The following is a 113,175-nucleotide window of genomic DNA, read 5'->3' as shown; positions in this document are numbered from 1 at the left end:
GCGTGGCGTCTGCGTTGTTGTTGGTGACGGCGGGGTTCTTTCTCTGGAGCGGGCTGGCGCGGCGCGAGGGGGGCGTGTCGATGCCGCCCGCCGCGGTGGCGGCGCTGGTGCCGTCGGCGGCTGCGGAGCCGGGGGCTACCGTTGCAGAGCCGCCCGAAGCCAGCGAGAAGACTCGCGAGCAGAAGCGCTTCGATCGCTATGACCGCAATCGCGACGGCAAGGTCGACCGCGACGAATATCTGCTGAGCCGTCACAAGGCCTTCGCCAAGCTCGACATCAACGGCGACGGCAAGCTGTCGTTCGAGGAATATTCGGCGAAGGCGATCGGCAAGTTCGACAAGGCCGATGCGGATCACTCCGGCACCCTCGATGCGGCCGAGTTCGCTACCACGCGCGTGCAGCGTAAGCCCCGGCCGAAATGCCCTCCCGTGCAGCAGGCGGTCCGTCCGGCTCCCGATGGGGATGGCGGCGAGGAAGGATGACGCTCTGTCCGGCGGAGCGCGCAGCCCCGCCGGTTGGCGCGAGAGGTCAGGCCGTTTGCGGCGCGATCCCGGCCTGCCATTCGGCCATCGCCTCGCGGGCGCGGCTGGTCATGGCGAGCTTGCGATCGGCCTTGCGCGGCAGGTTCTCGAGCGGCGGGAAGAGGCCGAAATTGACGTTCATCGGCTGATAGGTGTCGGCCTCGCCGCCGCCGGTGATGTGGCCGATCAGTGCGCCGAGCGCCGTCGTCGCGGGCGGGGTGGGGAGCGTGCGTCCCGCCAGTTCGGCGGCGGCGAAGCGGCCCGCGAGCAGGCCGATCGCGGCCGATTCCACATAGCCTTCGCAGCCCGTGATCTGGCCTGCGAAGCGGACGTTGGGGCGGGACTTCAGCCGCAGCGTCCCGTCGAGCAGGATAGGCGAGCGGATGAAGGTGTTGCGGTGCAGGCCGCCCAGCCGCGCGAACTCGGCATTCTGGAGGCCGGGGATCATGCGGAAGATGCGCACCTGCTCGGCATATTTGAGCTTGGTCTGGAAGCCGACGATGTTCCAGAGCGTGCCCAGAGCATTGTCCTGCCGAAGCTGGACGACCGCATAGGGCCAGCGCCCGGTGCGCGGATCGTCGAGGCCGACAGGCTTCATCGGCCCGTGGCGCAGCGTATCGACGCCGCGCGACGCCATCACCTCGATCGGCATGCAGCCATCGAAATAGGGCGTGTTCTTCTCCCACTCCTTGAACTCGGTCTTCTCGCCGTCGTTCAGCGCCTCGATGAAGGCGAGGTATTCGTCCTTGTTCATCGGGCAGTTGATGTAATCCTTGCCGTCGCCCTTGTTCCAGCGGGACTGGAACCAGCAGACGTCCATGTCGATGCTCTCGCGATGGACGATGGGGGCGATGGCATCGAAGAAAGCGAGCTGGTCCTGCCCCGTCTCCGCCTGGATCGCGCCTGCGAGACTGGCGGCGGTGAGCGGGCCGGTGGCGATGATGGCGGGGCCTTCGGGCAGCGTGTCGACGCGCTCGCGGACCAGCTCGATGTTCGGATGGTTCTCGATCGCGGCGGTGACGCCGGCGGAGAAGCCGTCGCGGTCCATGGCCAGCGCCGAGCCTGCGGGGACGCGGTGGGCATCGCCTTCGCGCAGGATCAGCGAGCCGAGTGCGCGCATCTCGGCGTGGAGCAGGCCGACGGCATTCTTCTCCGCATCGTCCGAACGGAAGCTGTTGGAGCAGACCAGCTCGGCGAGACTGTCGGTGTGATGCGCGGGCGTGCCTTCGACGCCGCGCATTTCGGAAAGGCGGACCTTGAAGCCGGCTTCGGCCAGCTGCCATGCGGCTTCGGAACCGGCGAGACCGCCGCCGATGATGTGAATGTCGTGCATGGCCGGCCCCATAGCGCAGCCGGGCCCCGGAAGGAACCGGTGCGGCGGGGCGTCGTTCGATCGATGGGGCGGCGGGTCGGAAGGAGATCGGCATGGCGACGGCGGCATATCGGGACGGGCAGCCCAACCCGGACGGCTGGCGCTGGATCATGGCATGCGGCGCGCTGCTCGTCGTGGCGGGCTTGCTGGTGCTGGCGGCGCCGGGCTTCACCACGGTGGGGATCGCGGTGCTGCTCGGCTGGGTGCTGCTCATCGCCGGGATCGCCGGCATCGTGATGGGTATCCGGAACCATAGCCTGCATCGGCGCTGGGCCGATCTGCTCCATGGCGGCGCCTCCGCATTGATCGGCCTGTTGCTGCTGCTGTTCCCGGTGGCGGGTGCGGCGACGCTGGCTCTGGCGGTGGCGCTGTGGCTGGCCTTCCGGGGAGCGGTGGAGATCGGCGGCGCGCGTGTCGCGGGGCCGGGGCCGGTGCGGGGCATGCTATTGCTCGTCGGCCTGGTGGACTGGTTGCTGGCCTTCCTGCTGATCGCCAACTTCCCGTTTCCGGCGGTGCAGATGCTGGGTATCTTCGTGGGTCTCAGCCTGTTGCTGGGCGGCGGCGCGACGCTGCTGGCGGCGTGGCAACTCCGTCGACAGGGGGTGGCATGAGGCTCTTCACCATCGGCTATGAAGGCGTGACCCAGGACGAGTTCGTGGACACCCTCAAGAAAGCGGGCGTCGAGCGCGTGATCGATGTGCGTGCGCTGCCGCTGTCACGCCGGCCGGGCTTCTCCAAGACGCCGCTCCGCTCTGCGTTGAGGGAGGAAGGCATCGACTATGTGCATCTGAAGGCGCTGGGAACGCCGCCGGAAGGGCGGGCGGCGGTGCGCTCCGGCCATTATGCGGAGATGGAGACCATCTATCGCCGCCAGCTCGACCTGCCCGAGGCGGTGGTGGCGGCCGAAGAGATGCGCGCACTGGCGGAGGAGAAGCCCTCCGCGCTGCTCTGTTTCGAGCGTGAGCCCGCGCATTGCCACCGGCAATTGCTCATCACGTTGAAGATGCCCGATGCGAAGGTGACGCACCTGTTTGCCGGTTGACAAAAAGGGGAGCCACCGATCGGCGGCCCCCGATGCCGGATTAATGCTGTACCGCCGCGACGGCAGGCGAGACCTGCGTCTTCGCAGCCGTGCTGCGGTGATGGCGCTTGTGCTTGGTGCGCTTGTGCTGGAGCTGCGTCACCCGGTGCTGGAGATACTGCACCTTGCCTTCGAGCGCCTCGACGCGCGCGTTGGTGGCCTGCGTGGCAGTGGTGCTTGCCTGGATCGCCGTGGTGGCGCTGTCGGCGGTCGTCTGCGCGCGCTGGGCCGCGGCACCCGCGGCGTCGGCGCTGCTTTGCGCACTCTTGGCGGCGGTATCGACGGCGTCGGCGTGCTGGTTGGCCTGATCGGCACTGGCCTGCGCGCGCTTGACGGAGCCCGTCGTGGCACAGCCACTCAGGGCCAAGGCACCGACCATGAGGCCAGCCAAGGTCACCTGGCGTGCTGATTTGAGCATCGAGTTTCTCCTAATTCTTTGATTATACGCCAAATATATCTCTCCGCGAACGCGTTTCCTCCCATCATCGGACCTTGCCACCGGGAGAAACGGCGGATTGTTACGGCGCGAGAGAATATGGTTAACACGTTCCGGGATGCGCGGTTCCGCGATCAGGCACGGAAATTATGGCGATGGGCTTCCGGGTGCGCGAAGCGGGCGCGAAACGAAGGGGATATGCGTTGGAGTGAGCCCGCGTGCCGCCTGAAACGGGCGGCACGCGGGGCTGGAGATCAGGCTTCGGAGCCGTCCGCCAGATCCTCGGCGGTGTCGCCGCCGGTCTGCGGATTGATCTCGGGAGCGTCGCCGAGATCGGCTTCCGCCTCGTCCTCGCTCTCCTCGATGCGGGCAGCCGAGACGACATGCTCGTCGTCCGCCACGCGGAAGATGGTGACGCCCTGCGTGTTGCGGCCCGCCACGCGGATGTCGCCGACGGTGGTGCGGATCAGCTTCGCCTGATCGGTGACGAGCATGAGCTGCTCGCCATTATGCGCCGGGAAGCTCGACACCACCGGGCCGTTGCGATCGGAGGTCACGATGTTCGTGATGCCCTGACCACCCCGGCCGGTCTGGCGATATTCATAGGCCGAGGTGCGCTTGCCATAGCCGTTGGCGGTGACGGTGAGGATGAACTCCTCCGCCGCCTCGAACTCGGCCATGCGCTCGGGGCTGAGGGTCACCTCGCGGTCGCCTTCCTTCCAGGGGGCGGCCTTGAGATAATCCTCGCGCTCCTGTGGGCTGGCCTCGAACCCGCCGAGGATTGAGAGCGAGATCACCTTGTCGTCGCCCAGCAGGTTGATGCCGCGCACGCCGGTCGACTGGCGGCTCTGGAACTCGCGCACGTCGGTGGCGGCGAAGCGGATCGCCTTGCCGTTGCGGGTGGCGAGCAGCACGTCGTCCGTCTCGGTCAAGAGCGCCACGCCGATCAGATGATCGGTCGCGTCCTCGTCGAAGCGCATCGCGAACTTGCCGTTGGTCGGCACGTTCGTGAACGCCTCCATCGAGTTGCGGCGGACCGAGCCATGCGCCGTCGCGAACAGGATGTGGAGCTTGCCCCACTCCGCCTCGTCCTCGGGCAGCGGGAGGACGGTGGAGATGGTCTCGCCCCCGGCCAGCGGGAGCAGGTTCACCATCGGACGACCGCGCGCCTGCGGAGCGCCTTCCGGCAGCTTCCACACCTTCATGCGATAGACCTTGCCGGCGGTCGAGAAGAACAGCACCGGCGTGTGCGTGGAGGTCACGAACAGCTTGGTGACGGCGTCCTCGTCCTTGGTCGCCATGCCCGAGCGGCCCTTGCCGCCGCGCTTCTGCGCGCGGAAGGCTTCGAGCGGGGTGCGCTTGATGTAGCCGCCGTGCGTGACGGTGACGACCATGTCCTCGCGCTCGATGAGGTCTTCATCATCGATGTCGTCGCCGGCGGGGACGAGCTGGCTGCGGCGCGGCGTCGCGAAGTCGGACGAGACCTTGTCCAGCTCCTCGACCAGCACCTCGTAGAGACGCGCGCGGTTGCCGAGGATTTCCAGCAGCTCGGCGATCGAGCCGGCCAGTTCCTTGAGCTCGTCGCCGATCTCGTCGCGGCCGAGCGCCGTCAGGCGGTGCAGACGCAGATCGAGGATCGCGCGGACTTGGATTTCCGAGAGCGTATAGGTGTCGCCGGTCGCTTCCTTCTCCACCGCCTCGACGAGGCGGAGATAGGGGGCGATTTCCGCCACCGGCCATTCGCGGGCGAGCAGGGCCGCGCGGGCGTCGGCCGGGGAGGCGGACCCACGGATGATCTTCACCACCTCGTCGAGGTTCGTCACCGCGACCACGAGGCCGAGCAAGATATGCGCGCGCTCGCGGGCCTTGAGCAGCTCGTACTTGGAGCGGCGGGTGATGACCTCTTCGCGGAACTGCACGAAGGACGAGATGATGTCCTTGAGGCCGAGGATTTCCGGCCGGCCGCCACGGATGGCGAGCATGTTGGCCGGGAAGCTCGACTGCGCGGGCGTGTGCCGCCAGAGCTGGTTGAGCACCACCTCGGGCGTCGCGTCGCGCTTGAGGTCGAGCACGATGCGCACGCCCTCGCGCGAGCTTTCGTCGCGGATGTCGGAGATGCCCTCGATCCGCTTTTCCTTGGCGGCCTCGGCAATCTTCTCGACCAGACCGGACTTGCCGACCTGATAGGGGATTTCGGTGAGCACGATCGAACGGCGGTCGCCACGGCCTTCCTCGACGTCATGGCGCGAGCGCATGATGATCGAGCCGCGCCCGGTGTTGTACGCGTTGCGCGCGCCGCCTTGCCCCAGGATCAGGCCGCCGGTCGGGAAGTCCGGGCCGGGGACGATCTCCATCAGCTCTTCGGTGGTGACGTGCAGGCCGCCGAGCGCTTCCTTCTCGATGAAGAGCTTACACGCCGCGATGATCTCGCCGAGATTGTGCGGCGGGATGTTGGTCGCCATGCCGACCGCGATGCCGCCGGCGCCGTTGACTAGCAGGTTCGGGAAGCGCGCGGGCAGCACCTGCGGCTCCTGCTCGGAACCGTCATAGTTGGGCTGGAAGTCGACCGTGTCCTTGTCGATGTCCTCCAGCAGCGCGTTGGCCGAGCGGGCGAGGCGCGCTTCGGTGTAACGCATCGCGGCGGGCGGATCGGGGTCCATCGAGCCGAAGTTGCCCTGGCCGTCGACCAGCGGCAGCCGCATCGACCAGTCCTGCGTCATGCGGGCCAGCGCGTCGTAGATCGAGGCGTCGCCGTGCGGGTGATATTTACCCATCACGTCGCCGACGAGGCGGGCCGACTTGCGGTAGGGGCGACCCGCGACGAAGCCGGCTTCCTGCGCGCCGTAGAGGATGCGGCGGTGCACGGGCTTCAGGCCGTCGCGCACGTCGGGCAGCGCGCGGCTGACGATCACCGACATCGCATAGTCGAGATAGCTCGACTTCATCTCGTCGACGATGGAGACGGGGGAAATATCGCTGGGTTCGATGGTCGGCGGGGCGCTGGCCAAGTTGGTCCGTCCGGTCTGTTATGGTTAAGTCACGGCGCCGGATAGGCGTCGATGGACCTTCCTAGACCAGTGACAGCCTCCACGCCACCCCACGCGCGCACGCGTGCGCGCAGGCGGACGGCCGGGCGCACGGAAAAGGCGGCCGGAACGTCTCCCCGGCCGCCTCGCGCTCCCCATGAGGAAGAGGGTCAGCGTCGGGTGAAGCGCCAGCGCTGCTCGTCGGACGCCGCCGGATCATAGGCATAGCCGTCGCTGTCGAAGCCCTTGAGTGCCTCCACGTCGGTCAGCCGATGCTCGCTGATGTAGCGCGCCATCATGCCGCGTGCGCGCTTGGCGGCGAAGCTGTTGAAGCGCAGGCCGGCCGGGCCTTCCTCCATGAACTCGATCGTATAGATATCCACGCCGGTGGGGCGATGCCGCTCCACCGCGCCCCAATATTCCTTGCTGGCGAGGTTCACGATCACGTTGGAACCCTCCGCCCTCAGGTCTTCGGCGAGCAGGTCCGAGATGCGCGGCCCCCAGAAGGAATAGAGATCGCCCGAATGCGGCGCCCAGCGCGTGCCCATCTCCAGCCGGTAGGGACGGATCGCGTCCAGCGGGCGCAGCAGGCCATAGAGCCCGGAGAGGATGCGGACATGGTCCTGCGCGAAATCGATCGCCGCCTCGTCGAGCGTGCGCGCCTCGAAACCGGTATAGACGTCGCCCGCGAAGGCGAAGAGGGCGGGGCGCTCGGGCAGTCCCGCGAAGCCGCGATAGCGCTCGACGTTCAGCTCCGCGAGCGAGGCCGAGATCGACATCAGCTTCGACAGGTCGCGCTCGGTGAGCGTCGCCGCGTCGGCGGCGATCGCCATGGCCTCGGTGGCGAAGCGCGGTTCGGTGGGGACGAGGTCGGGGAGCGGGCGCTTGTAATCAAGCGTCTTTGCAGGGGACAGGAGAGCAAGCATTGCGGCGTGCGCCTAGCAGCCCCGGCCGCCGCGTCAACATTGCTTCGCCGGATGCAACCGGTCGCATTCAATGGGTGTTCAGCCGCAGGTCCGCAGCATTGCTTCTGGTTCCCATGCTTGAATGGCGGCAGGGCTGGGGGTAGCACCACCGCTGGCGGCGCACCTTCACGGTGCCGACAAAGGAGAGATTCCACCATGAAATTCGCATCGACGACAGCCCTGGCGCTGGCTCTCGCGCTTGGCGCGGTGGCCGTGACCCCGGCGGCTGCGAAGAAGGAAGAGAAGGCCGAAGCGGGCAAGGCCAACTACAGCACGGCCTTCCGCCAGGCCGCCCCGGCGGTCCAGAAGGCGCTTGCCGCCGGCGACATCGCGACCGCCAAGGCGGGCCTCCCGGCCGCGCAGGCCGCCGCTTCCACCGACGACGACAAATATGCGGTCGCCGGCATGGCCTATCAGATCGCGATCAAGTCGAACGATCAGGCCGGCGCGGCCTCGGCCGTCGACGCCATGCTCGCGAGCGGCAAGGCCCCGCCGGAGCTTCAGACCCAGCTGCTGACCGCCAAGGCGCAGAACGCGTTCAACAACGGCAAGTTCGCCGATGCCGACGCGGCCTTCACCCAGCTCAACCAGCAGAAGCCGAACGATCCGGAGATCCTGATCTCGCTCGCGGCCGTGAAGTCGCGCGAGGGCCAGAACAGCGCGGCGCTGCCGTATGTCGATCAGGCGATCCAGGCGAAGAAGGCCGCTGGCGGCCCGGTCGACGAGGATTGGTATCGTCGCGCGCTCGCCATCTCCTATGACGCGAAGATGCCGGCGCAGACCGCCAAGTATGGCCTGCAGCTCGCCGACGCCTATCCGCGTGCGGACATCTGGCGCGTCGCGCTCCAGACCTTCCGCGACACCAACCGCCTCGATCCGCAGGCCGATCTCGACACGCTGCGCCTGATGCGCGCCACCAACGCGCTGGCCGGCGAGCGGGACTATTACGAATATGCCAACATGGCGCTCAACAAGGGCTATCCGGGCGAGGCCAAGGCCGTGATCGACGAGGGCACCTCGTCCAACATGGTCGAGAACAAGAGCGTCGCGACCAGCAAGGCGCTGGCCGAGATCAAGGCCGTCGCCGCGCCGAAGATCGCGGCCGACAAGGCCGAGCTTCCGGCTCTCGACAAGAAGGCGCGCGCGGCCGCCGACGGCAAGCAGGCGCTGCTCATCGGCGACGCCTATCTCGGCTACGGCCAGTATCCGCAGGCGGCGGACCTCTACAAGGTCGCGATCCAGAAGGGCGGCGTGGACGCCAATGTCGCGAACCTGCACCTCGGCGAGGCTCTGGCCCATTCCGGCCAGAAGCAGGAAGCGGCCGATGCGCTCGGCAAGGTGACGGGCACCAACCAGACGCTCGCCCAGTATTGGGCGATCTATGCCGCCAAGGGCTCGGCTCCGGCCGCGCCGGCGACGGCGGCTCGCTGACGTGAACGAGCCGGCGCCCGATCCCTCAGCGGACGGGCGCCGGCAACGTCGGAGGCTTATTCCTCGATCTGATCGACCGGCACGCCCGGCTGGTCCTTCGCGGTGCGGATCGTCAGCGAGGTCTTCACGCTGGCGACATGCGGCGCAGTGGTGAGCTTCGAGGTAAGGAAGCTCTGGAAGGACTGAAGATCATGGGCGACGATCTTCAGGATGAAGTCGATCTCGCCGTTCAGCATGTGGCACTCGCGGACCTCGGGCAGCGTCGCGATGTGCGATTCGAAGCCGAGCAGGTCTTCCTCCGCCTGGCTGCGCAGGCTGACGAGCGCGAAGACGGTGATGCCATAGCCGAGCGCCGCGGGGTTCAGCCGGGCGTGATAGCCGTTGATGACGCCGCCTTCCTCCAGCGCGCGCACGCGGCGCAGGCAGGGGGGAGCCGTCAGGCCGGCGCGCCGGGCCAGTTCGACATTGGTGATGCGACCGTCTTCCTGCAACTCCGCGAGAATGGTGCGATCTATCGAATCGAGCAACAACGGCGAGGCAACCACAAATCATCCTTTCTCGGTTATGGCGTCTCTCTATAAGAAAATTGCGGCGTTAGGCAATTGTCCCACTATGCAACGAACGCAGAAAAGTCGCTTTGCGCAGGCCCATGGGAACAGATAGTCAACCTTTCATCCGGCAGGGATACCCGCTCGCCGGCGGCGTGGAGGAGTGGGTGCGGTTCGACGACATGCTAGCGACGGTGCTTGCCCGGCCGGCCGAGAGACCGGCGGAACGGGTCGCGCTGTGGCGCCAGCTGATCGATCTTCTGGCACAGCGCCGGCCGGGCGCGGACCCGACGCTTAGCCGCGAGGCTTTTCTGCGTCTTCAGGCGCTTCGCCCTGACGTGCCGATCGCGATTCGGTGTGAGACGGCGCGCGCCTTCGCCGGGCGCTCGATCCGGCCCGTGCTCGCGGCCTTCCTTGCGGCGGACGTGCCGGCGGTGGCGGGCGCGATCCTGCCGCATGTGCGGCTGGACGAGGCGGGCTGGTTGGAGATCCTGCCGCGCCTCACGCCGACCGGACGGGGCTTCCTGCGGCATCGGCGCGATCTCGGCCCGCAGGTGGAGGCGGCGCTGTGGAGCTTCGGCGCGACCGACCTCGCGCTGGGCGGCGGTGCCGTCCCCGCTCCGATGCAGGAGGCCGGCGCGCCCGAACCGGTGAAGAGCGCAGCGAGCGATCCGCTGCCGCCCCCGGCCGCTGTCGAGCATGGCGTGGGCGAGGGGCAAATCCGCGCGATCATCACGCGCATCGCCCGCTTCCGAAAAGGGCGCGAGGGGCAACCTCCCGAGCCGGAACCCGAGCAGATCGCCTCCTTCCGCTTCGAGACCGGAACGGATGGCGTGATCTGCTGGGTCGACGGCGCACCGCGCGGCCCGCTGGTCGGCGAGACGATCGCCACGCCGGCCGCCGGCATTTATGGTGTCGATGCGCAGGCGCCGGGGGCTTTCCGCCGCCGCGCGCCGTTCCGGGACGCCCGCCTGATGATCGCGGGCCGCTCCGGGGTGGCCGGGGAGTGGAGGATCGCGGGAGTGCCGGTGTTCGGCCCTTCGGATGGCCGCTTTCTCGGCTATCGCGGCACGGCACGCCGGCCGCGCGAGGATGAGCGCGCCGAGCCGGAACCCGATGCGCCCGGCCTTTACGGCGGCGGGCTGGAGCCGGATTCGCTGCGCCAGCTTGTCCATGAACTGCGCACGCCGCTCAACGCCATCGGCGGCTTCGCGGAGATGATCCGCCGCCAGATGCGCGGGCCGGTCTCGACCTCCTATCGCGACCGCGCGCAGAACATCGCCGAGCAGGCGGGGCAGCTTCTCGCGGCGGTCGACGATCTGGACGTTGCGGCGCGGCTGGAGACGCGGCGGCTCGATCTCCAGCGCGTCGAGATCGATCTGGGCACGATGCTGGCGCTCATCTGCGACAACCATGCGAAGAGCGCGGCGCGGCGCGGCGGCGCGCTGGAATGCGCGGTGACGCCGGACCTGCCGCCGGTGGTCGGCGATCCCGCCGCGCTGCGTCGGATGATCGGCCGCCTGATCGGCGCGTCCGCCGCGCTGGCGGAAGAGGGCGAGACGATCCGCGTCACCTTGTCGGGCGGTGCGTCGCCCATGATGCTGGATGTGGCCGTACGCCGCCCGGCGCGGCTTGACGGGCAGGACGATGCCGCGCTCTTCGACACGGCCTATGGCCCGGAGGGGGACTGGCCGGATGCGCCGCTCCTCGGGCTGGGCTTCTCGCTGCACCTCGTGCGGCGGCTTGCGAGCGCGGCAGGCGGCGGCCTGCGGATCGAGCCGGATCGCTTCGTCCTGAGCCTGCCTGCCTCCGAAGGGCGGGCCGCCGGCGCCGAGCCGGGGGCCGAGCGGTGATGCCGGGGGCCGGGCAGGGACGGATCGATCGCCCCCCGGCTCGGGAGGATCAGGTCCGGCTGCCCGGCACGCTCGGCCGCCGCTTCCTCGTCTTCGTCGATACCGAGGAGGAGTTCGACTGGACCGCTCCCCGCAGCCGTGACGCAACGGCCACGCGCGCGGTGGCGGCGCTGCCCGAGGCGCATCGGCGTCTGGCGGGCTTCGGCATCCGGCCGACCTATCTGGTCGATTATCCCGTTGCGACCTCGCACAAGGCGGTGAACGTGCTGCGCCCCCTGCTGGAGGCCGGCGAGTGCGCGATCGGTTCGCAGCTCCATCCCTGGGTCAATCCGCCCTTCGACGAGGCGCTGACCACGACCAACAGCTTCGTCGGCAATCTGCCCGAGGCGCTGGAGCGCGCGAAGCTGGCGGCCCTGACGGAACGCATCACCGAGGCCTTCGGGCGGCGGCCGACCATCTATCGGGCGGGCCGCTATGGCGTTGGCGCCAATAGTGCGCGGCTGCTGGAGGAGGCGGGATATCGCCTCGACGTCTCGGTGCGCGCGCTGTTCGATTATTCGGACGAGGGCGGCCCCGATTTCTCGCACCGCACCGCCGAGGCGAGCTGGGCCGGCCCTGCGCGCCTGCTCATGGAATTGCCGCTGACCACGGTCTTCACCGGCTATGCCCGGCGGATGGGGCCGCAGCTCTATGCGGCGGCGGGCCGGGTCGAGCGGATGCGCGGCGTGCTGGCGCGCACCGGTGCGCTGGAGCGGATCGCGCTGACCCCGGAGGGGACGCCGCTTCCCGATGCGCTGCGGGCGATCCGCCAGTTGCTGGCGGACGATATCCGGCTGCTTTCCATCTCCTTCCACTCGCCGTCGGTCGAGCCGGGGCATACGCCTTATGTGCGCGATGCCGAGGATCTGCGCCGTTTTTACGCCTGGTGGGATGGCGTGCTCGACCTGCTGGCGCGCGAGGGCGTGCGGCCGATCGGCGCCGACGAGCTGATCGAGGAAGCCTGGCGCGCACGCGATGTCGGACTGCGACTTGCCACGCACTGAGCGGTCGCGCTATCGCGGCGGCGCTGGCGGGGCCTGTAGCTCAATGGTTAGAGCTGGCCGCTCATAACGGCTAGGTTGCGGGTTCGAGTCCTGCCGGGCCCACCAGCACTTTTCGCGAGGCCTCGGAAGGCTCGCAGTACCGGCCGGCACCGGACGCCTTTCAATAATGCTGATGGTGACGATCCCAGTTGCGCGATCAAGTTCGCAACACAACGGGACGGCGATCTGCATCCAGCAAAATTTCTGCTCTATCGGAAGAAAATATTGCGTTTGAAACGCCGGAGGCTTCTTGCCAAGAGAGCCGCGTCAGAGGGAGGGCGCTGACGGCTCAGATTCAGGCGGAGTCGAGAAGCGGGTGTTCGGTTTTGACATGCCGCCTCAGGTCTGGGTGATTGAACGTGGTTTCTGCTCGGATTGCGCCTCTTGCCGCTTCCCCTTTTCTTGCCGTCAGTCCCAGGAAAATCCTGTTTTCCCTGAGCAGCTTCATTGCGGCGTCGCTGACATTATTGATCGCCTTCACGGCTAGCCTTCCGCGCCCCTGGTGGGCCTTGCTGACCGTCTATGTCACCGCCCAGCCGATGTCGGGCGCCTTTCGCCCCAAGGCCCTCTATCGGATCGCCGGCATCGTGACGGGCGCCGCGGTGACCATCGCGATCGTCCCCAATATGCAGAACTCGCCGATCCTGCTGGTGTTCTGCATGGCGATCTGGACGGGGTTCTGCATCTACCTCGCCGTGCTGGACCGGACGCCGCGCGCCTTCCTCTTCCAGATGGCGGCGTTCAGTTCGGCGGTCATCAGCTTCCCTTATCTGGACGATCCGGCCAACATCTTCACGACCACGGTCTCGCGGGTCGAGGAGATGACCGTCGCCATCCTGTGCGTGACGATCGTCCATATGCTGCTGCAACCGTGGAGCGTGCGGCCGATCATCCGCGAGCGTGCCCGCTCCTTCCTGAGCGACGCCTCGCGCTGGACGGCCGAGGCGCTGGGAACGCACCATACCGCGCTCGAATATCAGCATCGCCGCAGGCTTGCGTCCGACGTCGTCGAGCTGGGGATGATCGCGATCAACCTGCCGTTCGATCAGCGCTATGCGCTGGCGACGCGTCGCACCGTCCTGCAATTGCAGGCGGCGCTCGCCGATGTGCTGCCGGTGGCGTCGGGTTCCGCCAACCGGCTGGACAATCTCCGCTCGCTCGATGCCGTCGACGCCGAGCTGGCCGCTCTCGTCGATGCCCTGATCGATTGGCTGAACGGCCCGATCGATACGTCCGACGAGATCGACGCCGCTCTGATCGCGCGTTGTCGCACGCTGGAGGAGGAGCGTGCGCGCCGGGGCGACTGGGTCTCCCTGCTGGCCGCCAACCTCTGCGATCGCATCGCGACCTGCATGGAAACCTTCCACACCGCCCGCGTGCTCGTCCGGCGCCTCGACCGGACCGATGCCGACGTCGAGGCCGACCAGGCGATCGGGATGGAGGAGCGCGATCCCTCCCGCTTTCCGCTGGCTCGCGATCATGGCCTCGCCGCCCTTGCCGGCGCGGCCACCGCGACCGCGCTCATGCTCTATTGCGCCTTCTGGATCTTGCTGGCCTGGCCCAACGGATCGGCGACGGCGGCCTTCGCGGCGCTCATCACATGCTCCTTCGCCGCGCAGGACGATCCGGCGCCCGTGATCGGCCGCTATCTGTGGGCGACGCTCAAGACATTTCCGCTGGCGGCGCTCTATCTCTTCGTCATCCTGCCTCGGGTCGACGGGGCGATCATGCTGATCGTGACGCTCGCGCCGGCCCTGCTCTGGATGGGCTATATCCAGGCCGATCCCGCCCGCTCGGCCCGCGCTTTGCCGATGTTCTCCTGCTTCATCGTGGCCATGGGCTTTCTCGATCGCTTTCAGGCCGATTTCGCTGCCTTCCTCAACACCGGGCTCGCGCAGGTGGGCGGGATCGTGACCACGCTGGCCGTCACCCGGCTGTTCCGATCGGCGAATGTCCGCTGGACCGCGCACCGCATCATCCGGAACAACTGGATCGACCTGCAGGGCCTCGCCGATGCCCGTGCTCCGCTCGCGCCGGAAATCTGGACGGCGCGCGCGCTGGATCGGCTGGGCCAGATCGCGGCCCGCATGGCCGACGCCGATCCGGGCGATGCCCTCCATGCGGCCGACGGGCTCAGCGATCTCAGGATCGGCCGGAACCTCATCCAGATCCGGAAGGGCAGCGAGAATGCGCGCGCTTCGGCGCAAAGCGCCGTGCAATCGGTGTTTGACGAGGTGGCGCATCTGTTCCGCAAGCGGCTGCGGGCGGGCGAGCCGGTTCCCGCCGAGACGACCCTGCTCACCGCCATCGATCAGGCCATCATGCAGGGCACGAAAAAGCGCTCGGGCCTTCAATCCCCCGCCTTGCTGGCGCTGGTCGGCATGCGCTGCAACCTGTTCCCGCAGGCGGCCCCTTATGCGGCGCCGGTCGCATGATCGAGGAAGTGCGCATCTTCGGCATCTACATGCCGTCGCCGCTCCTCTGGGCGGTGCTCGCGGCTATTCTCACCTTCATGATCCGGCCGTTGCTCGCGCGGATACCGCTGCATCGTGTCCTGTGGCACCCGGCTCTGCTCGACCTCGCGCTTTTCCTGCTGTTCTGGTGGGGGCTAGGCCTCCTCGCGGACGGCTATCTCCCGCATGGGCTGATCTCCTGAATGTTCCGACTGCATAACCTCATCCGGACCATCTTCACGCTCGCGTTGATCGCGGTGATCCTGGCCGTGATCTACGCCCTGTGGATACGCTATCAGGTCGAGCCGATCACCCGCGACGGCAAGGTGCGCGCCGATGTGGTGCCCGTGGCCGCGGACGTGAACGGGCTGGTCACCGACGTGCTCGTCCATGACAATCAGGTCGTCCGGAAGGGCCAGGTGATGCTCATCATCGACCAGCCCCGCTACAGGCTCGCTCTGGAGCAGGCGCGCGCGAACATCATGAACCTCAAGGCTGCGCTGGCCGAGGCGGTGCGGGAAGACCGCCGCAATCGCTCGATGCCCGATGTCGTCGCCCAGGAGGTGACCGAGCAGGGTTCCGCGAAGGTCGATCAGCTCAGGGCGTCGATCGCGCAGGCGATCGCGGCCCGCGATCTGACGCAGCTCAATCTGGATCGCACCGTCATCCGCGCACCGGTGGACGGCACCGTGACCAATATGGATCTGCAACCGGGCCTGTATCTCACCGCCGGCAAGGCGGCGTTCGCGCTCGTCTATGATCGCTCGCTCCGGGTGGAAGGCTATTTCGAGGAGACGAAGCTCCCCGCCGTGCATGTCGGCGATCCGGCCAGCATCTATCTGATGGGCGTCGCCAATGAGATACGCGGCCATGTCGAGAGCATCGCCGGCGGCGTCGAGGACCGGGAGCGGACGGGCGGGGTGGCCCAGCTCGCCAACGTCAATCCGTCCTTCACCTGGGTCCGGCTCGCGCAGCGCGTGCCGGTGCGCATCCTGATCGATCATGTGCCGCCCGGCGTCCAGCTCGTTCCGGGGCAGACGGCCACCGTCGAGATCCACAGCAAGCCGGGCGACGTGACGATCCAGCGGAGCCTGCCATGGTGATGCGCCGGCTCGCTCTCCTGCTCGTGACCACCGGCCTGGCCGGCTGCGCGGCTGTCGGCCCGAACTACAAGCTGCCGGAGAAGGCCGTGGTCAACGCGCCGTCCGCGCAGGGGGCCTTCCTGTCCGGCGGCCCGGAGACGAGCACCGAGCCCCTCCCGGATCAGTGGTGGAAGCTGTTCGACGATCCCCGCCTGGACCAGCTCGTGAGCGAGGCGCTCGCCAACAATACGGACCTGCGCGTTGCCGAGGCCAATCTCGAACGCAGCGGCGCTCTCCTTGCCGAGACCCGGACGGGTCGCGAGGTGGGCGGCACTGCGGATGTCGAGACCAGCTATGTCCAGCAGTCGGCTGAATCGGTGATGCAACATGTGCAGCCGCCGGAGAGGCCGATCTACAATCTGGGCCTTTCGGTCAGCTACGACCTCGATCTGTTCGGCGGCATCCGCCGCGGCATCGAAGCGGCCTCCGCCGATCATGAGGCGGTCGCCGCCGCGCGCGATCTGGCGCGCGTCAATGTCGCCGCGGAGACGGCACGCGCTTATGCCGACATCTGCAACAGCGGCCATCAGCTCGATGTCCTGCGCCAGTTGATCGGGGTGCAGGAGCAGAGCCTCGCTCTCACCCGAACCCTGATCGCGCATGGCCGTTCGCCGCAGTTCGAGCAGGATCGGCAGCAGACCACCATCGAGGCGAACCGGGCGCAGATCGCGCCTCTGACGGCACGCCAGCAGAACGCGGCTTTCCGCCTCACCACCCTTCTGGGCAAGCCGCCGGCAGACTATGATCGCGGCCTGCTGGCCTGTCATGACCCGCTGAAGCTCCGCGCTCCACTTCCGACGGGGGACGGTCAGGCCCTTCTGAAACGTCGGCCCGACGTTCGCGCTGCGGAGCGCCGCCTCGCGGCCTCCACGGCGCGGATCGGCGTCGCGACGGCGGCGCTCTACCCAGATATCAAGCTGGGCGCGACGCTCGGCTCGACGGGCGCGGGGGCAGACTTCCTGTCGCCGCTCACCAACCGGTTCGGCATCGGCCCGATGATCAGTTGGGACCTGCATCGCAGCGCCGTCCGCGACCGGATCGCGGCGGCGGAAGCGCAGAGCCGCGCCAATCTCGCATCCTTCGATGGCACCGTCCTCACGGCGCTGCGCGAGACCGAGAGCGCGCTCAACACCTACACGGCTTCGCTGGATCGTTTGCAACGGCTCGAAATCGCTCAGGAAGAAGCGGCTCGGGTGGCCGACAAGACCCGCACGCTCTGGCGCGGCGGAAAGGTCGGGGGCCTCGTCGCCTTCGATGCCCAGCGTTCGGAAGTGGCGGCCGCGCAGGCGGTGGCAACGGCGCAGGCGGAGATCAACAGCAACCAGATCACGCTGTTCCTGGCGCTCGGCGGTGGTTGGCAGACGCCGGAGGCCGTGGGTAGCCGCTAGGCAGACGGACCGATCCGTTGGTCCAGAGCGCCCTTGCTCCTGACGTGGCGATCGCGCAGCCCGGCGAGCTGATCCCGGAAGCGCTCGTCCCGGATGCGCGGAATAAGCGCATGAAGCAGGGCGAGGATCGTGCCCAGCCTATGGTGAAGCTCGCGCCACGGCTCGGCCGGCTCGTTCGATGCGATGTCCGGCAGGGGGACGTGCCCTGCTCCTCCCAGTCGCTGGAGCGCATCCGCCAGCATGGCGCATCCATGCTCTGCGTCCGTCCGGATCGTGTCGAGCATCGGCTGGGCGCTTCCGCTCGCAAGGACAGCCAGTGCATGTTCGGTGTCGATCAGGGACGGGATGATGCAGACCAATTCGTCACGCCCCGCATAGCCCATGTAGACGCCGTCGGCCTGTGCCGCGAAGCAGACCGGCGAGGAAAATTCCGGCTCCATGCGTTCCTCCATCTCTTCTCGTGCAGGCACCATCCCTCCGGTCCCTATCCTAGCGCGAAGCCGGTTGGGGCGACACCGCGTCCCGCGCCTGAGACCGGGTGGAAGGACCGGCGACGGCAGCCTAAGGAGAGGCCATGAACGATCTGAGCGACGAGCATTACGAGGCCCTGGCGAGCATCCGCCATCAGCTTCGCCGCTTCCTGCATTTCAGCGAGCAGGCGGCGGCGGGTTCCGGCATCACGCCGCAGCAGCATCAGGCCCTGCTGGCGATCCGGGCGTCGGGCGGGGCCATGCTGGTGGGCCAGCTCGCCGATCATCTGCTGCTCAAGCCCAACAGCACGAGCGAGCATGTCGATCGTCTGGTCCGGCTCGGGCTGGTGCGGCGGCGGGACGGGATCGAGGATCGTCGCCGGGTCAGCATCGAGCTGACGCCGGAAGGAAAGGCTTTGCTGGCCTCGCTTAGCCGAGTCCATTGGGAGGAGTTGCGCCGGATACGCCCATTGCTCACCCAACTGATCGAGCAGCTCTGACCACAGCCCGGCGCTGTGCCTTCGATCATGCCGAGAGGCGCCTTCCGGACTTATCCGGTTCCGCCTGCTTTCTCACGGGGCGATGAACCCGGTTCCGCTCGCGCCACTCGTGGCCTTCGCCGATGAGCACGACGGCAGCGAACGCCATGAACAGCAGAACCGTCTGGACGAAATGATCCCGCCTCGTTTCCGGTATGGCGAGGAGAAGCCCGATCAGCAGCCAGGGACCCAGCTCCGGCCATCGCACCAGCTTGAAGAGATTCCAGACGCCGAGCGTCACCAGTGCCGCGACGATCAGGCCGCCGATCACCTCGATCACGCCGTTGAGGAGAAGTGTGAGCATCCTCCATCCCGGTGCCGGCATGGAGCCGGCATCATCTTCCCCTCAAATATATCGCAAGGCGACTGAAATTCCCATCATTATCTTTCGGGCGAAGGGGTGAAGCGGGTGCGATCGGTCTCCGCGCGGCGATGCGCACTGCGGGCCTTGAGGAGATCCTGACGCGACAGGATGCCGACCACGCGACGCGTCTCCGGATCGATGATCGGCACGCGGCCGATGCCGGTTTCGATGATCATGTCGGCGATCTGGCTACAGGGCGTTTCCGGTGTCGCCGCCGGCTGCGACTTGTCGGAGACGGTATCGGCGAGCGTGGCCGCCCCTTCCGCGCCATCCACCTGCCAGCGCAGCGCGTCGGTCCGCGAGACGAGGCCCAGCAGGCGCCCCCCGGAATCCACCACCGGATAGCTGCGGTGCCGGGCCTGGTTGGCGAAGAAGGACACGGTGTTCGCGATGGACAGATCGCCCTGGAGCGTTTCCGGCTCCGGCGTCATCAGATGCCCGGCCTGGAGGAATTCGAGCGGGTCGACGGTATATTCCTGGAGGATGTGGCGGCCGCGGCGCGCGATCTTCTCGGTCAGGATCGATCGCCGCATCAGCAGCACGCTGACCGCATAGGCCGCGCCCGCCGCTGCGATCGTTGCCGGCAGGCTGGCGAAGTGGCCGGTCAGCTCGGCCGCGAACAGCGCGCCCGTCATCGGCGCCCGCATCGCGCCGCTCATGATGCCGGCCATGCCGATCATCGCCCAGAAGCCGATATCGCCCGGAACGAACTGGCCGAGCAGGCATCCGGTCGCGCCGCCGAGGATCAGCAGGGGGGCAAGGATGCCCCCCGAGGTGCCCGAACCCAGCGACACCAGCCAGACGATCGCCTTCACGAACAGCAGGGCGAGGATCACGCGGATCGGCAAGCTGCCGTCGAGCAGCGCCTGGATGCTGGCATAGCCCGAGCCCAGCACATGCCGGTCGACGAAGCCGCCGATGCCGACCACCACCGCGCCGATGGCGGGCCACCACATCCAGTGGATGGGCAGGCGATGGAAACCATCCTCGATCCGGTAGAGCGCGGTCGATAGCAGGGCAGCTTCGAGCCCGACAACGAGACCGATCACGGCAGCGGCGGCGAGCACCCAGAGTCCGGCCGGCTGGGCGGCAGCGGTCGCGAACATCGGGCCGGAGCCGATCATCAGCGGCCGGCAGGCGAAGGAGACCAGCACCGCCACCAGCACCGGCACGAAGCTGCGCGGCTTCCATTCGAACAGCAGCACTTCGATGGCGAGCAGGATCGCGGCGAGCGGCGTGCCGAAGATCGCGGTCATGCCGGCGGCGGCGCCCGCGACGAGCAACGTCTTGCGTTCGGCGGCGCTCAGCCGAAAGCATTGGGCGAAGAGCGAACCGATTGCGCCGCCGGTCATGATGATCGGGCCTTCGGCGCCGAAGGGGCCGCCGCTGCCGATCGACACGGCCGCCGAGAGCGGCTTGAGCAAGGCCACCTTCAGGGACAGGCGGCTTTCCCCGAACAGGATCGTCTCGATCGCCTCGGGAATGCCATGCCCGCGGATCTTCTCCGATCCATAGCGCGCCATCAGGCCGATGATGATGCTGCCGATGAGCGGCAGGATCAGCACGGCGGCACCGACCGGGCTGTCGGTGATCAGCGCCGGGGCGTCGGACAGCCGCCCGAACCAGAAGATGTTGGTGGCGACCGCGATGAGCTTGAGCAGCACCCACGCACCGATCGCGCCGCCGATGCCGACGACCACCGCCATCGCCGCCAGCAGCAGCATGCGGGCGTCGACGCTATGGTCGGCCAGCGGGCGTCGGTCGATGTCGGAATGGCGATGCGCGATCATGATAGCCTCAAGGGAAAGTTGTCGCGACCTATATCGCAATGCGACATGCTTCAAGGGCGGGGGCGTATTCCTGCCCCGATGACCGACATTGGGATGCCCGGCACGGACACATCCTCTACGCGGCCGCGTCCAGAGCCGGACGTCCAAGCGCCTCGCGGATGTCCGCGGCGAGCGCCTCCACCCGCGCCAACTCGGTATCCCACGCGAACATGAAACGGGCGCCGCCGCCAATGAAGGTATAGAAGCGCCAGCCTCGTGTCCGCAGCGCCTCCATCGCTTCCGCCGGAAGCTGGAGGAAGACGGCGTTGGCCTCGACCGGGAACATCAGCGTCGCATCGGGCAGGCCCGCGATGCGCCCGGCCAGCAGGCGTGCGCAGGCGTTGGCGTGCTCAGCGTTGCGCAGCCATGCGCCCGTCTCCAGCAGGCCGACCCACGGCGCGGAGAGGAAGCGCATCTTGGACGCGAGCTGCCCGGCCTGCTTGCATCGATAATCGAAGTCCAGCGCCAGCGCGGTGTCGAAGAAGATCACCGCCTCGCCGACCGCCATGCCGTTCTTGGTGCCGCCGAAGCACAGCACGTCGACGCCCGCGCGCCAGGTGATGTCCGCCGGCGAGCAGCCGAGCGTCGCGCAGGCATGGGCGAAGCGCGCTCCATCCATGTGCAGTTTCAGCCCCAGCTCGCGACAAATGGCGGAGAGCGCCTGCAACTCCTCGACCGTGTAGACCTGCCCCGTTTCGGTCGGCTGGGTGACCGTCACCACGCGCGGCTTGGGGAAGTGGATGTCGGAGCGGCTGGTCGCGAGCGCACGCACCGCGTCGGGCGTGAGCTTGCCGTCCGGCGTCTGCGCGACGAGCAGCTTGGAGCCGTTGGAGAAGAACTCCGGTGCGCCGCACTCGTCCGTCTCGACATGCGCGGAGGAGGAGCAGATGACGCTGTGATAGGACTGGCAGAGCGACGCCAGCGCCAGCGAATTGGCCGCCGTGCCATTGAAGGCGAAGAACACCTCGCACGGCGTCTCGAACAGGCTGCGAAAGGCATCGGCGGCGCGCTGGGTCCACGGGTCGTCGCCATAAGCGGGCGCGGAGCCGTGATTGGCGAGCGCCATCGCGTCCCACACTTCCGGGCAGATCCCGGCATAATTGTCGCTGGCGAATTGCTGAACCTGGCTCGTCATCTGCGCCTCACTTGCTCACGGGACATCCCGGATCGTGCACGACGCAAATGTGTGGCGTTCACCCGTTTGTTGCCGGTTCGGCCACATCCCTCCAGCGAACTGGAAGCGCCACCTTGCTCGGGAGCAGGTTGGCGTCAGGCGTCGGCCCGACTCTTGATGCTGTGGGTGCGCAGCTAGACCCGCCGGCAGGCGATTTCAAGGGTAGGGTTGTCCGCAGAGGGCGCAGGCTTGCATCGATATATAATACCGTATACTAAATTGCGAACAGGAGGACTAGCCCATGACCTTTCCCAAGGCGCTCTGGAAGGGTGTCTATCCCGCGGCGACAACCCAGTTCGCGGAAGACCTCTCGATCGATCACGCCGCCACGCAGAAGGTGCAGTCCGCCCTTGTCGACGATGGCGTCGATGGCCTGATCCTGCTCGGCACCTGCGGCGAGAACAATTCGCTGGAGCCCGATGAGAAGTGTGCGGTGCTCAAGGGCGCGGTCGAGGCGATCGGGGGCCGGGTGCCGCTGGTGGCCGGCGTTTCGGAGTTCACCACCGATCGCGCCATCCAATATGCCCGCGATGCCGAGAAGATCGGCGTCGACGCGCTGATGCTGCTGCCGGCGATGGTCTATGTGCCGACGGTGGAGGAATTGCAGGCGCATTTCCGCGCGGTGGCCGAGGCGACCTCGCTGCCGATCATGCTCTACAACAACCCACCGGCCTACCGCGTGCAGATCGACTTCGCGACGCTGGAAGGCCTGTCGGACGTCAGGAACATCGTCGCGGTGAAGGAAAGCGCGCCCGATCCACGCCGCTTCACCGATCTCATCAACCGCTTTGGCGATCGCTTCGAGGTGATGGCCGGGCTCGACGACGTCGCGCTCGAAGGGCTGATGCTGGGGGCGTCCGGTTGGGTCTCAGGCCTGACGAGCGCCTTTCCGGTGGAATCCGTCCGCCTCGTCGCCGCCTTCGAGGAAGGCAATTGGGAGGAGGCGCGCGCCATCTATCGCTGGTTCATGCCGCTGCTCCACCTCGATGCCGAGCATGACCTCGTCCAGTCGATCAAGCTCGCCGAGCAGATCATGGGACGGGGCAGCGAGCGCGTCCGAATGCCGCGCCTTCCGCTTTCGGGCCAGCGCCGCGCCGACGTGATCCGCTGGGTCGAGCAGGCGGCGGCGACGCGGCCGGTCAAGCAGACCGCGAAGGCGGCTTGAGCCCGTCCATGCGGCACAGCTTCTTCTGCATCGACGGCCACACGGCGGGCAATCCCGTCCGCCTCGTGGCCGGGGGCGCCCCGCTGCTCCGGGGCGCCAGCATGATCGAGCGGCGCGAGGATTTCATCGCCCGCTTCGACTGGGTCCGCACGGGCCTCTGCTTCGAGCCGCGCGGGCATGACATGATGTCGGGCGGCTTCCTCTATCCGCCGACGCGGGAGGATGCGGATTGCGGCATCCTGTTCATCGAGACGTCCGGCTGTCTGCCCATGTGCGGGCATGGCACGATCGGCATGGTGACGTTCGGGCTGGAGCATGGCCTCATCACGCCGCGCACGCCGGGCCGGTTGCGCGTCGAGGTGCCGGCGGGGCTGATCGACATCGAATATGGCGCCGAGGGCGATCGCGTGCGCTGGGTCCGCATCCGCAATGTGCCGGCCTTTATGGCGGCAACGGGCGTGGCGATCGACGTGCCGGGCTTCGGCCCGCTGAGCGTCGACGTTTCCTATGGCGGCAATTTCTACGCGATCATCGAGCCTCAGGGGGCCTATACGGGCCTCGACGATCTCGGCGCCTCGCGCATCGTCGAACTGAGCCGCGCGGTGCGCGCGCTGATGCAGGAGGCGTATGAGCCGGTCCATCCGCTCGACGATCGCATCCGGGGCATCCGCCATGTGCTGTGGGCGGACAAGCCGAAGGGCGAGGGCGCCGACGGCCGCAACGCCGTCTTCTACGGAGAGCGCGCGATCGATCGCAGTCCGTGCGGCACCGGCACGTCCGCGCGGCTGGCGCATCTCGTCCACAAGGGCGCACTGAAGCCCGGCGACCGCTTCGTGCATGAATCCTACATCGGCAGCCGCTTCATCGGCCGAGTGGAGGAGATAGTGGACATCGGCGGCGTGCCGGGCATCATCCCCTCGATCGAGGGATCGGCGATCGCGACCGGTTTCAATACGATCTGGATCGATCGGGAAGACCCGTTCTGGGCGGGGTTCTCGGTCGTCTGACATAAGAGAAGAGAGGGGTGGGGATGCATCTTCTGGGGCCGATCAAGCCGATTGCACGCAGCATGGCCCCCGATGCCGCCCACCGCCTCAAGCCCACGCTCTCCTGGCCGCACCTGATCGCGCTGGGCGTCGGCGCGATCGTGGGGACGGGCATCTACACGCTCACAGGCGTCGGCGCCGAGCGGGCCGGGCCGGCGGTGATCCTCGCTTTCGCCATCGCGGGGGCGGTCTGCGCCTGCGCGGCGCTCGCTTATGCCGAGCTGGCGACGATGATCCCGGCGGCGGGCAGCGCCTATACCTATACCTATTCGGTGATGGGGGAGACGCTCGCCTGGATCGTGGGGTGGAGCCTGATCCTCGAATATTCGCTGGCCTGCTCGACGGTGGCGGTCGGCTGGTCGGGCTATCTGGTCGGCTGGCTGGAATCCGCCGGGCTGCATCTGCCCGCGCTGATCCTGAACGGCCCCCACGCTGGCGGCATCGTCAATCTGCCGGCGGTGATCGTCTCGCTTGCGATCGCCGGAATGCTGATGGCCGGCACGCGCGAGAGCGCGACACTCAACATCGTTCTGGTACTCATCAAGCTGGCGGCGCTGGCCGCCTTCGTGGCGCTGTCGCTGCCGGCTTTCGACCCGCAGCATCTCCATCCCTTCATGCCCTATGGCTTCGCGAGCCATGCCGAGGGCAGCAGCACGCGTGGGGTGATGGCGGCGGCGGCGATCGTGTTCTTCGCCTTCTACGGCTTCGACGCGGTGGCGACCTCGGCGGAGGAGGCGCGCAATCCGGGGCGCGATCTCACCATCGGGATCATCGGATCGATGGCGCTCTGCACATTGATCTACATCCTCGTCGCGGTGGCGGCGATCGGGGCGATGCCTTTCGCCACGCTCGGCCACTCGCCCGAGCCGCTGGCGCTGGTGCTGCGGACGCTGGGCCATCCCTTCGCCTCCTGGGCGATCGCGGGGGCGGCGCTGGTGGCGCTGCCGTCGGTGATCCTCGTCATGATGTATGGGCAGAGCCGCATCTTCTTCGTGATGGCGCGCGACGGGCTGTTGCCGCGCGGGCTCTCCGCCGTGTCGAAGCGCAGCGGGGCGCCCGTGCTGGTGACGGGGCTGACCGGCCTGTTCGTGGCGGGCGTGGCCGGCTTCTTCCGCCTCGACGAGATCGCGGAACTGGCCAATGCCGGCACGCTGATCGCCTTCATCGCGGTGGGCGCCTGCATGATGATCCTGCGCCGCCGTGCGCCGGACGCGCCCCGCATCTTCCGCTGCCCGCAGCCTTATGTGGTGGGGACGCTGGCAGTGCTCGGTTGCCTCTATTTGCTCTTCTCGCTGCCGGAGAAGACGCTGGTGCGCTTCCTGATCTGGAACCTGATCGGGCTGACGGCCTATTTCGCCTACAGCCGCTCGCGCAGCGTGCTGAGGCGTGAGGCTCCGGTAACGGTAGCGGCCGCATGAAGGCGCTGGCCGCATTGCTGCTGGTCGCAGCCGCGCCCGCTCCCCCGGCCGAGGTGGAGCGCGCGGCCATCCTCCATGTCGTGGCGGACATGGAGCGGGCGTGGAACCGGGGCGACTTCGCCGGCTATATGGCGGGCTTCGCCAATCCGGGCGTCGTCTTCGTGTCGGGCGGCAAGATGCAGGCGGACTGGCAGGGCACGCTCGACCATTATGTCCGCGATTACGGCGGCGCGCCCGAGCGCCGGGGGATGCTCCATTTCTACGACATGAAGGTGGATATCCTCGCGCCGGACGCGGCCATGCTGGTCGGCCATTATCATCTCGAACGCCCCGAACATCCGCAGGAGGGCATCAACACCCACCTGTTCCGCAAGATCAAAGGGCGCTGGGTGATCGCGATGAACCATGTCTCCAGCTATGAGGCGCACGCTTCGGCGCGTTGAGGGTTATTCCGTGCGCTTGAGCAGGTCCGCCAGATCGGCCTTCCAGTTGACTGCCCATGTGTGCGTGCCGTGGCCGTGCGTGTCGGTGGTTTCGGGGATCAGGCGGAAGCGCGTGTTGGGCATCCGCTTCAGCGCCTCCTGAGGATAAGGGAAGTTGCGCGGATTGATGAAGTCGTCGGCCGAGTTGATCCACGTCATCGGCGTCCTGATCGTCTCCAGCTTCGGCCAGGGATCATAGGTGCGCGAGGAATCGACCTGATAGATCAGATCGTTGGCGTCGAGCCCGGCCACCCCCTTGGCAATGCGCTCGCGGACATAGGCGACGGCGGCGTCACGCTTCGGATAGAGCTTCTGGAAGTTGAGCGGTGCCCCGCCGGCGATGACGAGGATCGATTCCGCCAGCCTCAGCCCTTCCTGTGGCTGCTGCGTATAGTTGCCGCCAGCCCAGGCTGGATCGGCCTCGATCCCGTCGACGATCATCTGCCGCCACATGCGGTTGAGCCCCGCCAGCTCGATCGGCTCGCAGGCGAGCGGCATCAGCGCGCGGGCATAATCCGGATAGGTCTCGCCCCAGACGAAGCCGTGCATGCAGCCCATCGATGTGCCCATGATCAGCCGGGCATGTGCGATGCCGAGGCCGTCGACGAGCAGGTGGTGCTGCAACTCCACCATGTCGCCATAGTCGTAATGCGGGAATTTCATCCGCAGCCCGTCGGACGGCTTCGACGATTTCCCGTGGCCGATATTGTCCGGCAGGATGATCCAGTATTTGCGGATGTCGAGCGGCTGGCCGGGGCCGTACAGCTCGTCGGCGAACTGGGGCACGAGAAACTGGTGGCCGCTGCCGCCAGTGCCGTGGAGCACCATCACCGCATTGTCGATCTCACCCTTCGCATTGCGATGCGGCTCCCCGAGCGTCGTGTAGTGGAGACGGACCTCCGCCATCGTCTCGCCCGAGCGGAAGTGGAAATCGCGCACGACATAGTTCGCTTCCTTCGCCGGCCATTTGGTCTCGGCTACGGGAGCGATCGGAGCAGGAGAGGCGGCCGGTGCCGGCGTGGCGGCTTGAAGCGCGAGGGCGAGCGCGAGGATCATGCGGGGACTCCGAATAAGGAAAGGATCAGCGGCCGAGCTGGCGGCGAAGGTCTGCGAGGGTCGCACCGATATGTTCGGCGGCGAGCGACCTGGCGCGTTCCGCATCGCGCGAGGCCCAGGCTTCCAGTAGCACCCCATGCTCCAGATGCGCCCGGTCCTCGCGGCCGGCGGGTTCGAGATGCTTGTGGACATAGCGTTCCGACAGCACCTGAAGACGCTCGACGAGCTGGGTGGTGAGCAACCGGCCGCTCGGGCGGACCAGCGCCATATGGAAATCGCGATTGCGGGTGGCGACGTCGTCGAGCTGCCCCGAGGACGCCGCCTCGTCGAGTGCGGCGAAAGCGTCCCGCGCGGCCTTCTGGTCCGCCTCGGTGGCGGCGAGTGACGCGGCGGCGACGGCGTCAGGTTCGATCGAGAGACGCAGGGCGAAGATTTCCTCCGCCTCGTCCGCCGACATGGCGCGCACGAAGAAACCGCGATTGGCCTGGCTGACCAGCAGGCCTTCCTGCTCCAGCCGGCCGAACGCCTCGCGCAGCGGTATCTTGCTGACACCCAGTTCGCTGGCGAGCGCGTCCTGACGGATCGGCAGGTCGACCGGGAGCTTGCCGGAAACGATCCGTTCGCGGACGATATTGAAGATCTGTTCGGACAGCGTGCGAACGACGATGCTCATCGGAAATCGGCCTCCAGCCGGATCGCCGGACCGTTCACCGGTGCACAGGGTTGGTTGAACATATATACCGTATACGATAGGGGCGAGTGTCCATCAAGGCGGGCCATGCAGAAAACGGCGATCATCATCGGGGGCGGAGTCGTCGGGCTGGCGAGCGGACTGGCGCTGGCGCGTCGAGGACTGGCGGCGAGGCTGGTCGAGGCCGATCCGGATCGCCGTGCGGCTTCATGGGGCAATGCCGGGCATGTCGCGATCGAACAGGTCGAGCCGCTGGCCTCGCGCGCGGCGATCCGCTCGGCGCCGGGGTGGCTCTTCTCGCGGGGTGGCGCGCTGGCCCTGCCGCCGGGGCAGTGGCGGGCGTGGGCGCCCTTCGCCTGGCGCATGATGGGCGCCGCAAGGCCGCATCGGTTCGAGACGGGGAAGGCCGCGCTGTCGGCGCTGCTCGCGGAGGCGATGCCGGCATGGCGTCGTTTCGCGGAGAGCCTGCCGGAGCGAGGCTTGTTGCGCGAGGATGGGCATTATGTGCTCTGGGGCAGCCCTGCTGCCGCCATGAAGGGGCGGGCCGCATGGGCAAATGCCGATACCGGCACCGCACGCTTCCACGATATCGATGAAGGAGAGCGGCGGACACTGGCCTCGCTGCTGGGGGCAGACCCCGCCGGCGCGATCCGGTTCGAGAATACAGGGCAGATCGACGATCTCAGCCGCCTCGCCGAGGCGCTGGAGACGGCCTTCCGCGCTGTCGGCGGCGAGATCGTGCGGGGGCGGGCACGCCTGGAGCTTGTCGGCGGACGGGCTGGCGTCTCGATCGAGGGTAGCGCCGCCGAGGTGCCGGATCATGTCGTGCTCGCGGCGGGCGTGCGATCCGGCGGGCTGATCGCGCCGCTGGGGCATAGGGCGCCGATCATCGCGGAACGCGGCTATCATATCCGTGCGCGAAGCCATGACTGGCCGGCGCACCTGCCGCCCCTGGTGTTCGAGGATCGCTCGATGATCGTCACGCGCTATGCCGATTGCGTGCAGGCGGCGAGCTTCGTCGAACTGGGCGAGCCGGACGCGGCCCCCGATCCCGCCAAATGGGCGCGGCTGGAACGGCATGTCCTCGAACTGGGCCTGCCGATGCGGGGGCCGTTCGAGCGCTGGATGGGCGCGCGGCCCACGCTGCCCGACTATCTCCCCGCGATCGGCCGCAGTGCGCGGGCGGGCAATCTGCTCTACGCCTTCGGGCATCAGCATCTGGGGCTTACGCTTGCGCCTATCACCGGCGAGATTGTCGGCGCGCTCGCGATGGGCGAAAGGCCGCCTGTGAAGATCGACGCGTTCGACCTCGAACGCTTCGCCGGACGAGGAAGACGGACATGACCATCGGAGGCTCCACCGCCGCAGCCGAACTCGCCGCCATCGGCCCGTGGGCGACCCCGGCCGCCGGGATCACCCGCGCGGAGCGGCTCCATCGCATCGAGCGCGCGCGTGGTCTCACCGAGACGATGGGTGCCGATGCCTTGCTCATCAACGCGGGTGCGTCGCTGCGCTATTTCGCAGGCGTGCCATGGGGCGCGACCGAGCGGCTGGTGGCGATGTTGTTGCCGGTGCGTGGCGAGCCGGTGATGGTCTGCCCGCACTTCGAGTTGGGGTCGTTACAGGCGGATCTGTTGATCGATGTCGACATCCGCCTCTGGCAGGAGGACGAGAATCCGCACGCGCTCGTCGCCGATGCGCTGGCGGGGATGGGCGTGCGGCGGCTGGCGATCGATCCGGCGCTGCCCTTCCAGATGGCCGAGCGACTGCGCCGGGCCGCTCCGGGCGTCGAACTGGTCGATGGCGCGCCCGCGATCGACGGCTGCCGCATGCGCAAGTCCCCCGCCGAGATCGCGCTGATGCAGCAGGCCAAGGACATGACGCTGGAGGTGCATCGCCGCGCCGCGCGCATCATGGCGCCTGGCATCACCACCACCGAGGTGAAGCGCTTCATCGACGAGGCCCATCGCGCGATGGGCGCGTCGGGCTCCAGCTTCTGCATCGTGCAATATGGCCGCGCCACGGCGTTCCCGCACGGCCTTCCCGGCGAGCAGTGGCTGGAGGAGGGCGATCTTGTGCTCATCGATACGGGTTGCACGGTCGAGGGCTATCATTCCGACATCACGCGCACCTATGCCTTCGGCAAACCGTCGGATGAGGCGCGCGCCATCTGGGAGGTCGAGAAGGAAGCGCAGGCCGCCGCCTTCGCCGCGGCCGTCCCCGGCGCGCCGTGCGAAAGCGTCGACGATGCGGCCCGCGTGGTGCTGGCAAAGGCGGGGCTGGGGCCGGATTATCGCCTGCCGGGGCTCCCGCATCGGACGGGCCACGGCATCGGCCTGTCGATCCATGAGCCTGCCTATCTGGTGCGGGGCGACCGGACGCCGCTGGACACGGGGATGTGCTTCTCCAACGAACCGATGATCGTGGTGCCCGACCGCTTCGGCGTGCGGCTGGAGGATCATTTCTACATGACCGAGGCCGGCCCCCGCTGGTTCACTCAGCCGCAGCCGGCCATCGATCGGCCGTTCGCCTGAGGGTCGTTCCCATCCCATCCTGCATCAGGTGAGCGTGATCCCGCCGTCCACGCGGAGCGTCATGCCGTTGACGGAGCTGCCGTCCGGTCCGGCGAGGAGAGCGCCGCCTGCGCCAATTCCTGCGCCCTGCCGAGGCGGCCGGCCGGGATCGTCTCCGATAGCGCGACTTCGAGGTTCGGCAGATGATCGGTCGGGATGCCGGGTTTGCTCGGGATCGAGCCGCCGTCGCGCAGGAGCGGAAGGATTTTCTGCACACCGAAGAAGACGGAACGCTTGTTCGTCCGGAAATGCGCGTCGTAATTTCGATCTCCTGCTAGGGCGGGTGTTTCCTGGCTAAACCCCGCGAATTTCTTCCGCTGCTCTCCCTCAAGGTTAGGGGCTCCTCTCTTTTGGTATAGTCTTTCCTGTGCGTCTTGGGCCTTTGCCTCCGATGTGCGGTGAGCGATCTGCTTTCGCTATGGAACGCGCCGAGCAGATCGCGGCCCCGGCCGACGCGGGAAAGTCCCGCCATCGAGAACGATCCGGCCGTGACATGCCCCTCGGAGCGGGCCGCGAGCCCATCGCCCCGCATCTTCCCGTCGCCGGGCAAGCCTCGCGGCTCCGGGAGAGGATCTCCCTTTCGCGGTGTGAGGGGGAGGGCGGAGCGCCCGAACCGGGACATCCGAAATCGTCGACCTGACAGTGACCGAGCGTCCGTTGAGCAGGGTGCAACGCCAACCTCTGAAGAAGGAATACGTCATGCAACAGATCATCATCATCGGCGCGGGCTTTGCCGGCATGTATGCGGCGATCGCCGCGGCGAAGGTGCGTCACGATCAAGGCGTCTCGCCCGAAGCGCTGCGCATCGCCGTGGTGTCGCCGGAGCCGCATCTCGTGATCCGCCCGCGCCTCTATGAGCAGAAGCCGGAAACGATGGCCGCGCCGCTGAGCGATCTCTTCAACGCGCTCGACATCCACTACATCCGGGGCCGCGCCGAGACGATCGACACGGCCGCGAACACGATCACCGTCGTCGATGCCGACGGCAAGGCTAGCACGCACGCTTATGACCGCCTCGTGCTGGCCGCCGGCAGCCATCTCTTCCGTCCGGGCATTCCGGGCATCGAGCACGCCTTCAGCACCGCGCAACTCGACGAGGCGGTGGCTCTCGATCGCCACCTGCATGCGCTGGCCGCCAAGCCGTCGACGCCGGCCCGCAACACCGTGGTCGTCGGCGGCGCCGGCTTCACCGGCCTCGAAGTTGCGACGGAGATGCCCGCCCGTCTGCGCGCCATTCTCGGCGATGATGCGGATATCCGCGTCGTGATCGTCGATCGCTCGGCCTCGGTCGCCCCGGAAATGGGCGCGGAGCCGCGTCCCTATATCGAGGAGACGCTGAACAGGCTGGGCGTGGAATCGAAGCTTGGCGCCGGCATCGGTTCGCTCGACGGCAAGGGCGTGACCCTCGGCGACGGCGAGTATATCGAGAGCGACACCATCGTCTGGGCCGCCGGCATGCGCGCCAGCCCGCTCACCGCGCAGATCCCGGCCGAGCGCGATCCGCTGGGCCGCATCATCGGTGAAGCCGATCTCCGGGTGCCCGGCATCGCCAACGTCTTCGCCACCGGCGACAATGTGAAGGCGGCCACCGATGCCGACGGCCACTTCTGCTTGATGTCGTGTCAGCATGCGAACCGCCTCGGCTCGTTCGCGGGCCACAATGCGGCGACGGACCTGCTGGGCCTCGAAACCAAGCCTTATGACCAGCCGTCCTATGTGACCTGCCTCGATCTCGGCGGGGACGTCGCTCTCTTCACCCGCGGCTGGACGGCGAAGGTCGAAGTGACGGGCGCCGACGCGAAGAAGATCAAGCAGGAGATCAACACCGTGTGGATCTACCCGCCGAAGGCCGACAAGGAGACCGCGTTCGCGGCCGCCGAAAGCGTCCGGACGATCAACTACTGATCGTGTTTGCGATGGAATGAGAGTGTGGCGGCATGGATGTCAGGCCATGTCGCCCACTTCTTCCCGTGTTTCGGAGCGGCCGTCCCGGAGAGGATGGCGGTTCGCGCGAGCGCCCGCGCAAGTTCGGAGGCGCCGCCACAATCGAAGATGGAGATATCCGTCGATCGAGAGCGGGTCATGCCGCCCGTCGAGCGGATCGCAATTCGCATCCTAGAGGAGCGACTGGAGCCGGGCTGCCTTCATGGCAGGAGGCACGGCGACCTGGGTCGGTGCCGTGCCTCCTGCCAAAATCCTTTGCTGACGAAGGATATGCCGGTGAGACATATCCTTCGCTGCATTGCTATCAGGCCGCCTGCGCTGCCGGCTTGTCGGTCGCATCCACCCCGTGGATCGCGCGCAGGCCGATCTGGAGGCGGTTCCAGAGATTGATCGCGCCGATCTGGAAGGTCAGATAGGCGATCTCCGTCTCGTTGAAGTGACGCTGGAGTTCTTCGTAGAGCGCATCCGGCGCACCCGTTTCCGAAACCGTGGTCAGCGTCTCGGTCCAGGCCAGCGCGGCGCGCTCGCGATCGTTGAACAGCGGGGACTCCCTCCAGGCGTTCAGCAGGTGGATGCGCATGTCGCTTTCGCCCTGCTTCACGGCTTCCTTGGCGTGCATATGGATGCAGAAGGAGCAGCCGTTGATCTGCGATGCGCGCAGCTTCACCAGATGGAGCAGGCTGTGATCGACGCCGCTGCTCGCGATCGCGCCTTCGACGGCCATCATCGCTTTGACGCCCGCCGACGCGGTCTGGAAGATGTTTTGACGAGGGGTCAGGGTCATTTCACGTCTCCGTTGGAAAGAGGATGGACAGGGATAACCGGCTCAGGCGCGGGCCAAGGACGGCTGGTCGCGCATGGATTGCGCGGTAATCAGCAAGCCGAGGATCGCCGGCAGGGTGACTGCGGGGAAATCGCGGGCGAGCGCGGACGCGCCGCAGATGCCGACCGCGACCTCCCAGAAGTGGAACAGCGCATGGCCGCTCAGCCAAAGTGCCGGGGCAGCCCATAGGACCGTGCGGAATTGCGGCCGGAAAGCGCCTGTCAGGAACGACGTTCCGATGAACAGGAAGATGAATCCGATATCGCGGATGAAATGCTGGTTGAAAGGCCCGGTCGTGGTGACGCCGGGCACCGCGAAATACCAGTTTGCGGGCGACGCCAGCATGAAGATGCCGTTCGCCTCGGCGAGGACACCCAAAATGATCGCAACGGCAATGCTGAGTTTCTTGAGCATCATGTCAGTCCTAGTCCGATGTCCGGTCCCGCAGAGCGATGAGGGCATCAATGTCCGGGCGGCTGCGATGCGTTGGCCAACCACCAGTTGATCCAGGTCGATCCGCGCTGCGCCTTCGCGTCGGGAAGGAGCGTGCCTTCGCCGAGCTTCACGCCGAAATAATCGGCTTCGGGGTCGACGCGGACCGTTCGGGGGCCCCGTCGAAGGCCAGCACCATGGCGATCAGTTCGCTCATCGAGAAGACTTCCGGCCCGGCAATCTCGATCAGGTTGTTGCCGGGCTCGTTGAGCGCGGCGGCCGCCACGAAGGTGGCCACGTCCTCCGCTGCGATCGGCTGGATGTTCGCCTGGTTCACGCGAACGACATTGCCGAGCGTGCCCGCCTCGGCGATGCCGCGCACGAATTCGAAGAACTGCGTTGCACGGATCAGCGTATAGGGAATTGGGGATTCCCTGACGAAGCGCTCCTGGGCCAGCTTGGCGCGAAAATACCCGCTGCCCTGCAACCGGTCGGTGCCGACGACGGAGAGCGCCACATGGTGCCTCACGCCGGCCCTGACCTCCGCAGCCAGGATGTTCCTGCCGGCCGTCTGGAAGAAGTCGAGCGCAGACTGGTCGTCAAACGCCGGTGCGTTGGCGACGTCTACGACGACGCTCGCTCCATCGAAGGCATCATCAAGCCCTTCGCCGGTGATGACGTTGATGCCTGTGCGCGGGGAGGCCGCAACAACCTCGTGACCGGCAGCATCGAGCTTCTCCGAAACTTTCGATCCGATGAGGCCGGTTCCGCCGATTACTGCGATCTTCATGGCGCGGACTCTTTCAAACTCGATACGATATGTTCAGACCTACGTTATCGACTTGCCCGGAGGGTCGCGAGAACCGAGAATCGAGAAAAGAACTGTACCAAGCGGGATCGGGTCAGTCGGCGTTCCGATAATGGGAGGGAGGCCGAAATTTCCCGGGGTTTGGCCATTATGGTGCAGTTCTCGATCCGGAGCCGTAACGGGATACCCGTCGGTCAGGCGATACCGAATGGTATAGTCGTAGTTTCAGCTCTTGGGTCTTCTCAGGTGATGTCGGCGCCGGTCTAATGCTCCGTGTGGCGGCGATGGTCGCTCTCCACGCTGCTTCGCCGGCGATTTTGGAAGCCCGAGATGGTTCAAGACGATGCTTCATCCATGAGCAGGCTCTGGGTGCCGCAGGCTGAGGCCGCGATCCTCGCGTTCGCGGGGAGTTCGCGGCGGGGTTCTCTCAATCAGAAGCTGCTCGAAGTGGCCATCGGCAATGCGATCGCATTGGGGGCCGAGGTGTCGGTCATCGATCTGCGGGATCTGGAACTGCCGATCTACGACCAGGATCTCGAAGCGGAGGCGATGCCGCAGAACGTCTTGGTCTTCCGGCAGATTCTGGCTGCGCATGACGGATTTCTGATCGCCAGCCCGGAATATAACGGATCGCTGGCGCCGCTGCTGAAGAATGCGCTCGACTGGAGTTCCCGCCCGACCTCCGGGATCGACGGGATCGATCCTTATCGGGGGAAGATCGCCTCGATCATGTCGGCGTCGATGGGGCCGTTCGGCGGGCTGCGCTCGCTCGGCCATCTCCGCGGCGTGCTGAGCAAGATGGGGGTGCTGGTCCTGCCGGAGGAACTGGCGCTGCCCATGGCCCATACCGCCTTCGAGCGGGAGAAGCTCCGCGAGGAGAGCGTGCATCGCGCTCTCGAGCGGCAGATTGCCCAGTTCGTGGGGGCCTTGCGTCTGACCGGGGATCATCTCTGCGGCGCGGGAAGCGCGGTCGCCATCTCCTGATTTCCGCGAGAGCCAATCGATGAGATGTCGCTGCGGCTCGGTGTAAGATATTGATCGGAATAGATTTTCAAACAACGAGATATATGTGCCGTGTTCCATGAACGACAGGTTTCATTGGTACATTCGGTTTTGATCGTCTCGGTTCTATGGCCGCCCCTGCGAGGAAGCTACTCGTCCGGCGAGCCGCAAGACGGGCCTTCGTCATGAAAGTTTGCCTGATATTGGTTTCCACATTGCTTCTGGTTTCGTCGAACATGCCGCTTCTGGCGGAGCAGCCGACCTCTCGGGCGGGCGCGCTCACGATGGGCGGCCGTACCATTCGCTATGCCGAATATGGTCGCGGCATTGCGACAGTTCTCGTCCATGGCGGTTTCGCGCGAACCCCGGCGTTCGACAAGCAGATACCGGCGCTCACCGCGAACTTCCGGGTCGTTATCGTCGAGCCGGTCGGGCTGCCGGAGGGCGAGCAGGTAAGCCGTCGCGCGTTGCGGCCGGACGATGTGGACGCGTTGCTCCGGCATCTCGGCATTCCGCGAGGCGATGTCGTGTCGTTCAGCGATGCGGGTTTGGTCGGGCTCCGACTGGCGGCCGAACCGTTGGGCGATGTCGGCGATCCTTCGAGGCTCGATACCCGCGAACGCGACATGATCGGCGCCTCGTCCGCTTCGAAGGCTGCGTCTCAACAATGAATGCCCCGATCGGACGAGCCATGTCCGTCGGAAGGTTCCGTCCCCTCTCGTTCCGGAGAGTTTCATGAAGATCGACCAGATTCGCGGCCAGAGCTTCGCCATGCCGGCGCATCGGCCCGCTTATCCCAAGCCGCCTTTCCGGTTCCTCCGGCGCGAATATCTCATCATTTCCTACGAGACGGACCCGGAGGCGCTGGCAGCGATCGTGCCCGAGCCGCTCAGGGCGAACAGTCCGGTCGTCCACTATGAGTTCATCCGGATGCCCGACTCCACGGGCTTCGGCGACTATACCGAGAGCGGGCAGGTCGTCTCGGTGATCGACCCGGAAGGCCGCAAGGCCAATTACACCCACGCCATGTATCTCGACGATGAAGGCCCGATCGCGGCCGGCCGGGAGATCTGGGGATTCCCGAAGAAGCTCGCCAGGCCGGTGCTGCGCATCGACGGCAACGACACGCTGCTCGGCACGCTCGATTATGGCACGCAGCGCGTCGCCACCGGCACGATGGGTTATAAATACGAGACGCTCGATCTGGAGAAGGAGCGCGCCGCGCTCGCCGGGACACCGAACTATCTCCTCAAGATCATCCCGCATGTCGATGGCACGGCGCGTATCTGCGAGCTGGTGCGCTTCTTCCTGCGCGACGTGACCGTCCATGGCGCCTGGACCGGCCCCGGTGCGCTCGATCTGCTGCCCCATGCGCTGGCGCCTGTGGCGGACCTGCCCGTGCGGCGGGTGATCGGCGCCAAGCATGTGCTGGCGGACCTGACGCTCGATATCGGCGAGGTCGCCTTCGATTATCTCGCCTGACCCTTTTCCTCCCTTTGCCAATGATCTGAAGGAATGAAAGCATGAGCCTCAAGGACAAGGTCGCGCTCATCACCGGCGCCGCGAGCGGCATCGGCGCGGATTGCGCGCGCCTGATGGCTTCGCAGGGCGCGAAGGTGGTGATCGCGGACCTCAACCTCGGCGCGGCGCAGGCGATGGCCGACGAGATCGAGGCTGCCGGCGGTGTCGCTATCGCGGTTGGCATGGACGTGACCCAGGAGGATGCGGTCGACGCCGGCATCGACGAAACGGTCGCGAAGCTCGGATCGATCGACGTGCTGGTGTCGAACGCCGGCATCCAGATCGTGAAGCCGATCGAGGAATATCCCTTCGCCGACTGGAAGAAGATGCTCGCCATCCATCTGGACGGCGCCTTTCTCACCACGCGCGCGGCGATCCGCCACATGTATGCTTCGGGCCGCGGCGGCTCGATCATCTATATGGGCTCGGTCCACTCGCATGAGGCGTCCAAGCTGAAAGCGCCCTATGTCACCGCCAAGCACGGCCTGCTCGGCCTTGCCCGCGTGGTGGCGAAGGAAGGCGGTCCGCGCGGCGTGCGCGCCAATGTCGTGTGCCCCGGCTTCGTCCGCACCCCGCTCGTCGACAAGCAGATCCCGGAGCAGGCCGCCGCGCTCGGCATCACCGAGGAGCAGGTGGTCAAGGACGTGATGCTCAAGGACACGGTGGATGGAGAGTTCACGACGGTCGCCGACGTGGCGCAGACGGTCGCGTTCCTCGCGGGCTTCGAGTCCAACGCGCTAACCGGTCAGTCGATCATCGTCAGCCATGGCTGGGCGATGAAGTAAGGAGCGGCACATGGCTTATGACGCGAAAGCCGGCCGGGTTGACAAGCCCATTGCCGACGTTTCGGCTTATGGCGAGATCGCTCTCGTCCTGCAGGGCGGTGGCGCGTTGGGCTCTTATCAAGCAGGCGTCTTCCAGGGGCTGGCCGAGGCGGGCATCGAGCCGAGCTGGATCGCCGGCATCTCCATCGGCGCGCTGAACACCGCGATCATCGCGGGCAATGCGCCTGAAAACCGGCTGGCGGCGCTCAGGGGCTTCTGGGAGGCGATCTCGCGGCCCGAGGATCATCTTGGGCTGGCGGGCTCGATGATGCTGAAGTCGATGGGGCTCGACGCCGCGGCGCGGCGGCTTTCGAGTGGATGGTCCGCGCTGCGGACGATCTGGGAAGGGCAGGGGGAGTTCTTCCTGCCCGTTCGCCATCTTCCGTTCGCGGCGCTCGACCGGAAGCCGCCGAGCGAGGTCAGCTATTACGACACCACGCCGCTGCTCGCGACGCTGGAGCGCTTCGCGGATTTCGGCCGCATCAACAATGGCGACATCCGCGTGTCGGTCGGCGCGGTGAATGTGCGGGACGGCAATTTCTCCTATTTCGACAATCGGGAGATCAAGCTGGAGCCCAGGCATTTCCTGGCCTCGGGCGCGTTGCCGCCGGCTTTCCCGGCCGTCGAGATCGATGGCGAATATTATTGGGACGGCGGCATCGTCTCCAACACGCCACTGATCGAGGTGCTCCGCGAGGCGCGCGAGAAGGACGTGCTGGTGTTCCAGGTCGATCTCTGGAGCGCGCGCGGCCGCCTGCCGGGCGATCATGCCGACGTCGAGGAGCGGCTGAAGGACATCCGTTACTCGAGCAAGACCCGCGCCATCACCGACATGATGGGCGAGCGGCGCCGTCGCGCCCATGTCGTGCAGGAACTGCTCTCGCTGATCCCGCCCGACATGCAGGCGAACAATGATGTTCTGGAGAAGGCTCGCGCGATCGCGACCCTGGGCACGGTTAATATCTTCCACCTGATCTACCAGAATAAATCCTTCGAGGGCTATTATAAGGACGCCGAATTCAGCCGTGCGACCATGCTGGAGCATTGGGCGAGTGGCCTGAAGGACATGCAGGATTCGCTACAATACCGCGATTGGCTGGATATTCCTGGCAGGGATGTCGGGTTCGTCACGCACGACGTGCATCGGCATCGTTGACGTCGAAGGGGAAGGCCGAGAGGTTTTCCCCTTCCATCTGATGGAAGAGTGCTGAACAGCCGCGCCACTCGAATGGCGCTGTTGTATAGTCAGCGGGATATTGCCGAAAAATACTCTCATGCGTGATGATCGTTTCGTTCAATATCCAGCGAATTTTTCCTCTTCATGGTACAGTCCGGTTTTAATGTCTTGGAACTGACGTGTCTTGAGGTGGTGCCGTATAAGGCGTCATGAAATACGCATCCCTGACCTCTGCGGAATTCGCTCTGAGCGAGCGGGATTTGCTGGAGAGGCTCGCGGCTTCCCCCGTTTATGGCTTCCGCCTCGGCCGCCCGCTTTCGAAGCTGGAGCGGGACGTCCTCAGGCTTGCGGATAAGGATGGGCTTTCCACCATTCAAAAACCGGGACGTGTACGTGGCTGGTTCCGGTGGATGCTGGGCTTGTCCCCGGCCAATCCGCTGGCCGATCCGCGGCTCGAAGCACTGCGGCGTTACCATGTCGCCATGCGGTTCGGGCGTGTTGATCTGATGGACCAAGCAGCAAACCTTCGTTGCGGCGCGAGCTGGCGTGGCCCGGCCCGCCCTGGCGTGGCGAAGATGCAGGACGGCTCTTCTTCCTGACCATCCCTCCTCAGGAGGTCTCGATGCTTCATCATGTTGCACCGGCGGACAAACAGCCGCTTCGGCCCTCCCATTGGACGCGGAAGCGGGCGGGGCGTTCGCATTGGCGGACGCTTTGGCGTTTGGTGGTCGCGATTGTCTCGGCGATGCTGCTTTACGGCCTGTATGTTGGCATGCTTCGATTACTGGAAGATGCGCTCCCCGCGATCGTCATAACGCTTCTCGCCCCGGTGAGCCTTGTGTCGATCATGGCCGGCAGTGCTCGCAGCGGACGACATCCGTGAAGTGGATGTCCATCCTGCTGGCGGCGGGGCTAGGCCCTGAACAGGCGATGCAGGTCACGGCCGGCATCGAACTCTGCCTGCAACAATTGCGGGCCTACTCGATTGCCATACCGTTGTCGGTGTTCGTTCTGCGCAGATCGTAGCGGTTGCGGGCCGAATGAGCCCAGTCTCCGTAGTCATAGGCCGATCCCGTCGGCAGACGCCCGCCATCCCCCGAAGGGGATGGCGTTTTCGTTGGGGAAAATTGCCCGGCCGCAGGGGAGGGGGGCTGTGCGGCCGGGCCAGCGTTGATCGGTGCCACACAGGGTGGGGGAAGGCCGGAAGGCGGCAGGAGCCGTCATTGGGCCGGGCATGGCTTTCCGATCTACGCTGAACTCTTTGCGGGCTATCGTCGCCTCGTCATGCGCTTCATCTAGGCCTGAACGCGCGCGGGGCCTAGGACCAAGCTGTTAGAAACGGACTGGACCATGATGGTTGCCGGTCACGTTTCTCAAGCCGCCTGCCTGTCCATCAGGATGCGGGCTTCGAATGCGAGGCGAAGAATTGCCGGACGCGGCTGAGCAGCGCGTGCGAACCGTTATTGACATGGCTGATCCGCGCCGCGTCGTCGCGGTGGACGAGCGCCAGGCCGCGATGGACGGCCCGCTCCAGCGGCGGGGCCAGTTCGGGCGTGGTGGCGAGCAATCCTTCGAGCGACGCGCGTGTCATCTCATAGGCATCGACCGCAGTGAGTGCCGTGACGCTCGCAGGGCGCGGATCGCCGGTGAAGAGGCTGATCTCCCCGATATATTCGCCTGGTCCGATCCGTCCGATCACGGAGCGCGCCTGCCCGTCGGGCGCACGGCTGATCTCCAGCACGCCGGCCGCGATGATGTAGAGCGACGTGTCCGTCCCGCCCTCCTGAAAGAGCGCCTCGCCGGGGCCGAGGATATGATGCTTGAGTTCGAGCGACAGGGTCTCGATCTGCTCGTCCGACAGGGCTTCGAACAGCATGAGGTTGCGCAGCAGGTGGCGCGACGTGAGCTTCTGCTCCTGTTCGACACCGGCATGATAGAACAATCGGCGGGCCTGCCGGAGCAACTGCCCGCGCGATGAGGACATGCGCGACGTGCCTTCGACGAAATAGTTCACCGTATAGGCGTTGGTCTTGATCCCCAGCCGGGACAAGGTGATCGAGGGCGCCGGCTTGTCGAGGATGCCCGTGCACATCATCACCGCATGGCGCAGCAGGTCGATCACCTGATCGGCCGATGCGGTGGACGAGGTGACGATCTGCACCGAGACGAGGCGGCGCTCGGATCGCGACGTGCGGTTGATGATGTGGGACTTCGCGACGATGCTGTTGGGGATGGTGACGATATCCTCGCCATCCGTCTCGATGCGGATCGAGCGCCAGTTGAGCTGGACGACCACGCCTTCGATCTCGCCGGAAATCGCCACCCGATCGCCGGGGCTGAAGGGCTGGTCCAGCCCGACCGCGATGCCGGAGAAGACGTCCGCAAGCGTGTTCTGGAGCGCGAGGCCGATGACGACCGCCACGATTCCGGAGGTCGCGAGCAGGCCCGTGATCGGCAGGCGGAGCACCGAGTTCAGGATGATCAGCGCCGCCGTCAGCCAGATCGCGCCGGAGATCAGATCGGTGAAGAGCCGCGCCTGCTTGGATCGCGTGTCGAGGCCCAGCACAAGGCCGATGATCGCCACCGTCGCGCGCGCCGCGATCACCCACCACATCACCGCGAGCGCGCGGGTCCACCAGCTATGCGCGCCCGGCGGCAGGCCGCTCGGGAGCGGCGAGGCGCCACGATAATAGAGGATCACGCCCGTCCCGATGATGACGGTGAGGCCGAACCCGAGTTTGACCGAATGGGGAAATGGCTGGAGGATGAGGAAGCCGATGGCGACGAACGCCATCAGGAGCGGCGGCATCAGTGTGTCGAACATCGCTCTACGTCGCCTCGGGCCTGCACCTGCGAGGGCGGTACGCCGGCAAATGTCGATCCGCCCACAAGGGGAGGATTATGGCAGGATTTGGAGAGGCGTCGATCAGACGGTTGGTCTGTACCACCTATTCTCTGGTGTAGGGATTTCACCCTGTGACGGGGCATCGGAACCGGATGCTCGCCGGTCCCCTGTCAGCGGATGGCAGGCGCGGGTGCTTCCGAGAACAGGCCGCTCAGCGCCAGCCGGACGAGATCGCCCGCCGTGGGGCGGGAGGTGAAGGACATCGCCGGCGCATAGGCCAGCTCGCACATCAGCGCACCCAGGGTTTCCGGATCGGTCGCCCGGCGATGCTCGGGCAGCCGCGCGGCCAGTGCCTTGCCCAGCTCGGTCCAGGTCAGCTTGAAGACTTCCGCCTGTTGATCGCCGAAGGTCTTGCTCTGGCGTGCTGAGCGTACGTGATCGAGGATCAGCAGGGCCCAGCCATTGTCCCGCGCCTGTTCGTCCGCCCACTGGCTGAGCGTGTCGATGATCTCTGCCGGGCCAGGCGCGGTGTCCATGGCGGTCAGCAAGGCCGGAAGATCGACCAGCGTCGGCGATGCCATGACAGCGAGGAAGAGATCCTCCTTGCTCCGGAAATTGGAATAGACGGCACCCTTGCTGAAGCCCGCCTCGTCAGCGATGCGATCGACCGACGCCGCGTCGTAGCCATGACGCGCAAAGTTCGCGCGCGCAGCGGCGAGCAGCTTCTCCCGCGTCGCCGCCCGGCTCTGTTCGCGGGTCAGCCTGGGCATGGTCTCTCCTCGTTGCGAGCTGCGTTCTTGTCAGGATGCCACTTTCGTGTCGACCGTCGGCGTCACCGACATGCCGACGCGCAAGCGATCCGCATCCGGCTGGCCCGGATCGATGCGGATTCGCACCGAGAGGCGCTGGACGATCTTGGTGAAATTGCCGGTTGCGTTCTCGGGTGCGATCTCCGCGAAGGTGACGCCGCTCGCCGGGGCGAGGCTCTCGACATGCGCCTTGAGGGCGACGCCGGGCAGCATGTCCACCTTGACCGTGACGGGCTGGCCGGGGCGGATCTTGCGCATCTGGGTTTCGCGGAAGTGCGCCTCGACATAGGCCTTGTCGAGCGGGACGACCGCCAGCAGCGGCTTGCCGACATCGACGAAATTGCCGACGCGGACCGAGCGACGACCTACCACGCCGTCCACCGGCGCGACGATCCGCGTATAGCTCAGGCGGAGGCGCGCGGCGTCGAGCGCGGCCTCGGCGCGTGCGATGGCGGCATTGGCGCCCGCGAGTTGGGCATTCAGCACCTCCGTCTCCTGCCCACTTGCGGCATGGGCGGCGACGTCGCGCCTGCGCGCGGCCATGTCGGCATCAAGACGCGAGGCGCTTTCCTGCTCTTCCTGCACGCTGGCCGAACCGTCCGAGGCGAGTGCCCGATAGCGTCTGGCATTGGCGCTGGAGAGCGCGATGGCGGCGCTATCGGCGTCCACCAGCGCAGCGGCCTGCGCGATCAGGCTGAACTGGCGATCCAGCGCCGCGCGGATGCTGCGCCGGTTGCTGCGCGCGCTGTCCAGCTCGGCCTGCGCGGCGGCGACGGCGACACGGAAATCGCGGTCATCGATCACGGCGAGCAATTGCCCGCGCCGGACATGCTGGTTGTCCTCGACCGGCACGCGCTCGATCAGCCCCGCCACCTTGGGAGCCACCGTGCTGTAATCGCTCTGGATATAGGCGTCGTCGGTGGACTGGGCGGATGCCCCACCTTCGTCATGAGCATAGGCCCACGAACCGCCTAACGCGACGGCAACGAACACGGCGCCGATGGCCCATTTAGCCGATTTGGGGAGCGTCATCGTGGCAAGTCCTCAGGCGGGGTCCCGGCCCGTATCGGGCGCCGGGATATGGGTCATGAAAAAGGTGGCGGGGATCAGGAGCAGGGCCAGCAGGCCCAGCATCCGGTAAGCGTCGGCAATGGCGAGGGTGAAAGCCTGATGGCCGATCCGCTCGCCGAGCGCGCCGAGATCGACGCCGTCGAGCCCGATGCGGCCGACCCGGTCGACCAGACCGCGCTGATGTGCCGCCGTCCGGTCGACCAGGAAGCTGCCGATCAGGGTGGTGCCCAGCAGCGTGCCGAAGGCGCGCAGCACATTGACCAGACCGGAGACGGACGGCCCTTCCATGGGCTGCACGACACTGGTCGCCAGGAACAGGATCGACACGACCGCCATGGGCTGGCCGACCGCCTGCAATGCCTGAGCAAGGGCGAACTCCCGCGCCATCCATCCGGTGGTGACGCCGGAGGCGATCCAGCAGCTCAGGGCGATCAGGAGGAAGCCGAAGGCGAAGAGCCGGCGGGCGTCCATCCATTTGCGATAGAGGAGGAAGGATGCGAACGGCGCGAGCACGAGCTGCGGTATGCTGATCGCGAGGCCGATCGGCGCGATCTGGAGAGGGCGGAAGCCCTGCACATGGGCGAGCTGGTCCGCCGGCAGCAGCGAGCCGGACAGCAATGTAATGAGCAGTCCCACGAAGATGCTGAAGCCCAGCCCCAGATTGCGCCGCGCCAGAAGCTGGAGCTGCACGAACGGCATCGGATGATGCCACTCGCTGATCAGGAAGATCAGGAAAAGGCCCGCGCCGCCGCTCAGCAGGAAGGCGATCAGCGGCGAATGAAACCAGTCCCGCCGCTCGCCCTCGATGAAGCCGATCGCGATCATCGCGAGTGCCGCGGTGCCGGTGACGAGGCCGAGCAGGTTGATGTGGCGCAGCCGCTCCAGCCGGACGGGGTCTTGCGGGAGGCCCCACCACACGGCCCAAGCGGCGAATGCCGCGAACGGCAATGCCTGGAGATAGACGAGACGCAGGCTGGAGAAATGATCGGTCCACAGCGGCGCAAGCCAGAGCGCCAGATTGGGCGCGAAAGTGGCTGTCATCGTGTAAAGCGCGAGCCCGTAGAGGCGGAGCGGCAAGGGAAAGAAGCGTAGCGCTGCTGACATCAGCAGCGGGACGAGCGCGCCGCCGAGCAGCCCCTGTACTGTGCGCAGCGCGAGCAGCCAGCCATAGCCCGGTGCGAAGGGGATCAGGATCGCCACCAGCGCGGAGCCGAGCACCACCGCGATATGGAAGCGCCGGAAGGAGAAGGTGACCGCGAACCACGAGGCGAGCAGCGTCGCCACCAGTTCGGCCGCCGTGTAGACGGTGGTGATCCACTGGCCGGCGTCCGTGCCGAGGCCGAGGCCGCCGCGCAGGTCGATCAGCGCCAGCGCGCTGACGCGGCTGGTGAGGCCCGACATGATCGCCGCCACGAGGACGCCCATGACGCCGGTGAACTGGCGCAGGCCGAAGGGTGGCGCGGATGGAGCGATTGCCGTCGTGCCGGGCGACGCTCCGCCGATCGGGGCAGTGACGTTCATGCCCCGCCCCCGACCGTCATGGGCGTCCAGCCACCGCCCAGCGCCTTGTAGAGCGCGACCATCGCAGTTGCGCTGGCGGCGCGGGTGGAGACCAGTTCCGCCTCGTTCGACAGCAGGCTGCGCTCGGCGATCAGCACATCGAGATAGCCGCTCGCACCTTCGCGATAGCGACGCTCGGCGACATGCACCGCCGTCCGGCTCGCCTCCACGGCGCGGAGGCTGGCTTGCATCCGCTGCTGCTCGCTTCTGAGCGCGGTCAGCGCGTCGTCCACCTCATGCCAGGCGCGGAGCACGGTCTGCTGATAGCGGATCGCGGCTTCCTGCTGGTCGGCGCGCGTCAGGTCGAGCCGCCCCTTCAGGCGACCGCCCTCGAAGATGGGCAGGTGAAGCACCGGGCCGAGGATGAACTGGCGAGAACCCCATTCGGGCAGGTCCGCGAGCCGGAGCGACTGGGTGCCGAAGCTGCCGACCAGATCGAGGCTCGGGTAGAAATCGGCCTTGGCCGCGCCGATGCGGGCCGTGGCCGCATGGAGCGAGGCTTCGGCGGCGGCGATGTCGGGCCGCCGTCGCGCGAGATCGCTGGAGAGGCCGACGGGCAGTTCCTGCGGCAGGGCCGGGATGGAAGCGCCGGGCTGGTTCAGCAATGCGTCGAGCGCATGAGGTGCCTCGCCCACGAGGAAGGCGAGCGCGTTGCGGCTGGCATCGGCCTCGCGTTCGATCGCCGGAATCTGGCTGTCGATCGTGGCAAGCTGTGCGGTGGCGGTCGCCGCATCGTAGCGCGAGGCCGCGCCCTGATCTTCGCGGGCGCGGGCGATGGCGAGCCCGCGCGCGACCGTCTCGCGATTGCTGCGCAGCACGGCAAGGCGAGCCTCGGCGCCGCGCAGGCCGACATAGATGCGCGCCACCTCGGCGGTCAGCGAGACGCGGGCGGCCTCGCGCTCGTAGACCGCCCCCGCGGCATCGGCACGTGCAGCCTCCCGCTCGCGGCGCGCCTTGCCCCACAGGTCGATTTCCCAGGAGGTGTCGAAACCCATCTGGAAGAGATCATAATCAGCGGCTCCGCTCGTCTTGCCGAGCGAGGCCGTGCCGAAGGGATCGGCGCCGTTCGCCGCTGTCGGGCCGGGCGGCGTCGCGCCTGCCAGCCCCATGATCCCTTTCTCGCTGGCCCGCTCGCGCATGTAGGAGGTGGCCGCGTTCGCCGTCGGCAGCAGCGATGCGCCCGCGATGCGCAGCGCCGCCCGCCCACGCGCGACGCGGACGGATGCGATCCGCAGGTTCAGATCTCCCGCGACGGCGCGTTCTTCCAGCGTGGAGAGCACCGGATCGCCGAACGCCTTCCACCAGGCGACAGGAACGGCCGCGTCGGTCGTCCGGCTGGCGCTCGGCAACGACACCTGGATCGCGGCGAGCTGAGGCTTGGGTTCCTCATGGTGAAAATTCGGCCCCAGCGCACAGCCGGAGAGAGCCAGCAGGGGCAAGCAGGTCCGAGTAAGGAACACGGGGCAAACCCTATTCAAGATTGCGTTTGGCATTTTGATACTGACGGGTATCTATCGACGATCGGGCGGTCGCAGCCGTCGGTATGGCAGGTGCATCCATGCCGGACCGGGGCGGCGGGGCATATAGATGGCACTCCACTTCGGTGGAGCTAACCGCACCTTCGGCCGGGTCGAACTACACCGTTGGATAGGGCCTCCCTGCCTCGACAGCGAGGTAGGCCCGCGCGCATAATCCGGGGATATCCCTCGTCAGATGTGCCGTGCAGCAAGGGGAGGGTGATGACCTTTTCGCGTGTCTCTATTGTCATAGACCGATCCCGGCCGGTGCCGATCGCGGAGCAGATCAGCTCGACCCTGCGGAGCGCGATCATCGAGGGGCGCCTGGAGCCGGGGGCCCGTCTGCCGTCCTGGCTCGACATGGCCACGCAACTCGGTGTCGCGCGCGGGACGGTGAAAGTCGCCTATGAGACGTTGGCCGACGAGGCGCTGGTCTTCTCGGCGGGGGCGGCCGGCACCCGCGTCGCCGAAAAGCCGGCATGCGCGCCGATCCGCTCGGAGATTTCGATCCCGCGCCCGCTTCAGGATATCGAGCGTGGCTTCAATCTTCCGCCACTGCCGTTCCAGATGGGCGTCCCGGCGCAGGATGCGTTTCCGGCCAAGATCTGGGCCCGCATGAGGACGCGCGCCGTGCGCGACTATGCGACCGCGCCCGTGGGGCCGCTCGATCCGCGCGGCCATCCCGAGCTGCGGGCGCAGATCGCCAGCTATCTTGCGATCTCGCGCGGCATCCGCTGCGTGCCGGATCAGATATTCCTGACCAACAGCTATCGGAACGGGCTGGCCCTCGCGCTCCTGACCTTGCAGGCGCACGGCCGCACAGCCTGGATGGAGGACCCCGGCTATCCCATGGCGCGCAAGGGGCTTGAACTGAGTGGCTTGCAGCCGGTGCCCGTGCCGGTGGACGGGGAGGGGTTGCAGGTCGCCCGCGGCGTTGCGCTGGCGCCCGATGCGGCCGTCGCGGTCGTCACGCCTGGCCAGCAGGCGCCGACCGGCGTGGCGATGTCGCCCGCGCGGCGGCGCGAACTGCTGGCTTGGGCGGCCCGCGAGGACGGCTGGATCATCGAGGATGACTATCTGAGCGAGCTGAAGCTGTCCGGCCGCGCCCTGCCGGCGCTGGCGGGGGAAGACCCTTTCGGCCGGGTGATCCATATCGGAACCTTCGGGAAGACGCTGAGCCCGACGCTGGGCGTGGGCTTCGTCGTCTCGCCGGTGTCGCTGGCGCCGCGTTTCGGTGAAACTGCGGCTTTCCTGACCCCCTCGTTCAACGTGACCACGCAGCTCGCGCTGGCGAGCTTCCTCGCCGATGGCCATTATCTGCGCCATCTCCGGCATATGAAGAGCCTGTATCGCGAGCGGCGCGACGCGCTTCGGGCGCATCTCGGATGCGATTTCGGCGTGGAGGCGATGTCGGGTCTGGCGATCCTCATGCGCTTGCCCGACGGCACCGACGATGTGGCGCTGGCCCGGCGGGTGCTCGAACTCGGCATCGCGCCGTTCCCGCTCACGCCCTGGTATATCGACGAACGCAGGGCGGCTCCCGGATTCCTTCTAGGGGTGACCAATATCCGCAAAGGCAATCTGGAAAAGGCCTGCGAAGCCCTGAGGAGTCTGGTTGGCCGCCAGATGGGTGAAGCTGGCCACCTTCGCATATCGCAAAAGATAGTCGTGTCCGCCTGAGCGGATCGGGATGCAATATTCGAGGATTGCCGGGTGAAGCTGCTGCATGTCGATGCCAGTCCGAGGACGGGGATGTCCAATTCCCGTGCCTTGTCAGCCTATTTCGTGGAGCAGGTTCGCGAACGCGTGCCGGATTTGTCGGTCGATTATCTCGATCTGGCGGTGGATATTCCACCGCACGTCACGGAGAGCTTCGCCATCGCGACCTATACGCCAGCCGACCGCCGTTCGCCCGAGATGATGGCCGCGCTCGCATATTCCGATGCCATGTGCACACGGTTGCTCGATGCGGATGCGCTTCTGTTCGCGATGCCGATGCACAACTGGTCGATGCCGTCGACGTTCAAGGCGTTCGTCGATGGCATCGTGCGCACGGATATCACCTACAAGATTACGGCGGACGGCCAGTATGTCGGCGTGCTGGGCGGCAAGAAGGTGCTTTTCCTGACGACGCGTGGGGCGGACCTCCGCCCCGGCTCGCCCTTTGCCGACATGGATGCGCTGACGCCCGCGCTGCGTGCGGCGTTCGGTTTCATCGGCGTGAGGGAGCCGCTGTTCGTCGATGCCCAGCCGGTCCAGTTCGCCGATCCCGATGCTCGCGCCGAGGCGCTCGATCGGGCCCGTGCCGAACTGGTGTCGGTCGCCAGACTATGGGCAGGCTCCGTCGGCTGAGGTGGCCGGCGCTTCAGGGTTGCCAGTCGGATGCCGGCCGGATGGCGGAGTGCAGGGGCTCGTCGACCCGGAGGATTTCCCCGGTCTTGCGAACCATCAGAAGATGGCGATCGATGACGTCCAGGGCTTCGCCGGTCGCCAGCATCCACCGGCGTGCGCCGATGAGCCTGCGCGTGCCTTTGGGCGTTTCGAGATGTTCGGTGTGGCGAACCTCGATCGCTTCGAGCGAGCTTCCGTCGTCGCCCGTGACGCGGCGGCGATCCAGTATCTCTTCGGGCATCGCCATGTCCCTCTCATGCGCGAAAGGGGCGTGGCGACGGCTATGCGCCGCCACGCCCCTTTTCGTCACGCCGCCATCAGTTCGTCGGCCGGGCCGAAGAACTCATAGTGGATGCGGTCGTTCGGCACACCCGCCAGCGAGAGGCCGCCGACGAACGCCCGGAGGAAGGGCTTGGGGCCGCAGAGATAGAAGTCCGCATCATGGATCGGCGTGTTCTGCGAGAGCCAGTCGATCGTGACGAAGCCGTCCTCGTCGTGCGTCTCGCCGGCGACGTCGTTGTCGTGCGGGGCGCTGTAGAAGGTCGCGACGCGGATGTCGCCGTGGCCCTTCGCCAGATCCTTCACATGATCGTCCATGGCATGGGTCGCGCTGTTCATCGTGCCGTGGACATAATAGGTCTTGAGCGTCGGATGGTCCGTCGCGATCGTCTCCATCATGGAAATCATCGGGGTCAGGCCCACGCCGCCCGACAGCAGCACGACCGGGCGCTGTGGACGCTCCGAGAGGAAGAACTCGCCGGCCGGCGGCGTCACCTCGAGGATATCACCGATCTGGACGCCGTCATGCAGGTGACGCGAGCCGCCCTGCCCATTCTCCTCGCGCTTCACCGAGATGCGGTAATATTCGCCGTTCGGCGCGCACGAGATCGAATAGTTGCGCTTCATGTCGGGTTGATCGGCCGAGCTGAAGCGGAAGGTGAGATACTGGCCGGGCTTGTGACGGAGCACCGGGCCGCCATCCTTCGGGCGCAGGATGAAGGAGGTGATGACGTCGCTCTCGCGGATCTTGTCGGCCACGGTGAACTCGCGCCAGCCGGTCCAGCCGCCTTCAAGGTGCATGATCTCGTCGCGCAGGACGACTTCGCGGGCCTTCAGGATCTCGGCCAGGAACCAGTAGGCCTCACCCCAGGCGGCGAGGATCTCGTCCGAGGCGACGTCGCCCAGCACCTCCTTGATCGCCGCGAGCAGCGCATTGGCGACGAACGGATAATGCTCCGGCAGGATGTGGTAACCGATATGCTTGTGGGCGATGCGCTCCACCACCGGGGTCAGCGCGCCCAGATTGTCGATGTTCTGCGCATAAGCGAGGATGGCCCCTGCCAGCGCGTGGACCTGCGCGCCGCTCTCGCCCTGATTGGCATGGTTGAAGAGGGCGCGGATATGATCGTCCTGGAACAGACGCGCGTACATCGCCGTGGTGATGGCGCTGCCATGCTGGGCGAGCGCGGGCACGGTGGCCTTGACGAGCGCGATCGTGTTCGCACTGAGCGGCTGGGGCATGAGGGTCTCCTTGGCAGTGAGGGGGGAGGGGAAAGTCAGGCGGCGACGGGGCGCCGGTAACGCATGGCGAGTTGCAGGCTTTCGGCGATCCGGGCGGCCTTGGCCTGCATGTCGAGGGCGATGGCCGGGGGCAGCATCTCTTCGGTCGTCTCGCGCCAAAGCGTCAGCCAGCGCGTGAACAGGGCCGGGGTCAGATGTTCGGCGTGGAGCATATGGAGGGCGACGGGGCTGCCCTTGTAGCGGCCGCTTCCCAGCATCACCGAGGACCAGAAGTCCGACAGTCGCGCGTGATGATCGTCCCAATCCGCCACTGCACCGCCGAAAACCGGCCCCAGGCCGGGATCGGTCCGCACACGTCCATAGAACCGTTCGACCAGCGGCCGGATAGCGTCTTCGTGAAGGCGTTTGTCGTGGTGCATAGCGCAATCCGAATCATGCATTTGACAGGCATGTATATCGACTAGCGTAATATGCATTACAAGTGCATCTTTTGTCTTGCGACGGAGCCGGAACAGGCGCAGGGGCGGTTGTTCGCACCTGCACAGATGGGAACGCGATGCGCTCGATCTGGCGAAAATATAGCCTGATATCAGATGGATGATTTTACGCGCGCGTCAGGTGTCCGGTCGCCCGAGCGTCGAATCGGCGGCATCGCCGGACTGTGGCATGATGCCGCCGGCCCGAGCCTGAAGCCGGGTTGGCGTTGGGAACGGAACGACTAGAGCGAGCTGTCCGCGCCGATCGCCTGATAGAGGGTGATGCGGTTGTTGATGTCGGTCAGCGCGGCGCCGATTTCCGTCTGTCGAGATGCGTAGAGCGTCCGCTGGGCGATGAGCGCATTGAGGAAGTTGTCCGTGCCGGCGCGATATTGCGCGTCGGCGAGCGAATAGGCCTTGGCGGCGGCCGTCACCAACCTCGCCTGAGCCTCGCGCTGGCGGGTGATGGTGCCGCGACGCGCCAGCCCGTCGGCGACGTCCTTGAAGGCCTGCTGCACGGCCTTCTCATAGCGCGCGAGATAATAGTCGCGCTGCGCCTCGGCATATTGGAGGTTGCCCTTGGTCGCCCCGCCCAGCACGGGCACGCTCGCGGATGGCGCGACCGACCAGTTGAGAGCACCGCCCGTGAACAGCGAACTCAGCGCGCTGCTCGCGACGCCAACCGCCGAGGTGAGCGTGATCGTCGGGAAGAAGGCCGCACGGGCCGCGCCGATGCCGGCATTGGCGCTCTTGAGGCTATGCTCGGCCTCGAGCACGTCGGGTCGCTGGAGCAGCACGGTCGACGAGAGACCGGCGGGAACGGCGGCGATGCTGTGATCCAGCTCGCCGAGCGAGGCGGGGAGGAGGGCATCCTCCACCGGGGCTCCGACCAGCAGCTCCAGCGCATTGCGATCCTGCGCGACGGCGGTGGTGAAATTCTCGACGTCGGACTTCGCCTGCTCGACGACGGTGATGGCGTTCTGCACGTCGCTGGCGTTGGTGAGGCCGGATCGGAACAGCGATTGCGTCAGCTCCAGCGAGCGCTGGCCGCTGGCCTCGGTATCCTGCGCGACCTTGAGCAGATCGCGGTCCGAGGCGAGCGTCGCATAAGCGGTGGCCGTCTCGGCGACGATGGTGAGGCGGGTCGAGCGCATGCCCGATTCCGTCGAGAGATAGGTCTCGAACGCAGCGCGCGTCTCGTTCTTGAGGCGGCCGAACAGATCGATCTCGAAGCTGCTCATGCCGGCGCTGGCCGAATAGCTGTTGGCGTCGAGCGCATCCGTCTTGATGCCGCGCTGGATGCTGGCGCTCGCGCCGGCGGCGATGGTCGGAAGCTGCTCGGAGCGCTGGATATGATATTGCGCCCGCGCCGAAGCGACGTTGGCGATGGCCGCGCGCAGGTCGCGGTTATTGGCCAGCGCCCGTTCGATCACCGTCTGGAGCCGCGTGTCCCCGATCAGGCTGCGCCACGGCAGCCCCGCCGCGTCCGCCGGCTGGGCAGCGTCGTAGGACGCGCCTTGAGGCCATTGCGACGGCGCCGCCGAGGCCGGGCGCACATAATGCGGCGCCATGTCGCAGGCGGAGAGGGCGATGCCGGTCGCCAGCAGCGGCAAGAGGGCCAGCCCGCGCATCATGGGGCCTCCGGAGTGGGGGTGGAGTTGTCGCGATGGAAGAGGCGGCCCACGAGCAGGAAGAACATCGGCACGTAGAAGATGGCGAGGGCGGTGGCGGAGAGCATGCCGCCCATCACCGCCGTGCCGATGGCGACACGGCTCTGCGCGCCGGCCCCGGTCGCGATCGCCAGCGGTAAGACGCCGGCGATGAAGGCCACCGAGGTCATCAGAATGGGCCGCAGCCGGACGCGCGCGGCCTCCAGCGCGGCATCGAGCATGTCCTTCCCCTCGCGCCGCGCCAGCTCCGCGAACTCCACGATCAGGATGGCGTTCTTGGCGGCGAGGCCGATGGTGGTGAGCAGGCCGACCTGGAAGAAGATATTGTTCTCCAGCCCCCTCAGCGTCACCGCCAGCACGGCGCCGATCACGCCCAGCGGAATGACCAGCAGCACGGCGAAGGGCACCGACCAGCTCTCGTACAGCGCGGCGAGGCACAGGAAGACCACCAGCACCGACAGCGCATAGAGGAGCGGTGCCTGCCCGCTCGACTGGTTCTCCTGATAGGAGAGGCTGCTCCACGCATGGCCCGTGCCGGGCGCGAGCTTCTCCTGAAGCGCGACCATCTCGGCCATCGCCTGGCCCGAGCTGGTGCCGGGGGAGGCCTGTCCGTCGATCTCGTAGGAGGAGCGGCCGTTGAAGCGCGAGACGCTGTTCGGCCCCTTCTCCCAGCTCGTCGTCGCGAAGGCGGAGAAGGGCACCATATTGCCGTTCACCGAGGAGCGCACGAACCAGTTGTCGAGATCGCTCGGCAGCATCCGGAAAGCGGAATCCGCCTGCATATAGACGCGCTTCACGCGGCCGCGATCGACGAAATCGTTGATGTAGGTGCTGCCCCATGCGGCGCTCAGCGTGGCGGTCACGTCGCTTTCGGTCAGGCCCAGCACGGCGAGCTTGGCGTCGTCGATATTGACCCGGAGCTGCGGCGTGTCGGGCAGCGTGGAGGCACGGACCTGTGCCAGCTTGGGGTCTTTGGAAGCGGCCGCGATCAGCTTGTCGCGCAACGCCACGAACTGGTCGCGTGGCATCCCGCTGCTGTTCAGCAACTGGAAGCTGAAGCCGTTGGACTGGCCGAGCCCCGAGATGGCGGGCGGCGTCAGCGCGAAGATCTGCGCGTCGCGGATCGCCGAGAGCGCTACCGTAGCCCGATGGGTGAGCGCGGCCGCGCTGTGCTCGGCGCCCTTGCGCTTGTCGAAGGGGGCCAGGATGATGAAGCCGAGGCCGGCATTCTGCCCGCTGCCCGAGAAGCTGAAGCCCGAAATGCCGAAGATGTCGCTCACCTCGGCCTTCTGATCGAGGAAATAGCGCTCGACCTGCGCGCGCACGGCGTCGGTCCGCTCCTCCGTCGCGCCCGCGGGGAGGGTGAACTGCACGATTGCCGCGCCCTGGTCCTCGGTCGGCAGGAAGCCCGTGGGCAGCCGCACGAACAGCCAGACCAGCAGCGCCAGCACCGCCGCATAGACGAGGAGGTGCAGCCCCCGCCGGCCGATAACGCTGCGCGTCGCGCCGATATAGCGGTTGGTCATGCGGTCGAACCAGCGGTTGAACCGCCCGAACAGCCCCTGACGGTGGAGCGGATTATGATCTCCCGCCTTCAGCAGCGTGGCGCACAGCGCGGGCGACAGGATCAGCGCGACGAACACCGACAGCAGCATCGCCGACACGATCGTCACCGAGAACTGCCGGTAGATCACGCCCGTCGATCCGCCGAAGAAGGCCATGGGCAGCATCACCGCGGAGAGCACCAGCGCGATGCCGATCAGCGCGGAGCCGATCTCCTCCATCGACTTGATGGTGGCCTCGCGGGGGGAGGTGCCTTCCTCCGCCATGATCCGCTCGACATTCTCCACCACCACGATGGCGTCGTCGACGAGCAGGCCGATCGCCAGCACCATGCCGAAGAGCGTGAGTGTGTTGATCGTATATCCGAACGCCGCGAGAATGCCGAACGTGCCGAGCAGCACCACCGGCACGGCGATCGCCGGCACGAGCGTCGCCCGCCAGCTTTGCAGGAACAGGAACATCACGATTACGACGAGGATGACGGCGATCACCAGCGTCTCGACCACTTCCTTGACCGAGAGTTTGATGAAATCCGTCGTGTCGCGCGGATAGGCCAGCGTGTAGCCTTCGGGCAGATGGGTTGACAGCTCGGCGACGCGGGCCTTCACCGCCTTGGCCGTCTTGAGCGCGTCGGCGCCCGGCGCAAGCTGGATCGCCATGCCGGAGGCGGGATGCCCGTCGAGCTGGGCGGTGGCGGTATAGTCCTCCTGGCCCATCTCCACCCGCGCGACGTCGGAGAGGCGGATCACCGATCCGTCGCTCCGCGTCTTCACCACGATGTCGCGGAACTGTTCGGGCGTGTGCAGGCGCGCCTTGGTCTTCACCACGGCGTTGAGCATCTGCCCCTTCACCGACGGACGCTGCCCGATCTGGCCGGCGGAGATGTCGACATTCTGCGCCAGCACGGCGTTCTGCACGTCGGACGGCATCAGATTCACCGCCGCGAGCTTCACCGGATCGAGCCAGATGCGCATCGCATAGCCCGAGCCGAACACCTGACTCTGGCCCACGCCGTTCACACGGGCGAGATCGTCCTGGAAGTTGCTGACCAGATAGTCCGCGATGTCGGCGTCGGTGGAGCGATTGGTCTTGTCGTAGATGGCGACGATCATCAGGAAGTCGCTGTTCGACTTGGTGACCGTCAATCCCTGCTGCTGCACCTGGCTCGGCAGGCGGGAGAGCGCCTGCTGCACCTTGTTCTGCACCTGCACCTGCGCGACGTCCGGGTTCGTGCCCTTGGCGAAGGTCGCGGTGATGCTGGCGGAGCCGGAGCTGTCCGAGCTGGACTCGAAATAGAGCAGCCCGTCGATGCCGGTGAGCTGCTGCTCCAGCACCTGCGTGACGCTGGTCTCCAGCGTCTCGGCCGACGCGCCGGGATAGACGGCGCTGACGTTCACCGCAGGCGGCGCGACGTCGGGATATTGGGCGATCGGCAGCGACAGGATCGCGCCGAGGCCCACCATCATCACGACGATGGCGATCACCCATGCGAAGATGGGCCGGTCGACGAAGAAGCGGCTGATGCCCAACTCAGCGCTCCAGCTTGACCGCGACGGGCTTCACGCTGGAGCCGGGCGGCGCCTTGTCGGTTCCCTCGACGATCAGCCGGTCGCCCGCCTTCAGGCCTGCCGTCACCAGCCACATGTTGCCGATCGCGCGATCGGCGGTGACGGTGCGCTCGACGACCTTGTTGTCCGCGCCGACCACCAGCGCGGTCGCGTTGCCCTTGACGTCGCGGGTGATGCCCTGCTGCGGGGCGAGGATCGCGTTGGGCACGACCCCCTGCGGCGCTTCCACGCGGACGAACATGCCGGGCAGGAGCAGGCCGTCGGGATTGGGGAAGCGGGCGCGCAGCGTCACGGTGCCGGCGTCCACGTCCACCGTCACTTCGCTGAACTCGATCGTGCCCGTCTGCGGATAGTCGGTGCCGTCATCCAGCTTGAGGCGGACGGCCGCGCTTGTCGGCAGCACGCTGCCCTTGGCGAGCGCGCGGCGGAGCTGGAGGAGCTGCGAGCTGGACTGGGTGATGTCCACATAGATGGGGTCGAGCTGCTGTATAGAAGCCAGCGGCGTGGTCTGGTTGGCGGTCACGAGCGCGCCGGGCGTCACCGACGAGCGGCTGATCCGCCCGGAAATCGGCGCGAGCACGCGGGTATATTCGAGGTTCACCCGCGCGGATTCGAGCGTCGCCTGATATTGGTGGACGTTCGCGCGCGCCTGCCGCGCGGCGGCGATGGTGTCGTCGATATCCTGCCGGCTGACGGCCTGAATGTCGGTGAGCGTCTTGTAGCGATCCGCCTTGGCCTGCGTGGTGGCGAGCGTCGCCTGCGCATTTTCGAGCTGCGCCGCCGCCTGATCGCGCGCCGCCTGATAGAGGCGCGGATCGATCTCGTAGAGCGGCTGCCCGGCACGGACGAGCGAGCCTTCCTGGAACAGCCGGGCCTTGATGATGCCGTTCACCTGCGGCCGCACGTCCGATGCGGTGGTGGCGGCCGTGCGGCCGGTCAGTTCGTTGGAGACGGTGACGGGCTGCGCCACGAGCGTCACCACGCCGACTTCAGCCGCACCCTGCCGTGGCGGGGACGCCTGCTTGGAGCAACCGGCCAGGAGCAATCCCAGTGTCAAAGCCCCGAATCCGACAAGCGGGGGGAGACGGAGCCCTTGCGGGCTGGATTTGATACGCACTCTGCTCACCCTGACGCGATCCCGTGTATTGGCGAACTAAGGCACCTTGGCTGCCGCGGCAAGCCTTTACCGCAGCGCAACGTGTCCGGCGCCGATCGGTTCGCCGCTGATCCGCCGGCGTCGCGCGCCCTTCTATAATGGCGAAGGAAGGTGCCCCGCCGACATCCGGCAGGCGCCGTCATGTTGTGCAGAGAGGTATCGGGTTTGACCATGACAGCGACGATCGCCCCCGGACAATTCATCTCGCCGGACACGGACCTGGAGCCGATGGCCAATCCGAACGACAAGCTCGGCATGACGATTTTCAGCGGCTATCAGGCGCTGCGGCGGGTCGATCCGTTCCTCGGGAAGAGCCGCTTCTTCGACGAGATCGTGCACAGGCTGTCCACGCTGAAGGTCCCTTATGAAGACCAGTGCTCGGCCAAATATTATTTCGATCTCGTCGCCGCTTTGCGGAACGCGGGCGGGGAGTTCGAGCGGGTGGTCGAGGTCGGCTGCTATATGGGTGGCTCGGCGTCGATCATCGCGGGCTGCATCGAGCGGCTCGATTATGACTTCGACATCGTCGACATCTCCGAGAGCGCGCTGCTGTTCACCTTCGAGCGCATCCGGCGCGTCTTCCCGGAGGCCGCGAAACGGGTGCGGCTGTTCCACGGCTCGCTGCCCCAATATGTCGCGCAGTCGATCGCGAGCGGCGATGGCGCGCGGCTGCTCGTCCATCACGACGGGGCGCATGATTTCACGCAGGTCACGAAGGATCTGTCTTCGCTTTCCTTCCTGCGGGAGCGCCTGCACTCCGTCGTCATCCAGGACACGCATCTGCGCGGGACGATGGAGTTCTGCAATTTCGTCGATATGGCGGTCTATGCCGTGTTCGGAACGGATGTCGCCTACTTCCCCATCGGTTCCGCCTACACGGCGGCGCAGGGCGATCTGATGAATCCCAACCGCTATCAGGGCAATTACTTCATGCCGGACGTGCCCGAAGGCATCGTCATCCCGATGGCCAGCAACAGCTTCAAATATCCCCATCCGCTGCTGAAGCTGGAATCCTTCCTCTAGCGGCTTGACCTGGGAATTCCCCGGCGTTCCGGGCAAGGGGGGAGGGAACGCCGGGGCTCCGAGACGCGGCCAGGGGGGGTACGCCGCGTCGGAAGGGAAAAGGTCAGTCCTGTGTGCCGTGCCGGTCGACTTCCCTGTCGACCGAGAGGCTCGCCACCTTGTCGTCGACCACATGAAGCATCGTCTTCCAGTGGATATCGTCGACCGCTTCATCGACGGTGGTGACGTCGTCGTGAACGCAGCGGATGATCTGCGGATCGCGACGGGTCGGCTTGCAGCGGGCGCCGGCGCGGTCGAGAACGGCCTGCGCCGTGGCGGCGGAGGTGCCGATGGGGATTGCCCGAGCGACGGCATCGCGCCCGACCTGAAGAACATCCTCCCCGGTGTAGCGTAATTCGATATCCCGGAAGCTCGGCATCGCCCCGCTTTCGGACACGGCGGCGTGAGCGGTCGCGACACCGGCAAAGCTCAGACACAGGATGGCGATGGCTCGACGCATGTCGATACTCCTTCATCGGCCCCGGCGATGGATGTCGCGGAGATGCTGAAATTCCTTGGGGAAAGTACGCTGGCGCACTCTCCAGCAAATCTGAAATGTCGGGATGATCGCGTCAGTTGGATATTTGAACGATACATGGGCGATATTGGATGATCGCGATATCGTTGCTGACGATGATATGCTCTAGCGCTTCTTTTCTTGTCTCTGCCTCTGTTGTGGCGTCTCGCTACGCCTGAAAATCTCGGCTGCACAGCGCAAAATCTTGCTTCCGTCCGGCAAATTTTTTGCTCGATAAAGCAGGCCAGCGAGGCGCCGCGGCCGGGCTTCGACTATCCTCGCCGATAGACGATCCATTTTGCTCGGGCGCCGGATCCCTGTAATGAAAGCAGGAATTTTCATATTATCCTGTTTCAACGCATGGGGATTGCACATGGACGTCGCGATGGCGCGCACTTTCCTGGAGGTCGTGAAGACTGGCAGCTTCGTCAACGCGGCCGCCAACCTGCATATCACCCAGACGGCCGTTAGCGCCCGCATCCGGGTGCTCGAAGAGCAGCTGGAACGGCCGCTGTTCATCCGTAACAAGGCAGGTGCGCGCCTGACGCCGGCCGGCGAGCATTTTCTGCGCTTTGCCACCACCATCGTTCAGGCGTGGGAGCGTGGGCGCAGCGCGGTGGCGTTGCCGGCGGGCAAGGAGACGGTGGTGACGCTGGGCGCGGAACTCAGCCTCTGGAACCCGCTGCTGAAGCACTGGCTGCTCTGGATGCATCGCGAATGCCCGGAAATTGCGGTGCAGACCCGCATCGCGGGCGCCGACGACCTCATGGACAGGGTGCAGGACGGGTCGCTCGACGTCGCGGTGCTCTACGCTGCGCCGCGCCGGCTGGGCGTGGTCGCGGAATTGCTGTTCGAGGAGAAGCTGGTGCTGGTCCGCACCACGCGGACGGGGCGGGAACTGACTCCTGAAGATCATGTTCGGATCGACTGGGGCGAGGAGTTCGCCGAGCGCTATCAGGCGGCTTTTCCCGAACAGCAGAGCCCCGTGATGTCGATCAGCTATGGTCCGCTGGCGCTTGATTACATCCTCGTGGTGGGCGGCAGCGGTTATTTCCGCGAAGGTTTCGTGCGCCCTTGGCTGGAGGACGGATCGCTGGAGATCGTGCCGGACAGCCCGGAATTTTCCTATTCCGCCTATGCCGTGCACTCGACCAAAGCGGACGAAGGCGTGATGGCGCGGATCAGGACGGGCCTCCGCGCCGCCGCCGCCCTGACCCTGTAGCCGGTCAGCGCGCGCCGAGGCTCAGCGTCGCCAGCAGGCGTTCCCGGACGACGGGGGCCTGCTCCTTCCGGTCGGACGAACGGATGGCGATGTCGGCGCTCAGCCGCCCATCATCGAGCACCACGATGCGGTCGGCGAGGAGGATGGCCTCATCGATATCGTGGGTGACGAGCAGCACGGCCGGATCATGGGCCTCCGACAGGCGACGCAGCAGCGCATGCATCCGGACGCGGGTGAGCGCATCGAGCGCGCCGAAGGGCTCGTCCGCCAGCAGCAGCTCCGGCGCGCGAACCAGCGCGCGGGCGAGCGCCACGCGCTGCTGCTCGCCGCCGGAAAGCTCGTGCGGCCAGTCCAGCTCGCGTCCAGCAAGACCGACCTCCGCGAGCGCGCGCTGGCCCTGCGCGCGGGCCTCGCGGCCGCCCAGCCCCAGCACGACATTGTCGATCAGCCGCATCCACGGCAGCAGCCGCGCATCCTGAAACACCACGGAGGTCCGTTCCGGCACGACGATCTCGCCTGTGCCCTCGGCCTCATGGTCGAGCCCGGCGAGCGCGCGCAGCAGCGTCGACTTGCCCGAGCCGCTGCGCCCGAGCAGCGCCACGAACTCGCCCGGCGCGACGTCGAGATCGACGCCGTTGAGCACGCCCTTCAGCGTGTAGCGGCGGGCCAGCCCGCGCACGCGAACCGCGGCGCTCATCGGCCGAGCGTCCGGCGCCAGCGCAGCGCGCGGCGTTCGACGATCCGCACCACCGCATCCGAACCAAAGCCAAGCAACGCGTACACGACTAGCCCCACCAGCATCACGTCCGTCTGCGCATAGTTGCGGGCGAGGGTGACCATATAGCCGATCCCGCTGGTGGCATTGAGCTGCTCCACCACCACCAGCGCCAGCCACGCCGCCGTCGCGCCGAAGCGCAGGCCGGTGAGGAAGCCCGGCAGCGCCCCCGGCAAGACGATATGGCGCAGGAACTGCCAGCGGCTCAACCGCAGCGTCTCGGCCAGTTCGACATGGCGCAGATCGATGGCGCGCAGGGCGGTGTGCGTCTGGATGTAGATGGGGAAGAAGACGGAGGTGGCGATCACCGCCACCTTCATCGGCTCGCCGATGCCGAGCCAGAGGATCATGAAGGGGATCAGCGCGAGGATCGGGATGCCGCGCTTCAGCTGCACCAGCCCGTCGATCACATAGCCGCCGAGCAGCGTCAGGCCGGACAGCAGCGCGAAGGCCACCCCCGTCGCCGAACCGAGCAGCAGCCCCGCCGCCGCGCGCCCGGCGGAGACGGCGAGATGCTCCTGAAGCCGCCCCTCGCGGATCAACTGGACCGCCGTCGTCACCGCCGTCCATGGCGCGGGCAGGATGTGCGGATCGAGGAACCCCGTCACCGACAGCACCGCCCAGTAGAGCAGCAGCAGCGCCGGCCCCAGCAGCAGCCCGAAGCGGGCGGGCGCATCCATGCTCAGCCGATGCGCGGCGGGCGGCGGGGCGGCGGGGTGCGCGGCGTGGATGTCGGTCAGCGCATTCATCCGCGATCTCCCTTGGCGCCGTCGGCGGCGATGGTTTCGAAACGGGGGTCGAACAGGCGGGCGGCGTCAAAGGTCGGGCGGCCTGTCTGCGGCGCGAGGATGTCGATCGCCGCCTGCTGGAAGCGGGTCGCGTCACCCCAGTCGTGCGGGATGCCGACGGGGCCGAGCGCGTTCACCTGAAGCCGGGCGTCCGCGATCGGCAGGCCGCGCACTTTGGCGTAATAGCCTTCGGCCAGTTCCTCCGGGTGGGCGTTGGCCCATGCCTGCGCGCGGCCCCAGAGCTGGACGTAGAGCCTGAGCGCCGCCGCCTTGCCCGGATCGGCGAGCACCGTTTCCGGCACATAGATGGCGCCGCCATCGTCGCGGAAGGCGGGGTGGGCGAGCAGGCGCGCGCCGCGCTCGCCGAACTTGCTGACATAGCGTTCCGCCACGAGGCCCGCGCCGAGCGGGGCGGCATCCACCTCGCCGCTCGCCAGCGCGTTGGTGTAGACGTCGCCGCCGATGCTGGAGGGTAGTTCCACCAGCGTGACGTCCTTCGTCGAGATATGGAGCGCGCGCAGCGTCTCCAGCACCACCTGCGCCTGCACCTGACTGGGGCTGAAGGCGATGCGCTTGCCCTTCAGGTCCGCCAGCGTGCGGATGCCCGAGCGCGGCGCGATGCCGAACACCCACGCCGCCGGATGGCTCGGCTCCGCGAACTGGCGGAAGGCTACGATGCGGACGGGGATGCCCGCCCAGTCGGCATGGATGGGCGGCACGTTGGCGCCGAAGCCGACGTCCAGCGCGCCGGCGTGGAAGGCCTCGGTCGTGTCCGGGCCGCCGGTGATCTCCGCCCACTGGATGCGGAAGGGCAGCGCCTCGTCCCAGCCCTCATGCTGGACGATCCATTTGGTCGCCGGATCGCCGACCCTCAGCACCACGCCGGGCGGCACCCGGTCGGGGAGGGGGGCGTCGAGCGACAACGCCCCGGCCTTCGCCTCCGCCCCCCGCCATGCGGGTGCGAAAGCGAAGAGCAGCGCGATCGACACCGCCACGAAAGCGGCGAGCGGGATCGAACCGCGCGGGAGCCGGGGCGCTGCGGCGGGCATCAGCCGAGCACGTTGAAGAGTTCGCCCTCCAGCGGGCGCGAGGTGAAGCCATCCGGTCCCTTCGGCAACTCGCCCGCCGTCGTGATGCGGCGCACCGCGCGCGGCAGCTCGAAATGGGCATAATCGATCGGCCCGGCATGGGCGACGGCCTGATTGTCCCACACCACCAGCGATTTCGGCCGCCAATGGAAGCGGACCTGATATTCGGGTCGCGTCACCTCGCCATAGAGCAGATCGAGCAGGGCCTGACTCTCGCGCTCCTTCAGGCCGACGATGTGGCTGGTCGTGCCCGGATTGAGGAAGAGCAACTTTTCGCCCGTCTCGGGATGGACGCGCACCAATGGGTGCAGCGACACGAACGGCCCGGTCGAGCGCCCGTCTCGGCGCGGCTTCTTCTCGCGGCCGAAATCATAGCCGCTGGTGCGGTGGACCGCCTGAAGCCCGTCGATCAGCGACTGGATCTGCGGCGACAACCCGCGATAGGCCTCGACCAGATTGGAGAACAGCGTGTCGCCGCCATAAGGCGGGATTTCGACGCCATAGAGGATCGAATAGGCGTTGGGGTTGGCGACGAAGGTGATGTCGATATGCCATCCCTTATAGTCGCGCGGCGGGGTGCGGCCCGGCGGCAGCGTATCGTTATGGGTGCGCCGCACGCGATATTCGTCGATCGTGCGCTCCCAGATCTCGGGGTGCTCCTCCAGCCCCTCGGCGATCGGATGCGCGGGGGTGAGCGGGCCGAAGTTGCGGCCGAACGCCTTCAGCGCATCGTTGGAAAGCTGCTGATCGCGGAAGAAGATCACGCGATACTGGCGGATCGCCTCGCGGATCTCGGCGAAGGTGCGCGGGTCGAGCGGTTGCGAGAGATCGACATTGCCGATCTCGGCGCCGATCACCGGCGTCACCGGCTCGACCGTGATGCGCTGATAGTCGGCCTGCGGCCGCTCCAGAATATCGATTGCGCTCATCTCATCCTCCTCTGCTTGGCGGGGTCAGGCGTAGGCCCGGGCGGGCGGCACCAGCTTCATCTGCTCGGCCGGGTAGCGGGCGCCGACGGTCGCGCCGCGCGGGAAGGCGGCCTCCAGATCGGCGATGGTCTCGCTGTCGAGGGCGATGCCATTGGCCGCCCAATTGTCTTCGAGATGGCGGACGTGCCGCGTGCCGGGGATCGGCACCACATCCTTGGAGAGCACCCAGGCAAGGCTCACCTGCGCGGGCGTGAGGTGGAGCCGCTCGGCGGCATCCTCGATCACGCGGCGGCGGCGCGCATTGGCGCGGACGGCCTCTTCCTGAAAGCGCGGATGGACGTTGCGGCGATCGTCCGCCTCGGTCGGCGCGCCACCGGCGAGGAAGCCGCGCCCGAGAGGGGAATAAGCGACGAAAGCGATGCCGAGTTCGCGCGCGGTGGGCAGGATCTCGTCCTCCACATCGCGCGTCCACAGCGAATATTCGCTCTGGAGCGCGGTGATCGGCGTGGTGGCATGGGCGAGGCGGAGCTGCTCGGCGCTCGCCTCCGAGATGCCGACGCCGCCGATCTTGCCCTCGTCGCGCAGGCGTCCGAGCTGGCCGATCGAGTCCTCGACCGGGATCGCCGGATCAATGCGGTGGAGATAATAGAGATCGATATGATCGACGCCGAGCCGCTTCAGGCTCGCCTCGACAGCCTGTCGCGCCGTGACGGAGGGCGTATCGCTGCCGTGCGAGCGATGGGTGAACTTGCTGGCGATCAGCAGCCGGTCGCGGTTTTGGCGGATGGCGCGGCCGAGCAGCTCTTCATTATGGCCGAGGCCGTAACCGGTTGCCGTATCGAAGAAGACGATGCCCAGATCGATCGCGCGATGCAGCGTGATGAGCGACTCCGCGTCGTCCGCGTGGCCGTAGCTGTGCGAGAGCCCCATCGCGCCGAAACCCTGCGCGCCGACCTCCCTTGAACCGATCAGGGCCATTCCTGCCTCCTTGCGTTACTCCACCGGCCTGCTCCGGTCCGATCCATGAGAACCGGATCGCGGCCCTCGATCGACACACAAAAATTTGTCCCCGAGAGAGAATCTCTAGTTCACTAGTAGGAAACTAGGAAATTAAGCCATGACGCCCGACGAAAGGGAAGGGCTGATTTATGGGGACGCATATTCGGGGTGGCGCATCGGCCATCGCGATCGCTCTCGCCGCGGCGACGCCGGGCTGGGCGGATACGGGGACGACGGACGGCGTAACGGCTGCGGCGGTTGCCGACGGTGGCGAAGTGGTCGTCACTGCCCGCCACCAGACCGAGAAGGCGCAGGACGTGCCAGTGGCGCTCTCGGTCGTGTCCGGCCAGCGGCTGGAGAAGACCGGCGCCTACACGCTCGCCGATCTGCAACAGCAAGTGCCGAGCTTGACCGCCTACAATTCCAACCCGCGCAATTCCTCGGTGGCGATCCGCGGCATCGGCGTGTCGAGCGCGTCGGACGGGCTGGACAGTTCGGTCGGCGTCTATGTCGACAATGTCTATCTGGGGCGTCCCGGCATGGCGCTGGAAGACCTGATCGACGTCGATCGGGTGGAGGTGCTGCGCGGGCCGCAGGGCACGCTGTTCGGGCGCAACAGCTCGGCGGGCGTGCTCAACATCACGACACGGGGGCCGAGCTTCCAATGGGGGCTGACGGGCGAGCTGTCCGGCGGCAATTACGGCTATAACCAGCAACGTCTGAGCGTCACCGGGCCGCTGGTCGACGGGCTGCTGGCGTTCCGCATCACCGGCTTCAACACCCATCGCAACGGGGTGCTCGACAACGACACCACGGGCAAGGACGCCAACAGCGTCGGCCGGCGTGGCGGGCGCGTGCAGCTTCTGGCAACGCCGAGCGACAAGCTCACCATCCGCGCCATCGCCGATTATTCCAGGGAGTCGGACACCTGCTGCGTCAGCGTGACGAAGCAGGTGCTGCCCGCCGGCATCGGCGTCTCGACCGCGCGGACGCTACAGGCATTGGCGGCACTCGGCTATGTGCCGGATGCGAGCACGCACCACACGCTCAACAACGCGCCCCAGCGGATGCGGACGAACCAGTGGGGCGCCTCGCTTCAGGCGGATTGGGACCTTGGCTTCGCGACCGCCAGCTCGATCACCGCCTATCGCTACTGGCACTTCAATCCGCTTCAGGATTCGGACGGCACCCCGCTCGACATCATCCAGGTGAACGTCGCCAAGACGCGCGACCGGCAGGTGTCGCAGGAGCTTCGCCTCGCTTCCGCGCCCGGCGGGCGGCTGAGCTGGCAGCTCGGCGCCTTCTATTTCCACCAGCGGCTGAAGGATCATTACATCCTCAACCAGTTCGGCACCGACGCGTCGGCCTTCTATACCACCTTCGCGCGCCTCTCGAACCCGAACGCGGCGGCGATCAGCGTCGCGCCCGGATCGCAATATATCGACGACGTCGACACCAGCGTGGACAGCATCGCCGCCTTCGGTCAGGCGAACTACAAGATCACCGACACGATCACGCTGACCGGCGGCATCCGCTACACCCACGACAAGCGCGACGGCCTCTCCGACACCTCGACGAAGGGCACGCCCTATGCGGCGACCTCGATCCCCTTCCACTACGACGTGTCGGTGAAGGGCAATAATGTCTCGTGGTTGGGCAGCCTGTCGTGGAAGCCGACCGAAGGGCTGCTCGCTTATGCCTCGGCGTCGACCGGCTACAAGGGGGCGGGGCTCAACCTCAATTCCTCCGTGTCGACGGGGACGCCGCTCGTGCTCAAGCCGGAGAAGGTCCACAATTACGAGATCGGCCTGAAGCAGCAGCTATTCGACAAGCGGCTCACTCTCGATCTCAGCGCCTACTGGACGATCCTCAATGGCTTGCAGGCGAATATCTATCCGCTGAACGGTGCGAAGTCCTATCTCGCCAATGTCGGCAAGGTGCGCGCGCGCGGCATCGAGGCGGATGCGAGCTGGGACGTGACGCGCGAACTGACGCTCACCGTCAACGGCGCGTTCAACGATGCACGCTACACCGCCTATCACAACGCGCCTTGCCCCGTGGGCGTCAGCGGGAGCTGCGACCTGACCGGCTCCCGCGTCTATCAGTCGCCCAAATGGACGGCCAACGCGATCGCCGAATATCGCTTCGACGCGGGCCATGGGGTCGAGCCCTATGCGATCGCGCGCTATGCCTATCGGTCCAACATGTACGGCACGGTGGACGACGGGCCTTATGGCCGCATTCCGGGTTACGGCCTCGCCAGCTTCCGCGTGGGTGCGACCTTCGGCCATGGCCGCTACGATGCCTCGGCGTGGATCGATAATGCTTTCGACAAGACCTATTATCAGAACCTCGGCGCCAGCTCGATCGTCGGTGGCGGCACTTTTGCTTATGGTGGCCAGCTCGGCACGCCGCGCACGGCGGGCGTGACGTTCAGGGTGGTCCTGTAGGGATATTCGACCGGTGCGCCTCTCGCGGGAGCGGAGGCGCACCGGCTTTGGGGCAGGCCGTCAGTCGTGTGTCGGATCGAAATCCGGCTTCTGCGCGGCGACATAGGCGTCCCACTGGGCCTCGGTGCGGAAGTCGAGGCCTTTGTCCCACGCGGCGCCCATATAGTAGACGAAGGGCTTGCCCGGCTCGACCCGCAGCAGCACCAGATAATTGTCGGCGTCCTCGCGCACTTCGGCGATGGCCTTGGGATCGACCATCAGAGCCACTCCCATCGTGCCCTTCACCGGGTCTTCCGGCCCCCACCAGGAGAGCGTGCCCCGCGCCCGATCGACATGGAGCGCGCCGTTCGCCTCGGATGTGGGATGCTTGCCGATCCCGATGCCGACCAGCATCACGCCCGGCTTGTCGGAGCCGATGGTCGACACCATCCGCGTGAAATTGGTGCCGAGCGGAAGGCTGAAGCGCCGCGTCTCCCAGGCCTTGCGATCCACGTCGACCGGCCAGGGCGCGTAGCGCACCTCGAAACGGGCGACGTCGGGGCCGTTCTGGAGAATCTTGTAGCTGCGATAGTTGCGCGACACCCAGAGCTTGTTGTCCTGCCAGATGCCGAGCCCGCCCGCGCCGCGGAAGGTGTTGACGTTGTAGAAGTCCAATCCTTCGCCATGATAGGCGTGCTGATCGCCGGTGCGGAGCTGCCGGTCCATGAAGGGCCAGCGGACGTTCTTGCCCCATGCGTCGATGCCGGACGAGGAGGGCGGCTCGGCCGACTCCAGTGCCTGACCATAGATGCGATGCGCCGTGCGATCATTTTCCCAGAGGATGTCGTCGTAACGATAATGAGCCAGCATGACGGTGGCGCGCGGCTGGCGATCGGCGCCTAAGGGAGGGGCCAGCGGGACATGGACCGGCGGCATCTTCGCCGGCGGCTCGGTCATCGACCATCCCGCCACCGCCATCGGCAGCGCCGCCATCGCGCCGATCCAGGGCCAGCCCCGCCTTACGATCCTCTTCATGCCAGCCTCTCTCTGCCTCATGCGCTTTGAAGCGAAGGCTAGCAGGGGCATTGTTGTATGACAACTGTAGAGATGTCATACAAAATTGCTGGAATGGCGCGCGGGGAATGGTAATATTCGGGCATGAGCATCACCAAGGCCGCCTCCCTGGCCGACGAACTTGTCCGCCAGCTAGAACGCAGGATCGATTCCGGTGAACTGCCTCCGGGGTCCCGTTTCCCGACGGAGAAGGCGATCACGGATTCCGCGGGCGTAAGCCGCACCGTCGTGCGTGAAGCGTTCGCGCGGCTGGCGGCAAAGGGTCTGCTGGAGTCGCGGCGCGGCTCCGGGGCCTATGTATCCGAAGGCGCGCGGTATCGCGCCTTCCAGGTCACGCCCGACGAGATGCGGGAGGTCGAGGACGTCATCAAGCTGCTCGAGATGCGCATGGCGCTGGAGACGGAGATGGCGGGCCTCGCGGCGCAGCGGCGGACCGATGAGGATATCGCCGGGATGCGCGAATGCCTCGATCGCATGGCGGCGGCGGAGGATATGGACGTGTCGGTAGAGGCCGACGCCGCCTTCCACGCCATGATCGCGAGGGCCACAAAGAACGATTATTATTCGCGCTTCATGGATTTTCTCGGCCTTCGTCTCGTGCCGCGCCGCGCGGTCTATCTGCGCGACCACCCGGAAGTGTCTCACGACGTCTATGCCCGCTCGATCCAGCGCGATCACGAAGCGATCTTCGCGGCGATCGTCGCTGGCGACTCCGCTCAGTCCCGCCGCGCTGCGCGCCGGCACATGCAGAAGAGCCTGGAGCGGCATCGCCGGATGCAGGCCGGGCATGGCGACGCCATCGGCGTCTGATCGTCGCAAAGTTATCATACAACTTCTTGCGCTGACGTCGGAGGACCGATACATCTGACCCTGGAGAGAGGCAGGTCGCGGCATGGCAATGCCGAACGGCCGCCATCGAAAGGGGAGCCGATGCCGGGGATTCGGGACGATGCTGCGCAGCATTCCGCAACGATCGCGGAGACGGGATCCCGCGGACCTTCCTCTGCGGAGTATCGTGCATGACATTGCGTTTCCCCGCCTCGCTGCTTGCGCTGGCTCTTCTTGCGGGTGGCGCACAGGCCGCGCCGACGCTGGACTTGCCGCTGACCGTGGCGGAACGGCTGGCCGACTGGCAGCTCGCGCATCGGGATGACGCGAGCCTCGTCTCGCGCTTCAGCGAAGAGACCCGCCGCGCCAATTCCTGGGAGCAGGCGACCTTCTGGATCGGTATGACGGCGCTCGCCGACCACCTCCCGGCCGACCGCCATATCGCCGAGGCCGTGATGACGATGGGGCGCGGCGAAGGCTGGCAACCGGGCAAGCGGCCCTATCATGCCGACGATCAGGCGATCGGGCAGGCTTATCTCTGGGCGGCGCGTCATGGCGCGGGAGCAGCCGCGACGGCGCCGTTGCGGGCAAAGCTGGACGCTATCCTCGCTAGCCCGCCCAAGGTCGGGTTGGCCTTTTATGCAGCGCCCTCGGGTATCGAGTGCGAGACGCGCTGGTGTTGGGCCGATGCCCTGTTCATGGCGCCGCCGGCCTGGATCGCGCTGTCGCAGGAGACGGGCGATCCTCGTTACCGCCGCTATGCGCTTGCCGAATATCGGCGGACGGTGGAGTTCCTCTACGATCCGGCCGAGCATCTCCTCTATCGCGACAGCCGTTTCTTCGAGCGCCGCGATGCGGCCGGTCGCAAGGAATTCTGGAGCCGCGGCAATGGCTGGGTCTTTGCGAGCCTTGCCCGCACGATCCCGATGCTGCCGACGGGCGACCCGGATCGGGTATGGATGGAGCAGCTCTTCCGCGAGATGGCGGCGCGGCTGGTGAGTCTCCAGAAGCCGGACGGCTATTGGGCGCCGTCGCTTCTCGCGCCGGAAGGCTCGCCGCCGGAGACGAGCGGCACCGGCTTTTTCACTTATGGGCTGGCCTGGGGCGTCAAGGCGGGTCTGCTCGACCGGGCCACCTATGAGCCGGTCGCGCGGCGAGCGTGGGCGGCGCTGGAGAGGGCGATCCAGCCGGACGGGCGGCTCGGCTATGTCCAGCAGGTCAGCGACCGGCCCGAACAGGTCGCCCCCTCCGACACGCAATATTACGGCACGGGCGCCTTCCTGCTCGCCGCCACCGCCATCGCCGATCTCGCGCCTGCGCGGCGCTGACCCGCTTTCGGAAGATCCTGATGTACGCGAAGACCTATTACGCCACGCACCCGGCCATGATGCAGGGGGCCTCGAACGAGGATCTGCGGGACCGGCATCTCGTCGCTGGTCTGTTCCGGGCGGGGGAGATCGTGCTCACTTATTCGCATGGGGAGCGCTTCATCGTCGGCGGGGCGGTGCCGGGCGCTTTGCCGCTGGCGCTTCCCGTGCAGGACGAGCCGGCTTCCGCCGCCGGCCATCCGCTGCTGGAGCGGCGCGAATTGGGGGTGGTGAATATCGGCGACCCCGGCCTGGTGACGGTCGACGGCGAGGCCGTCCCGCTCGATCGCTGCGAAGCGCTCTATGTGCCGATGGGATCGCAGGAGGTGTCGTTCGCCGGAGAGGGCGCGCGTTTCTACCTGCTGAGCGTGCCGGCGCATCGGGCCTGTCCGTTGCGGAAACTTACATTGACGAGTGCCCGGCCGCTGGACCTGGGTTCGCTGGAGGCATCGAACGATCGCACCGTCTATCAGCTCATCCTGCCGGGCTTGTGCGACAGCGCCTCGCTATGCCTCGGGTTGACCATCCTGAAACCGGGCAGCGTGTGGAACACGATGCCGCCGCACGTCCACGCCCGCCGCTCGGAAATCTATCTCTATTTCGATCTGCCGGAGGATGGCCGCGTCTTCCATTACATGGGCGAGCCCGACGCGTTGCGACATATCGTGATGGCGAACGAGGAGGCGGTGATCTCGCCGCCCTGGTCCGTGCATATGGGAGTGGGGACGTCCGCCTATGCCTTCATCTGGGCGATGGCCGGCGAGAACCTCGATTATACGGACATGGCGATCTGCGACATCTGCCAGCTTCAGTGAGTGAGACGTTACTTCGGTCGGTGGCAAGATAAGTTGTCACACAACTAGTTGTCATACACATCTCGTCCTGCTAATCAGGAATGACAGGGTTGTCGCGAGGCGTGCGCTTCGCGGTCGAAAAAGAAAAACGATCCAACGGAGATGAGGATGTCGAAGGGGAATATCCGTCTGCGCACGGCCGTGAGCGTCGCCGCGCTGTTCGTTGCCGCGCCGGCCTGGGCGCAGGCCACGGACGCATCGGGTCCGCAGCAGACCGCCGATGCGCAGGGCGCCGGCAAAGGCGTCGCCGATATCGTCGTGACCGCGACCCGGCGGTCCGAGCGGCTTCAGGACGTTCCCGTCTCCGTCACCGCCGTGACCAAGGATGTGCTCGAACGCCAGAATGTCCGCGACATCAACGACCTGACCAAGATCGTTCCCGGCCTCACCATCACCTACGGTTCGCAGCCGGGCAATTTCAGCATCAACATGCGCGGCATCGGCACGCTGTCGAACGGCATCGCGGTCGAGTCCGACGTGGCCGTGGTGATCGACGATGTGCCGGTCGGCTTCCAGGCCGCCGCCTTCAAGGACCTGATCGACGTCGAGCGGATTGAGGCCCTGAAGGGGCCGCAGAGCACCCTCTTCGGCAAGAGCGCCATCGCGGGCGTGCTCAACATCACCACGCAGGCGCCGACGGATCACTGGACCGGCCACGCCACTGGCCTCGTGACCGGTGATCATGAGTGGCGGCTGGGAGGCACCATCTCCGGCCCGATCACCGATACGCTGAAGGTTCGCCTGACCGCCGCGCGCAACGATTTCGACGGCAATGTGAAGAACATCACCACCGGCGACCGCCTGAACGGCAGCAAGGGCTTCACGCTGACCGGCAAGCTCCAGTGGCAGCCGACCGACCAGATCAGCGTCTCGCTCCAGCCGCGCTTTAACCACACCGACGCGACCTGCTGCGTCAGCCCGATCAACTCGCTGTCGCCGGGCCTCTTCTATCAGGGCATCACCCAGCTACCGGAATCGACCGTGCTCGCCGGCATTCCGGTCAACGATCCGGCCAATGTGAAGGTGCGCAACGACGAGCGCGCGGGCGGCGACTCCCGCACGTATGGCGCGACCGTGCACGCCAGCTACACCTTCGACGACAACCAGATCCTGCCCGGCGCGACGCTGACCTATATCGGCTCGTTCGATCGCTATCGCCTGCATGATTATCAGGACATCGACGGCACCGACGTGCCCTTCCTGCTCTATTTCCCGGTTGCGGCGCCGTCGGGCATCGACGGCGGCGCGCGCATCCACGGCAGCTTCCACGCGCGCTCGGTCACGCAGGAGGCGCGACTCACCTCACCCGGCGGGCAGCGGCTGCGCTACACCTTCGGCCTCTGGTATGCGCGCAATTCGCTGGATCGCTATCTGGATCGCGGGCCGGTGCTTCAGTTCATCAAATATCTCGCGACCAGCCATAATGAGAATTATTCCTTCTATTCGGATCTCGCTTATGATCTGACGCAGAAGATCTCGCTGATCGGTGGCTTCCGCCTCAACCGTCAGCATATCGACTATGGGTTCGACAATTATACCGCGGCCACGCCCTTCCATCTGGCGGGGGCTGATTCCGACAATGCGATCACGGGCAAGGTCGGTGCCGAATATCACTTCACCCGCGACAACATGGTCTACGCGACCTTCTCGACCGGCTATAAGGGGCAGGCCTATGATCTGGTCAGCACCTTCAATGCGGCCGAGGCGGCTGCGGGGCCTGTGAGACCGGAAACCGCCAAGAATTACGAGATCGGCTTCAAGAACAGCCTGTTCGACCATCGCCTGCTGTTCAACACCACGTTCTTCTGGACCGATTACAAGGGCTTCCAGACCTCGGTGCAGTCCTTCCTGCCCGATGGCACCTATCTCACCTTCCTCAATTCGATCGGCAAGCTCAGGACGCGTGGCGTCGAGGTGGACATGATCGCCCGGCCGACCAACCGGCTGAAGTTCAACGCGTCCGGCGCCTATGACGACGCCAAGGTCATCGACTTCCCCTTCGGCCCCTGCTTCGGCGGGCAGACGGCGGCGCAGGGCTGCGTGCCCGATCCGCGCGTGACGGTGAATCCCGGCAAGGTTCAGAACCTCGACGGCAAGCGCCTGAACAACGCACCCAAGTTCAAGTTCAACGTCGGCGGCGAATATGACTTCCCGATCGGCGCATCGCCGCTGGGTGGCTTCGTCACCTTCGACTATCGCTGGCAGAGCAAGATCAACTTCTCGCTCAATCAGGACCCGATCACGGTCGAGAAGGCTTACGGCGTGTTCGACGCCACGATCGGCGCGAGTGCCGGCGACGGGCGCTACAAGCTCACCGTCTTCGTCAACAATCTGTTCGACAAGCATTATGCCGTGGGCCTCGGCAACACGACATCCGGCTTCAGTGCGCCCGGCGTAACGGCGTTCGGCACCAACTGGCAGCCGGCGCGCGATTCCTTCCGCTATGCGGGTGTCCGCTTCGACGTCGGTTTCTGATGACTCCCTCGGGGGCGGGGTTGTTCCAACCCGCCTCTGCCCCTGCCACCCGACGGCCCTGCCGCCGGGTGGCTTTTGGGCTATGATGCCCTCGCAACCAGACTTTGCTCCGCATGGGCATCGATCCGCGTCCGAGCACGGTGCTCGTTGCTTTCTTGATAATTAATCAGACCACAAATAGGCTCGCCCAAAAATATGGGAGCGGGCTAAAATGGCAGCGGACGACGTGCGGCTCACGAAGAGGCCGTTGATCCAATTTCTGGCTCCGGCCGGAGGTGCGGCGCTGGCGTCACGCCCGCTTGCATCGGCCCGATCCATGTCGGCGCAGGTGGGTAAGGCCACGATTGAATCCTGAAGTATCGGGGAGCCCGATCAGCGGATGTCAGGCCCTGACCGAAAAAGGGCGAAGCTTTCCTATCGGCACAAGGAAAATGCAGTGAGTCCAGTAGGCTTGGGTCGCTTGGCCCGGAACCGCATCTATGTCTTCGGCGCGACGCTGGCGATGCTGGCGAGCGTTTCGCCCGCAGCGGCCCAACAGGCGGTGACCGCGCGAACGCCGGCGACGCCGTTGGTGGCGCACGACCCCTATTTCAGTCTCTGGTCATTCGGGGACCAGCTTGCCGCGGACCAGACCCGGCATTGGACAGGGGCCGAGCAGCAACTGAACGGCTGGGTTCGCGTCGATGGCAGGCTGCTGCGTTTCATGGGGGCCGGCAAGGGCGACAGCATGATGCAGCAGTCACGCGCCATCTGGCCGACGCGCACGATCTATGAGTTCGAGGACGGCGGCGTCCATCTCACCGCAACCTTCTTCACGCCGGCGCTGGCCGACGATCTGGATGTCCTCTCCCGGCCCGTCACCTATCTTAGCTGGACCGTCCGTTCGACCGACGGCAAGAGCCACGCCGTTCAGCTTTATGTCGACGCGAGCGCCGAGCTGGCCATCGACAACACGCAGCAGCAGGTCGTTTGGGGCAGCAGCCGCGTGGGCGACATGACGGTGATGCGGCTCGGCACGAAAGAGCAGCCGGTCCTTCAGAAATCGGGCGACAATCTCCGCATCGACTGGGGGTGGGCGGAACTCGCGGTCCCGCAGCAGGCGGGAGCGGCGACCGCGATCGTCGGCGAGAGCGAACGTGATCGCTTCCTCAAGGACGGGAGCTTTGCAACCACCGACGATCTGGCCATGCCTCGTGCGGCGAGGGAGGATGCTCCGCGGCTGGCGATCCGGTTCGATTTCGGCGCCGTCGATGGCAACCCCGAGACGCGTCGCGCCATGCTGGCCTATGACGATCTCGACTCGATCGAATATCTTAAGCGTCGCCTGCCGGCCTATTGGCGCCGCAATGGCATGACCATGGCGGAACTGCTGGCGAAAGCCGAAAAGGAGGAGGCATCGCTCGAACGGCGCGGGGAGGCTTTCGACCGGGAACTCGTCTCCGATCTGGAGCGTGCCGGCGGCCGTTCCTATGCGGAACTCGCGGTGCTGGCTTACCGGCAGACATTGGCGGCTCACAAGCTGGTGGCGGACGTCGACGGAACCCCGCTGCTCTTCTCGAAGGAAAACTTCAGCAATGGCTGCATCGACACGGTCGATGTGACCTATCCGTCGTCTCCTTTCTTCCTCCTGTTCAACCCACGCCTTCTGGAAGCGCAATTGCGTCCGATCATGGAATATGCCGCACTGCCTCGCTGGCGGTTCCCGTTCGCGCCGCATGATCTCGGCACCTATCCGTTGGCCAACGGGCAGGTCTATGGCGGCGGCGAGCGCACGGAAAACGACCAGATGCCGGTCGAGGAGACGGGCAACATGCTGCTCATGATCGGCGCCCTGGCCAAGGCCCAGGGCAATGCCGATTTCGCCGCGAAATTCTGGCCTCAGATCAGCCGATGGGCGGCCTATCTGGCCGAGAAGGGGCTCGACCCGGAGAACCAGCTCAGCACGGACGACTTCGCCGGACATCTGGCGCACAACACCAACCTGTCGATCAAGGCGATCCTTGCGCTCGATAGCTACGCGACTCTCGCGCGCAGGCTCGGGAAGAAGGAAGAGGCCGCGCGCTATCAGGCGCTGGCTCGCGGCATGGCGGCGAAATGGCCGGTCATGGCGAAGGAGGGCGATCACACCCGGCTCGCCTTCGACCAGCCCGGCACCTGGAGCCAGAAATATAATCTCGTCTGGGACAAGGTGCTGGGGCTGGGCCTGTTCCCGAAGACGCTTTTTGATCAGGAGGTCAGCTTCTACCTGCGCAAGCAGCAGCCCTTCGGTCTCTCGCTGGACAGCCGCAAGACATACACGAAGCTCGACTGGATCACCTGGAGCGCCACCCTCTCCGATCGCAAGGAGGACTTCGAGGCGCTGCTGGACCCGGTGCATCGCTACATGACGGAATCGCCGTCACGGGTTCCGCTGAGCGACTGGTATGAGGCGACGGACGGCAAGCAGGTCGGTTTCCAGGCCAGATCGGTGGTCGGCGGCGTCTATATGAAGATGCTGGCCGATCCGCAGCTATGGAAGAAATGGGCCAACCGAGCAGGGCAGTAACTCTTTCGATGGAAAACGGGAAAGGCACTTCGGCGCGTAAACCTCTCCTCGAACACATGTGAACAGGCACATCCAGCCACTCTCTTGCCGGGCATTTCGTCGCGACGAAGATGCGTCGAAGAGCCTCACGCAACGGGAGTGGCGGGAGTTCGATCCCAGCGATGCCTTCGGGCGCGGCTCATTTCATCGCGTTTTTCGAAACAAATCGCGCGTGGTGCTGTTTGATGAGCATGGATCTGTGAACAGGACAGGTCCATATAAAACAGGGGAGAGGGCAATGGTCAGGAAATCCACGCGCCTTCCTGCGCGCCATTTTGACATGAAGGATCTGGCCGCAGTCACGGCGGTATCGATTGGACTGTGGATCATCATCATCCGGACAATCCTTTCGCTACACTGAGCGACGGCCGCCGGGCGTGAAGACAGGGCAGGCTGCGATCGTCTAGAGATCGTAGCTTGTCCTGTTCGCCTCGATCTCCGCGAGATGCTCGCGCGCCCATTGGCCGAGGTGCAGGACGGGTTCGGCGAGGGACATCCCCAGAGGCGTCAGCGCATATTCGACTTGCGGCGGCACCGTGGGGTGGACGGTGCGCATCACCATGCCGTCGCGTTCGAGCGCCTTCAGCGTGCGGGTCAGCATCTGCTGGGAGATGCCTCCGACGGCGCGCTTGATCTCGTTGAAGCGCCGGGAATGCTCGCGCAGCGTCATCACGACGAGCACGGTCCACTTGTCGCCGACGCGCGCGAGGATGCCGCTGATCTTCCGGCAATCGCTATGCTCGACGAGAGGGGTAGGCATATCCATGTGACCTGGTTCCGAAAATATGCGTTCTTGGCGGCCTTGCCATAGTCTCATAGCTGGTCCTGGTCACAAATCCAGACCGGAGCCGACCATGCAGTTGCTTCACATTGATTCCAGTATCCAGGGCGATCTTTCCGCCAGCCGCGCGATCACGGCCAGCGTCGTCGATCATATTCGCGCGGGCCAGCCCGGGCTCGCGGTCGTGCGCCGCGATCTGGTGGCCGAGCCGCTGCCGCACCTCACGCTCGATGCGATGGGCGGAGGGGATGTGCTGGAGGAGTTCCTCGCCTCGCAGATCGTCGTGATCGGGGCGGGCATGTACAACTTCACCATCCCGAGCCAACTGAAGGCCTGGATCGACCGCATCCTGGTGGCGGGCAAGACCTTCCGCTACGGCGCCGAGGGACCGGAAGGCCTCGTGGGCGACAAGCGTGTCATCGTCGTCCTCGCGCGCGGCGGGACTTATGGCGAAGGCGCGCCGGCGGCGGCGCTCGAACATGCCGAAACCTATCTGAAGGGCGTTCTCGCCTTTATCGGGATCAAGGCGCCGGAGTTCGTCGTCGCGGAAGGCCTGGCGTTCGGCGATGAGGCGCGCCATGCGGCGATTTCGGGTGCGACCGACCGGGCGCGGCTTGCCGCATCGGATATTTTGCAGGCGGCCTGAAGGGGCGGGGCGCCGGGGCGGAGTGTCCCGGCGCCTTTGATCGGGATCGCCGTCAGCTGTCGAAGTGGAAGGCAGTGAAAAGGATGGCGATGGCCGCTCCGAAGGCCATGAGCATCGTGCCTGAAAGCCTCAATCCATAAGTGAGGGAATCCTCCTCCGAGGAATCCGCAAGCGGCGGGCGTTGCAATATCCGGCGTGCCAGATCCTGACGAAACGTCATGACGAACCCGGCTGCCACCAGCAGTACCGCGAGACCGTCGATCCAGATGAACAGATAGGCCACGATGATCTTCCTTCCGAGCCCCCACTCGATAGGCGGATGATCGTAGCGCCCCCGAATGACCGGAAGAGTATGGCGCTGCCCGCAGGCCGAGGCGAGCCATATGTTGGTGTCGATGCCGCTCTTCCCGCAGGGCTTCACCGGACTGCTTCCGTTTCGGTGTCTGATGCGGCTATGACAGCTCCGTTCGGGGGGACGGGGCAGGAGTAGTTTATGGGTGGCATGGTGCGGCTCGGATGGGCGTTTGGTGTGGCTTCGGCGGTGATGCTGGCCACGATGGGGCAGGCGGCGGAGCCCGCCGATCCGCATCTGGATCTCGAGCAGGTCGATGGCGCCCATGCCATCGCGACGGTGAAGGCCTGGAACGCCCGCACGCTCGCCGAGCTGGAGAAGCAGCCGCATTTCGCCGAATATCGTTCGCGCGCTCTTGCCCTGCTGTCCGATCGCCAGAGGATCGCGACGCCCGATCAGGTGCTCGGCGATACGGTCCTCAACTTCTGGCAGGATGACGAGCATCCGCGCGGGCTGTGGCGCGCCTCGCCGCTTGCGGACTTCACCAGCGGGAAGCCTCGCTGGCGGACGCTCATCGACGTGGCCGCGCTCGGCAAGGCCGAGGGTCATAAATGGGTGTTCAAGGGCGCGACCTGCCTCTCGCCGGCCTATGTGCGCTGCATGGTCGCGCTGTCCGATGGGGGCGGGGACAGCGTCGTCGAGCGCGAGTTCGACATGACGCAGGGCGCCTTCATTCCCGGCGGGTTCACCTTGCCCGACGCCAAGATGAGCGTGTCGTGGGCCGGCCCCGATGCGCTCTATGTCGCCACCGACTTCGGTCCCGGCAGCATGACGGATTCCGGCTATGCCCGGATCGTCAAGCTGTGGAAGCGCGGCACGCCGCTCTCCGCGGCGACAATGCTCAGCGAAGGGGTGACGTCGGACGTGTCGGTCAGCACGGCCGTGATGGTCGATGGGAACCGCACCTGGCCGATCCTGGTGCGCGGCGTCGATTTCTACCACCGCAAGGTCAGCCATATCGCACCCGATGGCCGACTGGTGCCGACCCCGCTGCCGGACGATGCGGAAATCGCCGACGTCATCGACGGCCGCGTCGTGGCGACGCTGAAGAGCGCGTGGCAGGGGCATCCGGCGGGCGCCGTGGTGGCCTATTCGATCCCCGACCTGCTGGCGGGCAGGACGCCGGCGGTCGAAAGCGTGTTCGTGCCGAACGCCCATCAGGCCGTCGAGACGGTTGCCGCTAGCAAATCCATCCTCTGGGTCAAGCTGCTCGATGACGTCTCCGGACGGCTGCTGGCGCTGAAGCGCGGCGAGGATGGCCGCTGGGCGGGGCAGGCGACGGCGCTGCCGGACAAGTCCACCATCCATCTCGATACGACCGCCTCGACCGCCGACAGGGCCTTCGCCACCGTGGAGGGAATGCTCACGCCGCCGACGTTGTTCAGCGTCGCCGCCGATCAGGCCCCTGTCGCGGTGCAGTCGCTGCCGGCCCGCTTCGATGCATCGAACATGGCGGTCGAGCAGCATTTCGCGACGTCGAAGGACGGCACGAAGGTCCCCTACTTCCTCGTCCGCCGGAAGGATGCGAAGGGGCCGGTGCCGGCCTATATCCACGCTTATGGCGGCTTCGAGCTGGCCCAGACGCCCAGCTATCTCGTCAACGAGCCGTACCGTTCGGGCCCGGCGGCGCTTTATTGGGTGGAGGAGGGCAATGCCTATGTCCTCGCCAATATCCGGGGCGGCGGCGAATATGGGCCGGGCTGGCACAACGCGGCGCTGCGCGAGAAGCGGCAGAACGCCTATGACGATCTCTACGCCGTCGCCGAGGATCTGGTGAAGGACGGGGTGACGCAGAAGGGGCGCATCGCGGTTTCGGGGCGCTCCAATGGCGGGCTGATGGCGTCGGTGGCGATCACCCAGCGGCCGGACCTGTTCGGCGCGGCGGTGATCGGATCGCCGCTCACCGACATGAAGCGCTTCTCGCATCTGCTCGCGGGTGCGTCATGGATGGGCGAATATGGCAATCCGGACGTTCCCGCCGACTGGGCGTTCATCCGGAAATATTCGCCCTATCAGAACCTCAAGCCGGGCGTGAAATATCCCACGCCCTTCATCTACACCTCGACCCGCGACGATCGCGTCCATCCCGGCCATGCCCGCAAGCTGGCGGCGCGGCTGGAGCATTTCCACGATCCCTTCTTCTACTTCGAGGCCATCGAGGGCGGCCATGCCGCAGGCGTCGAACCCCAGGAGGATGCGCTGCGCGCCGCGCTGGTCACGGTCTATCTCAATCTGGAATTGCCCCGTTCCACGGCGCGGTAAGGGCCGGTCAGCCCTGGGATTGGCCGGGATCGTCGCTCTGTCGCCGGAAGGTCAGAGCGACGATCTCGGGATTGTCTTCCCATCGTTCGCCAGCGGTGCCGTGGGTTTTCCGCCAGGACGAGTGGACCGCACCGATGGGCGAAAGATCGGGAAGCCCGGGTTCGCCCGGCCATAGCCAGAACGGGCCGCAGGAAAATGGAAAGGCGAGAGGCCCCTCCCGGACGGCTTCCGCCCTCGCGATATCGTGCAGACGGCGGATCTGCACGTCCTCGACGATCAATAGCGATCGGCAGGCCCATCGCGGCATATGGCTGGCCGGCGTCCATGTCGCGCGCCAGTAGAACTTGTCGGTCTGGACGTCATGGCTCTGCGCATCCCGGAAGCGCAGTTGTCCGTCCCTGAACAGAACATAGGCGGCTGCTGACGGGCGCGCCCAGTCTCCTTTGGTGCCGGTGGCCGGGGCGAAGCTCTCCCGCACCCACAGGCGGTCGCCCGGTCGGCAATCGGCCAAGGGCGAAGAGGCCAGCCGGCATGTCCGCGTCTTGCGGCCGGCGAGCAGCGCCCGGATCATCGGTGGGGAGAAGGTGATCGGCCGATCGGTCATGGGCCATGCGCGTATCGGCAGGGTGGCTTCCCCGGCAAGAGCTTCCTATTCGGGGCGGGCGTTTCTACTCGCCAGCAGCGCGGTCATGCTGGAGACGAGCTGACCGATCCGTCCGGTCGTTTCCCAGGCATAGAGCGAGACGGCCATCGACTGTTCCATGCCCAATCCGCCGCAGATGCGCACATTTCGCCCCAAGGTCGACAGGCAAGGCAGAAGCGATATGCCCATGCCGGCCTCGACGGCCACGAGCACGCTCGACAGGCTGCTGCCCGTGAACCCGATATACCAGCGCCGCTGCTCCCGCTCGATGCGCGCGAACATCTCGTCGCGGTAGAGCCCGCCGGGAGGAAACGCCACGAGCGGCACCGGGTCCGCCCAGTCGCGCGCAGCGGACGCGCTTTCGAACCATGCCATCGGCTCCGCAAAGGACGCGCGGCAATCGGTGCTGGCCTTGTGCTCCTTGACGACGATCACGTCGAACTCGCCATTGCGATAGCGCCGCGCGAGTTCCCGGCTGAGCCCTGTCGTCACGTCCAGCCGGACTTCCCGATGCCATTCGGAGAAGCCCGCGAACACGCCGGCCATCTCCGGGGTCAGGATATCCTCCGCGACGCCGATGCGCACCGCCTGGGTGCCGGCGGGATCGGCGAGCAGATTGGCGGCCTCGGCCTGAAGCGCGAGGATGCGCCTCGCATGGCCGAGCAACCGTTCGCCGGCGGGCGTCGGGCCGACAGGCCTCGCGCTGCGGTCGATCAGCCCATGACCGACCGCATCCTCAAGCCGCGCCAGTTGTTGGCTAATCGTTGATTGCGTCATGTTCAGCTCCGCCGCCGCGCCGGTGAAGCTGCCATGTCCGGCAATGGCGACGAAGGCCCGAAGAAGGCGAGGGTCCAGCAGGGCATCATTCATGGGATGCATGTTCCCTATCATAACATCTAATTTGCGCATAACCCTGCGACGCCGATACACTCGCGCCGATCAGAAAAGGATGGCGCGTGTGAAGATTGCTCGAATTGCATTGGCGGCGGCCGTCTCGTTCCTGCCCTTTCAGGCGATGGCGCGGGACCGGGCGGATGTCCTGATCCGCCACGCGACCGTGATCGACGTGGAGCACGCCCGCACCATTCCCGATCAGGCGGTCGCGACGAGGGGCGATCGCATCGTGGCGGTCGGGCGGGACGCGGACGTCACCAAGGCGTGGAGCGCCGCCCGGCAGGTCGAGGGCAAGGGACGCTTCCTGATCCCCGGCCTGTGGGACATGCACGTCCATTTCGGCGGCGGCCCGGCGCTCATCGATGAGAACAAGGCGCTGCTGCCCCTCTACGTCGCCTATGGCATCACCACCATTCGCGACTGCTCCGGCGATCTTCCCTATGATGTGCTGAACTGGCGCGGCGAGATCGCCAGCGGCAAGCTGTTCGGCCCGACCCTGCTCAGCTCCGGCCCCAAGATCGAGGGGATCAAGCCGGTCTGGAAGGGCACGCTGGAAACCGGCTCGGAGGCGGATGTCGATGCGGCAGTCGCGAAGCTGGTCGCGCTCAAGGTCGATTTCGTCAAGATCACCGACAGCACGCTGAAGCCGGACCTGTTCCTCTATGCGGTGCGCAAATCGCGAGAGGCGGGGCTGCGCGCATCCGGCCACATCCCGATGGCGGATACCGTGGGGCAGGCGGTCGATGCCGGGATCAGCTCGATCGAGCATCTGGGCTATGCGTACAAGGCGGGCGTGAAGGACGAAGCGCGGATCGCCGCGGATTTCGGCGCCGGCCGCCTCACCCGTGCCGAAGCGCAGGCTCAGCTTGACGCCGGGTTCGATCCCGAAACCGCGATAGCCTCCTATCGCAATCTGCGCGAGCACAACGTGTTCGTGACGCCGACGCTCAATATCGAGCGGACGCTCGCTTATCTCGACAGCGACGATCACACGCATGACCCCTTCCTGGCCTATATCGGACCGGGACTGCGCAAGACCTACCAGTGGCGGATCGACCGGGCCGCCAAGGCGACGCCGGAACAGATCGCGGCGCGGCACCGCGAATATGAGCAGACCGCCGCCGTTCTGCCGATGCTGGAAAAGGCGGGCGTGACGATCATGGCCGGCACCGATGCGGGCTTCCTGAACTCGTTCGACTATCCTGCTCTCGGTCTCCATCAGGAGCTGGCGCTCTATGTGAAGACCGGCCTGACCCCGGCCGAAGCGCTCGCCGCCGCGACGCGTGCGGGGCCGGCATGGTTCGGCAAGCTGGATCGCTACGGCTCGGTCGAGACCGGCAAGCAGGCCGATCTCGTACTGCTGGACCGCAATCCGCTGGAGGACATCAGCGCGACGCAGTCGGTCAACACGGTGATCCTGCGCGGTGCGGTCGAGGATCGGGCGACGCTGGACCGGCTGCTGGCGGATGCGCGGGAGAAGGTCGCGAAGTGGAATGCGGAAGCGGCGAAGTGAGCCAACCCGACGACCAGACCTTCCTCCGCGCCGCGATCCATCTGGCGCGCGAGAATGCCGAGCGCGGCGGGCGGCCGTTCGGCGCGGTGGTGGTGAAGGGCGGCGCGATCGTGGCGACCGGCGTCAACGAGATCCTCGCCATCGGCGATCCCACCGCCCATGCCGAAATGGGCGCGATCCGTGCGGCGAGCCGGAAGCTCGGTTCGCCCGATCTGTCCGGCTGCCGCATCTATGCCAGCGGCCATCCTTGCCCGATGTGCATGGCGGCGATGCGGATGGCGGGCATCGAGGCGGTCGCCTATGCCTATTCCAACGAGGCGGCGGCGCCGTTCGGCCTCTCGACCGCCGCGATCTATGCCGAGCTGGCCCGGCCGTTCGCCGAACAGTCGATGGACATCCGTCATGTGCGGGTGGACGGTGCTGCCGAGCCCGACCTCTATGCCGATTGGCAGCGTCGACAGCAGCAGGCCTGAACTGATGGGGCAGGATGATCGCGCGGCGCCCCGATCGGTGGCGCTGCTGGGGCTGGTGGTGCTGGTCGGCCTCAATCTCCGCCCCTTCCTGACCGCGACGGGGCCGCTCGCCGCCGGCATTCGGGCGGGCACTGGCATGACCTTGCAGGGGATGGCGCTGCTGACCCTTGTGCCCATGGGCCTGATGGGCGTGCTCGCCTTTGCCGGCCCATGGGTTCAGGCGACGTTCGGCGCGCGACGGGCCATGATCCTTGCGCTCGCGACGATGGCAGCGGCGTCGTTCGCGCGGTTCTTCGCGGGCAGTGCGGAGCAGCTCGTCATGACGGCGGCGGGGCTGGGGATCGGGGTTGCGATCGTGCAGGCGGTGTTCCCCACCATTCTGAAGCGTCATTTCCCGGGGCATCTCACGGTGGTGATGGGCCTCTATTCCGCGATGCTGATGGGTGGCGGCGCGCTTGGCGCACGGCTGTCTCCGCTCGTCGCGGAGGCGGCCGGGGGCTGGCATGTCGGACTGGGCTGGCTGGCGGGACCGGCCGCGGCGACGGTGGTCGCGGCGGCGTTGATCCTGCCCCGTGGCGAAGGGCGGGCGCCAGTGGCTTCAATACGCTCCGCCACCCTACTCGGGCGTCCGCGCACCTGGCTGCTGATGGCGTGCTTCGGGCTGGTCAACGGCGGCTACTCGTCGATCATCGCCTGGCTCGCGCCTTTCTATCAGGAGCGCGGCTGGAGCGCGTCCGCGAGTGGAGGCCTGCTGGCCGCGATGGCGTTGAGCCAGGGGATTGCCGCCTTGCTGTTCCCCATGCTCGCGCGACGTGGCCGCGATCGGAGAGGGTGGCTCTGGCTGACGCTCGCCCTGCAGGCGACCGGGTTCGCCGGGCTGGCGGCGGCCCCTGATCTCGCCCCGGCCTTGTGGGCCGCGAGCGTGGGGGCGGGGCTTGGCGCGAGCTTCGCGCTGACGATGGTGGTGGCGCTGGATCATCTCGACGATCCGGCGGCGGCCGGCGCGCTGGCCGCTCAGATGCAGGGCGGAGGGTTCCTGCTCGCCGCGCTCGCGCCATGGGTCGTCGCGCTGCTCCACGATCGGACGGGGAGCTTCGCCGCCGGTTGGGTGCTGCACATCATCAGCATTGCCGTCGTCGCGGGTCTCACGGCACGACTGGCGCCATGCTCATATGCCAGCGCGCTGGCGTCCGGCCCCGAAGCAAGACAAATGCCCTGTCGGGCTCGGCTTTGAGGCGGCGCCGTTAAAATTATAATCGAACAGCCGCAGGCTATGCGCCACAGGACTCGCGCACGATCAGATCGGTGGCCAGCCGTTCGGGCTCATGGTCGATATGGTCCGACAGGATGCGGGAGACGAGCATCCGGCCCGCGCTCGCCGTGTCCTGGCGTATCGTGGTCAGGGCGGGGGTCGAGAGGCGGCTGAGCAGCATATCGTCATAACCCACGACCGAGACGTCGCGCGGAACCGAAAGGCCGGCCCGGCGCAGGGCGTTGATGGCACCAAGCGCGATCAGGTCGCTCGACGCGACGATCCCGTCGAAATGCACTCGCCGCCTCAGCAGGCGGCCGACAGCGGCTTCCGCCGATTCCAGCTCGAAGTCGACCGGCACGATCAGCCGGGGATCGGCGTCCAGCCCGCTTTCCCTGAGCGCCTCGGTATAGCCTTCGCGGCGCTGCACGGCTTCCAGATCCGATCCGCCGATGAACAGGATCGCCTTGCGCCCCAGCCGCGCCAGATGGAGCGTCGCCCGCCGCCCGCCCAGCTCGTTGTCGGAGCCGATCGAGCAATAGCGCTGTCCCCGCATCTGCGCGCCCCAGACGACGAAGCGCGCGTTCGTCTCGGCCAGCCGGTTGAGGGCCTCGTGCAACACGCTCTGGCCGAGGAAGATGACGCCGCTCGCCCGGCTGGTCGTGGTGGCGTGGAGCAGGTCTTCATAGCTTGTCGGCGAGATATGGCTGACCGTGAAATCGCAGCCGCGCGCACGCGCCGCCTCGCCGATGCTGGCGAGCAGCTCCAGGAAGAAGGGATGCGACAGCGGCAGGGGGCCGCTGCGCACATGCGGCGTCACGATCGCGATCGAGCCCTCGGCCCCGATCGGGCTCGCCGGCATGGTCATGCGGAAGGGATAGTTATGCTCGCGCGCCAGCGCCCAGATGCGCTGCTTGGTGCGCGCGCTGATGAGAGGCTGGTCATTGAGCGCGCGCGAAACGGTGGATACCGAAACGCCTGCGAGCTTGGCCAGATCTTCGAGCGTCGTATTGCTGTTGCTACCGTTACCCATTGCGCTCAGGTTGGCTGTGGCCCGCGGGCCAAGTTAAGACATCGGAACTCCGCCATTGCAAGCGAGCGGACCGGGGGAGGGGGAATGCTGGCGATCGACGACGGCACACGGCCGCCGCTGAGCCGGGCGCGCATCTGGAACATGTGCTGCGGCCTGTTCGGCGTGCAGGTCGTCTGGGGTCTCCAGAACGTCAACACCAGCCGCATCTTCCAGACTCTGGGCGCCAGCGTCGACGGGCTCGCCATCCTGTGGATCGCGGCGCCCGTGACGGGGCTCGTCGTGCAGCCGCTGATCGGCCATCTGAGCGATCGCACCTGGGGGCCGCTGGGGCGGCGGAGGCCCTATCTGCTGGGCGGCGCGCTGCTCACCGCGCTGGCGCTGCTCGCCATGCCCAACGCCTCGACGATCTGGATGGCGAGCCTGATGCTGTGGCTGCTCACCGGATCGATCAACGTCGCGGCCGAGCCGTTCCGCGCGCTCGTCGCCGACAGCCTGCCGGAGGCGCAGCAGACCACCGGTTTCGCCATCCAGACCTTCTTCATCGGGCTGGGCGCCGTGCTGGCTTCGGCGCTGCCCTGGATGCTGGCGCATTGGGGCGTGTCCGGCGTGGGGCCGAGGCATGTGCTGCCGCCGACGGTGCGGATCGCCTTCTATGTCGGCGCGGCTTTCCTGCTGGTGGCGGTGACGTGGAGCATCTTCACGACCTCCGAACGGCCGCCCGAGGCGATCGAGGCAGAGAAGCATCGCGCGGACGTGCCCGCCGCGCCGACCCGCGAAGGCGAGACCAAGCTGATCCGCAGCGGTTTGATGTGGATCGTGGCCGGCGTGGCGGTGGGCGGTTTCGCGTTCGCGGAGGCATTGCGGCGCGGCATCTACATCGTCGCAGCGCTGGCGGTGATGTTCGGCATGGCGCAGTTGATGGCCGTGCTCATCCGGAGACGGGGCGGAGCTTCCGTCAGCGTGCTCGAGATCGTCGAGGACATCCTCCACATGCCGCTCGTGCTGAAGCGGCTGGCGGTGGTGCAGTTCTTCACCTGGTTCGGGCTGTTCGCGATGTGGGTCTATACGGTGCCCGCCATTGCTGCGCAGCATTATGGCAGCGCCGACCCCGGTTCCGTGGCTTATAACCAATGTGCCGATTGGGTGGGCGTGCTGTTCGCCGGCTATAATGGCGTGGCGGCGGTCGTGGCCCTGGCGCTGCCGCCGCTCGCGGCGCGGATGGGGCGGCGCGCCGTCCATGCGGTCGCCTTGCTGCTCGGCGCGCTGGGGCTGCTCGGCTTCGTGCTGATCGACGATCCGATATGGCTCTGGCTGCCCACGATCGGCATCGGTTGTGCCTGGGCATCGATCCTTTCGACCGCCTATGCGATGCTGTCGAGCGCGCTGCCGCCGCGCAAGGTCGGCGTCTATATGGGCATCCACAATATCTTCCTGGTGCTGCCGCAGCTCGTCGCGGCGACCTTGCTGGATGCGATGGTGGCCCGGCTCTTCTGGGGGCATGCCATCTACGCGCTGGCGCTCGCCGCCGGCTCGCTGGCGCTGGCCGCCGCCTTCACGCTGACGGTGCCCGATCGGACATCTCGGCGCTGCCCCCCGGACGGTTTCCCGCATCATCACTGATGGTTGCCTGCGCACGGCCGTTTCTCGTTATGCAAAAATTTGCATTCATCTGCGCTTTGATCGCGAATCCGTCAACATAATATCGATCGAATGAGAGCCGGTATATGTGCTTCTCATATTGGATTATAATATAATATTCTGATATAGAACGATATTATTACAATGTGACACCCTCTTGCAATCTCCCGCAAAATTGCGCAAAAATGTGCAACGAAACGAGGGGTGGCGAACGGCCCGTCAGTGGTCGTCGCCTCGGGAGGGATGTGGTGAAGGGGGCTGCGGCGCATATAGGCGCCGCGCACTTTTCGGATGCCCGGCTCTCCACCGCCGCCTGTTTGGCGCGGCCCGATCACGCGTATCGGCTTCATAACATCGGCCTCGCGGGACGAGGCGAACTGAGGGGAGAGATAATGGGGGATCGTCATCCGAGCCGCAGCATAGCCTTGCGCGGTGGCGCGTCGCTGGCGGTGCTCGCCGCGCTGGGCTTCGCGGTGGCCGCACGGGCGCAGGAGGCGCCGGCGGCCGGCACGAACTCTTCCGCACCGATCCGGCTCGCGTCGGCAAGCGGCGCGCCGTTGCAGGCGACGCAGGCCGTGGCCCCCGATGCCGGCGACGACAAGACCGGCGGCGATGCGACGAAGGAGATCGTCGTCATCGGCGTGCGCGGCGCGCTCAATACCGCGCTCGGCATCAAGAAGAATGCCGATACCTTCGTGGACTCGATCACCGCGACCGACATCGGCGCCTTCCCGGACAAGTCGGTGTCCGAGGCGCTCCAGCGCGTGCCGGGCATCACCGTCAACCGCCTCCAGTCGAACGACGACAGCACCCACCCGTCGGGCGAGCCGACCGGCGTGCTCATTCGCGGGCTCACGCAGGTCCGCACCGAGTTCAACGGGCGCGACAGCTTCTCCGCCGACGCCTCGCGCGGGCTCAACTTCAACGACGTCTCGCCCGAGCTGATGGCCGGCGTCGACGCTTACAAGAACCAGACCGCAGAGATGATCGAGGGCGGCATCGCCGGCACGGTCAACCTGCGCACGCGACTGCCGTTCGACACAGACGGACAGGTGATCTCGGTCAATGGCAAGGCCGATTATGGCGACCGTTCGAAGAAGTGGACGGGCGAGGCGTCGGGCATCTATTCCAACGTCTTCCATACGCCGATCGGCAAGTTCGGCATCCTCGGCGACTATGCCTATTCGCATGTGGTCACGCGCACGGAGAGCGTGATCATGGATCGTATCGACACCTATTGCTCCGCCGGGGACATCGATGCGGACGGTCATGCGATCGTCAACAACGGCACGGTGCCCTGCACCGCCAATCCGTTCGGCGGCAGCGGCTGGGCCTATGTGCCGGACGGCATCCGCTATTCCCAGGTCGATTACGACCGTACGCGACGCGGGCTCTCGGTCGCCGGGCAATATGAGAACAACGCCGGCAATCTGCGCGCGACGGTGCAGTACACGAACTCCAAATATCACAACGCCTGGCTGGAGCGCGCCAGCCACGTCATCTTCGACGGTAACGCCTACGGCACCTCGTCCTTCAACCCGCGCACGGCGAGCATCCTGCAACCGGCGCCGGGCACCGCGCCCTTCACCTTCGATTCCAACGGCAACATCGTCTCGGGCACCCTGACGCACCCGACCGGCGACTGGCGCGGCGGCAGCACCGCCGACTATATCGACGACGGTTCGGCCGTGCCGGGCCTGCCCTTCGTCAACTATTGCGGCGCGGGCTCATCCTGCGCGACGCAGCAGGAGGGGCTGTATTTCCAGAACGAGGCGCGCAACTTCAACCACCGCGAGGGCACGCGTGACCTGTCCGGCAACATCAAGTGGGATGCGACCGATCGCCTGCACTTCAATTTCGACGTGCAGCATATCGATGCCTCGGTGCACAATAACGACATCCTCGTCGCCGTCGGCTCGATGGCGAACATGCAATATGCCGTGAACAAGGATGGCACGCCCGAGGTGACGCTGCTGCCGGGCTCCAACGTCAACTATGCGGACGGCGGCCTCGCCAACCCGCACAATTACTGGATGCCCTTCATCCAGGGGCACCGCGAGGACGACAATGCCAAGGAGCTCGCGCTGCGTTTCGACACGCAATATGATTTCGACAATGCCGGCGGCTGGCTGGACTCGCTGAAGGTCGGCGTGCGCTATGCGGACCGCAAGCAGACGGTGCGCTATTCCACCTTCAACTGGACGTCGATCGCCGCCCCGTGGAACTGCAACGGGCCGGGCTTCAACATCGACAACACCTCGCCCGCGCCCTATCCGGCGGCCTGCGGCCATAGCGGCGACTTCCAAGGCTATGGCGCGAACATCTGGGAGTCTACCAGCCTCGGCAACGGCTTCTTCGGCAACGGCACCTATCCCAACGGCGATCTCGTCTATCTGAACCGCGCGACGCTCAGGGACTATGACGCGCTTGTCGGCGCGCTGAGCGGCGCCAACACCAATTCGCCGATCTCGCCCGGCTATGTGCCGATCTGCGATCGCGCCAATGCGACGGTGGGCTGCTACACGCCGTCCGAGATCATGCACATCCGCGAGCAGACGCTGGCGGGCTATGCGATGCTGAAGTTCGGCGGCAATTCGACGACGATCTTCGACGGCATCACGGTGCAGGGCAATGTCGGCGTCCGCGCCGTCAGGACCTGGGACAAGAGTGACGGTAGCGTCAGCTTCCCCGACGTCACCACGCTGACGCTCGCACCCTGCGACGCGCCGCTGAGCGGCACCAGCATCGTCAACCCATCCTGCTACCTGACCGATAGCATCCGCGCCTTCGCCAATGGCGGCGGTTCGCCGAATAATTTCAAGGCGAACCACATGAACTGGCTGCCGAGCTTCAACGTGCGTTTCGGGCTCGACAACAAGAATTACGTCCGCTTCGCCTATTCGCGCGCGATGTCGAGGCCGGATATCGGCCTGTTGCGCAACTATGTGATGATCAACCAGCCGCTGATCGATCCGACGGCGACCTCGCCCTATATCGTCTACACCGATCCCAATGCGCCGCACACGGCGGCCAATGTGAAGGGCTACAACTTCGTCTTCCAGGCGGAATCCGGTTATGGCGGGCTGAAGCCGATCACCGCCGACCAGATCGACATCTCGTTCGAGCGCTACATGGCGCACGGCTCGGCCTTCACGATCGACGGCTTCTTCAAGAAGCTCAACGGCAGCATCGCCTATGGCGAGTTCGCTCGGGACTTCACCAACAACGGCTCGACCCAGACGGTCATCATGCGCGGCCCCCGCAACGAGAAGGGCGGCGGGAAGCTGATGGGCTTCGAGGCCAACTACCAGACCTTCTTCGATTTCCTGCCCGGCCTGCTCTCCGGCCTCGGCATGCAGGCGAACTACACCTATGTGCACCAGTCCGGCATCCACAACTCGAACCTGGTGACGGAAGGCGCGCTGACCGATGGCGGCACCGGCGCTTTCGGTGCGGGCGTGACGGTCAATGGGCCGACCTCGACGATCGACTCCCATCGCCTGGCCGGCATCTCGACCCATTCGTTTAACGTCGTCGGCCTGTACGAGAAGGGGCCGATCGGCTTCCGTCTCGCCTACAACTGGCGCTCGCGGTATCTCACCGACAATCTCGATTGCTGCATCGGCCTTCCGGTGTTTCAGAAGGCGGCGGGCTTCCTCGATGGATCGCTGCGCTTCTCGCCCTGGAAGTTCCTGGAGCTGTCGGTCGAGGGCACCAACCTGCTCGGTACGACGACCGTCTATCAGCAGGAGATCTTCGGCGACTCCCCTGCGACGCCGGGCGCCAAGCCGGTGTATCGGGATGCCAACTGGAGCCGCGTCGACCGGCGCGTCCAGTTCGGCGCCCGCGTGAAGTTCTGATGGCAGGGAGCCGTCTGGCCTCGGCTGCGACGGCGCCATCCACCTCGAGCGGAGACAGGCGGATGCAGGCAGGGCAGCCCCTCCGGGTGGTCATCGTCGGCGGCGGGACGGCGGGCTGGATGACGGCGGCCGGCCTCTCCCGCCTGCTCGATCCGCGCGACTATGCCATCACGCTCGTCGAGTCCGACGAGATCGGTACGGTCGGCGTCGGCGAGGCGACGCTGCCGCATATCAAGACCTTCAACGACATGCTCGGCTTCGACGAGGCCGAGTTCATGCGCGAGACGCAGGCGACGATCAAACTCGGCGTCGAGTTCATCGGCTGGACGCGCGACGGGGATCGCTACATCCATCCCTTCGGCACGTTCGGCGAGCGCTGGGCGGGCGTCGATTTCCAGCATCACTGGGCACGGGCGAAGCTGGCGGGACGCAAGGTCGCTCCGCTACAGGCCTATAGCTACGCGGTGGCCCTGGCGCGCGCCGATGCATTCGAGCGTCCTTCCGAAGACACGGCGTCGATCCGCTCGACCTACGCCTATGCCTATCATTTCGATGCCTCGCTCTATGCGGACTATATCCGGCGCTGGTCGATGCGGCGCGGGGTGCGGCGGGTTGAGGGGCTGGTGCTCGACGTCGAGCAGGATGGCGGCACCGGCCATGTCCGCGCGCTGAGGCTCAAGTCGGGCGCGGTGATCGAGGGCGATCTGTTCGTCGATTGCAGCGGTTTCCGCTCGCTGCTCGTGGGGCAGGCGATGGGAGTCGGCTGGCAGGACTGGAGCGGATGGCTCCCCTGCGACCGCGCGTTCGCGGTGCCGTGCGACCGGGTGGGACGGCTCACTCCCTATACGCGTGCCACGGCGCGGGATGCGGGGTGGATGTGGCGCATCCCGCTCCAGCATCGGGTGGGCAACGGTTATGTCTTCTCCAGCCGCTTCTGCGACGAGAGCCGCGCGCGGGAGACGCTGCTCGGCCATCTGGAGGGTTCGCCGCTCGCGGAGCCCCGGCTGCTGCGCTTTCAGGCGGGGCGGCGCGAGCGGATGTGGGAGGGCAATTGCGTCGCCATCGGGCTCGCCGGCGGTTTCCTCGAGCCGCTGGAGTCGACCAGTATCTTCCTGATCCAGGCGGCGGTGATGGACCTCGCCAACTTGATGCCGGCGCCGGGTCGCCCGGTCGATGCGCGTCTGGCAGCCGAGTTCAACCGGCTCTCCTCGCTGCAATATGATCGGGTGCGCGACTTTCTCCTGCTCCACTACATCGCCAATGGACGCGAGGGGCAGCCGCTCTGGGACCATATGCGGGCCATGACGCTGCCCGACACGCTGGCCCACAAGATCGCGCTGTTCGAGGAGAGCGCCGCTGCGCCGGGCTATCTCTATGGGCTGTTCTCGCGGGATAGCTGGCTTTCGGTGCTGGTCGGGCAGGGGATCGAGCCCGGAGGCTATAGCCGCCTCGCGGACCGCCTGCCGCTGGACGAGGTGGAGCAGCGCCTCGCGGACCTTCGCGGGCGGATCGAGGCGGGGCTCGGCATGATGCCCTCGCACGAGGATTTCATCGCTCGCCATTGCGGTGCCGGTCCGGCGGTGAGGATGACGGCATGAGCGCGATCGATCGTGTCGTCGTCGCGGGGCGCGACGCACCGCTCTGGCTGGCCGCTGCGACGATCCGGCAGGCGCTGGCGCCGGCGGGCGTCGCGGTCTGCGCGGTCGAGCTGCCGGGCAGGGCGGGCGCGGCGGATTGCCATGCGACCCAGCCGGCGCTGGAGGCGTTGCACAGCCGGCTCGGGATCGACGAGGCGACATTGCTGCGACTGACCAGCGGGGCCTTTTCGCTCGGCCAGAATGTCGTTGACACGACGGGCGCGATGCCCCCGTTCATGATCCCCTTCGGTTCCTTCGGCACGAGGATCGATGGACAGGATTTCTTCGCTTACTGGTTGAAGGCCCGCAGTCTCGGCCTCAACGTGGCGCTGGAGCATTTCTCGCTGACCGCCGCCGCCGCGCGACAGGGGCGTATCCTGTTCCCCGACGACAGCACCGAGGCCTATGGCCGCAGCGATTATGGCTATCATCTGCCGGCAATCCCCTATGCCCGCTGCCTGAAGGCGCTCGCCGTGCATCTCGGCGTCGAGGCGCTGGAAGCCCGCTCGGTTGCAGCGGAACGGGGGAAGGAAGGCATCGCCGCACTGCTCCTCGACGATGGACGGCGGGTGGAAGGGCTGCTTTTCATCGATGCCGGCAGCGGGCTGTCTGGAGGTCGCCCGCGAGAAAGCTGGCGAGAGAGCTTCCCTGTGGATCGCCTGCTGACCGCCACAGCGCCGCGTTTCTCCTCGGTGCCTGCTTATGCCGAAATCAGATTAGGAGAGAGCGGATGGACGCTGCTCCATCCTGCCGCCGGCCGCACGCATCTGCTCCATGCATGGTCGAGCGCGCATCACGGTGACGAGGCGGCGGTGCGGGATGCCGGGGCACTTGGCGGCCTGTCGCTCGAGGGGATCGACATCCGCGCCGTCGATCCGGGTTGTCTGGCCGAACCATGGGAGGGCAATTGCATCGCCGTCGGCGAAGCGGCGCGCGTGGCCGATCCCATCCATGATATCGGGCTGCATGTCGTCCAGCTCGGGCTGGTGCATCTACTGGCCTGCTTCCCGGCTTCGACAGGCTTCGCGGCGCTGCGGGCCGAATATAATCGCGTGATGCGTTCGGCGCTCGGCCGCGTGCGGGATTTCCAGTCGGCGTTCTATATCGCCAGCCAACTGTCCTCGCCGTTCTGGGCGGAAGCGCGGGGGGCGCGGCGTTCGCCGGAATTGGATCACCTCATCGCCACCTTCCTCGCGCGGGGAGAGATCGCGCCATTCGAGGACGAGAGCTTCGCGCCGGATAGCTGGCGGGCTCTGCTGATCGGGCAGGGGGTGTCGCCGGTCAGTTGGCTTCCGCCTATCGACCGCACGGCGCCGGAAGCGATCAAGGCGCAATTCCGCGCCATGCTCGGTTTCGTGCGCGATCAGGTGCTGCGTCAGCCGACGCATGACGCGCTGCTCGACCGGATTGCCCGTGACGGCCCCCATCGCACGGCCACGGCGCACCAGTGAGTTTCCAGGGAGATTTTGCGTGAAGAAGGGCGTTTCCGGCCTCGCGGTCGCATGGTGGTGTCTGGCGCTTGGCGCATCGGCAGCGATTGCGCGGCCGGCGCCGCCGCCGGCCGTCACGGCAGGGGCGCTGGTGGCGATCCCCGGCGGCGTCGAGGCCCGGCGCGGCGCCGCGACGATGCGTGTGACCGCGCTCACTGACAGCATCCTGCGCGTTCGCACCGCGCCGGACGGACATCTGCCGGAGGATGCAAGCTGGGCCGTCGATGCCGCGATCCGTGCGAAGCGCGTCGCGGTGACGGCGACGCCCGACGGCTTCGCGACCACGGCGCTCAGGGTGCATATCGATCCGGCGACGGGCAGGCTCACCGTCACCGATCCGGAGGGGCGTGTCATCTCTCGGGATGCCGCCCGGCCGATGACGGTGGACGGGCAGGGCTTCACGCTCTCCAAGCACCTGCCGCAGAGCGAGCATATCTTCGGCCTCGGCGACAAGACCGGCGGCACGCTCGACCGGCGCGGCATGAGCTATGTCGACTGGAACACCGACGCCTATGGCTTCAACAGCTCGACCGATCCGATCTACAAGTCGATCCCCTTCTTCATCGGGGTCGGCGGGGAGGGCGGCAGCTACGGCATCCTGTTCGACAACACATGGCGCGTCTGGTTCGACTTCGGCCATCGCGATGCCGATCTGATCCGCTTCGGCGCGCCGGGCGGGCCGATAGACTATTATGTCATCGCCGGCCCCACCACGGCGGAGGTGGTCCGCCGCTACACCGACCTGACCGGCAGGGCGCCGCTCGCCCCGCTCTGGTCGCTCGGCTACCAGCAGTCCCGCTACAGCTACATGGACGAGGCCGAGCTGAAGCAGGTGGCGGCCCGCCTGCGCAGCGATCGCATTCCCACCGACGTCCTTTGGCTCGACATCGATTTTCAGGATCGCAACCGGCCCTTCACCATCAACACCAAGGCCTTTCCCGACTTCGCCGGCATGACGCAGGGCCTGCGGAAGGATGGCTTCCGTCTCGTCACCATCGCCGACCTGCATGTCGCGGCTGCGCCCGGAGAGGGATATGCGCCCTATGATCAGGGCATGGCCGGGCATCATTTCGTGCGCGATGCGAAGGGCCAGGTCTATGTCGGCGAGGTGTGGCCGGGGCCCTCGGTCTTCCCGGACTTCACCGATGCCGCCACGCGCAAATGGTATGGCACGCTGTTCCGGCCGCTGCTCGATGCGGGCGTCGCCGGCATCTGGAACGACATGAACGAGCCCTCGGTGTTCAAGACGCCGACCGCCACCATGCCGGTCGACAATATCCACCGTGTCGCCAGCGACGATTTCGCCCCGCGCGAAGCCAGCCATGCCGAGATCCACAATGTCTACGGCATGGAGAATACGCGGGCGACCTTCGAGGGCCTGTCGACGCTCCGCCCCGACGAGCGCCCCTTCGTGATGACCCGCGCGAGCTATGCCGGCGGCCAGCGCTATTCGGCGACCTGGACGGGTGACAACAGCGCGACCTGGGATCATCTGAAGCTCGCTGTCCATCAGGTCATCAATCTCGGCCTGTCGGGCTTCTCCTACAGCGCCAACGACGTCGGCGGTTTCACGGGCGGCCCCAGCGCGGACCTGTTGACCCGCTGGTTCGAGATCAGCGCCTTCATGCCGCTGTTCCGCGATCATGCGGCCAAGGACACGCCCCGTGCGGAACCCTGGGTCGACGGGCCGGAACATCTCGCCATCCGCCGCCGCTTCATCGAGGAGCGGTATCGGCTGCTCCCCTATCTCTACGCGCTGGCCGACGAGAACGCCCGCACCGGCGACCCGATCATGCGGCCGGTCTTCTACGATTATCCGGATGCGATCCACGCGACTTGCGATCAGTCGATGAGCTTCACGCTCGGTCGAGATATTCTGGTCGCCCCGCCGCCCAAGCCGGAATCGCCGCAGTCTTACGACGTCTGTCTGCCCGCCGGGGGATGGTACGACTATTGGACCGGTCGGCCGGTCACGTCAGGGAAAGCCGGGCAGGCTGCCGGACCGGTGCAAGCGGCCGCGCAGACCCTGACGGAGGGGAGCGCCGGCGGCTCTACTGTCCCGGAGACGCCGAAGCTGGATACGCTTCCCGTCTTCGTGCGGGCAGGTGCGATCATCCCGCGTCAGCCGCTCGTCCAGAGCACGTCCGAAACCCCGCAAGGGCCGCTTTCGATCGACGTCTATCCGGGCCAGAACTGCGAGGGCGACCTCTACCTCGATGACGGGCATAGCCTGGCCTATCGGAACGGAGCCTATTTCCGGCGGAAGATCCGCTGCACCCTGAGCGCCGCGGGGATCGCCTTATCCTTCGACCGGCCGACGGGGCATTTCGCGCCCTGGTGGCATCGCATCAGCCTTACCGTGCATGGCTGGAAGGGCTCTGCCGGTGCGACGGTGAATGGCAAGCGGCTCGACCCGAGCTTCGATGCGGCGGCTCAAACAGCCCATCTTCTCGTCGACGACAGCCCGGATGCCTTGAAGATAGAACTCAGGCACCAGTGATCGGAGGGGCGAAGCCTCCGTCGTTTGCGACAGAATGATTTAGCGCCCCACCATCGTCGGGACGCGGTCCTTCCTGTTCGCGAAAACGACAGCGGGCGTGCCCTCCGCCACGACCCGGCCCTGATCCAGGCAGACAACATGATCGACGTCGTGCAGCGTCTCGGTGCGATGGGTGATGAGCAGCCGCGTGCGGCCCGCGAAACGCCGGTCGATCGCGTGCCGGATGCTGTCTTCGAGGCTCTTGTCGAGCGCGCTCATTGCCTCGTCTAGGATCAGGATGCCGGGATCGCGCAGAATGGCGCGGGCCAGCCCGAGCCTTTGCCGCTGGCCGCCGGAGAAGCGCATGCCCTGCTGCCCGATCCAGGTGGAATAGCCATCGGGCAACCGGCTGATGGTCTCGGCGATGCCGGCGACATGCAGGGCCGCGCGGACATCCTCGTCGCTCGATGTCTGGTTGGCCATGCGGATATTGTCGATCACCGTTCCTTCAATCAGGTCGACGTCCTGACCGGCGATCGCGAGCAGATCGAGCCACTCGTTCCGCCGGATGTCCTCCAGCGGTACGCCATCGACCAGAATCCGGCCCTCCGTCGGCCGATAGAGCCGGAGCAGCAGGTTCACGATCGTCGTCTTGCCCGCGCCGCTCGCGCCCACCAGCGCGGTCGTCTTGCCCGCCGGGATGTCGAACGACACGTCTGTCAGCGCTGCTCCCCGTGCACTGTCATAGACGAGGCTTATCCGTTCGAAGCGGATGCTCGATTCCAGCGAGCGGATCGGGCGATGGCCGGGCGACGGGTAATCCTTGTCGCCGGTTGCAAGCATGGCTCGCACGGAATCGAGCTGAGGCTCGATCTGCGCAAGGCCGAGCAGATTGCCCTCCAGTTCGCGCAGATGCGGTTGCAGCCGGTAGAGCAGGGCGATCGCCGCCAGCGTGACGGGGAGGCCGGTATGCCAGATGCCGGCCATCCCGATGATGATGCACAGCACCGTGATGGACCCGAGTTCGGTCAGCGGGTGGAGCTGCGCCATCAGGCGATAGAGCGCGAGCGCCGTTTGCCGGGCGTCGGCTGACGCATGCTCGAAGCGCTGTTGATGCAAGGTCTCCTGACCATAAGCGCGGATCGTCCGCATCCCCTGCAATGTCATGAGCATATGCTCGCCCAGCAGCTGGTGGACATATTTGACATGCCGCCCGAGCTGGTGCGCCGTCCGGGACAGGCGCCGCAGCCCCAGCGAGACGAGCAGCGACCCGACCGCCGCGGTCAGCGTGATCTGCCACGAGAGGCTGAGCAGTGCCGCCGCGAAGACGAGGATCGAGCAGATGTTGACCACGATCCGCGTCAGGCTGCTGTGGGCGCCGGAGATCAGCCATGTCTCCGTCCCCAGCACCTGCATCAGATAGGCCTGCTCATGCTTCTGGATGAAGGGATAGGCGACGCTCAGATACTGGTGGTGGACGCGATTGCGGACATCCTCGCTGATCTGCTCGCTGATCCGCGCGCTCAGCATGCCATGAAGGAAGGAGAGGCCCGCCCGCGCCACGATCAGCAGCAGGATCACCGCTGCCATCTCGATCGAGCTGCTGAACCAGCCGGTGGTGTGGCGCAGCACGCCGCCCAGCATCCCGTTAGAGGAAACCGCCTGCCCAAGCTGCCCCGTCGCCGAATAGAAGAAGAGCACGACCAGCGTGATCCCCAGCGTCTCGGCGAGCGAGGAAATGAGCCCGAGCAGGATCAGCACTGGCGTCGCCCAGCGCGGGATCGGCGAGGCGGCGACCAGCCGCCACAGCGCCAGCAGGGTGCCGAGCCGGTCTCCGCGCTGCTGGTCGGTCGGCGGAGGAGCGCTCAGGCCCATTGGCGCGGCTCCTCGACCGGGAAGGAGGCGACCGGCGGTTTGACGGGTCGGCGCAGCCGCCCAAGCGAGGCCTGCACACGCCAGCGCACTGCGTTGACGCACCAGCCCGGCAGATCGAGCCAGAAGGCGACCAGCGCGATCCCCTTGTCCCGGCCGGCAAGGAGCGAGAGCACCTCGCGGAAATAATCGAGCCGCCCCGTCCTCAGCGCCTTGAACAGCAGCCAGGCGCCATAATGGCGCAGGCCCGTCGCGAGCGTGGCGTGACGGTCGGCATGGCGCGTCTCCATCTCGTCCATCACCAGCATCCAGGAGCGCAGCATCCGCGGCAGGTTGCTCGACATATTGTCCGGCAAAGTGCGGTAGCCGATCAGATAATCGGGGATCACCGCGAAATGGTGCCGCTCGGCGGCGCGGCAGTAGAAGAGCAGATCCTCGCAGCCCTGCGCGTCCGCCGCCCTGAGGCTGCTCTCGAAACCCTGCGTGTCGATCAGCACCTGCCGGCGGACCAGCACGGCGCTGCCGTTGCCGATGAAGTTGCCGCAGAAGATGTCGTCCAGCACATCGCCCTCGAAGAGCGGCTTGCCGCCCGGCTGGAGCACGCGGCTCTCGCCATCGATGAGCTGATACCAGGCATAGACGAGGCCGACCCGCTTGCCCCCTCCGAGCAGGGCATGAAGCTGGCGCTCGATCTTGGTCGGCGCCCAGAGGTCGTCGGCGTCGACGAAGGCGATGAGATCGGCGTGGGCGCTCTTCCATCCGAAATTGCGCGCGGCGGCAACGCCGGCATTGGCCTGCGACAGCACGCGGATGCGCGGGTCCATCGCGGCGTGGCGGCGGGCAATGTCGAGCGTGTCGTCCTTCGATCCGTCGTCGACGACAATGATCTCCAGATAGGCGTGCGTCTGCGCGCGGACGCTGCGCAGCGTCTCGTCGATCGTCGCCGAGGCGTTGTAGGCGGGGATGACCACGCTCACCAGTTCGGTGGACCTCATCGCGCGCCCTCCGCGAGCGGGTGGCGGTGGCGATGATAGAAGCGCAGCCCCGCGACATAGCCCGCCACCTCGCGACCGAGGAACCGATCCTCGATCCGCCGGCGGCCGAGGAGCCGAAGAGTCAGCCGGCGTGCGTACCAGACCGGCATCCAGCGCAGCGCGCGGGCGCGGTTGGCGGCGATGCCGGTGCGCTCATATTGCACCATCAGCGCCGCGGTGTGGCCGCGCATATAGGCATAGATCTGCCCCGCCAGCCCCTCGATCGTCCGGCGGTGGAAGTGGAAGGCGATCGAATCCGGCGCGTAGCGGCAGCTATGTCCGCGCGCGAGCAGCCGATACCAATATTCGGAATCGCCCGAGCAGCCCGCCTGGCCGACATCGAGCCGCTCGTCGAACAGGCCGGCCTCGTCGAACACGGCGCGGCGGAAGGCCATGCTCGCGCCCGCGCCGATATCCCAGGCGGGGAACACCGCGCTGCCGCGATTGACGAAATGGGCAGGGGCGAAATCGCGCCGCACATAGCCCTGGCCGAAGCCCCAATAGGTCTCGAAATGGCGCTGCGCCTCGGTGGCAAGCTCGGCGGGGAGGACGAGCCCCGTCACGGCCGAGATCGCCGGATCGTCGAAGGCCGCGACCAGCCGCTCCAGCCAGCGCGGATGGAGGAGCACATCGTCGTCGGTATAGGCAACGATCTCGGAGGTGGCGGCGCGCGCGCCCGTGTTGCGCGCGAAATCGAGCCCCGGCCGATCCTCACGCACATAGGTGACGCCGGCGGCCAGCGCGACCTCGCGCGTCCGCCCGTCGCGCGAGGCGTTGTCGACGACGATCACCTCACGCGGCCGGAGGCTCTGTCGGGGCAGGGAGGCGAGGCAGCGGGCGAGTTCGTCAGGCCTGTCGCGCGTGCAGATCACCACGCTGGCGGCATGGCTCGAAAGTGCGGATTGATGCACCTCCTCCTCCTCGTCGATCCGCGCGAGGAAGGCCGTGTCGATATGATCCACCGCCGCACGCGTCACCCGGCCCAGATGGGTGAGCACATGGCCGATCGGGCGGTTTCCTCGCCAGAAAATGGTCATGCCGTCGGGGCGCCCGTCGACTGAGCAATCGGATATATGCGCGACCGGCACATGGAAGATGCCTTCGCCAGAGGGTGCGTCCATCGTGCTTCCCTGTCATCGGCCGGCGACGGCTGCGCGCGCCACCATCGCCCCGGGGCGGAGCGGTCGTGCCAGCGAAGGGCCGTGGCGATGATGAAATCGATATCGGACTGAAGGGGCCGCCAGCCCAGTTCGCGCTCAGCCTTGGCGAAGGAGGCGACCAGCACCGCCGGATCACCCTCGCGGCGCGGCCCGTGGCGGACGGCCGGAGCCTGCCCCGCCACCCGCTCGACCGCCGAGAGCAGTTCGAGCACGCTGGTGCCGATGCCCGTGCCGAGATTGAACTGAAGCGTGCCGCCCTGGCTCAGCAGCATCTCGCCGGCAAGCAAATGCGCCCGCGCCAGATCGGCGACATGGACATAATCGCGGATCGCGCTGCCGTCCGGGGTCGGGAAATCGGTGCCGAGCACGGTGAAGGGACGGTCGGGCCGACGCGCCGCCTCGATCGCCAGCGGGATGGCATGGGTTTCCGGCTCGTGCCGCTCGCCGATCTCGCCCTCCGGATCGCAGCCGGCCGCGTTGAAATAGCGCAGTGCCACCGACGCCAGCCCATAGGCCCGGCCATAATCCTCGAGCATCCGCTCGATGATGAATTTGGACCAGCCATAGGCGTTGATCGGCGACTGGCCGTGGCTCTCGTCGATCGGCAGGGATTGTGGGATGCCGTAGCTCGCGCAGGTACTGGAGAAGAGCAGGCGCCCGCACCCCTCCGCCCGCATCGCCTCCAGCAGCGCGAGCGTGCCGGCCGTGTTGTTCCCATAATAGAGCGCCGGGTCGGCGACGGACTCGCCCACATAAGCAAAAGCCGCGAAATGGGCGACGAGATCGGGCCGATGGGCGGAGAGTGCCGCGCGCACCGCGGCCTCATCGCGAATGTCCGCCTCGATAAGCGGCCCCCAGCGGACCGCCTCCCGCCAGCCACGCGCAAGATTGTCGAGCACGACGACGCGCCAGCCAGCTTCCGCGAACGCCTTGCAGCAATGGGAGCCGACATAACCCGCGCCGCCGGTGACGAGGACGGTCTTCATTCGGCGGCGATCCGCGTCTCGATAGCCTCGGCGCGGATCATCTCCTCGAAATAGGCGATCGTCTTCGTGAGGCCCTCGCGCAGTTGCACGGTCGGCTCCCAGCCCAGCGTCGCGCGGGCATGGGCAATCGCGGGCTGGCGCTGCCGGGGATCGTCCTCGGGCAACGGCATGAAACGGATTTCGGAGCGGGAGCCTGTGAGCTCGATCACCTGCTCGGCCAACTCCAGCATGGTAAATTCCGCCGGATTGCCGAGGTTCATCGGCCCCGTAATCTCATCCGGCGACGCCATCAGCCGGATCAGCCCATCGATCAGATCATCCACATAGCAGAAGGAGCGCGTCTGCTGCCCGTTGCCGTAGATGGTGATGGGCTGGCCCGTAAGCGCCTGGACGATGAAGTTGGAAATGACGCGCCCGTCATAGGCCGCCATGCGCGGCCCATAGGTATTGAAGATCCGCGCAACCTTGATCGACAGGTCGCACTGGCGCCGATAGTCGAAGAACAGCGTCTCGGCGCAGCGCTTGCCCTCGTCATAGCAGGCGCGCGGGCCGATCGGGTTCACGCGGCCCCAATAATCCTCGGTCTGCGGGTGGACATGGGGATCGCCATAGACTTCCGAGGTGGAGGCCTGGAGGATTCGCGCACGGGTACGCTTGGCCAGCCCCAGCATATTGATCGCACCATGCACGCTCGTCTTCGTGGTCTGTACGGGATTGTATTGATAATGAACCGGGCTCGCCGGGCAGGCGAGATTGTAGATCTCGTCGATTTCCACATAGAGCGGGAAAGTAACGTCGTGACGGACAACCTCGAACTGAGGATTGTCTATCATCGTCATCAGGTTATCACGGGTTCCCGTGTAAAAATTGTCCACGCAGATGACGTGGTTTCCCTGCTCCAGCAGCCGCTGACACAGGTGGGAGCCGAGGAAGCCCGCTCCCCCTGTCACGAGCACCCTTCGCCGACGTTCGAACATTGATCCTCCCGCGCAACAACCCCCGCCAGCGATCCGGAATGCCCCGGAATACAGGCGCGGGCACAGTTATCCGCCCGTCCGAAACCGCAAAGCGGTGACGGCCGGCGAAGCGCCATCTCCCGACAGGGAATTGGCCAGCCCTATACTCGCTGGCAGCGGCTCGCGTTCCGCCGCAACTTTCGGATTAACCACATATCAAAACGGTTAGTCGAGAATCGCCGTAATCTGCTTCCCACGACACGACGATGACTTTAGCTCCGGTGAACGATGCTTGAACGACCGGCCGATCCCGACCTGGTTTCCGTTATCGTGCCGGCCTATAATGCGGCGCGGACGATCGATGCCACGCTGGCAACCGCGCTGGGCCAGACTTACCGGCATCTGGAAGTGATCGTCGTTGACGACGAGTCTGAGGACGCCACGGGTTCGGTGGTGAAGCGTCATGCCGCCGTCGATCCCCGGCTGCGCTATGTCTTCCAGCCGAACGGCGGAGTGGCCGCCGCCCGCAACAGAGGGATCGCCGAGGCGCGAGGCGCCTTCATCGCGACGCTGGATGCGGACGACCTCTGGTATCCGAGCAAGATCGAGCGGCAGGTCGAGCGTTTCCGGGCAGCCGGACCCGGCACGGCGCTGGTGTACGCATGGTGCTATTGGCTCGCGCCCGAAGGAGCGCTTCTGGGCTACGCGCCACCGCTGCGCCACGAGGGCTGGGCCTTTCCGCAGATGTGCCTGGGCAATCTGGTGGTGAGCGCCAGCAATGCGCTCCTCCGCCGGGAGGCCGTGCTGGCCGTTGGCGGCTTCGACGAGGCGTTGCGCAAGGCCGAAGGGCAGGGGTGCGAGGACTGGAAGCTGTACCTCCAGATCGCCGAACGGCACGAGATTGCCGCCGTGCCCGAGTATCTCGTCGGCTACCGGCTTCGTCCGGGCGCGATGTCCGACGATTTCGTTCAGATGATGCGATCGCGCCGGCTTGTCGAAAGTCAGTTCCTGCCAAGGCATCCCGGCCTCGCGCCGCAATTCGCGATGGGTCGTGCGATCCTGGCTCGTTCGCTAGCGATGCGCGCCTTCCAGCGCCGGGAATATGGCATGGCCATGCAACTTCTCGCCGGTTATCCGGACCCGTCGCCTCGGGTGGCCTGGAAATCGGCCGGCTGGCTGTTGCTGGGAGCGGGACGGCGCCTGCGGCGGAGCCTGCAGGCTGATATGGCGAGGCGGGGCTAGCTGCTGTCAGATCATCGGTCGATCGGGCTTCTGCCTACGAAGGCCCGGATCGGCTGTTTGAAGATGGTCCGCTTCCCGGCATAGAAAGAGCCCGCGCGGACGGACTCTCGTCGATATGGCCGCTGCGTCGCAACCGGGGGTAGATATATGGCGGGACATGCTTGGGATCGGGTGCCAATCGACGCGCAGAGCATTGAGGCTCCGCTTTCGCGCGCCGCCATCTTTCTGGTCGTCGAGGTAGCGGATGGCGATGAGGCGATCGGGAGCGTGCGCGCGGCGCTCGGCGGGCTTGATGACCTGATAAAAACCGTCGGATTTCGCGATCTGGAGGGCAAGCTGTCTTGTATCGTCGCGATCGGGTCCGCTCTATGGGGTCGGCTCGATCCCTCCGGTCGTCCGGCTGACCTCAAGCCTTTCTCCCCCATCGATGGGCCGGTTCACAAGGCGCCCTCGACACCGGGTGATCTGCTTTTCCACATCCGCGCGGAGCGGGCCGACCTGTGCTTCGAGCTGGCAAAGCTGCTGCTCGACGCGCTTGGAGACACGGTGCGGGTCGTCGATGAGACTTCGGGGTTCCGCTATTTCGATGCGAGGGACCTTCTGGGCTTTATCGATGGAACCGCGAACCCCGTGGGGCAGGACATTCCGGACTCGGCATTGGTCGGAGACGAGGATCGTGAGTTCGCCGGAGGCAGCTATGTCGTGACCCAAAAATATCTGCACGACCTGACCGCATGGAAGGCGATCGGCGCTGATCGGCAGGAGAAGATCATCGGTCGCACCAAAGTGGACAATATTGAACTCGACGACGAGACGGAAGGCCAGAAATCACACAAGAGTCTGGCGACCATCGTCGATCCGGAAGGAATCGAACACGATATATTGCGAGATAATATGCCGTTTGGCAGTCCCGGTAAGCGCGAGTTCGGGACTTATTTCATCGGCTATTCCCGCCGACTTTGGGTGATCGAGAAGATGTTGGAGCGCATGTTCGTCGGGGAGCCGAAGGGCGCGTACGACAGGCTTTTGGACTTCTCTGCGGCACAAACCGGCACCACCTTCTTCGCCCCCTCGCGATCGACGCTGGCAAAGCTGGCGGATGGGGCCCCGGCCTGATCTCCTAATAGGCCAACCGGGTGCCGATTTCGGCACCCGGTCGCGTTCGATCAGTTCCCGAGATTGTTGGTTCGCCGGATGAAGCTCGCCACATCGTCGTGCAGCTTCCGCGCCGCTTCCGGGTGCGCGTAGACCATGTGGCCGGATTCATAATAATGATATTCGATATTCTGCTGGAGATTGGCCGGGATCGGCAGATGATGCATCTCGTACCAGCCCTGATAATAAGGCGTGGCGAGATCATAATAGCCGCCGGCCGACATCACCTTTAGCTGCGGGTTGTATTTCATCGCCGTGGCGAGATCGGGAAGCACGCTCGTGCCCACCATCTTGAGCGCGGGCATGCCGGGAGAGGCGTGGCTCCAGTCCCATTGCGGGAAGACCTCGATGCTCGGCTTGAACACCTCGTCCTGCCCATAATGCAGGTCCTTGCGGACATAGTCGTTGAACGCCGACACATAGGCCGAGCTGAGCGCTGCCGACTGCGGATCATAGTCCGCATCCTTGGAGAGCGGGTCCATATCCGCGCCCGAGAAGCGGGTGTCGAGGCGGCCGGTGGTCAGTCCGTCGGCATCCTGCAACTGCTTCGAGAAGTTGGGCCCGTCGAGGCGCAGGTTCGCCTTCAGGATATAGGCGGTGGAGATGCCGGTGTAGCCCGCCAGCTTCTCCGCGATGTGCTGCTTCGCGGCGGGGTCGAGTTCGCTGCCCTGCGCCAGCGCGGCGGCATATTCGGTGGAGGCGAAATGCTCCACCTCCTTCAGGAAGGGTTCGAGCGCGGCGGGCCGGCCGCCGGGGATGCGGTTATGATACCAGGCGGTCGCCGCCATCGTCGGCAACTGGGTCACATAGCCCTCGACATTGCCCGGATTGGCGCCCTGAAGCCCGGCGAACAGGCTGAAATCGAGGATTTGCGAAAGCAGGACCACGCCGTTGAAATCGACATTTTCGTCGGTGGTCAGCTCGTTGATGAGGACGGCCGAGCGCGGCGTGCCGTAGCTCTCGCCGAACAGATATTTGGGCGAGTTCCAGCGGCCATATTTGCTCAGGAAGCCCTTCACGAACTGGGTGAAGGCATAGGCGTCGGCGTCGATGCCGAAAAAGGCCTTCTCCTTGTCCTTGCCCGCGATGCGGCTGAACCCGGTGCCGGGCGCATCGATGAACACCAGATCGGACACGTCGAGCAGGCTGTTGCCGTTGTTGACGAGGCTATAGGGCGCGGCCGGCGTATGGCTGTCGTCGGCGGTGACGACCCGCTTCGGGCCGAAGGCGCCCATGTGCAGCCACACCGTCGAGGAGCCGGGGCCGCCATTGTAGAGGAAGGTGACCGGCCGGTTCGCGGACGGCGCACCCTTGGCGAAATAGGCGGTGTAGAAGATCGAGGCTTCGGCCTTGGCGTTCTTCTTGTCGCCGAGATCGCTCGCGGACGCCTCGCGCCAGGCGGCATCGTCCCAGCCCTTGGGGTGGACGATGATCGTGCCCGCGACCGCGCGATAGGCGATCGCCTTTCCGCCCACCGTCACGCTGCCCTCGCTCTCGGCGCTGGTCGGGGTGAAGAGCACCCCCTTATCCGGCGCGGCGGTGGCGGCGGCATCGGCCTTCTTCTCGGTCTTCCCGGTCGGGGATTTTGTCTCGGCGGCGTGCGCGGCGTTGAAAGCGAACGAAGCAACCGCGGCGAGCAGAAGGCTTTTGCGGATCATGATGGCCCCTCTTTAGTGTTCGGTTTGAGTAACACGCTAGCCACATCCTTGCCGCGCGCCAAGCGGAACACCCGCACGCAAGGCGGGCAACCGGAGAGTGTGGCGCGAATGTTACGGCGGCGTACCCGGGACGCCGGAAACATCCGGGCCATCGTTCGAGGGGGCCCGGCCTTCGCTCCTTTCGGAACGTGTCTGCGGCTGACGCATTGACGGTACGAAATTCCGCACCGCCCCTCTTTCCGGCTGCATCTTCCTGCGAAGGTTTGTATGAGAATGCGCATGGCCAATTTCCCGACGCACCGCGTCCAGGCTGGGAGAATGACGCCTTGTCAAACCTCTCCGACTTCGAGCTGTCCAGGCGCGGGATGATGGTGGGAACGGCGATCGCCACGACGCTGCCTTCCCTGGCCGATGCGTCGCCCGCTTCGGTCGCGGTAGTGCATAGCGCCCGGGTCGCTTTCGAAGTGAATGGCCAGCCGCAACAGCTCGAACTCGATACGCGCACCACCTTGCTCGATGCGTTGAGGGAGCATCTTCATCTCACCGGCACCAAGAAAGGCTGCGATCACGGCCAATGCGGTGCCTGCACGGTGATCGTCGACGGGCGGCGGATCAATTCCTGCCTGACGCTGGCGGTGATGCACGAGGGCGCAAAAGTCACCACGATCGAAGGGCTCGGCGCACCCGGCCACCTGCATCCGATGCAGGCGGCGTTCGTCAAGCATGACGGCTATCAATGCGGCTACTGCACGCCGGGCCAGATCTGCTCGGCGGTCGCCGTGCTCGACGAGATCCGCGCGGGCATTCCCAGCCACGTCACCGGCGACCTGACGGGGCCGATCAAGCCGACGAACATGGAGATGCGCGAGCGGATGAGCGGCAATATCTGCCGCTGCGGCGCCTATTCCAACATCGCCGAAGCCATGGCGGAAGTCGCGGGAGAGAAGGCATGAGGCCCTTCACCTACGAGCGCGCAACGTCCGCCGGCGACGCCGCCGCCAGGGCCGCGCGCACGCCGGGCGCCAAGTTCATCGCGGGCGGCACCAACCTGCTCGATCTCATGAAGATCGAGGTCGAGACGCCGGCGCATCTGATCGACGTGAACGGTCTTGGCCTCGACAGGATCGAGCCGACGGCGGAAGGCGGTCTCAGGATCGGCGCGCTGGTGCGCAACACCGATCTTGCCGCGGACAAGCGGGTGCGCCGTGATTATGCCTTGCTCAGCCGCGCGCTCGTGGCGGGTGCATCCGGCCAGCTTCGCAACAAGGCGACAACCGCCGGCAACCTGCTCCAGCGAACGCGCTGCCCCTATTTCTACGACACCAACCAGCCGTGCAACAAACGCCGGCCGGGCAGCGGCTGCGCGGCGATCGGGGGCTATAGCCGGCCGCTCGGCGTGATCGGGGTGAGCGAGGCGTGCATCGCCACGCATCCGAGCGATATGGCGATCGCGATGCGAGCGCTCGACGCGATGGTGGAAACGGTGAGGGCGGACGGCAGCATCCGGACCATTCCGATCGTCGATCTGCACACGTTGCCGGGCACGACGCCGCATATCGAAACCACGCTCGGCAAGGGCGAGTTCATCACCGCCGTGACGCTGCCCCGGCCGATCGAGGGTATGCATATCTATCACAAGGTGCGGGATCGTGCGTCCTATGCCTTCGCGCTCGTCTCGGTGGGGGCGATCGTCCGGAAGGATGGCAGCGGCCGTGTCGCGATCGGCGGCATCGCGCCCAAGCCATGGCGTGTCGAGGCCGCCGAGGCGGAGATGCCGCGCGGCGCGAAGGCGATGACGTCCCGGTTGCTCGCCGGCGCGACGCCGACGCGGGAGAATGCGTTCAAGCTCACCCTCGTCGAGCGCACGCTCGGTGCGGTGCTGGCACAAGCGAGGGCCTGAGCGATGAAGTTCGACACGCCCGCCACGACCAACCCGATCGATCGCCTCAGGATCGTCGGCAAGGCCACCGACCGGATCGAAGGCCCGCTCAAGACCACCGGCACCGCGCATTACGCCTATGAACGCCATGATGTCGTGGCGAACCCGGCTTACGGTTTCGTCTTGGGAGCGGCGATCGCCAAGGGGCGGATCACCGCGCTGGATCTTGCTGCGGCAAAAGCCGCGCCGGGCGTGCTGGCGATCGTGACGGCCGATACCGCCGGCAAGCTCGGCAAGGGCAACTTCAACACCGCCAAATTGCTCGGCGGGCCGGAGATCGAGCATTATCATCAGGCGATCGCCGTGGTGGTCGCCGAGACATTCGAGCAGGCGCGCGCTGCCGCCACTCTGGTGCGTGTCGAATATTCCCGCGAGAAGGGCGCGTTCGATCTCGCCGCGGCCAGAGACGGCGCGCCGCTCGCCCCCGGTGGCGGCTTCAGCGGCGATCCGGAGACCAGGGTCGGCGATTTCGAGGGCGCGTTCGCGGCGGCGCCGGTGACGCTCGACGCCACATATTCGACGCCTGTGCAGTCGCACGCGATGATGGAGCCGCACGCGTCGATGGCTGTCTGGAATGGCGATCAGCTCACGATCTACACATCGAACCAGATGATCGCATGGGGCAGGGGCGACGTCGCCAAGACATTGGGGCTGAAGCCCGAGCAGGTGCGGCTCGTCTCGCCTTATATCGGCGGTGGGTTTGGTGGGAAACTGTTCGTGCGCGCCGATGCCCTGATGGCTGCTCTGGGCGCGAAGGCGGCGGGCCGGCCGGTCAAGGTCGCGCTCACGCGGCCGTTGATGTTCAACAATACGACGCATCGCCCCGCCACGATCCAGCGTATCCGGCTGGGCGCGACGAAGGACGGCAAGCTGACCGCGGTCGCGCATGAAAGCTGGTCGGGCAATTTGCCCGGCGGTGATCCCGAGACGGCGGTGGGCCAGACCCGCCTTCTCTACGCCGGCGCCAACCGCATGACGGCGATGCGCCTTGCCGTGCTCGATCTGCCGGAAGGCAACGCGATGCGCGCGCCGGGCGAGGCGCCGGGCATGATGGCGCTCGAAATTGCGATCGACGAGATGGCGGAGAAGCTGGGCATGGACCCGGTCGAGTTCCGCATTCTCAACGATACGCAGGTCGATCCCGAAAAGCCCGAGCGGCCCTTCTCGCAGCGCCAGTTCATCCGGTGCCTGCGCGAGGGCGCCGAGCGGTTCGGCTGGGCGAGGCGGGCGGCGAAGCCCGGCAGCGTCCGCGACGGGCGCTGGATGGTGGGCATGGGCATGGCGGCAGGCTTCCGCAACCATATTCCCTTCAAGTCGGCGGCCCGCGTGCGGCTGGAGCGCGACGGCCGGATCGTCGTCGAGACCGACATGACCGACATCGGCACGGGCAGCTACACGATCATCGCACAGACCGCCGCGGAGACGATGGGGGTGCCGCTCGACCGGGTCGAGGTCCGGCTCGGCGATTCCGCCTTTCCGGTGTCGTGCGGCTCGGGCGGTCAATTCGGCGCGGTCAATTCGACCTCAGGGGTCTATGCCGCGTGCCTGAAACTGCGCGATGCGGTGGCGCAGAAGCTGGGCATCAATTCCAGTGATGCGCTGTTCGCCGACGGGCATGTGAAGGCCGGAAACCGGAGCGTCGACCTCATGGACGCGGCGCGGGAGGGGCCGCTGATCGGCGAGGACGGGATCGAATATGGCGATCTCGGCAAGAAATATCAGCAATCGACCTTCGCGGGGCATTTCGTCGAGGCGGCGGTCGATGCCGCGACCGGCGAAATTCGCGTGCGGCGTATGCTTGCGGTGTGCGCGGCGGGGCGCATCCTCAATCCCAAATCGGCGCGCAGTCAGGTGATCGGCGCGATGACGATGGGCGTCGGTGCGGCGCTGATGGAGGAACTGGCGGTCGACACGCGCTTCGGCTTCTTCGTCAATCACGATCTCGCCGGATATGAGGTGCCGGTCCATGCCGATATCCCGCATCAGGACGTGATCTTCCTGGACGAGGTCGACCCGATGTCATCGCCGATGAAGGCGAAGGGGGTAGGCGAACTCGGCATCTGCGGTGTCGGCGCGGCAGTGGCGAACGCTGTTTACAACGCAACGGGTGTGCGGGTGCGGGACTATCCGGTCACGCTCGACAAGCATCTGGATCGACTCCCGGCGCTGACCTGATCCGCCGACCGCCTCTGCCGTCTATAGCATTTCCACATGGCCGATCTGTCCGCTGTCGGCGTCGAGATCGCGCAGGTCGCTCCCTCGGGTCTCGCGGCCGAACCAGGCGACCAGCATCAGCGACAACAGCGTCGGGACCATGATCAGCGCGGATGACAGCCCCATGGACAGAATGATGCCACTGATCGTGAGCGCCTGCGCGAACAGGCCGCCCGATTTCGTGCAGGCCGCGACCCATCCCGTCGCCCGGCCGCGTACCTTCAGGGGGAAGCTCTCGGCCGTGTAGGGCAGCACGATCGCGATGATCCCGTTGGTGCCCACGATCAGCAACGCGACCGGCAGCACCGGGCTGCCGCCGCCTGCCAGTTCGAGCCGCAGGACAAGCAGAAGCCCCAGCATCGTCACCGCGACCATCGTCACCAGCGACCATTTGGTGCTCCAGCGGCTATAGAGCAAAGCGGCGATGAAGACGGTCGGAAAGGCGATCAGCGCGCTCTCGGCCAGCAATCTGCTCGACACGCCGACGGAATAGCCCTTCGCGACGAGATCGGCCGGCAGCCACAGCAGCAGCCCGAAATTCACCAGCCCCCAGGTGAGGGCGCACATGCTGAGCGCGGCCAGCTTGCCGTAGAGCTTGAGGCCGGACAAAGCGTGCGATCCCGTTCTGGCGGCGATCACGGCGGCGCTGGCGTGCCGTGCCTTGGAGCCGAAGCGGCGCATGACGGCTTCCGCTTCCTGCGCGCGGCCGCGGGCCAGCAGGAACTTGGCGGATTCCGGGATGAAAGCGCCGAGCACGACGAGGATCAAGCCGGTCGGCAGATTGGCGAGCCAGAGGATACGCCAACCGAAGATGGGCTGCAGCACCGCCGAAAGCCCGCTCGCGGCGAAGTAGCCACCGACGGCACCCAGCCCACCCACCAGCACCAGGCTCCAGCCGCGATGGCGGTTGGGCATCATCTCGGCGAGCAGGGCATAGGTCACCGGAAGCATGCCGCCGGCGGCCGCTCCCATCATGAAGCACATGGCGATGTTCCAGGCGAGGCTGGGCATCGCACCACAGATCGACGTCCCCACGAACATCACCGCGGACAGCAGGATGGAAGCCTTGCGGCCGTAGATGTCCGCGATCCAGCCCCACAGCACCGAACCGGCGACCGTGCCCGCCAATGCGAAGAAGGGGACCAGCGACACGGTCTTCTTCGGCACGCCATATTCGCTGACCATGCCCGGCACGGTGAAGCCGAGGGAAGCGGGCTTCATCACGTCGATCACCAATGCGATCACGAGGATCGCCATCAGTCCCCAGTGGGAGGCCCCCAGATGCGCATCCTCCGGCGCGGCGACGACGATGTCGGCTGCGACGGCACGTTGCGCGGCGACATTGCGCGGCAGCAGGCCATAAGCGGCCACGAAGACGCCCGCGATGATGAGCCCCATGCCGGAGATCATCATGCGATCCATCGGCATGCCGGCCAGATGATAGTGCATCGCGCGGGCCATCGCGAACATGGGCAGGTGGGCGCATACTCCCGCTGTGACGGCGACGCAGCCGAGCACGAACGCCCAGATCGCCTGCCGGTCCGACAAGGTGCTGCTCATCCCGCCCATCGCTCATGCCACTCCCGATTCCGGATGTCAGGAAAGGCGGACTGCGGCTGGGCGGGCAACGATAAAGAGGCGGACCTGACGGGGAGGATGGATTTTCCTGTGGAGGAACCGGGATATGTTGTCGCAGGGTCACATGTAGGAACATGCCTACGTTCAGCATCCGCCGATCTGCTCAGCGAACCCGGCTGAAAATCCGTGGCGGAGTCGCTTGTGCGAAGTGTATTGCATTGACAATACACCGTTGCTAACAGTCTTCCATGATATTCCGCAGACCTTCCCTCTCGCGCCGGTCTGGAAGGCTGGCATGTTCCGCGCTGGCCGGCGCGATTGGAGTTCTGCTCCTGTCGTCGGGCGCAACGCAGGCGCAGGATTATCGTCCGTCCTTCCATCCGGAGAAGCTGAAAGGACCGCCTCCCGGCCGCCCGAACGAGGTGCTGGTGCTGGGCACCGCCCATCTGTCGGGGCTCCCCGATAGTTTTGCCCCCGAGATATTGTCGCCGCTTCTCGATCGGCTCGCATCGTGGCACCCGACCGGCATCGCCACGGAGGATCTCTCCGGCCTGCAATGCGACGGTCTCCGCCGTTATCCGTCACGATACGCCGAGACGGTCCAATATTATTGCGCCGATACCGCGCCCGCATTCCGGTCGACCGGGTTGGACC

99 protein-coding genes, 1 tRNA gene and 1 riboswitch (2 of these 101 running past the window's edge) are annotated in these 113,175 nt (G+C 66.3%); of the genes, 54 read left to right on the top strand and 46 right to left on the bottom strand.

The annotated features are described in order from the left end of the window. A protein-coding gene (locus ST3T6A_RS0114335; protein WP_026359736.1) for an EF-hand domain-containing protein crosses the window boundary here: on the top strand, positions 1–482 show its 3' portion. It extends 19 nt beyond the left edge of the window; the window shows 482 of its 501 coding nt (coding positions 20–501); the start codon falls outside the window, past its left edge; the stop codon is at positions 480–482. Positions 483–528: 46 nt separating this feature from the next. Here the strand turns inward: ST3T6A_RS0114335 and trmFO are convergent, their stop codons facing one another. Beyond that, a complete protein-coding gene (gene trmFO / locus ST3T6A_RS0114330) occupies positions 529–1,854 on the bottom strand; it encodes a methylenetetrahydrofolate--tRNA-(uracil(54)-C(5))-methyltransferase (FADH(2)-oxidizing) TrmFO (RefSeq protein WP_037538778.1) in 1,326 nt (441 codons plus the stop codon). A gap of 92 nt (positions 1,855–1,946) precedes the next feature. On the opposite strand from trmFO, the gene ST3T6A_RS0114325 reads away from it, so the two are divergent. Continuing rightward, positions 1,947–2,504, top strand: a complete 558-nt coding sequence (locus ST3T6A_RS0114325; RefSeq protein WP_019833630.1) for a DUF308 domain-containing protein — start codon at positions 1,947–1,949, stop codon at positions 2,502–2,504. Beyond that, the gene (locus ST3T6A_RS0114320) at positions 2,501–2,935 is read left to right on the top strand and encodes a DUF488 domain-containing protein (RefSeq protein WP_019833629.1); all 435 of its coding nucleotides are present in this window, start codon (positions 2,501–2,503) and stop codon (positions 2,933–2,935) included. The genes ST3T6A_RS0114325 and ST3T6A_RS0114320 overlap by 4 nt, the downstream gene beginning before the upstream one ends. Before the next feature lie 40 nt (positions 2,936–2,975). Here the strand turns inward: ST3T6A_RS0114320 and ST3T6A_RS22160 are convergent, their stop codons facing one another. From ST3T6A_RS22160 to yaaA, 3 genes are all read right to left on the bottom strand, one after another. Beyond that, on the bottom strand, positions 2,976–3,392 hold the full coding sequence (locus ST3T6A_RS22160) for a hypothetical protein (protein WP_019833628.1): 417 nt from the start codon (positions 3,390–3,392) through the stop codon (positions 2,976–2,978). A 272-nt stretch (positions 3,393–3,664) separates the two neighbouring features. After that, positions 3,665–6,418 carry a DNA gyrase subunit A gene (gyrA, locus tag ST3T6A_RS0114310; protein WP_019833627.1) on the bottom strand — a complete coding sequence of 918 codons (2,754 nt, stop codon included), beginning with the start codon at positions 6,416–6,418 and terminating at the stop codon, positions 3,665–3,667. 188 nt (positions 6,419–6,606) lie between these two features. Next, on the bottom strand, positions 6,607–7,362 hold the full coding sequence (gene yaaA, locus ST3T6A_RS0114305) for a peroxide stress protein YaaA (protein ID WP_019833626.1): 756 nt from the start codon (positions 7,360–7,362) through the stop codon (positions 6,607–6,609). A 195-nt stretch (positions 7,363–7,557) separates the two neighbouring features. On the opposite strand from yaaA, the gene ST3T6A_RS0114300 reads away from it, so the two are divergent. Then, positions 7,558–8,832, top strand: coding sequence for a hypothetical protein (locus ST3T6A_RS0114300; RefSeq protein WP_019833625.1), 1,275 nt, complete (start codon positions 7,558–7,560; stop codon positions 8,830–8,832). A gap of 56 nt (positions 8,833–8,888) precedes the next feature. Here the strand turns inward: ST3T6A_RS0114300 and ST3T6A_RS0114295 are convergent, their stop codons facing one another. Next, entirely contained in the window at positions 8,889–9,377 is a 489-nt protein-coding gene (locus ST3T6A_RS0114295; RefSeq protein ID WP_026359735.1) for an Lrp/AsnC family transcriptional regulator, read from the bottom strand. 104 nt (positions 9,378–9,481) lie between these two features. On the opposite strand from ST3T6A_RS0114295, the gene ST3T6A_RS0114290 reads away from it, so the two are divergent. The 3 genes from ST3T6A_RS0114290 (at position 9,482) to ST3T6A_RS0114280 (ending at position 12,381) form a co-directional block, all read left to right on the top strand. Beyond that, positions 9,482–11,233, top strand: a complete 1,752-nt coding sequence (locus tag ST3T6A_RS0114290; RefSeq protein WP_235785803.1) for a sensor histidine kinase — start codon at positions 9,482–9,484, stop codon at positions 11,231–11,233. Next, on the top strand, positions 11,233–12,276 hold the full coding sequence (locus ST3T6A_RS0114285) for a polysaccharide deacetylase family protein (protein WP_019833622.1): 1,044 nt from the start codon (positions 11,233–11,235) through the stop codon (positions 12,274–12,276). Before ST3T6A_RS0114290 ends, ST3T6A_RS0114285 begins: the two co-directional genes overlap by 1 nt. Positions 12,277–12,305: 29 nt before the next feature. Continuing rightward, a tRNA-Ile gene (locus tag ST3T6A_RS0114280) sits at positions 12,306–12,381 on the top strand. A gap of 229 nt (positions 12,382–12,610) precedes the next feature. On the opposite strand, the gene ST3T6A_RS22050 is transcribed toward ST3T6A_RS0114280, so the two are convergent. Continuing rightward, the gene (locus ST3T6A_RS22050) at positions 12,611–12,796 is read right to left on the bottom strand and encodes a hypothetical protein (RefSeq protein WP_235785824.1); all 186 of its coding nucleotides are present in this window, start codon (positions 12,794–12,796) and stop codon (positions 12,611–12,613) included. On the opposite strand from ST3T6A_RS22050, the gene ST3T6A_RS0114275 reads away from it, so the two are divergent. From ST3T6A_RS0114275 to ST3T6A_RS0114260, 4 genes are read left to right on the top strand one after another with little or no spacing between them, the layout of a single operon-like run. Next, the gene (locus ST3T6A_RS0114275; RefSeq protein ID WP_443024279.1) at positions 12,774–14,750 is read left to right on the top strand and encodes an FUSC family protein; all 1,977 of its coding nucleotides are present in this window, start codon (positions 12,774–12,776) and stop codon (positions 14,748–14,750) included. The genes ST3T6A_RS22050 and ST3T6A_RS0114275 overlap by 23 nt on opposite strands. Then, positions 14,747–14,971 carry a DUF1656 domain-containing protein gene (locus ST3T6A_RS0114270; protein WP_019833620.1) on the top strand — a complete coding sequence of 75 codons (225 nt, stop codon included), beginning with the start codon at positions 14,747–14,749 and terminating at the stop codon, positions 14,969–14,971. Before ST3T6A_RS0114275 ends, ST3T6A_RS0114270 begins: the two co-directional genes overlap by 4 nt. Further along, on the top strand, positions 14,972–15,871 hold the full coding sequence (locus tag ST3T6A_RS0114265) for an efflux RND transporter periplasmic adaptor subunit (RefSeq protein ID WP_019833619.1): 900 nt from the start codon (positions 14,972–14,974) through the stop codon (positions 15,869–15,871). It begins immediately after the preceding gene. Further along, positions 15,865–17,298: an efflux transporter outer membrane subunit gene (locus ST3T6A_RS0114260; protein WP_019833618.1), complete on the top strand. Its 1,434-nt coding sequence runs from the start codon at positions 15,865–15,867 to the stop codon at positions 17,296–17,298. The genes ST3T6A_RS0114265 and ST3T6A_RS0114260 overlap by 7 nt, the downstream gene beginning before the upstream one ends. Here ST3T6A_RS0114260 and ST3T6A_RS20910 read toward each other — a convergent pair. Then, entirely contained in the window at positions 17,295–17,771 is a 477-nt protein-coding gene (locus ST3T6A_RS20910; protein WP_157602869.1) for a hypothetical protein, read from the bottom strand. The two genes, ST3T6A_RS0114260 and ST3T6A_RS20910, sit on opposite strands and share 4 nt — an antisense overlap. A 101-nt stretch (positions 17,772–17,872) precedes the next feature. Here ST3T6A_RS20910 and ST3T6A_RS0114250 point away from each other — a divergent pair, with 101 nt between their 5' ends. Beyond that, entirely contained in the window at positions 17,873–18,268 is a 396-nt protein-coding gene (locus ST3T6A_RS0114250; RefSeq protein ID WP_019833616.1) for a MarR family winged helix-turn-helix transcriptional regulator, read from the top strand. A 25-nt stretch (positions 18,269–18,293) separates the two neighbouring features. On the opposite strand, the gene ST3T6A_RS0114245 is transcribed toward ST3T6A_RS0114250, so the two are convergent. The 3 genes from ST3T6A_RS0114245 to ST3T6A_RS0114235 form a co-directional block, all read right to left on the bottom strand. Then, positions 18,294–18,611: a hypothetical protein gene (locus ST3T6A_RS0114245; RefSeq protein WP_019833615.1), complete on the bottom strand. Its 318-nt coding sequence runs from the start codon at positions 18,609–18,611 to the stop codon at positions 18,294–18,296. Positions 18,612–18,688: 77 nt separating this feature from the next. Beyond that, positions 18,689–20,461 (bottom strand): chloride channel protein, encoded by a 1,773-nt coding sequence (locus ST3T6A_RS0114240; protein ID WP_019833614.1) that lies wholly within the window; start codon positions 20,459–20,461, stop codon positions 18,689–18,691. A gap of 115 nt (positions 20,462–20,576) precedes the next feature. Next, a complete protein-coding gene (locus tag ST3T6A_RS0114235; protein WP_019833613.1) occupies positions 20,577–21,635 on the bottom strand; it encodes a threonine aldolase family protein in 1,059 nt (352 codons plus the stop codon). Between the two features lie 55 nt (positions 21,636–21,690). Next, a riboswitch (SAM-I-IV-variant riboswitch) is annotated at positions 21,691–21,800 on the bottom strand. 115 nt (positions 21,801–21,915) lie between these two features. On the opposite strand from ST3T6A_RS0114235, the gene ST3T6A_RS0114230 reads away from it, so the two are divergent. From ST3T6A_RS0114230 to ST3T6A_RS0114215, 4 genes are read left to right on the top strand one after another with little or no spacing between them, the layout of a single operon-like run. Then, on the top strand, positions 21,916–22,839 hold the full coding sequence (locus ST3T6A_RS0114230; RefSeq protein WP_019833612.1) for a dihydrodipicolinate synthase family protein: 924 nt from the start codon (positions 21,916–21,918) through the stop codon (positions 22,837–22,839). An 8-nt stretch (positions 22,840–22,847) separates the two neighbouring features. Further along, positions 22,848–23,846, top strand: a complete 999-nt coding sequence (locus ST3T6A_RS0114225) for a 4-hydroxyproline epimerase (RefSeq protein WP_019833611.1) — start codon at positions 22,848–22,850, stop codon at positions 23,844–23,846. A 23-nt stretch (positions 23,847–23,869) separates the two neighbouring features. Further along, positions 23,870–25,303 carry an amino acid permease gene (locus ST3T6A_RS0114220; RefSeq protein WP_019833610.1) on the top strand — a complete coding sequence of 478 codons (1,434 nt, stop codon included), beginning with the start codon at positions 23,870–23,872 and terminating at the stop codon, positions 25,301–25,303. Beyond that, positions 25,300–25,746 carry a YybH family protein gene (locus ST3T6A_RS0114215; RefSeq protein ID WP_019833609.1) on the top strand — a complete coding sequence of 149 codons (447 nt, stop codon included), beginning with the start codon at positions 25,300–25,302 and terminating at the stop codon, positions 25,744–25,746. Before ST3T6A_RS0114220 ends, ST3T6A_RS0114215 begins: the two co-directional genes overlap by 4 nt. Positions 25,747–25,749: 3 nt before the next feature. On the opposite strand, the gene ST3T6A_RS0114210 is transcribed toward ST3T6A_RS0114215, so the two are convergent. Beyond that, positions 25,750–26,841: an alpha/beta fold hydrolase gene (locus tag ST3T6A_RS0114210; RefSeq protein ID WP_019833608.1), complete on the bottom strand. Its 1,092-nt coding sequence runs from the start codon at positions 26,839–26,841 to the stop codon at positions 25,750–25,752. A gap of 25 nt (positions 26,842–26,866) precedes the next feature. Beyond that, positions 26,867–27,514 carry a GntR family transcriptional regulator gene (locus tag ST3T6A_RS0114205; protein ID WP_019833607.1) on the bottom strand — a complete coding sequence of 216 codons (648 nt, stop codon included), beginning with the start codon at positions 27,512–27,514 and terminating at the stop codon, positions 26,867–26,869. A 105-nt stretch (positions 27,515–27,619) separates the two neighbouring features. Here ST3T6A_RS0114205 and ST3T6A_RS0114200 point away from each other — a divergent pair, with 105 nt between their 5' ends. Together ST3T6A_RS0114200 and ST3T6A_RS0114195 are read left to right on the top strand one after the other, a co-directional pair. Continuing rightward, entirely contained in the window at positions 27,620–28,876 is a 1,257-nt protein-coding gene (locus ST3T6A_RS0114200) for an NAD(P)/FAD-dependent oxidoreductase (protein WP_019833606.1), read from the top strand. Beyond that, positions 28,873–30,066: a M24 family metallopeptidase gene (locus tag ST3T6A_RS0114195; RefSeq protein ID WP_019833605.1), complete on the top strand. Its 1,194-nt coding sequence runs from the start codon at positions 28,873–28,875 to the stop codon at positions 30,064–30,066. The genes ST3T6A_RS0114200 and ST3T6A_RS0114195 overlap by 4 nt, the downstream gene beginning before the upstream one ends. A 59-nt stretch (positions 30,067–30,125) precedes the next feature. On the opposite strand, the gene ST3T6A_RS21870 is transcribed toward ST3T6A_RS0114195, so the two are convergent. After that, the gene (locus tag ST3T6A_RS21870) at positions 30,126–30,320 is read right to left on the bottom strand and encodes a hypothetical protein (protein ID WP_019833604.1); all 195 of its coding nucleotides are present in this window, start codon (positions 30,318–30,320) and stop codon (positions 30,126–30,128) included. A 484-nt stretch (positions 30,321–30,804) separates the two neighbouring features. Between ST3T6A_RS21870 and ST3T6A_RS0114185 the strand changes: the two genes are divergently transcribed. Continuing rightward, a complete protein-coding gene (locus tag ST3T6A_RS0114185) occupies positions 30,805–32,010 on the top strand; it encodes an NAD(P)/FAD-dependent oxidoreductase (RefSeq protein ID WP_019833603.1) in 1,206 nt (401 codons plus the stop codon). A gap of 343 nt (positions 32,011–32,353) precedes the next feature. Here ST3T6A_RS0114185 and ST3T6A_RS0114180 read toward each other — a convergent pair whose 3' ends face one another. From ST3T6A_RS0114180 to ST3T6A_RS20255, 3 genes are all read right to left on the bottom strand, one after another. Then, complete coding sequence (locus tag ST3T6A_RS0114180; protein WP_019833602.1) at positions 32,354–32,833, bottom strand: carboxymuconolactone decarboxylase family protein; 480 nt, start codon at positions 32,831–32,833, stop codon at positions 32,354–32,356. 42 nt (positions 32,834–32,875) lie between these two features. Next, positions 32,876–33,289 carry a hypothetical protein gene (locus tag ST3T6A_RS0114175; protein WP_019833601.1) on the bottom strand — a complete coding sequence of 138 codons (414 nt, stop codon included), beginning with the start codon at positions 33,287–33,289 and terminating at the stop codon, positions 32,876–32,878. A 145-nt stretch (positions 33,290–33,434) separates the two neighbouring features. After that, on the bottom strand, positions 33,435–34,094 hold the full coding sequence (locus ST3T6A_RS20255; protein ID WP_202804597.1) for an SDR family oxidoreductase: 660 nt from the start codon (positions 34,092–34,094) through the stop codon (positions 33,435–33,437). Positions 34,095–34,466: 372 nt separating this feature from the next. Here ST3T6A_RS20255 and ST3T6A_RS0114165 point away from each other — a divergent pair, with 372 nt between their 5' ends. The 8 genes from ST3T6A_RS0114165 to ST3T6A_RS21570 all read left to right on the top strand — a co-directional run bounded on the left by ST3T6A_RS0114165 (position 34,467) and on the right by ST3T6A_RS21570 (position 39,662). Beyond that, positions 34,467–35,096 (top strand): NADPH-dependent FMN reductase, encoded by a 630-nt coding sequence (locus tag ST3T6A_RS0114165; RefSeq protein ID WP_019833599.1) that lies wholly within the window; start codon positions 34,467–34,469, stop codon positions 35,094–35,096. A 146-nt stretch (positions 35,097–35,242) separates the two neighbouring features. Next, on the top strand, positions 35,243–35,785 hold the full coding sequence (locus ST3T6A_RS20905) for an alpha/beta fold hydrolase (RefSeq protein ID WP_157602867.1): 543 nt from the start codon (positions 35,243–35,245) through the stop codon (positions 35,783–35,785). A 64-nt stretch (positions 35,786–35,849) separates the two neighbouring features. Next, entirely contained in the window at positions 35,850–36,596 is a 747-nt protein-coding gene (locus ST3T6A_RS0114155) for an acetoacetate decarboxylase (protein WP_019833597.1), read from the top strand. A 41-nt stretch (positions 36,597–36,637) separates the two neighbouring features. Then, positions 36,638–37,420 (top strand): 3-hydroxybutyrate dehydrogenase, encoded by a 783-nt coding sequence (locus ST3T6A_RS0114150; RefSeq protein WP_019833596.1) that lies wholly within the window; start codon positions 36,638–36,640, stop codon positions 37,418–37,420. Between the two features lie 10 nt (positions 37,421–37,430). Next, positions 37,431–38,615 carry a DUF3734 domain-containing protein gene (locus ST3T6A_RS0114145; RefSeq protein WP_019833595.1) on the top strand — a complete coding sequence of 395 codons (1,185 nt, stop codon included), beginning with the start codon at positions 37,431–37,433 and terminating at the stop codon, positions 38,613–38,615. Positions 38,616–38,845: 230 nt separating this feature from the next. Next, entirely contained in the window at positions 38,846–39,235 is a 390-nt protein-coding gene (locus tag ST3T6A_RS20245) for a hypothetical protein (RefSeq protein ID WP_019833594.1), read from the top strand. A gap of 125 nt (positions 39,236–39,360) precedes the next feature. Then, on the top strand, positions 39,361–39,519 hold the full coding sequence (locus ST3T6A_RS22045; protein ID WP_235785802.1) for a hypothetical protein: 159 nt from the start codon (positions 39,361–39,363) through the stop codon (positions 39,517–39,519). 5 nt (positions 39,520–39,524) lie between these two features. Further along, positions 39,525–39,662 carry a hypothetical protein gene (locus tag ST3T6A_RS21570; RefSeq protein WP_157602863.1) on the top strand — a complete coding sequence of 46 codons (138 nt, stop codon included), beginning with the start codon at positions 39,525–39,527 and terminating at the stop codon, positions 39,660–39,662. Between the two features lie 367 nt (positions 39,663–40,029). Here the strand turns inward: ST3T6A_RS21570 and ST3T6A_RS0114125 are convergent, their stop codons facing one another. The 5 genes from ST3T6A_RS0114125 to ST3T6A_RS0114105 all read right to left on the bottom strand — a co-directional run bounded on the left by ST3T6A_RS0114125 (position 40,030) and on the right by ST3T6A_RS0114105 (position 46,360). After that, a complete protein-coding gene (locus ST3T6A_RS0114125) occupies positions 40,030–41,460 on the bottom strand; it encodes a mechanosensitive ion channel family protein (RefSeq protein ID WP_019833591.1) in 1,431 nt (476 codons plus the stop codon). A gap of 191 nt (positions 41,461–41,651) precedes the next feature. After that, positions 41,652–42,251: a TetR/AcrR family transcriptional regulator gene (locus tag ST3T6A_RS20240; protein WP_019833590.1), complete on the bottom strand. Its 600-nt coding sequence runs from the start codon at positions 42,249–42,251 to the stop codon at positions 41,652–41,654. 30 nt (positions 42,252–42,281) lie between these two features. Continuing rightward, positions 42,282–43,322 (bottom strand): HlyD family secretion protein, encoded by a 1,041-nt coding sequence (locus tag ST3T6A_RS0114115; protein ID WP_019833589.1) that lies wholly within the window; start codon positions 43,320–43,322, stop codon positions 42,282–42,284. Between the two features lie 12 nt (positions 43,323–43,334). After that, positions 43,335–44,882 (bottom strand): MFS transporter, encoded by a 1,548-nt coding sequence (locus ST3T6A_RS0114110; RefSeq protein WP_019833588.1) that lies wholly within the window; start codon positions 44,880–44,882, stop codon positions 43,335–43,337. After that, positions 44,879–46,360, bottom strand: coding sequence for an efflux transporter outer membrane subunit (locus tag ST3T6A_RS0114105; RefSeq protein WP_051103456.1), 1,482 nt, complete (start codon positions 46,358–46,360; stop codon positions 44,879–44,881). The genes ST3T6A_RS0114110 and ST3T6A_RS0114105 overlap by 4 nt, the downstream gene beginning before the upstream one ends. A 345-nt stretch (positions 46,361–46,705) precedes the next feature. Here ST3T6A_RS0114105 and pdxR point away from each other — a divergent pair, with 345 nt between their 5' ends. Together pdxR and ST3T6A_RS0114095 are read left to right on the top strand one after the other, a co-directional pair. Further along, entirely contained in the window at positions 46,706–48,118 is a 1,413-nt protein-coding gene (gene pdxR / locus ST3T6A_RS0114100) for a MocR-like pyridoxine biosynthesis transcription factor PdxR (RefSeq protein WP_019833586.1), read from the top strand. Positions 48,119–48,151: 33 nt separating this feature from the next. After that, on the top strand, positions 48,152–48,790 hold the full coding sequence (locus ST3T6A_RS0114095) for an FMN-dependent NADH-azoreductase (protein WP_019833585.1): 639 nt from the start codon (positions 48,152–48,154) through the stop codon (positions 48,788–48,790). A 13-nt stretch (positions 48,791–48,803) separates the two neighbouring features. Here ST3T6A_RS0114095 and ST3T6A_RS0114090 read toward each other — a convergent pair whose 3' ends face one another. From ST3T6A_RS0114090 to ST3T6A_RS0114065, 6 genes are all read right to left on the bottom strand, one after another. Next, on the bottom strand, positions 48,804–49,076 hold the full coding sequence (locus tag ST3T6A_RS0114090) for a hypothetical protein (RefSeq protein ID WP_019833584.1): 273 nt from the start codon (positions 49,074–49,076) through the stop codon (positions 48,804–48,806). Positions 49,077–49,135: 59 nt separating this feature from the next. Further along, positions 49,136–50,350, bottom strand: a complete 1,215-nt coding sequence (gene hmpA, locus ST3T6A_RS0114085; RefSeq protein WP_019833583.1) for an NO-inducible flavohemoprotein — start codon at positions 50,348–50,350, stop codon at positions 49,136–49,138. 35 nt (positions 50,351–50,385) lie between these two features. Further along, entirely contained in the window at positions 50,386–50,769 is a 384-nt protein-coding gene (locus tag ST3T6A_RS0114080) for a group III truncated hemoglobin (protein ID WP_019833582.1), read from the bottom strand. Between the two features lie 299 nt (positions 50,770–51,068). Then, complete coding sequence (locus ST3T6A_RS0114075) at positions 51,069–52,460, bottom strand: efflux transporter outer membrane subunit (protein WP_019833581.1); 1,392 nt, start codon at positions 52,458–52,460, stop codon at positions 51,069–51,071. Then, positions 52,457–55,588, bottom strand: a complete 3,132-nt coding sequence (locus tag ST3T6A_RS0114070) for an efflux RND transporter permease subunit (RefSeq protein WP_019833580.1) — start codon at positions 55,586–55,588, stop codon at positions 52,457–52,459. The genes ST3T6A_RS0114075 and ST3T6A_RS0114070 overlap by 4 nt, the downstream gene beginning before the upstream one ends. A 1-nt stretch (position 55,589) precedes the next feature. Next, positions 55,590–56,672: an efflux RND transporter periplasmic adaptor subunit gene (locus tag ST3T6A_RS0114065; RefSeq protein WP_328285293.1), complete on the bottom strand. Its 1,083-nt coding sequence runs from the start codon at positions 56,670–56,672 to the stop codon at positions 55,590–55,592. 282 nt (positions 56,673–56,954) lie between these two features. Between ST3T6A_RS0114065 and ST3T6A_RS0114060 the strand changes: the two genes are divergently transcribed. Then, complete coding sequence (locus ST3T6A_RS0114060; RefSeq protein ID WP_019833578.1) at positions 56,955–57,806, top strand: class I SAM-dependent methyltransferase; 852 nt, start codon at positions 56,955–56,957, stop codon at positions 57,804–57,806. Positions 57,807–57,909: 103 nt separating this feature from the next. Here the strand turns inward: ST3T6A_RS0114060 and ST3T6A_RS0114055 are convergent, their stop codons facing one another. After that, positions 57,910–58,305, bottom strand: a complete 396-nt coding sequence (locus ST3T6A_RS0114055) for a hypothetical protein (RefSeq protein ID WP_019833577.1) — start codon at positions 58,303–58,305, stop codon at positions 57,910–57,912. A 430-nt stretch (positions 58,306–58,735) separates the two neighbouring features. Between ST3T6A_RS0114055 and ST3T6A_RS0114050 the strand changes: the two genes are divergently transcribed. Further along, positions 58,736–59,584, top strand: a complete 849-nt coding sequence (locus ST3T6A_RS0114050) for a LysR family transcriptional regulator (RefSeq protein ID WP_019833576.1) — start codon at positions 58,736–58,738, stop codon at positions 59,582–59,584. 4 nt (positions 59,585–59,588) lie between these two features. Here the strand turns inward: ST3T6A_RS0114050 and ST3T6A_RS0114045 are convergent, their stop codons facing one another. The 5 genes from ST3T6A_RS0114045 to ST3T6A_RS0114025 are packed head-to-tail and all read right to left on the bottom strand — an operon-like array spanning position 59,589 to position 64,142. Then, entirely contained in the window at positions 59,589–60,281 is a 693-nt protein-coding gene (locus ST3T6A_RS0114045) for an ABC transporter ATP-binding protein (RefSeq protein ID WP_019833575.1), read from the bottom strand. Further along, complete coding sequence (locus ST3T6A_RS0114040; RefSeq protein ID WP_019833574.1) at positions 60,278–61,108, bottom strand: ABC transporter permease; 831 nt, start codon at positions 61,106–61,108, stop codon at positions 60,278–60,280. The genes ST3T6A_RS0114045 and ST3T6A_RS0114040 overlap by 4 nt, the downstream gene beginning before the upstream one ends. Continuing rightward, positions 61,105–62,196, bottom strand: a complete 1,092-nt coding sequence (locus tag ST3T6A_RS0114035) for an ABC transporter substrate-binding protein (protein WP_019833573.1) — start codon at positions 62,194–62,196, stop codon at positions 61,105–61,107. The genes ST3T6A_RS0114040 and ST3T6A_RS0114035 overlap by 4 nt, the downstream gene beginning before the upstream one ends. Then, on the bottom strand, positions 62,196–63,164 hold the full coding sequence (locus ST3T6A_RS0114030; RefSeq protein WP_019833572.1) for a TauD/TfdA dioxygenase family protein: 969 nt from the start codon (positions 63,162–63,164) through the stop codon (positions 62,196–62,198). The genes ST3T6A_RS0114035 and ST3T6A_RS0114030 overlap by 1 nt, the downstream gene beginning before the upstream one ends. Before the next feature lie 24 nt (positions 63,165–63,188). Continuing rightward, positions 63,189–64,142, bottom strand: a complete 954-nt coding sequence (locus tag ST3T6A_RS0114025) for an aldo/keto reductase (RefSeq protein ID WP_019833571.1) — start codon at positions 64,140–64,142, stop codon at positions 63,189–63,191. A 170-nt stretch (positions 64,143–64,312) separates the two neighbouring features. On the opposite strand from ST3T6A_RS0114025, the gene ST3T6A_RS20235 reads away from it, so the two are divergent. Continuing rightward, positions 64,313–66,613, top strand: coding sequence for a TonB-dependent receptor (locus ST3T6A_RS20235; protein ID WP_019833570.1), 2,301 nt, complete (start codon positions 64,313–64,315; stop codon positions 66,611–66,613). Between the two features lie 60 nt (positions 66,614–66,673). On the opposite strand, the gene ST3T6A_RS0114015 is transcribed toward ST3T6A_RS20235, so the two are convergent. Further along, a complete protein-coding gene (locus tag ST3T6A_RS0114015) occupies positions 66,674–67,627 on the bottom strand; it encodes a DUF4861 family protein (RefSeq protein ID WP_019833569.1) in 954 nt (317 codons plus the stop codon). Between the two features lie 123 nt (positions 67,628–67,750). Between ST3T6A_RS0114015 and ST3T6A_RS0114010 the strand changes: the two genes are divergently transcribed. The 6 genes from ST3T6A_RS0114010 (at position 67,751) to ST3T6A_RS21565 (ending at position 76,135) form a co-directional block, all read left to right on the top strand. Then, positions 67,751–68,476, top strand: a complete 726-nt coding sequence (locus ST3T6A_RS0114010) for a FadR/GntR family transcriptional regulator (protein ID WP_019833568.1) — start codon at positions 67,751–67,753, stop codon at positions 68,474–68,476. Between the two features lie 209 nt (positions 68,477–68,685). Beyond that, complete coding sequence (locus ST3T6A_RS0114005) at positions 68,686–69,822, top strand: glycoside hydrolase family 88/105 protein (protein ID WP_019833567.1); 1,137 nt, start codon at positions 68,686–68,688, stop codon at positions 69,820–69,822. Between the two features lie 20 nt (positions 69,823–69,842). Next, entirely contained in the window at positions 69,843–70,676 is an 834-nt protein-coding gene (kduI, locus tag ST3T6A_RS0114000; protein WP_019833566.1) for a 5-dehydro-4-deoxy-D-glucuronate isomerase, read from the top strand. Positions 70,677–70,823: 147 nt separating this feature from the next. Next, positions 70,824–73,190 (top strand): TonB-dependent receptor, encoded by a 2,367-nt coding sequence (locus ST3T6A_RS0113995; protein ID WP_019833565.1) that lies wholly within the window; start codon positions 70,824–70,826, stop codon positions 73,188–73,190. Between the two features lie 460 nt (positions 73,191–73,650). Continuing rightward, entirely contained in the window at positions 73,651–75,735 is a 2,085-nt protein-coding gene (locus ST3T6A_RS0113990; RefSeq protein WP_019833564.1) for a glutaminase family protein, read from the top strand. A gap of 58 nt (positions 75,736–75,793) precedes the next feature. After that, positions 75,794–76,135: a hypothetical protein gene (locus tag ST3T6A_RS21565; RefSeq protein ID WP_157602857.1), complete on the top strand. Its 342-nt coding sequence runs from the start codon at positions 75,794–75,796 to the stop codon at positions 76,133–76,135. Positions 76,136–76,177: 42 nt separating this feature from the next. Here ST3T6A_RS21565 and ST3T6A_RS0113980 read toward each other — a convergent pair whose 3' ends face one another. After that, the gene (locus ST3T6A_RS0113980; protein WP_019833562.1) at positions 76,178–76,534 is read right to left on the bottom strand and encodes a winged helix-turn-helix transcriptional regulator; all 357 of its coding nucleotides are present in this window, start codon (positions 76,532–76,534) and stop codon (positions 76,178–76,180) included. Between the two features lie 94 nt (positions 76,535–76,628). On the opposite strand from ST3T6A_RS0113980, the gene ST3T6A_RS0113975 reads away from it, so the two are divergent. Further along, positions 76,629–77,201: an FMN-dependent NADH-azoreductase gene (locus ST3T6A_RS0113975; protein ID WP_019833561.1), complete on the top strand. Its 573-nt coding sequence runs from the start codon at positions 76,629–76,631 to the stop codon at positions 77,199–77,201. Positions 77,202–77,253: 52 nt separating this feature from the next. Here ST3T6A_RS0113975 and ST3T6A_RS21560 read toward each other — a convergent pair whose 3' ends face one another. Then, the gene (locus ST3T6A_RS21560) at positions 77,254–77,484 is read right to left on the bottom strand and encodes a hypothetical protein (protein ID WP_157602855.1); all 231 of its coding nucleotides are present in this window, start codon (positions 77,482–77,484) and stop codon (positions 77,254–77,256) included. 210 nt (positions 77,485–77,694) lie between these two features. Between ST3T6A_RS21560 and ST3T6A_RS0113965 the strand changes: the two genes are divergently transcribed. Then, on the top strand, positions 77,695–79,815 hold the full coding sequence (locus ST3T6A_RS0113965) for a prolyl oligopeptidase family serine peptidase (RefSeq protein WP_019833559.1): 2,121 nt from the start codon (positions 77,695–77,697) through the stop codon (positions 79,813–79,815). Positions 79,816–79,822: 7 nt separating this feature from the next. Here the strand turns inward: ST3T6A_RS0113965 and ST3T6A_RS0113960 are convergent, their stop codons facing one another. Next, on the bottom strand, positions 79,823–80,419 hold the full coding sequence (locus tag ST3T6A_RS0113960; protein ID WP_019833558.1) for an ASCH domain-containing protein: 597 nt from the start codon (positions 80,417–80,419) through the stop codon (positions 79,823–79,825). 45 nt (positions 80,420–80,464) lie between these two features. Continuing rightward, on the bottom strand, positions 80,465–81,328 hold the full coding sequence (locus ST3T6A_RS0113955) for a LysR family transcriptional regulator (RefSeq protein ID WP_019833557.1): 864 nt from the start codon (positions 81,326–81,328) through the stop codon (positions 80,465–80,467). Between the two features lie 79 nt (positions 81,329–81,407). Between ST3T6A_RS0113955 and ST3T6A_RS0113950 the strand changes: the two genes are divergently transcribed. From ST3T6A_RS0113950 to ST3T6A_RS0113940, 3 genes are read left to right on the top strand one after another with little or no spacing between them, the layout of a single operon-like run. Then, entirely contained in the window at positions 81,408–82,865 is a 1,458-nt protein-coding gene (locus ST3T6A_RS0113950) for an amidohydrolase family protein (RefSeq protein WP_026359719.1), read from the top strand. Then, positions 82,862–83,338 carry a nucleoside deaminase gene (locus ST3T6A_RS0113945; RefSeq protein ID WP_019833555.1) on the top strand — a complete coding sequence of 159 codons (477 nt, stop codon included), beginning with the start codon at positions 82,862–82,864 and terminating at the stop codon, positions 83,336–83,338. The genes ST3T6A_RS0113950 and ST3T6A_RS0113945 overlap by 4 nt, the downstream gene beginning before the upstream one ends. Next, positions 83,304–84,572: a cyanate transporter gene (locus ST3T6A_RS0113940; protein ID WP_235785801.1), complete on the top strand. Its 1,269-nt coding sequence runs from the start codon at positions 83,304–83,306 to the stop codon at positions 84,570–84,572. The genes ST3T6A_RS0113945 and ST3T6A_RS0113940 overlap by 35 nt, the downstream gene beginning before the upstream one ends. Positions 84,573–84,609: 37 nt before the next feature. Here the strand turns inward: ST3T6A_RS0113940 and ST3T6A_RS0113935 are convergent, their stop codons facing one another. After that, positions 84,610–85,623 (bottom strand): LacI family DNA-binding transcriptional regulator, encoded by a 1,014-nt coding sequence (locus ST3T6A_RS0113935; protein ID WP_019833553.1) that lies wholly within the window; start codon positions 85,621–85,623, stop codon positions 84,610–84,612. An 84-nt stretch (positions 85,624–85,707) separates the two neighbouring features. On the opposite strand from ST3T6A_RS0113935, the gene ST3T6A_RS0113930 reads away from it, so the two are divergent. The 5 genes from ST3T6A_RS0113930 to ST3T6A_RS0113910 all read left to right on the top strand — a co-directional run bounded on the left by ST3T6A_RS0113930 (position 85,708) and on the right by ST3T6A_RS0113910 (position 96,748). Beyond that, on the top strand, positions 85,708–87,243 hold the full coding sequence (locus ST3T6A_RS0113930; protein ID WP_019833552.1) for an MFS transporter: 1,536 nt from the start codon (positions 85,708–85,710) through the stop codon (positions 87,241–87,243). A 410-nt stretch (positions 87,244–87,653) separates the two neighbouring features. Continuing rightward, positions 87,654–91,121, top strand: a complete 3,468-nt coding sequence (locus ST3T6A_RS0113925; RefSeq protein WP_019833551.1) for a TonB-dependent receptor — start codon at positions 87,654–87,656, stop codon at positions 91,119–91,121. Between the two features lie 62 nt (positions 91,122–91,183). Next, entirely contained in the window at positions 91,184–92,719 is a 1,536-nt protein-coding gene (locus tag ST3T6A_RS0113920; protein ID WP_019833550.1) for a tryptophan halogenase family protein, read from the top strand. Further along, on the top strand, positions 92,716–94,209 hold the full coding sequence (locus tag ST3T6A_RS0113915) for a tryptophan 7-halogenase (protein WP_019833549.1): 1,494 nt from the start codon (positions 92,716–92,718) through the stop codon (positions 94,207–94,209). The genes ST3T6A_RS0113920 and ST3T6A_RS0113915 overlap by 4 nt, the downstream gene beginning before the upstream one ends. Before the next feature lie 19 nt (positions 94,210–94,228). Beyond that, positions 94,229–96,748 (top strand): glycoside hydrolase family 31 protein, encoded by a 2,520-nt coding sequence (locus tag ST3T6A_RS0113910; protein ID WP_019833548.1) that lies wholly within the window; start codon positions 94,229–94,231, stop codon positions 96,746–96,748. 39 nt (positions 96,749–96,787) lie between these two features. Here the strand turns inward: ST3T6A_RS0113910 and ST3T6A_RS0113905 are convergent, their stop codons facing one another. From ST3T6A_RS0113905 to ST3T6A_RS0113885, 5 genes are read right to left on the bottom strand one after another with little or no spacing between them, the layout of a single operon-like run. Beyond that, positions 96,788–98,602: an ABC transporter ATP-binding protein gene (locus ST3T6A_RS0113905; RefSeq protein WP_019833547.1), complete on the bottom strand. Its 1,815-nt coding sequence runs from the start codon at positions 98,600–98,602 to the stop codon at positions 96,788–96,790. Then, entirely contained in the window at positions 98,593–99,594 is a 1,002-nt protein-coding gene (locus ST3T6A_RS20230; RefSeq protein WP_019833546.1) for a glycosyltransferase family 2 protein, read from the bottom strand. The genes ST3T6A_RS0113905 and ST3T6A_RS20230 overlap by 10 nt, the downstream gene beginning before the upstream one ends. Continuing rightward, the gene (locus ST3T6A_RS0113895; protein WP_019833545.1) at positions 99,591–100,670 is read right to left on the bottom strand and encodes a glycosyltransferase family 2 protein; all 1,080 of its coding nucleotides are present in this window, start codon (positions 100,668–100,670) and stop codon (positions 99,591–99,593) included. The genes ST3T6A_RS20230 and ST3T6A_RS0113895 overlap by 4 nt, the downstream gene beginning before the upstream one ends. Continuing rightward, entirely contained in the window at positions 100,667–101,779 is a 1,113-nt protein-coding gene (galE, locus tag ST3T6A_RS20225) for a UDP-glucose 4-epimerase GalE (protein ID WP_019833544.1), read from the bottom strand. Before galE ends, ST3T6A_RS0113895 begins: the two co-directional genes overlap by 4 nt. Further along, positions 101,776–102,756, bottom strand: a complete 981-nt coding sequence (locus tag ST3T6A_RS0113885; protein ID WP_026359717.1) for a UDP-glucuronic acid decarboxylase family protein — start codon at positions 102,754–102,756, stop codon at positions 101,776–101,778. Before ST3T6A_RS0113885 ends, galE begins: the two co-directional genes overlap by 4 nt. A 267-nt stretch (positions 102,757–103,023) precedes the next feature. Here ST3T6A_RS0113885 and ST3T6A_RS20220 point away from each other — a divergent pair, with 267 nt between their 5' ends. Both ST3T6A_RS20220 and ST3T6A_RS0113875 read left to right on the top strand, forming a co-directional pair. After that, positions 103,024–103,977 (top strand): glycosyltransferase family 2 protein, encoded by a 954-nt coding sequence (locus ST3T6A_RS20220; protein ID WP_019833542.1) that lies wholly within the window; start codon positions 103,024–103,026, stop codon positions 103,975–103,977. Between the two features lie 147 nt (positions 103,978–104,124). Continuing rightward, complete coding sequence (locus ST3T6A_RS0113875; protein WP_019833541.1) at positions 104,125–105,093, top strand: Dyp-type peroxidase; 969 nt, start codon at positions 104,125–104,127, stop codon at positions 105,091–105,093. 50 nt (positions 105,094–105,143) lie between these two features. Here the strand turns inward: ST3T6A_RS0113875 and ST3T6A_RS0113870 are convergent, their stop codons facing one another. Further along, on the bottom strand, positions 105,144–106,790 hold the full coding sequence (locus ST3T6A_RS0113870) for a S10 family peptidase (RefSeq protein ID WP_019833540.1): 1,647 nt from the start codon (positions 106,788–106,790) through the stop codon (positions 105,144–105,146). 326 nt (positions 106,791–107,116) lie between these two features. On the opposite strand from ST3T6A_RS0113870, the gene paoA reads away from it, so the two are divergent. From paoA to paoC, 3 genes are read left to right on the top strand one after another with little or no spacing between them, the layout of a single operon-like run. Further along, the gene (paoA, locus tag ST3T6A_RS0113865) at positions 107,117–107,743 is read left to right on the top strand and encodes an aldehyde dehydrogenase iron-sulfur subunit PaoA (RefSeq protein ID WP_037538443.1); all 627 of its coding nucleotides are present in this window, start codon (positions 107,117–107,119) and stop codon (positions 107,741–107,743) included. Continuing rightward, positions 107,740–108,690 carry an FAD binding domain-containing protein gene (locus tag ST3T6A_RS0113860; RefSeq protein WP_019833538.1) on the top strand — a complete coding sequence of 317 codons (951 nt, stop codon included), beginning with the start codon at positions 107,740–107,742 and terminating at the stop codon, positions 108,688–108,690. The genes paoA and ST3T6A_RS0113860 overlap by 4 nt, the downstream gene beginning before the upstream one ends. A gap of 3 nt (positions 108,691–108,693) precedes the next feature. Beyond that, a complete protein-coding gene (gene paoC, locus ST3T6A_RS0113855) occupies positions 108,694–110,904 on the top strand; it encodes an aldehyde oxidoreductase molybdenum-binding subunit PaoC (RefSeq protein ID WP_019833537.1) in 2,211 nt (736 codons plus the stop codon). Between the two features lie 21 nt (positions 110,905–110,925). On the opposite strand, the gene ST3T6A_RS0113850 is transcribed toward paoC, so the two are convergent. Then, a complete protein-coding gene (locus ST3T6A_RS0113850; protein ID WP_019833536.1) occupies positions 110,926–112,503 on the bottom strand; it encodes an MFS transporter in 1,578 nt (525 codons plus the stop codon). 665 nt (positions 112,504–113,168) lie between these two features. Here ST3T6A_RS0113850 and ST3T6A_RS0113845 point away from each other — a divergent pair. Next, on the top strand, positions 113,169–113,175 hold the start of the coding sequence (locus tag ST3T6A_RS0113845; protein ID WP_328285290.1) for a DUF5694 domain-containing protein. 731 nt of this gene lie beyond the right edge of the window; the window shows 7 of its 738 coding nt (coding positions 1–7); the start codon lies at positions 113,169–113,171; its stop codon lies beyond the right edge, outside the window.

The organism is Sphingomonas sp. PR090111-T3T-6A, assembly GCF_000383095.1.
Lineage (GTDB): Bacteria > Pseudomonadota > Alphaproteobacteria > Sphingomonadales > Sphingomonadaceae > Solisphingomonas.
Note: the sequence above shows the minus strand (reverse complement) of the source record. Positions and strands in the feature narration are given on the sequence as shown.

Excerpts from the sequence above, each read along its gene's own strand:
- trmFO (WP_037538778.1), bottom strand. The coding sequence starts at position 1,854 with ATGCACGACATTCACATCATCGGCGGCGGTCTCGCCGGTTCCGAAGCC.
- ST3T6A_RS0114325 (WP_019833630.1), top strand. The coding sequence starts at position 1,947 with ATGGCGACGGCGGCATATCGGGACGGGCAGCCCAACCCGGACGGCTGG.
- ST3T6A_RS0114320 (WP_019833629.1), top strand. The coding sequence starts at position 2,501 with ATGAGGCTCTTCACCATCGGCTATGAAGGCGTGACCCAGGACGAGTTC.
- ST3T6A_RS22160 (WP_019833628.1), bottom strand. The coding sequence starts at position 3,392 with ATGCTCAAATCAGCACGCCAGGTGACCTTGGCTGGCCTCATGGTCGGT.
- yaaA (WP_019833626.1), bottom strand. The coding sequence starts at position 7,362 with ATGCTTGCTCTCCTGTCCCCTGCAAAGACGCTTGATTACAAGCGCCCG.
- ST3T6A_RS0114300 (WP_019833625.1), top strand. The coding sequence starts at position 7,558 with ATGAAATTCGCATCGACGACAGCCCTGGCGCTGGCTCTCGCGCTTGGC.
- ST3T6A_RS0114290 (WP_235785803.1), top strand. The coding sequence starts at position 9,482 with ATGGGAACAGATAGTCAACCTTTCATCCGGCAGGGATACCCGCTCGCC.
- ST3T6A_RS0114285 (WP_019833622.1), top strand. The coding sequence starts at position 11,233 with ATGCCGGGGGCCGGGCAGGGACGGATCGATCGCCCCCCGGCTCGGGAG.
- ST3T6A_RS0114270 (WP_019833620.1), top strand. The coding sequence starts at position 14,747 with ATGATCGAGGAAGTGCGCATCTTCGGCATCTACATGCCGTCGCCGCTC.
- ST3T6A_RS0114265 (WP_019833619.1), top strand. The coding sequence starts at position 14,972 with ATGTTCCGACTGCATAACCTCATCCGGACCATCTTCACGCTCGCGTTG.
- ST3T6A_RS0114260 (WP_019833618.1), top strand. The coding sequence starts at position 15,865 with ATGGTGATGCGCCGGCTCGCTCTCCTGCTCGTGACCACCGGCCTGGCC.
- ST3T6A_RS20910 (WP_157602869.1), bottom strand. The coding sequence starts at position 17,771 with ATGGTGCCTGCACGAGAAGAGATGGAGGAACGCATGGAGCCGGAATTT.
- ST3T6A_RS0114250 (WP_019833616.1), top strand. The coding sequence starts at position 17,873 with ATGAACGATCTGAGCGACGAGCATTACGAGGCCCTGGCGAGCATCCGC.
- ST3T6A_RS0114245 (WP_019833615.1), bottom strand. The coding sequence starts at position 18,611 with ATGCTCACACTTCTCCTCAACGGCGTGATCGAGGTGATCGGCGGCCTG.
- ST3T6A_RS0114240 (WP_019833614.1), bottom strand. The coding sequence starts at position 20,461 with ATGATCGCGCATCGCCATTCCGACATCGACCGACGCCCGCTGGCCGAC.
- ST3T6A_RS0114235 (WP_019833613.1), bottom strand. The coding sequence starts at position 21,635 with ATGACGAGCCAGGTTCAGCAATTCGCCAGCGACAATTATGCCGGGATC.
- ST3T6A_RS0114230 (WP_019833612.1), top strand. The coding sequence starts at position 21,916 with ATGACCTTTCCCAAGGCGCTCTGGAAGGGTGTCTATCCCGCGGCGACA.
- ST3T6A_RS0114225 (WP_019833611.1), top strand. The coding sequence starts at position 22,848 with ATGCGGCACAGCTTCTTCTGCATCGACGGCCACACGGCGGGCAATCCC.
- ST3T6A_RS0114220 (WP_019833610.1), top strand. The coding sequence starts at position 23,870 with ATGCATCTTCTGGGGCCGATCAAGCCGATTGCACGCAGCATGGCCCCC.
- ST3T6A_RS0114215 (WP_019833609.1), top strand. The coding sequence starts at position 25,300 with ATGAAGGCGCTGGCCGCATTGCTGCTGGTCGCAGCCGCGCCCGCTCCC.
- ST3T6A_RS0114210 (WP_019833608.1), bottom strand. The coding sequence starts at position 26,841 with ATGATCCTCGCGCTCGCCCTCGCGCTTCAAGCCGCCACGCCGGCACCG.
- ST3T6A_RS0114205 (WP_019833607.1), bottom strand. The coding sequence starts at position 27,514 with ATGAGCATCGTCGTTCGCACGCTGTCCGAACAGATCTTCAATATCGTC.
- ST3T6A_RS0114200 (WP_019833606.1), top strand. The coding sequence starts at position 27,620 with ATGCAGAAAACGGCGATCATCATCGGGGGCGGAGTCGTCGGGCTGGCG.
- ST3T6A_RS0114195 (WP_019833605.1), top strand. The coding sequence starts at position 28,873 with ATGACCATCGGAGGCTCCACCGCCGCAGCCGAACTCGCCGCCATCGGC.
- ST3T6A_RS0114185 (WP_019833603.1), top strand. The coding sequence starts at position 30,805 with ATGCAACAGATCATCATCATCGGCGCGGGCTTTGCCGGCATGTATGCG.
- ST3T6A_RS0114180 (WP_019833602.1), bottom strand. The coding sequence starts at position 32,833 with ATGACCCTGACCCCTCGTCAAAACATCTTCCAGACCGCGTCGGCGGGC.
- ST3T6A_RS0114175 (WP_019833601.1), bottom strand. The coding sequence starts at position 33,289 with ATGATGCTCAAGAAACTCAGCATTGCCGTTGCGATCATTTTGGGTGTC.
- ST3T6A_RS20255 (WP_202804597.1), bottom strand. The coding sequence starts at position 34,094 with ATGAAGATCGCAGTAATCGGCGGAACCGGCCTCATCGGATCGAAAGTT.
- ST3T6A_RS0114165 (WP_019833599.1), top strand. The coding sequence starts at position 34,467 with ATGAGCAGGCTCTGGGTGCCGCAGGCTGAGGCCGCGATCCTCGCGTTC.
- ST3T6A_RS20905 (WP_157602867.1), top strand. The coding sequence starts at position 35,243 with ATGGCCGCCCCTGCGAGGAAGCTACTCGTCCGGCGAGCCGCAAGACGG.
- ST3T6A_RS0114155 (WP_019833597.1), top strand. The coding sequence starts at position 35,850 with ATGAAGATCGACCAGATTCGCGGCCAGAGCTTCGCCATGCCGGCGCAT.
- ST3T6A_RS0114150 (WP_019833596.1), top strand. The coding sequence starts at position 36,638 with ATGAGCCTCAAGGACAAGGTCGCGCTCATCACCGGCGCCGCGAGCGGC.
- ST3T6A_RS0114145 (WP_019833595.1), top strand. The coding sequence starts at position 37,431 with ATGGCTTATGACGCGAAAGCCGGCCGGGTTGACAAGCCCATTGCCGAC.
- ST3T6A_RS20245 (WP_019833594.1), top strand. The coding sequence starts at position 38,846 with ATGAAATACGCATCCCTGACCTCTGCGGAATTCGCTCTGAGCGAGCGG.
- ST3T6A_RS21570 (WP_157602863.1), top strand. The coding sequence starts at position 39,525 with ATGTCCATCCTGCTGGCGGCGGGGCTAGGCCCTGAACAGGCGATGCAG.
- ST3T6A_RS0114125 (WP_019833591.1), bottom strand. The coding sequence starts at position 41,460 with ATGTTCGACACACTGATGCCGCCGCTCCTGATGGCGTTCGTCGCCATC.
- ST3T6A_RS20240 (WP_019833590.1), bottom strand. The coding sequence starts at position 42,251 with ATGCCCAGGCTGACCCGCGAACAGAGCCGGGCGGCGACGCGGGAGAAG.
- ST3T6A_RS0114115 (WP_019833589.1), bottom strand. The coding sequence starts at position 43,322 with ATGACGCTCCCCAAATCGGCTAAATGGGCCATCGGCGCCGTGTTCGTT.
- ST3T6A_RS0114110 (WP_019833588.1), bottom strand. The coding sequence starts at position 44,882 with ATGAACGTCACTGCCCCGATCGGCGGAGCGTCGCCCGGCACGACGGCA.
- ST3T6A_RS0114090 (WP_019833584.1), bottom strand. The coding sequence starts at position 49,076 with ATGGCGATGCCCGAAGAGATACTGGATCGCCGCCGCGTCACGGGCGAC.
- hmpA (WP_019833583.1), bottom strand. The coding sequence starts at position 50,350 with ATGCCCCAGCCGCTCAGTGCGAACACGATCGCGCTCGTCAAGGCCACC.
- ST3T6A_RS0114080 (WP_019833582.1), bottom strand. The coding sequence starts at position 50,769 with ATGCACCACGACAAACGCCTTCACGAAGACGCTATCCGGCCGCTGGTC.
- ST3T6A_RS0114075 (WP_019833581.1), bottom strand. The coding sequence starts at position 52,460 with ATGATGCGCGGGCTGGCCCTCTTGCCGCTGCTGGCGACCGGCATCGCC.
- ST3T6A_RS0114060 (WP_019833578.1), top strand. The coding sequence starts at position 56,955 with ATGACAGCGACGATCGCCCCCGGACAATTCATCTCGCCGGACACGGAC.
- ST3T6A_RS0114055 (WP_019833577.1), bottom strand. The coding sequence starts at position 58,305 with ATGCGTCGAGCCATCGCCATCCTGTGTCTGAGCTTTGCCGGTGTCGCG.
- ST3T6A_RS0114050 (WP_019833576.1), top strand. The coding sequence starts at position 58,736 with ATGGACGTCGCGATGGCGCGCACTTTCCTGGAGGTCGTGAAGACTGGC.
- ST3T6A_RS0114045 (WP_019833575.1), bottom strand. The coding sequence starts at position 60,281 with ATGAGCGCCGCGGTTCGCGTGCGCGGGCTGGCCCGCCGCTACACGCTG.
- ST3T6A_RS0114040 (WP_019833574.1), bottom strand. The coding sequence starts at position 61,108 with ATGAATGCGCTGACCGACATCCACGCCGCGCACCCCGCCGCCCCGCCG.
- ST3T6A_RS0114035 (WP_019833573.1), bottom strand. The coding sequence starts at position 62,196 with ATGCCCGCCGCAGCGCCCCGGCTCCCGCGCGGTTCGATCCCGCTCGCC.
- ST3T6A_RS0114030 (WP_019833572.1), bottom strand. The coding sequence starts at position 63,164 with ATGAGCGCAATCGATATTCTGGAGCGGCCGCAGGCCGACTATCAGCGC.
- ST3T6A_RS0114025 (WP_019833571.1), bottom strand. The coding sequence starts at position 64,142 with ATGGCCCTGATCGGTTCAAGGGAGGTCGGCGCGCAGGGTTTCGGCGCG.
- ST3T6A_RS20235 (WP_019833570.1), top strand. The coding sequence starts at position 64,313 with ATGGGGACGCATATTCGGGGTGGCGCATCGGCCATCGCGATCGCTCTC.
- ST3T6A_RS0114015 (WP_019833569.1), bottom strand. The coding sequence starts at position 67,627 with ATGAAGAGGATCGTAAGGCGGGGCTGGCCCTGGATCGGCGCGATGGCG.
- ST3T6A_RS0114010 (WP_019833568.1), top strand. The coding sequence starts at position 67,751 with ATGAGCATCACCAAGGCCGCCTCCCTGGCCGACGAACTTGTCCGCCAG.
- ST3T6A_RS0114005 (WP_019833567.1), top strand. The coding sequence starts at position 68,686 with ATGACATTGCGTTTCCCCGCCTCGCTGCTTGCGCTGGCTCTTCTTGCG.
- kduI (WP_019833566.1), top strand. The coding sequence starts at position 69,843 with ATGTACGCGAAGACCTATTACGCCACGCACCCGGCCATGATGCAGGGG.
- ST3T6A_RS0113995 (WP_019833565.1), top strand. The coding sequence starts at position 70,824 with ATGTCGAAGGGGAATATCCGTCTGCGCACGGCCGTGAGCGTCGCCGCG.
- ST3T6A_RS0113980 (WP_019833562.1), bottom strand. The coding sequence starts at position 76,534 with ATGCCTACCCCTCTCGTCGAGCATAGCGATTGCCGGAAGATCAGCGGC.
- ST3T6A_RS0113975 (WP_019833561.1), top strand. The coding sequence starts at position 76,629 with ATGCAGTTGCTTCACATTGATTCCAGTATCCAGGGCGATCTTTCCGCC.
- ST3T6A_RS0113965 (WP_019833559.1), top strand. The coding sequence starts at position 77,695 with ATGGGTGGCATGGTGCGGCTCGGATGGGCGTTTGGTGTGGCTTCGGCG.
- ST3T6A_RS0113960 (WP_019833558.1), bottom strand. The coding sequence starts at position 80,419 with ATGACCGATCGGCCGATCACCTTCTCCCCACCGATGATCCGGGCGCTG.
- ST3T6A_RS0113955 (WP_019833557.1), bottom strand. The coding sequence starts at position 81,328 with ATGAATGATGCCCTGCTGGACCCTCGCCTTCTTCGGGCCTTCGTCGCC.
- ST3T6A_RS0113950 (WP_026359719.1), top strand. The coding sequence starts at position 81,408 with ATGGCGCGTGTGAAGATTGCTCGAATTGCATTGGCGGCGGCCGTCTCG.
- ST3T6A_RS0113940 (WP_235785801.1), top strand. The coding sequence starts at position 83,304 with ATGCCGATTGGCAGCGTCGACAGCAGCAGGCCTGAACTGATGGGGCAG.
- ST3T6A_RS0113935 (WP_019833553.1), bottom strand. The coding sequence starts at position 85,623 with ATGGGTAACGGTAGCAACAGCAATACGACGCTCGAAGATCTGGCCAAG.
- ST3T6A_RS0113930 (WP_019833552.1), top strand. The coding sequence starts at position 85,708 with ATGCTGGCGATCGACGACGGCACACGGCCGCCGCTGAGCCGGGCGCGC.
- ST3T6A_RS0113925 (WP_019833551.1), top strand. The coding sequence starts at position 87,654 with ATGGGGGATCGTCATCCGAGCCGCAGCATAGCCTTGCGCGGTGGCGCG.
- ST3T6A_RS0113920 (WP_019833550.1), top strand. The coding sequence starts at position 91,184 with ATGCAGGCAGGGCAGCCCCTCCGGGTGGTCATCGTCGGCGGCGGGACG.
- ST3T6A_RS0113915 (WP_019833549.1), top strand. The coding sequence starts at position 92,716 with ATGAGCGCGATCGATCGTGTCGTCGTCGCGGGGCGCGACGCACCGCTC.
- ST3T6A_RS0113905 (WP_019833547.1), bottom strand. The coding sequence starts at position 98,602 with ATGGGCCTGAGCGCTCCTCCGCCGACCGACCAGCAGCGCGGAGACCGG.
- ST3T6A_RS20230 (WP_019833546.1), bottom strand. The coding sequence starts at position 99,594 with ATGAGGTCCACCGAACTGGTGAGCGTGGTCATCCCCGCCTACAACGCC.
- ST3T6A_RS0113895 (WP_019833545.1), bottom strand. The coding sequence starts at position 100,670 with ATGACCATTTTCTGGCGAGGAAACCGCCCGATCGGCCATGTGCTCACC.
- galE (WP_019833544.1), bottom strand. The coding sequence starts at position 101,779 with ATGAAGACCGTCCTCGTCACCGGCGGCGCGGGTTATGTCGGCTCCCAT.
- ST3T6A_RS0113885 (WP_026359717.1), bottom strand. The coding sequence starts at position 102,756 with ATGTTCGAACGTCGGCGAAGGGTGCTCGTGACAGGGGGAGCGGGCTTC.
- ST3T6A_RS20220 (WP_019833542.1), top strand. The coding sequence starts at position 103,024 with ATGCTTGAACGACCGGCCGATCCCGACCTGGTTTCCGTTATCGTGCCG.
- ST3T6A_RS0113875 (WP_019833541.1), top strand. The coding sequence starts at position 104,125 with ATGGCGGGACATGCTTGGGATCGGGTGCCAATCGACGCGCAGAGCATT.
- ST3T6A_RS0113870 (WP_019833540.1), bottom strand. The coding sequence starts at position 106,790 with ATGATCCGCAAAAGCCTTCTGCTCGCCGCGGTTGCTTCGTTCGCTTTC.
- ST3T6A_RS0113860 (WP_019833538.1), top strand. The coding sequence starts at position 107,740 with ATGAGGCCCTTCACCTACGAGCGCGCAACGTCCGCCGGCGACGCCGCC.
- paoC (WP_019833537.1), top strand. The coding sequence starts at position 108,694 with ATGAAGTTCGACACGCCCGCCACGACCAACCCGATCGATCGCCTCAGG.
- ST3T6A_RS0113850 (WP_019833536.1), bottom strand. The coding sequence starts at position 112,503 with ATGAGCAGCACCTTGTCGGACCGGCAGGCGATCTGGGCGTTCGTGCTC.